The sequence below is a fragment of the Chryseobacterium oleae genome (genome assembly GCF_900115055.1).
Lineage (GTDB): Bacteria > Bacteroidota > Bacteroidia > Flavobacteriales > Weeksellaceae > Chryseobacterium > Chryseobacterium oleae.
Genome location: NZ_FOVD01000005.1, coordinates 1 through 115,343, shown reverse-complemented (window position 1 = coordinate 115,343; position 115,343 = coordinate 1). Strand labels below are relative to the sequence as shown.

General features: G+C 37.3%; 110 protein-coding genes and 1 riboswitch (1 of these 111 running past the window's edge). Of the genes, 30 read left to right on the top strand and 80 right to left on the bottom strand.

The window, feature by feature from the left end:
* From rpoB to BM143_RS16135, 11 genes are all read left to right on the top strand, one after another.
* On the top strand, window positions 1-3,658 hold the 3' portion of the coding sequence (gene rpoB, locus BM143_RS16185; protein ID WP_034723396.1) for a DNA-directed RNA polymerase subunit beta. The gene continues 164 nt to the left of window position 1, outside the view; 3,658 of the gene's 3,822 nt are visible here — the last part of the coding sequence; the start codon falls outside the window, past its left edge; the stop codon is at window positions 3,656-3,658.
* A gap of 111 nt (window positions 3,659-3,769) precedes the next feature.
* A complete protein-coding gene (rpoC, locus tag BM143_RS16180; protein WP_034723397.1) occupies window positions 3,770-8,035 on the top strand; it encodes a DNA-directed RNA polymerase subunit beta' in 4,266 nt (1,421 codons plus the stop codon).
* An 87-nt stretch (window positions 8,036-8,122) separates the two neighbouring features.
* Complete coding sequence (locus tag BM143_RS16175; RefSeq protein WP_034723398.1) at window positions 8,123-8,428, top strand: DUF3467 domain-containing protein; 306 nt, start codon at window positions 8,123-8,125, stop codon at window positions 8,426-8,428.
* A gap of 688 nt (window positions 8,429-9,116) precedes the next feature.
* Complete coding sequence (locus BM143_RS16170; protein ID WP_090025556.1) at window positions 9,117-9,767, top strand: Crp/Fnr family transcriptional regulator; 651 nt, start codon at window positions 9,117-9,119, stop codon at window positions 9,765-9,767.
* Between the two features lie 126 nt (window positions 9,768-9,893).
* Entirely contained in the window at window positions 9,894-10,736 is an 843-nt protein-coding gene (locus tag BM143_RS16165; protein WP_072921419.1) for a DUF5777 family beta-barrel protein, read from the top strand.
* Window position 10,737: 1 nt separating this feature from the next.
* Entirely contained in the window at window positions 10,738-11,079 is a 342-nt protein-coding gene (locus tag BM143_RS16160) for a c-type cytochrome (protein ID WP_228430868.1), read from the top strand.
* A 12-nt stretch (window positions 11,080-11,091) separates the two neighbouring features.
* Window positions 11,092-11,637, top strand: coding sequence for a YceI family protein (locus tag BM143_RS16155; RefSeq protein ID WP_090025554.1), 546 nt, complete (start codon window positions 11,092-11,094; stop codon window positions 11,635-11,637).
* On the top strand, window positions 11,634-12,161 hold the full coding sequence (locus BM143_RS16150; RefSeq protein ID WP_090025552.1) for an ankyrin repeat domain-containing protein: 528 nt from the start codon (window positions 11,634-11,636) through the stop codon (window positions 12,159-12,161). The genes BM143_RS16155 and BM143_RS16150 overlap by 4 nt, the downstream gene beginning before the upstream one ends.
* Window position 12,162: 1 nt before the next feature.
* Complete coding sequence (locus tag BM143_RS16145; protein WP_090025551.1) at window positions 12,163-12,921, top strand: T9SS type A sorting domain-containing protein; 759 nt, start codon at window positions 12,163-12,165, stop codon at window positions 12,919-12,921.
* A gap of 177 nt (window positions 12,922-13,098) precedes the next feature.
* A complete protein-coding gene (locus BM143_RS16140) occupies window positions 13,099-13,947 on the top strand; it encodes a GNAT family N-acetyltransferase (protein ID WP_090025549.1) in 849 nt (282 codons plus the stop codon).
* 200 nt (window positions 13,948-14,147) lie between these two features.
* The gene (locus tag BM143_RS16135; RefSeq protein ID WP_090025548.1) at window positions 14,148-15,434 is read left to right on the top strand and encodes an alkaline phosphatase family protein; all 1,287 of its coding nucleotides are present in this window, start codon (window positions 14,148-14,150) and stop codon (window positions 15,432-15,434) included.
* A 155-nt stretch (window positions 15,435-15,589) separates the two neighbouring features.
* Here BM143_RS16135 and BM143_RS16130 read toward each other — a convergent pair whose 3' ends face one another.
* Complete coding sequence (locus BM143_RS16130; protein ID WP_090025546.1) at window positions 15,590-16,474, bottom strand: NAD(P)H-binding protein; 885 nt, start codon at window positions 16,472-16,474, stop codon at window positions 15,590-15,592.
* Between the two features lie 82 nt (window positions 16,475-16,556).
* On the opposite strand from BM143_RS16130, the gene BM143_RS16125 reads away from it, so the two are divergent.
* The gene (locus BM143_RS16125; protein ID WP_034723417.1) at window positions 16,557-16,919 is read left to right on the top strand and encodes a winged helix-turn-helix transcriptional regulator; all 363 of its coding nucleotides are present in this window, start codon (window positions 16,557-16,559) and stop codon (window positions 16,917-16,919) included.
* A gap of 318 nt (window positions 16,920-17,237) precedes the next feature.
* On the opposite strand, the gene BM143_RS16120 is transcribed toward BM143_RS16125, so the two are convergent.
* Both BM143_RS16120 and BM143_RS16115 read right to left on the bottom strand, forming a co-directional pair.
* On the bottom strand, window positions 17,238-18,293 hold the full coding sequence (locus BM143_RS16120) for an NAD(P)-dependent alcohol dehydrogenase (protein ID WP_047456603.1): 1,056 nt from the start codon (window positions 18,291-18,293) through the stop codon (window positions 17,238-17,240).
* A gap of 42 nt (window positions 18,294-18,335) precedes the next feature.
* Complete coding sequence (locus BM143_RS16115; protein WP_090025544.1) at window positions 18,336-18,740, bottom strand: cupin domain-containing protein; 405 nt, start codon at window positions 18,738-18,740, stop codon at window positions 18,336-18,338.
* 131 nt (window positions 18,741-18,871) lie between these two features.
* Between BM143_RS16115 and BM143_RS16110 the strand changes: the two genes are divergently transcribed.
* The 3 genes from BM143_RS16110 (at window position 18,872) to BM143_RS24040 (ending at window position 21,690) form a co-directional block, all read left to right on the top strand.
* Window positions 18,872-19,774, top strand: a complete 903-nt coding sequence (locus tag BM143_RS16110) for a helix-turn-helix domain-containing protein (RefSeq protein ID WP_034723422.1) — start codon at window positions 18,872-18,874, stop codon at window positions 19,772-19,774.
* Between the two features lie 266 nt (window positions 19,775-20,040).
* Window positions 20,041-21,378 (top strand): carboxylesterase family protein, encoded by a 1,338-nt coding sequence (locus BM143_RS16105; RefSeq protein WP_090025543.1) that lies wholly within the window; start codon window positions 20,041-20,043, stop codon window positions 21,376-21,378.
* A gap of 156 nt (window positions 21,379-21,534) precedes the next feature.
* Entirely contained in the window at window positions 21,535-21,690 is a 156-nt protein-coding gene (locus BM143_RS24040) for a hypothetical protein (protein ID WP_165571853.1), read from the top strand.
* Between the two features lie 79 nt (window positions 21,691-21,769).
* Here the strand turns inward: BM143_RS24040 and BM143_RS16100 are convergent, their stop codons facing one another.
* The 8 genes from BM143_RS16100 to lpxK all read right to left on the bottom strand — a co-directional run bounded on the left by BM143_RS16100 (window position 21,770) and on the right by lpxK (window position 30,446).
* Window positions 21,770-23,242 carry an alpha-amylase gene (locus BM143_RS16100; protein ID WP_090025542.1) on the bottom strand — a complete coding sequence of 491 codons (1,473 nt, stop codon included), beginning with the start codon at window positions 23,240-23,242 and terminating at the stop codon, window positions 21,770-21,772.
* Between the two features lie 48 nt (window positions 23,243-23,290).
* Window positions 23,291-24,388: a DNA polymerase IV gene (gene dinB / locus BM143_RS16095; RefSeq protein WP_047456595.1), complete on the bottom strand. Its 1,098-nt coding sequence runs from the start codon at window positions 24,386-24,388 to the stop codon at window positions 23,291-23,293.
* A 111-nt stretch (window positions 24,389-24,499) separates the two neighbouring features.
* Window positions 24,500-24,853, bottom strand: a complete 354-nt coding sequence (locus tag BM143_RS16090) for a hypothetical protein (RefSeq protein ID WP_090025540.1) — start codon at window positions 24,851-24,853, stop codon at window positions 24,500-24,502.
* A gap of 10 nt (window positions 24,854-24,863) precedes the next feature.
* On the bottom strand, window positions 24,864-27,239 hold the full coding sequence (locus BM143_RS16085; RefSeq protein WP_090025539.1) for a toxin glutamine deamidase domain-containing protein: 2,376 nt from the start codon (window positions 27,237-27,239) through the stop codon (window positions 24,864-24,866).
* Between the two features lie 309 nt (window positions 27,240-27,548).
* Window positions 27,549-28,004: a GNAT family N-acetyltransferase gene (locus tag BM143_RS16080; protein ID WP_090025537.1), complete on the bottom strand. Its 456-nt coding sequence runs from the start codon at window positions 28,002-28,004 to the stop codon at window positions 27,549-27,551.
* Complete coding sequence (locus tag BM143_RS16075) at window positions 28,004-28,519, bottom strand: TlpA family protein disulfide reductase (protein ID WP_090025536.1); 516 nt, start codon at window positions 28,517-28,519, stop codon at window positions 28,004-28,006. Before BM143_RS16075 ends, BM143_RS16080 begins: the two co-directional genes overlap by 1 nt.
* Before the next feature lie 102 nt (window positions 28,520-28,621).
* On the bottom strand, window positions 28,622-29,437 hold the full coding sequence (locus BM143_RS16070) for a purine-nucleoside phosphorylase (RefSeq protein ID WP_090025534.1): 816 nt from the start codon (window positions 29,435-29,437) through the stop codon (window positions 28,622-28,624).
* Entirely contained in the window at window positions 29,421-30,446 is a 1,026-nt protein-coding gene (gene lpxK, locus BM143_RS16065; RefSeq protein ID WP_090025532.1) for a tetraacyldisaccharide 4'-kinase, read from the bottom strand. The genes BM143_RS16070 and lpxK overlap by 17 nt, the downstream gene beginning before the upstream one ends.
* Window positions 30,447-30,534: 88 nt before the next feature.
* Between lpxK and truA the strand changes: the two genes are divergently transcribed.
* From truA to BM143_RS16050, 3 genes are all read left to right on the top strand, one after another.
* Window positions 30,535-31,290 (top strand): tRNA pseudouridine(38-40) synthase TruA, encoded by a 756-nt coding sequence (truA, locus tag BM143_RS16060; protein WP_228430866.1) that lies wholly within the window; start codon window positions 30,535-30,537, stop codon window positions 31,288-31,290.
* 228 nt (window positions 31,291-31,518) lie between these two features.
* A complete protein-coding gene (locus BM143_RS16055; RefSeq protein WP_090025529.1) occupies window positions 31,519-31,860 on the top strand; it encodes a hypothetical protein in 342 nt (113 codons plus the stop codon).
* A 288-nt stretch (window positions 31,861-32,148) separates the two neighbouring features.
* Window positions 32,149-33,906, top strand: coding sequence for an ABC transporter ATP-binding protein (locus tag BM143_RS16050; RefSeq protein WP_090025528.1), 1,758 nt, complete (start codon window positions 32,149-32,151; stop codon window positions 33,904-33,906).
* 67 nt (window positions 33,907-33,973) lie between these two features.
* On the opposite strand, the gene BM143_RS16045 is transcribed toward BM143_RS16050, so the two are convergent.
* From BM143_RS16045 to BM143_RS16025, 5 genes are all read right to left on the bottom strand, one after another.
* Entirely contained in the window at window positions 33,974-35,758 is a 1,785-nt protein-coding gene (locus tag BM143_RS16045) for a GEVED domain-containing protein (RefSeq protein WP_090025527.1), read from the bottom strand.
* 198 nt (window positions 35,759-35,956) lie between these two features.
* Entirely contained in the window at window positions 35,957-36,568 is a 612-nt protein-coding gene (locus tag BM143_RS16040; RefSeq protein WP_090025526.1) for a class I SAM-dependent methyltransferase, read from the bottom strand.
* Between the two features lie 45 nt (window positions 36,569-36,613).
* Entirely contained in the window at window positions 36,614-37,216 is a 603-nt protein-coding gene (locus BM143_RS16035) for a hypothetical protein (RefSeq protein ID WP_090025524.1), read from the bottom strand.
* Window positions 37,206-37,676 (bottom strand): RNA polymerase sigma factor, encoded by a 471-nt coding sequence (locus tag BM143_RS16030; protein ID WP_090025522.1) that lies wholly within the window; start codon window positions 37,674-37,676, stop codon window positions 37,206-37,208. The genes BM143_RS16035 and BM143_RS16030 overlap by 11 nt, the downstream gene beginning before the upstream one ends.
* A complete protein-coding gene (locus BM143_RS16025) occupies window positions 37,676-38,527 on the bottom strand; it encodes an alpha/beta fold hydrolase (RefSeq protein WP_090025521.1) in 852 nt (283 codons plus the stop codon). Before BM143_RS16025 ends, BM143_RS16030 begins: the two co-directional genes overlap by 1 nt.
* A gap of 863 nt (window positions 38,528-39,390) precedes the next feature.
* Between BM143_RS16025 and BM143_RS16020 the strand changes: the two genes are divergently transcribed.
* Window positions 39,391-39,603: a hypothetical protein gene (locus BM143_RS16020; protein WP_040997349.1), complete on the top strand. Its 213-nt coding sequence runs from the start codon at window positions 39,391-39,393 to the stop codon at window positions 39,601-39,603.
* A gap of 56 nt (window positions 39,604-39,659) precedes the next feature.
* On the opposite strand, the gene BM143_RS16015 is transcribed toward BM143_RS16020, so the two are convergent.
* The 42 genes from BM143_RS16015 to BM143_RS15810 form a co-directional block, all read right to left on the bottom strand.
* Window positions 39,660-40,952 carry an MFS transporter gene (locus BM143_RS16015; protein ID WP_034723451.1) on the bottom strand — a complete coding sequence of 431 codons (1,293 nt, stop codon included), beginning with the start codon at window positions 40,950-40,952 and terminating at the stop codon, window positions 39,660-39,662.
* 21 nt (window positions 40,953-40,973) lie between these two features.
* Window positions 40,974-42,386, bottom strand: a complete 1,413-nt coding sequence (locus tag BM143_RS16010; RefSeq protein WP_139222059.1) for a porin — start codon at window positions 42,384-42,386, stop codon at window positions 40,974-40,976.
* A 102-nt stretch (window positions 42,387-42,488) separates the two neighbouring features.
* Entirely contained in the window at window positions 42,489-43,757 is a 1,269-nt protein-coding gene (locus BM143_RS16005; protein WP_090025517.1) for a sensor histidine kinase, read from the bottom strand.
* Window positions 43,754-44,431 carry a response regulator transcription factor gene (locus BM143_RS16000; protein ID WP_090025516.1) on the bottom strand — a complete coding sequence of 226 codons (678 nt, stop codon included), beginning with the start codon at window positions 44,429-44,431 and terminating at the stop codon, window positions 43,754-43,756. The genes BM143_RS16005 and BM143_RS16000 overlap by 4 nt, the downstream gene beginning before the upstream one ends.
* A gap of 106 nt (window positions 44,432-44,537) precedes the next feature.
* Entirely contained in the window at window positions 44,538-45,797 is a 1,260-nt protein-coding gene (locus BM143_RS15995) for a metallophosphoesterase (RefSeq protein WP_090025514.1), read from the bottom strand.
* Between the two features lie 2 nt (window positions 45,798-45,799).
* Window positions 45,800-46,012 carry a helix-turn-helix domain-containing protein gene (locus BM143_RS15990; protein ID WP_090025512.1) on the bottom strand — a complete coding sequence of 71 codons (213 nt, stop codon included), beginning with the start codon at window positions 46,010-46,012 and terminating at the stop codon, window positions 45,800-45,802.
* Between the two features lie 3 nt (window positions 46,013-46,015).
* Window positions 46,016-46,573 carry a DUF2975 domain-containing protein gene (locus BM143_RS15985; protein WP_090025511.1) on the bottom strand — a complete coding sequence of 186 codons (558 nt, stop codon included), beginning with the start codon at window positions 46,571-46,573 and terminating at the stop codon, window positions 46,016-46,018.
* A gap of 64 nt (window positions 46,574-46,637) precedes the next feature.
* The gene (locus tag BM143_RS15980) at window positions 46,638-47,390 is read right to left on the bottom strand and encodes a DUF3575 domain-containing protein (protein WP_090025509.1); all 753 of its coding nucleotides are present in this window, start codon (window positions 47,388-47,390) and stop codon (window positions 46,638-46,640) included.
* 245 nt (window positions 47,391-47,635) lie between these two features.
* On the bottom strand, window positions 47,636-48,631 hold the full coding sequence (locus tag BM143_RS15975) for a T9SS type A sorting domain-containing protein (protein WP_090025508.1): 996 nt from the start codon (window positions 48,629-48,631) through the stop codon (window positions 47,636-47,638).
* A 130-nt stretch (window positions 48,632-48,761) separates the two neighbouring features.
* Window positions 48,762-49,406, bottom strand: a complete 645-nt coding sequence (gene ribB / locus BM143_RS15970) for a 3,4-dihydroxy-2-butanone-4-phosphate synthase (protein ID WP_090025506.1) — start codon at window positions 49,404-49,406, stop codon at window positions 48,762-48,764.
* A gap of 90 nt (window positions 49,407-49,496) precedes the next feature.
* A riboswitch (FMN riboswitch) is annotated at window positions 49,497-49,622 on the bottom strand.
* 215 nt (window positions 49,623-49,837) lie between these two features.
* Window positions 49,838-50,323: a toxin-antitoxin system YwqK family antitoxin gene (locus BM143_RS15965; protein WP_090025505.1), complete on the bottom strand. Its 486-nt coding sequence runs from the start codon at window positions 50,321-50,323 to the stop codon at window positions 49,838-49,840.
* 107 nt (window positions 50,324-50,430) lie between these two features.
* Window positions 50,431-51,228, bottom strand: a complete 798-nt coding sequence (locus tag BM143_RS15960; RefSeq protein ID WP_090025503.1) for an SMI1/KNR4 family protein — start codon at window positions 51,226-51,228, stop codon at window positions 50,431-50,433.
* Window positions 51,213-51,980, bottom strand: a complete 768-nt coding sequence (locus BM143_RS15955) for a LytR/AlgR family response regulator transcription factor (RefSeq protein ID WP_167375301.1) — start codon at window positions 51,978-51,980, stop codon at window positions 51,213-51,215. Before BM143_RS15955 ends, BM143_RS15960 begins: the two co-directional genes overlap by 16 nt.
* An 8-nt stretch (window positions 51,981-51,988) precedes the next feature.
* A complete protein-coding gene (locus BM143_RS15950; RefSeq protein WP_167375300.1) occupies window positions 51,989-52,999 on the bottom strand; it encodes a sensor histidine kinase in 1,011 nt (336 codons plus the stop codon).
* A 74-nt stretch (window positions 53,000-53,073) separates the two neighbouring features.
* Window positions 53,074-53,823 (bottom strand): hypothetical protein, encoded by a 750-nt coding sequence (locus BM143_RS15945; protein ID WP_090025498.1) that lies wholly within the window; start codon window positions 53,821-53,823, stop codon window positions 53,074-53,076.
* Between the two features lie 147 nt (window positions 53,824-53,970).
* Window positions 53,971-54,639 (bottom strand): DUF4272 domain-containing protein, encoded by a 669-nt coding sequence (locus tag BM143_RS15940; RefSeq protein ID WP_090025497.1) that lies wholly within the window; start codon window positions 54,637-54,639, stop codon window positions 53,971-53,973.
* A gap of 23 nt (window positions 54,640-54,662) precedes the next feature.
* Window positions 54,663-55,442: an alpha/beta fold hydrolase gene (locus BM143_RS15935; RefSeq protein ID WP_090025495.1), complete on the bottom strand. Its 780-nt coding sequence runs from the start codon at window positions 55,440-55,442 to the stop codon at window positions 54,663-54,665.
* 115 nt (window positions 55,443-55,557) lie between these two features.
* Window positions 55,558-56,106, bottom strand: a complete 549-nt coding sequence (locus BM143_RS15930; protein WP_090025494.1) for a dihydrofolate reductase family protein — start codon at window positions 56,104-56,106, stop codon at window positions 55,558-55,560.
* Between the two features lie 79 nt (window positions 56,107-56,185).
* Window positions 56,186-57,430: a hypothetical protein gene (locus BM143_RS15925; RefSeq protein WP_090025492.1), complete on the bottom strand. Its 1,245-nt coding sequence runs from the start codon at window positions 57,428-57,430 to the stop codon at window positions 56,186-56,188.
* Window positions 57,431-57,500: 70 nt separating this feature from the next.
* Window positions 57,501-58,259 (bottom strand): hypothetical protein, encoded by a 759-nt coding sequence (locus tag BM143_RS15920; protein ID WP_090025491.1) that lies wholly within the window; start codon window positions 58,257-58,259, stop codon window positions 57,501-57,503.
* 121 nt (window positions 58,260-58,380) lie between these two features.
* Window positions 58,381-58,887, bottom strand: a complete 507-nt coding sequence (locus BM143_RS15915) for a hypothetical protein (protein ID WP_139222058.1) — start codon at window positions 58,885-58,887, stop codon at window positions 58,381-58,383.
* Between the two features lies 1 nt (window position 58,888).
* A complete protein-coding gene (locus BM143_RS15910; RefSeq protein ID WP_090025487.1) occupies window positions 58,889-59,635 on the bottom strand; it encodes a hypothetical protein in 747 nt (248 codons plus the stop codon).
* A 78-nt stretch (window positions 59,636-59,713) separates the two neighbouring features.
* A complete protein-coding gene (locus BM143_RS15905; RefSeq protein WP_090025486.1) occupies window positions 59,714-60,208 on the bottom strand; it encodes a tetratricopeptide repeat protein in 495 nt (164 codons plus the stop codon).
* 17 nt (window positions 60,209-60,225) lie between these two features.
* Window positions 60,226-60,642, bottom strand: a complete 417-nt coding sequence (gene arr / locus BM143_RS15900) for an NAD(+)--rifampin ADP-ribosyltransferase (RefSeq protein ID WP_090025485.1) — start codon at window positions 60,640-60,642, stop codon at window positions 60,226-60,228.
* Between the two features lie 59 nt (window positions 60,643-60,701).
* Window positions 60,702-61,262 (bottom strand): hypothetical protein, encoded by a 561-nt coding sequence (locus BM143_RS15895; protein WP_090025483.1) that lies wholly within the window; start codon window positions 61,260-61,262, stop codon window positions 60,702-60,704.
* A 40-nt stretch (window positions 61,263-61,302) separates the two neighbouring features.
* Window positions 61,303-61,818, bottom strand: a complete 516-nt coding sequence (locus BM143_RS15890; protein WP_090025482.1) for a DinB family protein — start codon at window positions 61,816-61,818, stop codon at window positions 61,303-61,305.
* A 199-nt stretch (window positions 61,819-62,017) separates the two neighbouring features.
* The gene (locus BM143_RS15885) at window positions 62,018-62,863 is read right to left on the bottom strand and encodes a sialate O-acetylesterase (protein ID WP_090025826.1); all 846 of its coding nucleotides are present in this window, start codon (window positions 62,861-62,863) and stop codon (window positions 62,018-62,020) included.
* A 23-nt stretch (window positions 62,864-62,886) separates the two neighbouring features.
* Complete coding sequence (locus tag BM143_RS15880; RefSeq protein WP_090025480.1) at window positions 62,887-63,498, bottom strand: TetR/AcrR family transcriptional regulator; 612 nt, start codon at window positions 63,496-63,498, stop codon at window positions 62,887-62,889.
* A 158-nt stretch (window positions 63,499-63,656) separates the two neighbouring features.
* On the bottom strand, window positions 63,657-64,913 hold the full coding sequence (locus BM143_RS15875; protein ID WP_090025478.1) for a serine hydrolase domain-containing protein: 1,257 nt from the start codon (window positions 64,911-64,913) through the stop codon (window positions 63,657-63,659).
* 69 nt (window positions 64,914-64,982) lie between these two features.
* Window positions 64,983-65,366, bottom strand: a complete 384-nt coding sequence (locus BM143_RS15870; protein WP_090025477.1) for a 5-carboxymethyl-2-hydroxymuconate Delta-isomerase — start codon at window positions 65,364-65,366, stop codon at window positions 64,983-64,985.
* A 155-nt stretch (window positions 65,367-65,521) separates the two neighbouring features.
* Complete coding sequence (locus BM143_RS15865; RefSeq protein WP_090025475.1) at window positions 65,522-65,896, bottom strand: VOC family protein; 375 nt, start codon at window positions 65,894-65,896, stop codon at window positions 65,522-65,524.
* Between the two features lie 81 nt (window positions 65,897-65,977).
* Window positions 65,978-66,649, bottom strand: a complete 672-nt coding sequence (locus BM143_RS15860; protein WP_090025473.1) for a DUF2461 domain-containing protein — start codon at window positions 66,647-66,649, stop codon at window positions 65,978-65,980.
* Window positions 66,621-67,145, bottom strand: a complete 525-nt coding sequence (locus tag BM143_RS15855) for a hypothetical protein (protein ID WP_090025472.1) — start codon at window positions 67,143-67,145, stop codon at window positions 66,621-66,623. The genes BM143_RS15860 and BM143_RS15855 overlap by 29 nt, the downstream gene beginning before the upstream one ends.
* A 72-nt stretch (window positions 67,146-67,217) precedes the next feature.
* Entirely contained in the window at window positions 67,218-67,871 is a 654-nt protein-coding gene (locus BM143_RS15850) for a hypothetical protein (RefSeq protein WP_090025470.1), read from the bottom strand.
* An 11-nt stretch (window positions 67,872-67,882) separates the two neighbouring features.
* On the bottom strand, window positions 67,883-68,473 hold the full coding sequence (locus BM143_RS15845; RefSeq protein WP_090025468.1) for a hypothetical protein: 591 nt from the start codon (window positions 68,471-68,473) through the stop codon (window positions 67,883-67,885).
* 223 nt (window positions 68,474-68,696) lie between these two features.
* The gene (locus BM143_RS15840; protein WP_090025466.1) at window positions 68,697-69,248 is read right to left on the bottom strand and encodes a bifunctional (p)ppGpp synthetase/guanosine-3',5'-bis(diphosphate) 3'-pyrophosphohydrolase; all 552 of its coding nucleotides are present in this window, start codon (window positions 69,246-69,248) and stop codon (window positions 68,697-68,699) included.
* A 307-nt stretch (window positions 69,249-69,555) separates the two neighbouring features.
* The gene (locus tag BM143_RS15835; RefSeq protein WP_090025465.1) at window positions 69,556-70,104 is read right to left on the bottom strand and encodes a hypothetical protein; all 549 of its coding nucleotides are present in this window, start codon (window positions 70,102-70,104) and stop codon (window positions 69,556-69,558) included.
* A 245-nt stretch (window positions 70,105-70,349) separates the two neighbouring features.
* Entirely contained in the window at window positions 70,350-71,192 is an 843-nt protein-coding gene (locus BM143_RS15830; protein WP_090025463.1) for a Kelch repeat-containing protein, read from the bottom strand.
* A 193-nt stretch (window positions 71,193-71,385) separates the two neighbouring features.
* The gene (locus BM143_RS15825; RefSeq protein ID WP_090025462.1) at window positions 71,386-72,054 is read right to left on the bottom strand and encodes a DUF4919 domain-containing protein; all 669 of its coding nucleotides are present in this window, start codon (window positions 72,052-72,054) and stop codon (window positions 71,386-71,388) included.
* A 127-nt stretch (window positions 72,055-72,181) separates the two neighbouring features.
* Window positions 72,182-72,397 (bottom strand): hypothetical protein, encoded by a 216-nt coding sequence (locus BM143_RS15820; protein ID WP_139222057.1) that lies wholly within the window; start codon window positions 72,395-72,397, stop codon window positions 72,182-72,184.
* Between the two features lie 190 nt (window positions 72,398-72,587).
* Window positions 72,588-73,445, bottom strand: a complete 858-nt coding sequence (locus tag BM143_RS15815; protein WP_090025458.1) for a GLPGLI family protein — start codon at window positions 73,443-73,445, stop codon at window positions 72,588-72,590.
* Between the two features lie 83 nt (window positions 73,446-73,528).
* A complete protein-coding gene (locus tag BM143_RS15810; RefSeq protein WP_228430864.1) occupies window positions 73,529-73,918 on the bottom strand; it encodes a hypothetical protein in 390 nt (129 codons plus the stop codon).
* 600 nt (window positions 73,919-74,518) lie between these two features.
* Between BM143_RS15810 and BM143_RS15805 the strand changes: the two genes are divergently transcribed.
* Together BM143_RS15805 and BM143_RS15800 are read left to right on the top strand one after the other, a co-directional pair.
* The gene (locus BM143_RS15805) at window positions 74,519-74,737 is read left to right on the top strand and encodes a helix-turn-helix domain-containing protein (RefSeq protein ID WP_072921517.1); all 219 of its coding nucleotides are present in this window, start codon (window positions 74,519-74,521) and stop codon (window positions 74,735-74,737) included.
* Between the two features lie 407 nt (window positions 74,738-75,144).
* Entirely contained in the window at window positions 75,145-77,799 is a 2,655-nt protein-coding gene (locus BM143_RS15800; protein WP_090025455.1) for an SIR2 family protein, read from the top strand.
* Between the two features lie 118 nt (window positions 77,800-77,917).
* Here the strand turns inward: BM143_RS15800 and BM143_RS15795 are convergent, their stop codons facing one another.
* The 9 genes from BM143_RS15795 to BM143_RS15755 all read right to left on the bottom strand — a co-directional run bounded on the left by BM143_RS15795 (window position 77,918) and on the right by BM143_RS15755 (window position 87,493).
* Window positions 77,918-78,595, bottom strand: coding sequence for a hypothetical protein (locus BM143_RS15795; RefSeq protein ID WP_090025453.1), 678 nt, complete (start codon window positions 78,593-78,595; stop codon window positions 77,918-77,920).
* Between the two features lie 538 nt (window positions 78,596-79,133).
* Window positions 79,134-79,931 carry a hypothetical protein gene (locus BM143_RS15790; RefSeq protein WP_090025452.1) on the bottom strand — a complete coding sequence of 266 codons (798 nt, stop codon included), beginning with the start codon at window positions 79,929-79,931 and terminating at the stop codon, window positions 79,134-79,136.
* Window positions 79,932-80,043: 112 nt separating this feature from the next.
* Window positions 80,044-81,669, bottom strand: coding sequence for a chaperonin GroEL (gene groL, locus BM143_RS15785; RefSeq protein WP_034723530.1), 1,626 nt, complete (start codon window positions 81,667-81,669; stop codon window positions 80,044-80,046).
* A 111-nt stretch (window positions 81,670-81,780) separates the two neighbouring features.
* Window positions 81,781-82,059 carry a co-chaperone GroES gene (locus tag BM143_RS15780; protein WP_034723531.1) on the bottom strand — a complete coding sequence of 93 codons (279 nt, stop codon included), beginning with the start codon at window positions 82,057-82,059 and terminating at the stop codon, window positions 81,781-81,783.
* Window positions 82,060-82,630: 571 nt separating this feature from the next.
* Window positions 82,631-83,350: a DUF3108 domain-containing protein gene (locus tag BM143_RS15775; protein WP_090025450.1), complete on the bottom strand. Its 720-nt coding sequence runs from the start codon at window positions 83,348-83,350 to the stop codon at window positions 82,631-82,633.
* 46 nt (window positions 83,351-83,396) lie between these two features.
* Window positions 83,397-83,912: a hypothetical protein gene (locus tag BM143_RS15770; protein WP_090025448.1), complete on the bottom strand. Its 516-nt coding sequence runs from the start codon at window positions 83,910-83,912 to the stop codon at window positions 83,397-83,399.
* Window positions 83,913-84,012: 100 nt separating this feature from the next.
* Window positions 84,013-85,251 (bottom strand): cation:dicarboxylate symporter family transporter, encoded by a 1,239-nt coding sequence (locus BM143_RS15765; protein WP_090025446.1) that lies wholly within the window; start codon window positions 85,249-85,251, stop codon window positions 84,013-84,015.
* A gap of 241 nt (window positions 85,252-85,492) precedes the next feature.
* Window positions 85,493-86,779 carry a CitMHS family transporter gene (locus tag BM143_RS15760; RefSeq protein WP_090025445.1) on the bottom strand — a complete coding sequence of 429 codons (1,287 nt, stop codon included), beginning with the start codon at window positions 86,777-86,779 and terminating at the stop codon, window positions 85,493-85,495.
* Between the two features lie 18 nt (window positions 86,780-86,797).
* Complete coding sequence (locus tag BM143_RS15755) at window positions 86,798-87,493, bottom strand: DUF2490 domain-containing protein (RefSeq protein ID WP_072921526.1); 696 nt, start codon at window positions 87,491-87,493, stop codon at window positions 86,798-86,800.
* A 151-nt stretch (window positions 87,494-87,644) separates the two neighbouring features.
* On the opposite strand from BM143_RS15755, the gene BM143_RS15750 reads away from it, so the two are divergent.
* Together BM143_RS15750 and BM143_RS15745 are read left to right on the top strand one after the other, a co-directional pair.
* Complete coding sequence (locus tag BM143_RS15750) at window positions 87,645-88,751, top strand: sensor histidine kinase (RefSeq protein WP_228430862.1); 1,107 nt, start codon at window positions 87,645-87,647, stop codon at window positions 88,749-88,751.
* Complete coding sequence (locus tag BM143_RS15745; RefSeq protein ID WP_034723538.1) at window positions 88,751-89,449, top strand: LytR/AlgR family response regulator transcription factor; 699 nt, start codon at window positions 88,751-88,753, stop codon at window positions 89,447-89,449. The genes BM143_RS15750 and BM143_RS15745 overlap by 1 nt, the downstream gene beginning before the upstream one ends.
* A gap of 365 nt (window positions 89,450-89,814) precedes the next feature.
* On the opposite strand, the gene BM143_RS15740 is transcribed toward BM143_RS15745, so the two are convergent.
* Together BM143_RS15740 and BM143_RS15735 are read right to left on the bottom strand one after the other, a co-directional pair.
* Complete coding sequence (locus BM143_RS15740; protein WP_090025443.1) at window positions 89,815-92,205, bottom strand: M1 family metallopeptidase; 2,391 nt, start codon at window positions 92,203-92,205, stop codon at window positions 89,815-89,817.
* A gap of 67 nt (window positions 92,206-92,272) precedes the next feature.
* Complete coding sequence (locus BM143_RS15735; protein ID WP_090025442.1) at window positions 92,273-92,851, bottom strand: HupE/UreJ family protein; 579 nt, start codon at window positions 92,849-92,851, stop codon at window positions 92,273-92,275.
* A gap of 241 nt (window positions 92,852-93,092) precedes the next feature.
* Here BM143_RS15735 and BM143_RS15730 point away from each other — a divergent pair, with 241 nt between their 5' ends.
* The 3 genes from BM143_RS15730 to BM143_RS15720 all read left to right on the top strand — a co-directional run bounded on the left by BM143_RS15730 (window position 93,093) and on the right by BM143_RS15720 (window position 99,233).
* Window positions 93,093-96,332: a S8/S53 family peptidase gene (locus BM143_RS15730; protein ID WP_090025441.1), complete on the top strand. Its 3,240-nt coding sequence runs from the start codon at window positions 93,093-93,095 to the stop codon at window positions 96,330-96,332.
* A gap of 85 nt (window positions 96,333-96,417) precedes the next feature.
* Window positions 96,418-96,933, top strand: coding sequence for a DUF6702 family protein (locus BM143_RS15725; RefSeq protein ID WP_090025440.1), 516 nt, complete (start codon window positions 96,418-96,420; stop codon window positions 96,931-96,933).
* Window positions 96,934-98,117: 1,184 nt separating this feature from the next.
* Window positions 98,118-99,233 (top strand): hypothetical protein, encoded by a 1,116-nt coding sequence (locus BM143_RS15720; RefSeq protein ID WP_090025439.1) that lies wholly within the window; start codon window positions 98,118-98,120, stop codon window positions 99,231-99,233.
* Window positions 99,234-99,312: 79 nt separating this feature from the next.
* Here BM143_RS15720 and BM143_RS15715 read toward each other — a convergent pair whose 3' ends face one another.
* The 5 genes from BM143_RS15715 to radA all read right to left on the bottom strand — a co-directional run bounded on the left by BM143_RS15715 (window position 99,313) and on the right by radA (window position 103,824).
* Window positions 99,313-99,909 carry an acyl carrier protein phosphodiesterase gene (locus BM143_RS15715; protein ID WP_090025437.1) on the bottom strand — a complete coding sequence of 199 codons (597 nt, stop codon included), beginning with the start codon at window positions 99,907-99,909 and terminating at the stop codon, window positions 99,313-99,315.
* Window positions 99,906-100,613, bottom strand: coding sequence for a VanW family protein (locus tag BM143_RS15710; protein ID WP_167375299.1), 708 nt, complete (start codon window positions 100,611-100,613; stop codon window positions 99,906-99,908). The genes BM143_RS15715 and BM143_RS15710 overlap by 4 nt, the downstream gene beginning before the upstream one ends.
* Complete coding sequence (locus BM143_RS15705) at window positions 100,610-101,278, bottom strand: class I SAM-dependent DNA methyltransferase (protein ID WP_090025434.1); 669 nt, start codon at window positions 101,276-101,278, stop codon at window positions 100,610-100,612. Before BM143_RS15705 ends, BM143_RS15710 begins: the two co-directional genes overlap by 4 nt.
* A 77-nt stretch (window positions 101,279-101,355) precedes the next feature.
* Window positions 101,356-102,462 (bottom strand): helix-turn-helix domain-containing protein, encoded by a 1,107-nt coding sequence (locus BM143_RS15700; RefSeq protein ID WP_090025433.1) that lies wholly within the window; start codon window positions 102,460-102,462, stop codon window positions 101,356-101,358.
* Between the two features lie 12 nt (window positions 102,463-102,474).
* On the bottom strand, window positions 102,475-103,824 hold the full coding sequence (radA, locus tag BM143_RS15695) for a DNA repair protein RadA (RefSeq protein WP_072921532.1): 1,350 nt from the start codon (window positions 103,822-103,824) through the stop codon (window positions 102,475-102,477).
* Between the two features lie 55 nt (window positions 103,825-103,879).
* Here radA and BM143_RS15690 point away from each other — a divergent pair, with 55 nt between their 5' ends.
* Together BM143_RS15690 and BM143_RS15685 are read left to right on the top strand one after the other, a co-directional pair.
* Complete coding sequence (locus BM143_RS15690) at window positions 103,880-104,290, top strand: hypothetical protein (RefSeq protein ID WP_090025431.1); 411 nt, start codon at window positions 103,880-103,882, stop codon at window positions 104,288-104,290.
* A gap of 65 nt (window positions 104,291-104,355) precedes the next feature.
* Window positions 104,356-104,925, top strand: a complete 570-nt coding sequence (locus BM143_RS15685; protein WP_047452435.1) for a YceI family protein — start codon at window positions 104,356-104,358, stop codon at window positions 104,923-104,925.
* A gap of 150 nt (window positions 104,926-105,075) precedes the next feature.
* Here the strand turns inward: BM143_RS15685 and BM143_RS15680 are convergent, their stop codons facing one another.
* The 6 genes from BM143_RS15680 to BM143_RS15655 all read right to left on the bottom strand — a co-directional run bounded on the left by BM143_RS15680 (window position 105,076) and on the right by BM143_RS15655 (window position 111,505).
* Window positions 105,076-106,770: a bifunctional alpha/beta hydrolase/class I SAM-dependent methyltransferase gene (locus tag BM143_RS15680; protein WP_090025430.1), complete on the bottom strand. Its 1,695-nt coding sequence runs from the start codon at window positions 106,768-106,770 to the stop codon at window positions 105,076-105,078.
* 3 nt (window positions 106,771-106,773) lie between these two features.
* Window positions 106,774-108,144 (bottom strand): phosphatase PAP2 family protein, encoded by a 1,371-nt coding sequence (locus BM143_RS15675; RefSeq protein WP_139222056.1) that lies wholly within the window; start codon window positions 108,142-108,144, stop codon window positions 106,774-106,776.
* Entirely contained in the window at window positions 108,051-108,812 is a 762-nt protein-coding gene (locus BM143_RS15670; RefSeq protein ID WP_090025426.1) for an SDR family NAD(P)-dependent oxidoreductase, read from the bottom strand. Before BM143_RS15670 ends, BM143_RS15675 begins: the two co-directional genes overlap by 94 nt.
* A gap of 255 nt (window positions 108,813-109,067) precedes the next feature.
* Entirely contained in the window at window positions 109,068-110,105 is a 1,038-nt protein-coding gene (locus tag BM143_RS15665) for a patatin-like phospholipase family protein (RefSeq protein WP_090025424.1), read from the bottom strand.
* Window positions 110,106-110,109: 4 nt separating this feature from the next.
* Window positions 110,110-110,913 (bottom strand): phosphatidate cytidylyltransferase, encoded by an 804-nt coding sequence (locus tag BM143_RS15660; protein WP_090025423.1) that lies wholly within the window; start codon window positions 110,911-110,913, stop codon window positions 110,110-110,112.
* Window positions 110,903-111,505, bottom strand: coding sequence for a CDP-alcohol phosphatidyltransferase family protein (locus BM143_RS15655; protein ID WP_090025421.1), 603 nt, complete (start codon window positions 111,503-111,505; stop codon window positions 110,903-110,905). Before BM143_RS15655 ends, BM143_RS15660 begins: the two co-directional genes overlap by 11 nt.
* Window positions 111,506-111,658: 153 nt before the next feature.
* Between BM143_RS15655 and BM143_RS15650 the strand changes: the two genes are divergently transcribed.
* Together BM143_RS15650 and yidC are read left to right on the top strand one after the other, a co-directional pair.
* Window positions 111,659-113,266 (top strand): CTP synthase, encoded by a 1,608-nt coding sequence (locus BM143_RS15650; RefSeq protein ID WP_034723566.1) that lies wholly within the window; start codon window positions 111,659-111,661, stop codon window positions 113,264-113,266.
* Window positions 113,267-113,445: 179 nt separating this feature from the next.
* A complete protein-coding gene (yidC, locus tag BM143_RS15645) occupies window positions 113,446-115,242 on the top strand; it encodes a membrane protein insertase YidC (protein ID WP_034723568.1) in 1,797 nt (598 codons plus the stop codon).
* The last annotated feature ends 101 nt before the right edge of the window (window positions 115,243-115,343 follow it).

The window sequence follows — 115,343 nt, the reverse complement described above, 5'->3', positions numbered from 1 at the left end:
CAGAACCTTCCAGGAAAACTTCCCAATTACCGATTCTAGAAATCAGTTTGTATTGGAATTCCTTGATTATCTGGTAGATTCTCCACGTTATTCAATTAACGAGTGTGTGGAAAGAGGATTGACGTATTCCGTTCCTCTTAAAGCAAGACTTAAATTGTATTGTACAGACCCTGAGCACGAGGATTTCCAAACTGTGGTTCAGGATGTGTATTTAGGCCCGGTTCCTTATATGACGCCTAGTGGATCTTTCATCATCAACGGTGCTGAGAGAGTTATCGTTACGCAGCTTCACCGTTCACCTGGTGTATTCTTCGGACAAACTTACCACGCTAACGGAACTAAACTGTACTATTCAAGAATTATCCCTTTCAAAGGATCTTGGATGGAATTTACGACAGATATCAACAGCGTAATGTATGCTTATATCGACCGTAAGAAAAAGTTACCATTAACTACTCTATTAAGAGCGATCGGTTATGAGTCTGATAAGGATATCCTTCAGATCTTCGACCTTGCTGAAGAAGTGAAAGTTTCTAAAGCGGCCCTTAAAAAAGTGGAAGGAAGAACATTGGCTGCGAGAGTATTGAACACTTGGTTCGAGGATTTCGTAGACGAAGATACAGGTGAAGTAGTTTCTATCGAAAGAAACGAAATCATCCTGGACAGAGAAACTATTCTTGAAAAAGAACATTTAGATCTTATTCTTGATGCTGGTGTGAAATCTATCCTGATTCACAAAGAAAACAGCAATGAATTCTCTATCATCCAGAATACATTACAGAAAGACCCTACGAATTCTGAAAAAGAAGCAGTAGAGTACATCTACCGTCAGTTAAGAAATGCAGATCCACCAGATGAGGAAACGGCAAGAGGAATCATTGAGAAATTATTCTTCTCTGAGCAGAGATATTCATTAGGTGAAGTAGGACGTTACAGACTAAACAAAAAGTTAAGCCTAAACATCCCAACTACAACTGAAGTTCTTACAAAAGAAGATATCATTGCGATTGTAAGACACTTAATTGAGTTAGTAAACTCAAAAACTGATGTGGATGATATTGACCACTTATCAAACAGAAGAATCAAGACCGTTGGAGAGCAGTTAGCAGGACAGTTCGGTGTAGGTCTTTCAAGAATTGCAAGAACAATCAAGGAAAGAATGAACGTTAGAGATAACGAAATATTTACTCCACTTGACCTTGTAAATGCTAAGACATTAACATCAGTAATTAACTCGTTCTTCGGTACCAACCAGCTTTCTCAGTTCATGGACCAGACCAACCCGCTATCAGAGATCACGCACAAGCGTAGACTTTCTGCACTAGGGCCTGGTGGTTTATCAAGAGAAAGAGCAGGTTTCGAGGTTCGTGACGTTCACCATACCCACTACGGAAGAATTTGTCCGATTGAAACTCCGGAAGGACCAAACATCGGTTTGATTTCATCTCTGGGGATTTATGCTAAGATCAATAACCTTGGTTTCATCGAAACTCCATATAGAAAAGTAGAAAACAGTAAGATCGATCTTTCTGCTGACCCTATTTATCTGAATGCAGAAGACGAAGAAGATAAAGTAATTGCTCAGGCGAACGTAGAATTGACTGACAGCGGTGAATTCTTAACAGACAGAATTATCGCAAGACTTGATGGTGACTACCCGGTAGTTGAACCAGCTCAGGTTAATCTTATCGACGTTGCACCAAACCAGATCTCTGGTATTTCAGCTTCATTAATTCCATTCCTGGAGCATGATGATGCGAACCGTGCATTGATGGGATCCAACATGATGCGTCAGGCCGTTCCATTGTTGAAGCCACAGGCTCCAATCGTAGGTACTGGTCTGGAACAGCAGGTTGCTAAAGATTCAAGAATCTTGATCAATGCTGAAGGTACAGGTCTTGTAGAATATGTAGATGCTGATAGAATCACTATTAAATATGAAAGAAGCGACGACGAAGATTTAGTACAATTCGAGTCTGCTACTAAAACATACAACCTTACTAAGTTCAGAAAGACCAACCAGAGTACGACCATTACCCTAAGACCAAACGTAAGAGTAGGTGAGACGGTACAGAAAGGTCAGGTACTTTGCGACGGTTATGCTACTGAAAACGGAGAGCTAGCTCTTGGTAGAAACTTAGTAGTAGCGTTCATGCCTTGGAAAGGATACAACTTTGAGGATGCAATCGTAATTAACGAAAAAGTTGTACGTGAAGACTGGTTTACTTCAATCCACGTAGATGAATATTCTCTTGAAGTTCGTGATACCAAATTAGGTATGGAAGAGCTTACAGCAGATATTCCAAACGTTTCTGAAGAAGCTACCAAAGATCTTGACGAGAACGGTATGATCAGAATCGGTGCTGAAGTGAAGCCTGGAGATATTATGATCGGTAAGATCACTCCAAAAGGTGAATCTGACCCGACTCCTGAAGAAAAACTTCTTAGAGCGATTTTCGGTGACAAAGCCGGTGATGTGAAAGATGCTTCATTGAAAGCAGATTCATCATTAAGAGGAGTTGTTATCAACAAAAAATTGTTCTCTAGAAACATTAAAGATAAAAAGAAGAGAACTGAAGAAAAACTTAAACTTGAAGAAATTGAAAACACTTACAAGGCTAAGTTTGATGAGTTGAGAAATACTTTAATTGAAAAATTAAACACACTGGTAAGCGGTAAAACTTCTCAGGGAGTTACCAATGACCTTGATGAAGAAATCATCGGTAAAGGTGTGAAATTCACTCATAAATTATTGACTTCAGTTGAAGATTACGTTAACGTAAGCGGTGCAGACTGGACGGTAGATAACGATAAGAATGAATTGATCAAACAGTTGATTCACAATTATAAAATCAAGTTCAATGACATCCAAGGGGTTAAAAACCGTGAGAAATTCGCAATTTCTATCGGAGATGAACTTCCGGCTGGTATCATGAAATTGGCTAAAGTATATATCGCTAAGAAACGTAAGTTGAACGTAGGGGATAAAATGGCAGGACGTCACGGTAACAAAGGTATCGTTTCAAGAATCGTTCGTGAAGAAGATATGCCATTCCTTGAAGACGGAACACCGGTAGATATCGTATTGAATCCACTAGGGGTACCTTCCCGTATGAACATCGGACAGATCTATGAAACAGTTCTTGGATGGGCTGGTCAGAAACTGGGAATGACGTTCGCTACGCCAATCTTTGATGGAGCAACGCTTGATCAGATTACTGAGTACACAGAAAAAGCAGGTCTTCCTAAATTTGGTAACACTCACCTTTATGATGGTGGTACCGGGGAAAGATTTACTCAGCCGGCTACGGTAGGGGTAATCTACATGCTGAAACTTGGACACATGGTAGATGATAAGATGCACGCACGTTCTATCGGACCTTACTCACTGATTACTCAGCAGCCGTTAGGAGGTAAAGCTCAGTTCGGAGGTCAGAGATTCGGAGAGATGGAGGTTTGGGCTCTTGAAGCATTCGGAGCTTCTAACATCTTGAGAGAGATCCTGACAGTGAAGTCTGATGACGTGATTGGTAGAGCGAAAACTTATGAAGCTATTGCAAAAGGTGAATCTATGCCTGAACCAGGTATTCCGGAATCATTCAATGTATTACTTCACGAGTTACAAGGACTTGGACTTGATGTAAGATTGGAGGAGTAATTAAAAGATTTAATTATTAAAAAATTAAAGAATTAATTAACTCTGAGATGATAAGAGCGAAAGTGATTTTAAATCTTTCAATCTTTTAATCTTTTAATCAAAAATTAAATTATGTCAAATAAAAATAAATCAAGTAGATTTAATAAAATAACCATCGGTTTAGCTTCACCGGAATCGATTCTTCAGGAATCAAGAGGGGAAGTTTTAAAGCCGGAAACTATTAACTACAGAACGCACAAACCTGAAAGAGACGGGTTGTTCTGTGAAAAAATCTTCGGTCCGGTAAAGGATTACGAATGTGCTTGTGGTAAATACAAGAGAATTCGTTACAAAGGGATCGTTTGTGACCGTTGTGGGGTAGAAGTTACTGAGAAAAAAGTAAGAAGAGAAAGAATCGGACACATCAACCTTGTCGTGCCTATCGCACACATCTGGTATTTCCGTTCTTTACCAAACAAAATCGGTTACCTTTTAGGAATTCCTTCTAAGAAATTAGACATGATCATCTACTACGAAAGATATGTAGTGATTCAGCAGGGTATTGCTAAAAAATTAGACGGCTCTGACTTCGATAACATGGAGTTCCTTACAGAAGAAGAGTACCTGGATATCATGGAAACTCTTCCTGTGGAAAACCAGTATCTTGATGATTCCGATCCAAACAAATTCATCGCCAGAATGGGTGCTGAAGCTGTGGAAGATCTTTTAAAAAGAATCGATCTTGATGCATTGTCTTTCGATTTAAGACACAAAGCTCACAACGAAGGTTCTAAGCAAAGAAGAACTGAAGCTCTTAAAAGATTGAACGTTGTAGAAGCACTAAGAGGTGCTAATACAAGAATGATCAACAGACCGGAGTGGATGATTATGCGTGTGCTTCCTGTAATACCACCAGAACTAAGACCATTGGTTCCATTGGATGGAGGACGTTTCGCAACTTCTGACTTAAATGACCTTTACAGAAGAGTTATTATCAGAAACAACCGTCTGAAAAGACTATTGGAGATCAAAGCTCCGGAAGTAATCTTGAGAAACGAGAAGCGTATGCTTCAGGAATCAGTAGATTCATTATTCGATAATACAAGAAAATCTTCTGCTGTAAAATCTGAATCAAACAGACCATTGAAATCACTTTCTGATTCATTGAAAGGTAAGCAAGGTCGTTTCCGTCAGAACTTACTAGGGAAAAGGGTTGACTACTCTGCGCGTTCCGTAATTGTTGTAGGTCCGAACTTACAGCTTCACGAATGTGGTATTCCTAAAGATATGGCAGCAGAACTTTACAAACCGTTCATCATCAGAAAACTGATCGAGAGAGGAATTGTAAAAACTGTGAAATCAGCAAAGAGAATCATCGACAGAAAAGAGCCTGTAGTATATGATATCCTTGAAAACGTGATGAAAGGTCACCCGGTTCTATTGAACAGAGCACCTACCCTTCACAGACTGGGTATTCAGGCATTCCAGCCTAAGATGATCGAAGGTAAAGCTATTCAGCTTCACCCGTTGGTAACAACAGCATTCAACGCCGATTTCGATGGTGACCAGATGGCGGTACACTTACCGTTAGGCCCAGAGGCGATCCTTGAAGCTCAGTTATTGATGCTAGGTTCTCAGAACATCTTGAACCCTGCAAACGGTTCTCCTATTACAGTACCTTCTCAGGACATGGTTCTTGGTCTTTATTTCATGACTAAAGAATTGAGCTCTACAGAAGATATGAAAGTGAAAGGTGAAGGTCTTGCATTCTATTCTCCTGAGGAAGCGGAAATCGCTTATGCTGAAGGAAGAGTTTCTTTAAATGCTAAAGTAAGATGTAGACTACCGGTTAAAGAAAACGGAGAGATTTCAACAAAATTAATTGAAACTTCTTTAGGTAGAATCTTATTCAACCAAATTGTACCAAAACAATCAGGATACGTTAATGAACTATTGACGAAAAAATCACTGAGAAACATTATCGGTAGAGTTTTAGCTGATACTGATTTCCCTACAACAGTGAAGTTCCTGGATGCAATGAAAGACTTAGGGTATTCTAATGCATTCAAAGGAGGTCTTTCATTCTCACTTGGGGATATTGTAGTTCCTGTGGAGAAGAAAAAGATGATTGCTACATCTATTGAAACGGTAGACGAGATTAGAGCCAACTATAACATGGGTCTTATCACAGATACAGAACGTTATAACCAGGTAATCGACGTTTGGACAAACACCAACGCAGGATTAACTGAAATGATCATGAGCAGAATGAAATCTGACCAAGGTGGATTCAACTCTGTATATATGATGCTTGATTCAGGGGCGAGGGGTTCTAAAGAACAGATCCGTCAGTTATCAGGGATGAGAGGTTTGATGGCGAAACCGCAAAAAGCCGGTTCTACCGGTGCGGAGATCATCGAAAACCCGATCCTTGCAAACTTTAAGGAAGGTCTTTCGATTCTAGAGTACTTTATCTCTACCCACGGTGCCCGTAAGGGTCTTGCGGATACCGCACTTAAGACTGCCGATGCTGGTTACCTTACAAGAAGATTGGTAGACGTTGCTCAGGACGTTATCGTTACTGAGGACGACTGTGGAACGCTTAGAGGTACTGAAGTGACTGCACTTAAGAAAAATGACGAGATCGTTGAAAAGATCTCTGAAAGAATCTTAGGTAGAGTTTCTCTTCATAACATCTATGATCCGGAATCAGATGAGTTAATCGCTGAAGCAGATCAGGTAATTAATGAAGTATTGGCGAAGAGAATTGAAGCAGCAGGATTAGAAGCTGTTGAAGTTCGTTCTCCACTTACTTGTGAAACCAAAAAAGGAATCTGTGCGAAGTGTTACGGTAGAAACCTTGCGACTGGTAAGATGATCCACATGGGTGAAGCTGTAGGGGTTATCGGTGCACAGTCAATTGGGGAACCAGGTACTCAGCTTACGTTGAGAACCTTCCACCAAGGGGGTACTGCAGGTAACGTTTCAGAAAACCCATCTATCGTTGCAAGAAGAGACGGTATCGTTGAAATGGACGAAGTAAGAACGATTACTTCTGAAGATGAAAACGGTAAAACTGCTGAGGTAGTTGTTTCACGTTCAACGGAATTCAGATTGGTAGCAGATAACGAAACCAGAACACCATTGATGATTGCTAACGTACCTTACGGTTCTGAATTAGCAGTGAAGCCTGGTGATAAAGTGAAGAAAGGAGATGTAATCTGTAAGTGGGATCCGTATAACGCGGTAATCATTGCAGAAACTGCAGGTAAGGTTGAATACGAAGACATTATCCAAGGTATCTCATTCCAGCTTGAAATTGATGAACAAACAGGATTCGAAGAGAAAGTAATCTCTGAATCTAGAAATAAGAAAGCCGTACCTACACTGAAGGTGGTAGATTCTAAAGGAGTTGAGCAGAAAGCATACAACTTACCGGTAGGAGCCCACTTAATGGTAAACGATGGTGAAAAAATTAAGGCGGGTAAAGTCTTGATCAAGATCCCAAGAAAATCTGCAAAAGCAGGGGATATCACCGGAGGTCTTCCGAGAGTTACCGAACTATTCGAAGCAAGAAACCCTTCAAACCCAGCGGTTGTTACTGAAATCGACGGGGTAGTTTCTTACGGAAAAATTAAGAGAGGTAACCGAGAATTGATCGTAGAAGCTAAAACTGGTGAAAGAAAAATTTACTTGGTAAAACTTTCTAACCAGATCCTTGTTCAGGAGAATGACTTCGTAAGAGCAGGAGCACCACTTTCTGACGGTTCTATTACACCGGATGATATCTTAAGAATCAAAGGTCCAACGGCGGTTCAGGAATATCTGGTAAATGAGATCCAGGAAGTTTACCGTCTTCAGGGGGTAAAAATCGACGATAAGCACTTCGAGATCATCGTAAGACAGATGATGACGAAAGTATCTATCGTAGATGGAGGTGATACTCAGTTCCTGGAAGGAGCTCTTGAGCATAAGTTTGACTTCTTGGAAGAAAACAACAGAGTATTCGGTCTTAAGGTTGTAGTAGAAGCTGGTGATTCTAAAGAATTCAAGCCAGGTCAGATGATTACAGCCAGAGAATTAAGAGACGAAAACTCTAAATTGAAGCGTGAAGATCAGGCTTTAGTTGAAGTAAGAGAAGCTTTACCTGCTACAGCAACGCCTGTACTTCAAGGTATTACAAGAGCAGCTCTTCAGACTAAGTCATTCATGTCTGCAGCATCATTCCAGGAAACTACGAAAGTTCTTAACGAAGCAGCAGTAGCTGGTAAAGTTGACTTCTTAAGTGGTCTTAAAGAAAATGTAATTGTAGGGCACAGAATCCCTGCAGGTACAGGTCTTAAAGAATATCAGAATGTAATTGTGGGTTCTAAGAAAGAATTCGAAGACCTTAACTAAAATTAATGATTTGAAATTTGAGGTTTGGATTTATTTTTATATTTTCACAATCTCAAATTTCGAATTTTAAAAACATATTTTATAACAATGGACAACAATCAAAATCCACAAGACGGAAACATCAACATCGAATTGAACGAAATGGTAGCTGCTGGAGTATATGCTAACTTAGCATTGGTAAACCACTCTCCATCTGAGTTCGTAGTAGATTTCATCCAGTTAATGCCGGGTGTTCAACAGGCTAAAGTAAGATCAAGAATCATTCTTGCTCCACTTCACGCTAAAAGAGTATTATCTGCTCTTCAACAGAACATTGCTAACTACGAGCAGCAGTTCGGAGAAATCAAAGAAGTTGAGCCTTTCGTATTAGGAGGTAACAACGTACAAGCATAAGATTTTTCTTACAATACATAAGGATGCCCCGGTTTTTACCGGGGCATTTTTGTTATATAATCCTTCATTTATAAGATAAATTATACAAAGCCACTGCAAAAGTTAATTGTTGTTGCTGAGCGAAACACTCCTTTGCTAAAAAATATTTTTAAGCTTAATTAATCTGAGTTTGCGGTAAGAAAATTTAACTGATATGACTGAAAAAAAGTGACGGGAATTACTAATTTTTAAGGTTTCAAAATCTTGATACACTGGCCCGGTATTCCTGGATGACTTCCTGTATATTCAATAGGAGCGGGCTTTAGCCCGCTTACAAGATATGCGCTAGCCAAAACTTAGACATGGGCAAGAGGATACAAAGCCACTCGCAAAAGTTAATGGTTGTTGCTGAGCGAAACACATTTGCTGACAAAAATATTTTTAAGCTTAATTAAAAAATTGAGATCGTAGCGTTTTGAGATCGTTTGAAATCAAATTTATCCCCAGGTCAGACTCATTTAATAGGAAAATAAAGAACTTATTGATTTTCTATAGTATATATTTTAATTAAACTATAAGTTTTGATTTAAAATTTACTTATTAATTAATGGATTATTAAGTTTTTGACAGAGATAATTAAAGAATGTTATTTTTCTACTATTTCAATAGTCCAATTTTATATATTTGCTATGAAAATGATATAGCGGATATGATAAATAATCAATTTATTCTTAATAAATTCGGGTTTCTAGGCGAAAATTTTTTGAATGAACTGCATGCGAATGCCATAGTCACAGACATTAAAGCAAAAACCGAAATTATCAGGGAAGGACAGAAAAACAAATATGTCCCGTTTCTGATCAAAGGGTCTATAAAAGTTTTTACCCTCAACGATGGCAGAGAGCTCATCTATTACTACATAAAGCCAAACGACAGCTGTCTGATGACATTCTCGTCTATCTTTACAGATTACACCAGCAGGATATATGCCGTTGCAGAGGAAGAATCTGAAGTGATCCTGATCCCCGTTTCAGTAGTCCACGAATGGCTCATCCGGTTTCCGGAAATCAACAGGGTATTTTATCATGAATATGACAAGCGTTTTTCGGATGTCATGAATATGGTAAATGATGCTGTATTTCACAGGCTGGACAAACGAGTACTGAACTACATCCGTCAGCAGATTTCAGCTACCGGAAACAATCCTTTGAAGATTACACACCGTGAAATTGCCAGTAATTTGGGGACTTCCAGAGAAGTGGTGAGCAGAGTTTTAAAAAAGATTGAAAATGAAGGTGAAATTATTCAGACCAAAGAAGGTATCAAAATTCCTGTAAATGAAAATGTTAGATCAGTCTAATATATGATGTTTTAATGATTTTATCTTTATCATTGATAAAAACAATTTCTCTGGTGACTTTTATCACATACTTTTGACTTTATAACTCGATAAGTTTGCCATATCATAATTTAATTCAAATAGTATATGACAAAAACTCTCTTATTTTTGTCGGTATTGATATCAGGTCTTGCCTCCGCGCAGGAAGACTTGCTGAAAGATATTGACACACTCAAAACCAATGCAGAAGTATCCCAGCCGGCCTTTAAAGCCTTACAGATCGTCACCGGACAATCCACCAAACTTTCCGCCAAAAAAGAATGGTACATTGTGGTGGCCCATCGTTTCGGGGACATCAGTACAGGATTTAAAAACTTTTTCGGCCTTGATGATGCCTCCACCAAATTAGGGGTGATCTACGGGGTTACAGACGGAATTTCAGTCAGTCTTTCCAGAGAAACGAATATGAAAACATTCGAAGGCGCTGTAAAGTATAAGCTGGTAAAGCAGACTGAAAAAAGTCCTGTAGACATTGTAGGGTACAACGTGATGGCTGTAAATACAGATCTGGACAAAGACAACTATCCTTACCTCAAATTCGGAGACAGGCTTGCTTATCTTACCCAGGCGCTGATTTCAAGAAGATTCAACGAAAAGTTTTCTCTGCAGCTAACTCCTTCATACATTCATAAAAACCTTTACGATCCAGCCCTTGAAGACAAGAATCAGTTTCTTGCCGGATTGGGAGGCCGTTATAAAATTTCCAAAAGAATTTCTCTCAACGCAGAGTATTTTGTGAATTTCGACAATCACAGTTACTATAAAAATCCTCTTTCATTAGGGATGGATATAGAAACCGGGGGACACGTGTTCCAGCTTTTGTTCTCGAATTCCCAGATCAATTCAGATATCGGGTATCTTTCCAATGCAGCAGGCAAGTGGGGAAAAGGGCAGATATTCTTTGGGTTTAACCTTTATAGAGTTTTTTAAGATGAAAAAGATACTATACATATTGTCATCAGCCGCTTTGTTCATTGCTTGTGACAGCAGGACCTATGAAGAGATTTCGGATAATACACCCATTACGGTAACGGTAAAATACAATGCTGAGGTGAAAACTATTGTGGACAACAACTGCATCAGCTGCCACGGTGCAGGAAGCTTTAAACCTCTGGTTACTTACAGCGATGTAAAGAATAATATAGACGGTATTCTCAACAGGATACAGAGACCCAATGGAGACGCCGGAAAAATGCCACAGGGCGGATCTTTATCACAGACCCAAATCAATGTCTTCATAAAATGGAAAGCCGACGGGCTTGCTGAAAATTAAAAAATATTTGATATGAAAAGATTAGTATTAATGAGTGCCGTGCTGTTTTTCTCCGGATGGGTTTCAGCACAGAAATACAGCACCAAAACAGGGAATGTAACCTTTGAGGCATCCGTTCCGTTGTTCGAAGATGTGTACGCGAAGGATGATAATAATGTAGTGATCCTGAATGCCGATAACGGTGAAATGGCTTCCGTTTCAGTCGTGAAAAATTTCCATTTTAAAACCAAATTAATGGAAGAACATTTCAACGAAAGCTATGCCGAGACCGCAAAATATCCTAAAGCAACCTTCAAAGGAAAGATCGCCAATTTTGATAAAACAAAACTGAGCGCTTCACCACAAAAATACACCGTTCAGGGAACCCTGAATTTTCATGGCGTAGATAAAGCAGTTACTTCTGCAGCTACGGTTTATGCCAAAGACGGGAAAATATACATGCAGGGAAGCTTTATGGCAAGACCTGTAGACCACAATGTGACCATTCCGAAAATGGTGACCAAGAAAGTCGCAGAAAATGTAAAAGTGGAGTATAATTATGTAATGGCAAAACAATGAAAAACGTACTTCTTATCATCGGTATTTTCCTGAGTTTTTCGGTTGCATCTGCCCAGGAAAAAGCAAAATCTATATTTGATGTTGCCAGAACCGGAACATTAGCTGAAGTCAAAGATCTCATGAAACAGGATCCGGATATTATCAACAAAACCAATGAAAATGGCTTTTCTCCCCTGATCCTCGCATGCTACAGAGGAAATACGGAAGTGGCTAAATTTTTGATGGACAATGTAAAAGATGTCAATTATAAAAGCCAGGAAGGAACCGCTTTAGCCGGGCTTTCTGTAAAATATAATAAAGAGCTGACCACTTACCTGTTAAGTAAAAATGCTGATCCCAACATCGCTGATTCTACCGGAGCAACGCCTTTGTTCTGGGCCGTAAAGTTCGGGAACAAAGAGCTGATCGAGTTACTGCTTAAACATAAAGCAGATAAATCCAGGAAAGATTCAATGGGAATGACCCCTTTTGAATATGCATTACAAACCAACAACAAAGAAATCATCAACCTACTAAAAAATTAAAATGAAAAAAGTTTTACTAACATTCAGTTTAGCTCTTGCCAATCTGGTATGGGCACAGTTTTCCACAGGAACGGTCAGTCTTCCTGCTGCCGGCATGACCGTAAAGATTGTAACGACCGCTACTCAGGTAACCCTTACGCTAACCGGTGACAGCAACTCAATGCTGGGAATAGGGTTCGGAGGAAACGGAGTAGATACTGGCGGAATGGCCAGCGGATCAGACGGATTTATTTATAATTCAAATTCTGCCAACAGAGATTTTAATTTTATTGGAATGACTACTCCTCAGGCAGACCCTGCACAGGACTGGACCGTTACAACTGATAATGTTTCCGGAACGACAAGAACCCTTGTGGCAACCAGAAGTCTTACCGGTGGATTAGGAGATCACGTGTTTACCAATGATACTTCCACGATCAATGTATTCTATGCCCGAAGAGCAGGGAATCAGTTATTAGGTTACCATAACGCAAACAGAGGCTATGCTGCCCTTACAAGAAGCGTATTGGGCACAAGCGAGGTTGTTGCAGAAAGCAAGAAAGTAGGTCTTTATCCAAACCCTGCCAAAGAAACGGTGAGCTTTAAAAATGCAGATAAAATAAAGTCTATCGATATTTATGAAACTGCGGGTAGAAAGGTAAGGACGGTACAACCGGACGGTGAAAAGATAGATGTCAGAGATCTGAAATCTGGAATCTATTATTTTGAGATCACATTAAAAGACGGAAGCCTGTCTTATGAAAAACTGATCAAAGAATAAATACATTAAAGTATAAAACATTCATATAAATGCCTCTGATATCCGGAGGCATTTTTTATTGCAATATTTAACAATGCTGATGGGTAGAGGGATTGAACGGTTTTTATATCTTTGTTGCTGAACAAATCTCTATCGAATTTCTTATTCGGTTAATAGTAAATGATTTAAAATTAATGTATGGAAATCAGAAGCTTAGAAAATACCACTACAGAAGAACTTTTAGCTGTATTCAACACCTCTTTTTCAGATTATATCGTTCCTTTTCACCTGTCATTAGAACAACTTGAATTAAAAATAACCGCAGATAAAATAGATATGAAATTGTCTGTAGGGGCTTTCGAATCAGAAAAGCTGGCAGGGTTTATTCTCTTTGCTGAAAAAGAGGAAAATGGAAAACGTATTGTATATAATGCAGGAACAGGAGTCATCAAGGAATGCAGAGGACAGGGACTCGTAAGAAAAATGTATGATTACAGGCTTCCCCTATTCAATGAAAGAAAAACAGATGTGCTGATCTTAGAAGTGATTGAAGGGAACGATCCTGCCATAAGAGCTTATCAAAATTTGGGGTTCAAAATCGTTCGGAGACTTCTTTGTTTTAACGGAATTATTGATCTTAAAGAAAGAAATCCTGAAATCGTAATAAAAGATATAGAAACCTTTCAATGGGAGGCACTCCGGTCTTTCTGGGATATAGAACCATCCTGGCAGAGCTCGATACCTGTATTGGATGGAATTCTTGAGGATTGCAAAATTCTTGGAGCCTATAAAGACGGGCAACTTATTGGATACGCCATTTACAACCCGGAAGTGAGAAAGCTTTATCAGATAGCTGTTGATAAGAATTACAGAAATCAGGGCATCGGAACACAGCTTTTCAGCGCGATAGGAGAGATGATTGATGGACAGGCTATATCTGCTAATAATGTAGATGAGACTTCAGAAAATACAGCAGCTTTTCTTGGAAATACAATAGGCCTTAAAAACTGGGTGTCGCAGTTTGAAATGAAGAGAGAGCTTAAGTAAGAGAGGGAAGCTGGAAGTTACTATTGGGTATTAATTTAAAGAGTTAATCTAAAAAAAACAGGTTGTAGTTATGCTTTCAAGTTTCAGTGACTTCTATCTTCGAGCTTCAGACCTCCCAACTTCAATGTTTTAATATACTTTTAATCTGATAAACTTTTTCAGGAGCTTCATTGGCCGTAACTTTGGCGAAAATTTTGACAATGAAGCGAGGAATACAAATTGTTCTGCTGTTTTTTTCTCTGGCGATCTACGCCCAGCAGGCAAAAGTGGATACGGCCCAGGTAGTCGTTTCCGGGCGTATCAACAGTGCTGAGGCGCAGACTAAGCCTTATGTAATCATGATCTCTACAGACGGTTTCCGTTATGATTATGCAAAAAAATACCAGGCAGAAAATCTTTTGAAACTTTCATCCGGCGGTGTACAGGCTAAAGCCATGATCCCTAGTTATCCCAGTATTACTTTCCCCAATCACTGGAGCCTGATTACTGGACTTTATCCGTCCCATCACGGACTGATCGATAATTTTTTCTACGATTACCAACGGAAAGAGCCCTATGCGATGAACAGTAAGAAAAATGCTGAAGACGGAAGCTGGTATGGAGGAACTCCGCTTTGGGCAATGGCAGAAAAACAGGGAATGGTTTCTGCGACTTTAATGTGGGTCGGCTCGGCAAGCGATGCAGGAGGAATGCGACCTTCGTATTATTATCCGTATCATGAAAAGTTTAAGCCTTCGGAAAAAGTAGACAAAGTAGTTAATTGGTTGAAGCTACCGGCAGAAACGAGGCCTCACTTTATCACACTGTATTTCCCTGAAGTAGATGGAAGCGGACATCATTACGGACCAGATGCTCAGGAAACAGAAACTGCCGTTCATTTGGTTGATCAGGCTATTGGAGATTTGGTTCAGAAAGTCAATGATCTTGGACTAAAAAATGTTAACTTTATTTTTGTTTCCGATCATGGGATGATCAAAGTGGATGGCGGCGCTCCATTGGAAATTCCCGCAATGCTTTTAGATAAATCCAGATTTGATTTTTACAATTCTCAGACTTTATTGAGAGTTTATGTTAAAAATCCTGCTGAGGTTAAAAAAGTATACAAAGAACTGAAAGCTAACAAAACATCAGATTACGAAGTGTATCTTGATAAAAGACTGCCAAAATATTTACATTTCGCGACAAGAGACGATCAATACGACAGAATAGGGCAAATCCTTCTGATTCCAAAAGCTCCGAAAATATTCCTGGAAGCAGGGAAAAAGACATCCGTAGGAAAACATGGCTACGACCCCAAAATAGTCCCTGAAATGAAAGCTACTTTCTTTGCGTGGGGCCCGGAATTTAAAAACAATCTGGTTATCGATGAATTTGCGAATGTCAATGTTTATCCTTTGGTGACTGAAATTTTAGGTTTGAAAAATGACCAGCCTATCGATGGAAAATTGAAGGTTTTAAAGGAAGTTTTAAAGGAAAAAAATAAATAGATTGAGTCTGAGTTTAAGATTCAGATTGAAAATTTAACTGAAAGGTTGAGTTAAAGATAAAGTTTCGGCGCACCGCAGGTGCGCCGAAACTTTTTAATAAAGATTTATTTTTAGCTTTTGATTCGTTTGTTTCAAGACAAAAGAATTTAAAAACCTTAAGAATTAAATTTTGCAGAAAATTCTTTCGCGAAATCTTCCAGTTTAATCTTCCCATCAACAGAAGCTTTGTGCTCAATAAAATCCTTCTGCACAACACCCGTTCTCACCCCTCTTCCCATTTCAGTATACAGCTCAGCCATTTCTTGTGGAAGGCCAGCCTGCAGCATTCCGTTTAAAGAATCTTCATCGGAAAACTCTACCCATGGCAATTCCGGTTTTTCTATCGCAATACCGAAAACGTGGGCAAAATCAGCCGCTTTACGAACGTCGCTTACAATATATCTTATGTTTTTACCATCTGTATTTTTCAATAATTCTTCAGCTGCAGCTGCGGCAATATCATTCGGGTGAACCAATGGAATGCTGATGTCTCCTGAATAATTTCCACCCATAATTCCGGCACCTTTGATCAAAGGAATATCATTAAAGAAATTGAAATAAAAATATCCGGCTCTTAACAAAGTGACCGATGTGTTTTCCATGTCATTATAAAATTTTTCAATGTGGTAAAGACTTTTGATAGGACCGTTTTCCACAGGAGATTCAGCTCCGATACTGCTTAGCATAACCAGTCTTTTTACATGGTTTTTTCTAATAGCTTCAGCGTAATTCTTACCAGCATTCACCGTGTTTTCAACAATATTCACAGCACCCATATTTGGAGGGGTCATCGCAAAAACAGCATCAGCGCCTTCAAATGTTTTCACTAAAAAATCCAGATCTGCAATAGAACCGATGGCAGCCTTAGCCCCGATAGATTCAATTTCACCAATCTTAGAGTCATTACTGCTGATGACCGTAATATCGTGTCCTTCCGCAACGAGTTGCTGGGTTAATGGCTTGGCTACATTTCCTACTGAACCTGTGATGATAATTTTCATAATAAATATTTTTTTATTCTGATAACAAAGGTATATTTGTACTTACTTTTATACAAGTACTTACCCTGAAGTATGTAAGATTATGACAGCCATTAAAGAAAGTTCTACCATTCAGCAAAACAAAAAATATGCACTGGATAAGTGTCCTGTTGCCTATGTAATGGAAAAAATCGGAGGATACTGGAAGCCGATTATTTTATACCAGCTCTCCAACGGTGATAAAAGATACAGCGAATTAAAACGAGCTATTCCCGCCGTGACAGAAAAAGTACTGATCCAGCATCTGAAACAGCTGGAAGCGGACGGATTAGTCATAAGAACCGCAAAACCTGTAGTCCCACCTCACGTTACTTATAAATTAAGCAAAGCTGGTACCGGCCTGATTCCCGTGATTGCGGCTTTAGCTGATTGGGCGTTCCTTGATATGAAGGGGGAGTATAAGTGATTTTTTGTATAATGTATTAATGTAAAATGTATTTATGATAAAGGTCTAGGATGAACATATCACAATTTTACATTAATCGGGTAAAATTCAATAGGAATGGGCTTTAGCCCGTTTTTTTATGAAAATTATATTCAAGGCTTTAGCCAAAATCTATCTAATGGCATTTAACGGTTTCAAGATGAAATTCAATAGAAACGGGCTTTAGCCCGTTTAAACCTAACCCGCATCGAAATTGGCTTTAGCCAAAACCTAAAAAAATACACCAAAAACAAAAAAAGACCACCCAAAGGCAGTCTTTCTGTTAAAATATATGGGGCATTACAAAGATTGCATATCAATAACGAAACGGTATTTCACGTCACTTTTGATCATTCTTTCATACGCCTCATTGATATCCTGCATTTTGATCAGTTCAATATCTGAAACGATATTATGCTTTCCGCAGAAATCCAGTAATTCCTGAGTTTCCGCAATACCTCCGATCAATGAACCAGCTACAGAACGGCGTTGGAAAATCATTGGTCTTGTGCTCACTTCAGTCTCACTGAATTCACCTACAAATCCTACAAGAACCAAAGTTCCGTTCAGAGTAAGCGTCTGCATATAAGGATTGATATCATGTTCGTAAGGAACCGTATCGATGATCAGGTCAAATTTTCCTTTTACAGTATCCATTTGCGAATCATCGGTTGAAATAACCACGTGATCAGCTCCCAATTGCTTGGCGTCTTCCGTTTTTCCCGGAGTTCTTGAGAATAAAGTCACATCAGCTCCTAATCCTTTTGCCAGTTTGATCGCCATATGTCCTAATCCGCCTAATCCTACAACAGCTACTTTAGAGTTAGGTCCTACGTTCCAGTGTCTCAATGGAGACCATGTCGTGATTCCTGCGCATAAAAGCGGTGCTACTGCAGCAAGGTCAAGATTTTCAGGAACGCTTAACACGAAATGTTCATCTACAACTACTTTCTGAGAATATCCGCCAAAAGTGTGACCTCCCAAATGTTTGTCCTTTCCGTTGTATGTTCCTGTAAATCCGTTTAAGCAATATTGCTCCAGATCTTCTTTACAGCTGTCGCAGTGGCCGCATGAATCTACCATACATCCTACCGCAGCAAGATCGCCTACTTTAAATTTAGAAACATCACTTCCTACACTGGTAATTCTGCCGACAATTTCATGTCCCGGAACCACAGGATACAAAGATCCGCCCCAGTCATTTCTTGCCGTATGGAGGTCAGAGTGGCATACTCCACAGTATAGAATTTCAATTTCTACATCTTTGGGAGTGGTTGCTCTTCTTTCAATAGTCATTTCTTTAAGGTCTGCCGTCGTAGACTCAGCTCCGAAGGCTTTTACTGTTAATGTGCTCATTGGTTTGGTTGGGTTTATTTGATTTAAGTTAATTAAGTTCAGTTATAAATTGTTGTACTCCTCATCGCTTACAGGTTCCAGCCATTCTACAATACCGTTTTGAGTATTGGGATTGATGGCAATATGGGTGAATTCACCATCCGGACCTGCACCATGCCAGTGGATGACATCAGGAAGAATATTCACCACATCTCCTGGGCGTAAAACCTGTGCCGGTTTCCCTTTTTCCTGATAAAATCCTGTTCCTGAAGTTACGATTAAAATCTGGCCGCCGCCGTGAGTATGCCAGTTATTTCTGCATCCGGGTTCGAAAGAAACGTTTCCGATCTGGCAGTTCAGATCATCTTCATTAGGTTTTAAAATCTGTACCCAGGCTGTTCCGCCGGAAAAATAAGCTGCAGGGGCTTTTTCTCCTTTTGGAAAAATGTTTGTATTGAATGTTTCCATAACGGTACAAAAGTCGATACTTTTAGATAAACACGACTTATACAGATTACCGAAATACTTACCAATTTTACAGACCCTATAAATGGTACGCAGGAAAGTGGTAATTTTGAATAAGTTTAAAAAGATAGTCAATGCAAGATCAGGAAGTTGATAATATAAAAAGTGTTTCAGATTACAATAAAATGGTAAACAATGAAACCCTGCATCCGCTGGTAAGTGTGGTGGATTTTTCAAAATCCGATCCCATATGCCAGTACAGGAGAACGTATACCTTTTATACCGTTTTCCTGAAAGATGTCATCTGTGGAGATATGCATTATGGCAAGCACAGCTACGACTATCAGGAAGGAACACTGGTTTTTATCGCGCCCGGACAGGTAAGTGGTGTGACCAATGACGGAAAATCCATACAGCCCGGTGGATATGCGTTGCTGTTTCATCCCGATCTGATTAAAGGAACCAATCTCGGTAAAAATATCAAAGACTACAGCTTCTTTTCCTATGACGTTCATGAAGCACTGCATCTTTCGGAAAAAGAACGGGAAATTGTTTTGGAATGTTTTAAAAATATCAAGCTTGAGCTCGAACAGTCCATTGATAAACATAGCAAATCACTGATCGTTAATAATATTGAACTGTTTTTAAATTACTGTATGCGTTTCTACGACCGCCAGTTCATTACCAGAGATCATATCAATCAGGGGGTGATCGGGAAATTTGAAAACCTTGTGGATGACTATTTCAAATCTGACAATCCTAAAAATATAGGTTTCCCGATGGTCAATTATTTTGCAGAAAAACTCAACCTGTCAGCCAATTATTTTGGAGATCTGATCAAAAAAGAATTAGGAGTGTCCGCTCAGGAATTTATTCACAATAAACTGATTGATGCGGCGAAGGAACAGATCTTAAATCCTGCAAAATCCATCAGTGAAATTTCCTATGATCTTGGGTTTAAATATCCACAGCATTTCACCAGATTATTCAAAGCAAAAGTGGGAATTTCTCCCAGTGAATATAAAATGCTAAACTGATTGTTTTAAACACAAACACCACGAATGTTTTCACAAATAACACAATTTTTATCCACAATGATTTGTGAAATTAGTGTAAAAAATTAGTGTCACTCGTGTTAAAAAATCAAACACAAATACCACAAATATTTTCACAAATAGCACCATTTCTATCCATCATCATTTGTGAATATTAGTGTTAAAAATTAGTGATATTAGTGTTTAAATTTTCTCATTTCAAAAAACTGAATTAATTTTAATAGACAAAATTTTTCAAAGTTTTTAAAATGACAGTTCAGCCGACCAAGACTCACATTTTTCAGACCTCCTTTGGGAAAATTATTGCACTGAAAGAAAATGGCATCATCAGAGCAAAAAGCATCCGCTATGCCCATTCAGAAAGGTTTAAAAGACCCGTTCCTGAAAAGCCGTCAGCTTCAGAAATTATTTTTCCTCATAAAACACCCGTCTGCCCACAGGTGATAAGTCCGTTGGTGGAAAAGATGATTGGGCCTACTCATATTGAAGATTTTGATGCGGATGAATCTACGCAGTTTCTTTCTGTATTCAGTCCTGAAAATTTCACAGACAACGAAAATCTTCCAGTAGTGGTATGGATTCACGGTGGTTCCCATGAGATCGGCTGTGGTGATTTACCCACTTCTGACCCCAGTGACTGGGTAAAAGAACAGCACATCATTGTGGTTACTGTTTCCTATAGACTTGGCCTCTTTGGTTTTCTCGGAGGAGATGAAGAAAGACCGGCTAATTTGGGACTGTTTGATATCATTGAAGCTTTAAAATGGATCAAAAACTATATCCCAGATTTTGGTGGTGATCCTGAAAATATCACACTTTTAGGCCAGTCTTCAGGTGGTGATGCCATTGCTCACCTGATGATTTCCGAAGGTGTTGAAGGTTTGTTTAAACGGGTGATTATTCAGAGTGCGCCTTTGGGACTGCGCCACAGCAGGCAGAAAATGTCTACAGAGTTTCTCAAGAAAACTGAATTTCTTAAAGATGAAAAAGATGTTTTAAAAATGGCAGAAGAATACCGGAAACATGTACCGGCTGTGATTAAATACGGACTGAAGGCGGCGATGCCTTTCGGAACACAATATGGTTTTCCTCCTTTGTGTCAGGAAAATGAAGCGGTGGAAAAGTGGAAATCCAATGCAGAGAAATATGATGTATTGATTGGTTTAAATGACAATGAAACGGCATTCTATCTCAAAACATCGGATGCTTTGAATAAATATTTCGGAAAAGGATTTGGCCTGATCATTTTAGATAAAGCGGTAAGAAAAACTACGGAATTCATCTATGGAAAGCCGGCAGAAGAATTTGCTAAAAATTATGCAAAAGCGGGAGGAAACGTTTATCTGTTCAGAATTCATTCAGAATCGGAACACAATCATATTGGGGCTGCACATTGTATCGATCTTCCTTTGGTCTTTGGGAATGAAGAAGCCTGGAAATCTGCAGAACTGCTGAAAGATATTCCGTGGGCGTATATTCATGAGAATGGTAAAAAGCTGAGAGCGCTTTGGGCAGAATTTGCCAGAACCGGAAAAATATCAGACACTTCTGAGAGGCCTGAAATTTTAAGGATCCGAAAAATTTAGTTTTAAATCAGTTGATATGTATTGCCTAACTTCTAAAGTTTATTTCCTTGTTTATTTATGAAATTGATAGACTAAATCATGTATTTGTGAATAATTTTCAATGCTATGATGATATTTTATTTATATTTGATTAACAAATCTTAAAATACATTAACTATGAAATCAAATGCACGAAAACTCAATCGAGAAGAACTTAAGAACTTAAAAGGAGGAGGACCTATCCGTGACAGGGTATGCTGTACTTCCAACGAAGATGGCTTCTGTTGCGAATGGGCCATCAATATGGAGAATTGCCGATACATATTCTGCTAAGAACGATCGTATCAGTATAATTTTAAGACATACATGACCAAAGTATTATCCGGTCATGTATGTTTTTTTATTTGTAGAATTATTCAGAAATCCAGACACTCACATTCCCTGCAGGAACCGGGAAATTTGCCCATCCGTTCTCATCAATGATTACTTCATCTTCCATCCTTTTAAGCAGGTCATGGAATTTTTTCCCAGCGTAACGTTTCCCGATTTCCATAGGTTTGCTGTAAGCTTCTTTATTGCTTAGGACCACAGCACATCCGGAATGCTCGTCATCTCCTTCGCGCGTCCAGCCAAGACAGTTGGCATCTTCGAAATAGTCCCTTTGTTCACCGTAAGCATGATCTTTCCTAGCGATAAGAAGTTCTTCAATGCCATCTACTTTTTCCAGGAAAATTTCCTGATCATTACCATCTCCGCCTTTGTCTGTATAATGAGCACCATACAGATCAGGGTAAAATACACACGGATAACCATTCTCACGAAGCAGAATTAAAGCATAAGCCAATGGTTTAAACCATGATTCTACCGGAGCTTCGAGGTCCTGCAAAGGCTGCGTGTCATGATTATCCACAAGACTGACTGAATGCATAGGATCTGCTTGGGTAAGCGTTTCGTCAAAAATTCTTCGAAGATCATAGGAGCCGCCTTCGTTGGAAGCAGTGTGGAAATTATTCTGAAGTGAGCTGTCAAAAAGACTCATGCATCCTTCCGTGACATCAATATATTTTTGAAGCAGATTCAGCTGTCCGGGAGCCCAGTATTCTCCGACTGCAAAAATGTTTTTTCCGGAATTGGAGCGAAGCATCGTTAGCCATTCTTTATAAAAATCAAAGGAAATATGTTTTAAGGCATCCAGTCTTACCCCGTCGAAATCAGTCAGATTAAAATACCATTCAGCCCAGGTGTTGAGCTCTTCACGAACGAACGGATTACGGTGTTCGATGTCGTTGTACATCAGATAATCGTAGTTTCCTTTCTCATCGTCAATCATTTCTTCCCAGTCGTTACCGTATTCAGACTGTATTTTATAGATGTGGGAATCCATACCTTCGGCAAAATCCACACCGCTGAAACACGTGAAATTCCATTCAAAATCTGAATATTTTTTTCCTCTTCCGGGAAAAGTGAATTGAGTGTAGGATTCTATTTCGATAACATCTGAAATAATTTTTTCCCTGTTGTTTTCATCAACTTTTACCGCTTTAAACTTTTCCAGTTCATCACCGCCGGCCTTGTGTCCCAGAACAATATCAACGATGACTCCGATATCCTGTTTCTTTAAAGCTTTGATGGCTTTTAAATAATCATTTCTGGTTCCGTATTTGGTAGGAAGACTTCCTTTCTGATCAAACTCTCCAAGGTCATACAAATCATAAGCATCATAACCTACCGAGTAACCTCCGTTTGTGCCTTTATAAGCGGGAGGAAACCATACCGAAGTGATTCCTAATTTTGCCAGATGGGCTGCCTGTTTTTCTGCTTCTTTCCATAATTTCCCGTTTCCTTCAGAATACCAGTGAAAAAATTGAATCATTGTCGCGTTCATAGGCTGTGATTTGGATTGGTTTCCTACAAGATAGTGAAAAATTTCTATCTATTGATTCTCAAATTCCTCGAACGGGATTTTTAGTTGAATAGAAACCTGCTTTTTCTCTTCCGTGTTGAGATGGGAGAGCGATAGCCCCAATAATCTTACAGGCTTATCGAAAGGCCTGAGTTCCCAAAGTTTTTTTCCGGTATTGAAATACTGCTCAGGAGAAGTGAAATAGTCTTCCTTCGTAAAACTTCTTGTAAAAAGTGAAAAGTCTTTATACTTAATTTTTAAAGTCAAAGCTCTTCCGAGGATATTATTCTTTTGCAGACGCTGATGGAGTTCCTGACTCAAATGTTCCAGTTTGTCATTGATTTCCTGGTCATCAAAAAGATCTTCAAAAAAGGTCCTTTCTACGGCAACGCTTTTCTGGATGCGATGAGGTTTCACTTCAGAATTATGAATACCACGTACCACATTGTAATAATAGCCACCCGATTTTCCAAAAAGCCTTACCAGTTCTTCGAGTGATTTTTTCTTTAAATCTTTTCCTTTATAAATGCCTAAACTAAACATTTTGTTAGCTGTAACCTTTCCTACGCCATAAAATTTTTCGACGGGAAGTTCTTCAAGGAAACCTTCAATTCGATCAGGATGAATAGTTTTTTGTCCGTTCGGTTTATTGATGTCGGAAGCCACTTTTGCCAGAAATTTATTCACAGAAATCCCTGCAGAAGCAGTCAAGCCGGTTTGTTCAAATATTTTCTGACGAATTTCCTTAGCGATCTGATTGGCAGATTCAATATCTTTTTTATTTTCGGTAACATCCAGATAGGCCTCATCCAAAGAAAGAGGTTCTACGAGATCTGTATATTCATGAAAAATTTCCCGGATCTGTTTGGAGATTTCCTTATAACGGGCAAAACGCGGCGGAACAAAAATAATATGCGGACATTTCTCTTTAGCCGTTTTACTGGGCATAGCAGAGCGCACACCATATTTTCGTGCTTCATAACTTGCCGCCGAAACTACACCACGGTGTTCTCCTCCCACAGCAATAGGTTTCCCCTTAAGCGAAGGATCATCATGCTGTTCCACGGAAGCATAAAATGCGTCCATATCGACATGAATTATTTTACGGGTGGGAAAAGAAGAATCCATACCGCAAAGATATGGATTCATTTATTTTGAAGTTAATTCTAACCAGGTTTTCGTTCTTGATGTAACGAATAGAGAGTCAAAACTTCATTTGAAGTTTTTCAGCTTGAAAAATTAAACATTTACAGGATCAAAAAAACCGTCCTGATCTTCCTCTAATTGTAGTAATTTATTTTTATCTTTTTGATACAATTCAATATTCTCTTCAGTAGAAATAGCTGTTTTTAATTGGTACATATTAAGACTATCTCTTTCTATAATAATAGGTCCGTTTCCAAATAAAAAGTTAGAATGATCTTCTGTGATATTTTTTACCTGCCAGTGAAATATCCAACCAAATGGATATTCTTTTGTGTCATTATCGTATATTATAATATCAGGCTCACCTTCTTTGTTCCAGATAATTAAATTATTTTGATAATCTACAAAACGTTGCATTTTTTCTCTTGCTTGTTCTTTTGTGTACATAATTTTTTAATTAATTTGTTGGTAAAAATTGATAATAATCATAGATTAATTTAGTTCGTTTACCTGTTTGGCCATCTAAATATTTAATCACTCCTTTTTCATTAACTACATTGAAAACATGTCCTTCGTTTTTTCCTTTTTTGATACCTGCAATTATACCTCTTTTTCCAGGTTTTAAATCTTGTAATAAAATATCCAAGTCCGTTGTCCAGTCTGAAAATTTAGAACCAAATTCCGTTTCTAAAACATTAAGTTTTGTACCCTTATTAAAGGAAGTATAATTTTCCCATTTCCCGTTTCTGAATCTTGTTTGAATAGTATATGGTAATGCAGAAGTTGGTCTCCCTGCTAATGTAGCATCTGTAGCTATAGTGCAATTCACACAATTATACCTTCCTTCTTTTAAATTTATTTTCCATATTGAAAATAATTTTTTACTGGTCCCACCAAAGACGATTTCTTCTAGCTGCGTTTCTGTTTTATAGAAATTGTTTCTTAGAAAAACTCCAGTTTCTTTTTCAGATGCTAAAATTACTAAATCATCTTTGTAATAAACTTTATAAAAATTATCTCCTGCCTTTTTTACTGAAATATTTCTTTTACCTAGTTGTTCTATAATATATTCTAAATTGGCATCTGCTCCTAAAAACGGTTTTAACAGTTTCTTCAAAAGCCCGTTTTTTTCACCCACCAGAACCACTTCTTCTAGCACATTGCCTGGATTTCTCAGACGATAGGCTTCTAATTCTGTAATCAGTTTTTCCAGCTGTTGCGTAAAAATAAGATAATTTCCGTTCAAATTCTTGATACTTTTTATCTTTTCCAAAAGGGCTGGACCATGGGTGAGAATTCCCTCAATCATCACAGCACTTAAAATTCCTGCTCCTACCAAAGCGTAAATGGTATCCCAGTTTTCTACAAACCATTTTCCTCCGGGCAGATCGGCTATCCATTTTTTTACATCCTCATTCATTAATGCTAAATCTATACTTGCCAATCCTATATCTGCAATAGCCAATACAGAAAGGTTTCCGGTAAGTCCCATCGTCATAAATCCTGCTATAATAGCAACAATATCACCGCCAATACGGATATTCTGCATTACTTCTGCCCATTCTTGCTCATCTGCAATCGCTTTTATAAATAAAGCGGTTACCAGATTTGCTTTTTCCTGCGATTTATCTGTAAAATGAACCAGATTCATAGGATGATAAAAATAGCCCGGATCTATATCTTGAGTTACCGTTTCTTCTGCCAACGGATCTCCTTCTTTTGATACTATTTTTACCTGCTGTTTTACTTTTCTTTTCTGTTGCAGAAAGATGGTGTCTTTATAGTCGAAATCCCAGTCGAAACTCATAATTCCTTTGATGGTATTCACGGTGTCATTCAATTCCAGAATATTACTTTCTATAAAATAACCATTCCCGTTTAAAAGAACATTTTTAGTTATTTTACTTTTAGAATTGACGTCTCTTTGGGCAAATACATTCAGGACGGAAGCAAAAAGAATTCGGTTGGATTTAAACTGTCCCAGTACTTCTGAATGTCCATCCAGGTTATCATAAATTTCAGTGAGCAATTTGGGATTTTTCCAAAAATAATCTGTTGCTTCCTGAAATTTCCTGAACATTCCCATTACTTTTATTAAAAGGGAAGTGGTATCTTTTGTCCAGCTAAACCATCCTGAATTATCTTCTTTTGTTAATATTTTCAGATGATTGACCACTACTTCAGTAGGAAGATGTATTTTTATAATAAAACTCGTGGGCAAATCTCCATATACTTTGTATAAATCATCTGCTCTTCCGGATCCTTCTAAAAAACGGGTAAATTCTTTGATGAAAAATGTTGAGGCATCATAATCTGTCTCCACATTTCCATACCCCAGATAGAGTAAAAGATTTTTGTATTCTACAAAAGAATGCGTCTTCAGGTCTATGGCATCCTGCATAGTATCATCATAACGGAATGTAAGGGCATAAGTAAGCTTGTCATCTTCATCAAAAAAAACTTCCATGCGGGGCTTGTCTAATCCCATGTTTTGAGAAACTTTTACGACTCCGTTTTTGAGGTAGATCTTAGCGGAAACACCAATGTGCTTTTCTCCATCCATGATATAAGTTTGCGCTATATCTTGAAAATATTCGTTGAATACATAGGGCATATGCTCTCCCTTTCCACCACTATAACTAGATTTTATATCTCCCAACAATTGGGTAAGGTTAATGTACTCATCATCTTTAGTCTCAATTCCTTCTGAGTTTTGTATTCCTGAAAGCCCTTGCAAAGGATTTTTATTTCCTTTAAATCCTTTGTTTACTTCTTCGAAAGACAAAATTTTAAATCCTGATAAATCTCCGGATTCGTCATCCAATTTTTCCATTTTTTATGTTTTAGTCGTTCTGCGTGGTTTTACATATTCTTTGTTGCTCTTATGCAAATGTAGAAGCAGGTAACGACAAAACTTGTCGTACTATAATTTGCTGATATTTTTTTGGTTATTTTATTTACAACAGTATCAAAAACCTACAAATTGATTTATTATCTGCTGGCAAAGCATAAAAAATAAACGCGATATAATGTAGGAGATTAATGAGGCAAGGAACTGGATTTAAGGAGAAATTTTACGGGTGGGAAAAGAAGAATCCATACCGCAAAGATATGGATTCATTTATTTTGAATTAAATTCTAATCAGGTTTTCATTCGCATGGTAACCAATAATGAATCAAAGCCTGCTTTTTCATAAGCTTTTACAGCAGATTCATTTTGGGAATAGACATCGAGTCTTATTTCAGAAAGACCTTTGGATTTTGACCAATTGATCAGTTCGTCAAGAATTAATTTGTTCACCCCTTTTCCTCTGTGCTCAGGCTTTACATACATAAAACCGAGATAAGCGTATCGGTCGAAGTTAGAATAATCATTTCCCGGTTCCTTAACTCTGGCATAGCCGGATGCGATGATCTCGTTATTCTCTTCCGTCACCAGTACTAAGGAATCCTCAGACTTTATCAGTTGAAGCAAATCGTAGTAATGAATTTCTCCATCACGCAGCGTGCTGTTAAATGGTCTTTCTGCAAGGACAATTCCCTGCTCGAATTCTAAAAGGACCTTCAGATCCTGTTCTGTAGCTTCTCTTGTAATCATTACTTTGAAAGACGGTTTATGGTTTCCTGAATCTCCGGATCTTCGGGAGAAATAGCGTAATATTTTGCAATAGAAGACTTCTGATCCACTACCATATATCTTGGAATCCAGTTCAGGTCAACGTAATTGTTGAAATCATTTTTCCATCCTGAAGCAAACCAATAATTGTCTTTGTCTTTCATATTGAATCGGTCCAGACTTTTGTCAAAACCTTCTTTCGATCTTTCCAGGGACAGAAATACAAAATCTACATTGGGATTGTTTTTCTCAAGTTCTTCCGCTTTCGGAAGTGCTTTTAAACAGTCTCTGCACCATCCGGCCCAGAAATCAATGACTAAAACTTTTCCTTTATGCTGATCAAGAATCTGCTGAATGGTGATATTTTTCCCTTCCTCATCTTCCAGCTTCTGTACTAAAGCTTCCTTGGAGAAAGAGGTTTTAAGTACTTTCGGCTGCTGTTGTGCATAGCTCAGACCGAAAACACTGATCATAAAAATGAATGCTAACTTTTTCATTCTTTCAATTTCATTTATACAAATCTAAACAATGAAACGCAATCTGGGATTGATTTCTGATGAATTAGGAAAAATTTATGAATTGAAAATTTCTATAAAGATCTAGGAGTAGTTTTTAATCAGGCCTTTCACTACAGCAATCACGTTCGGCATAGCTTTATTGGCCGCATTCAGAACTTCTTCATGAGAAACGGCTAAGGCAATATCCGGCCCACCAAGATCTGTAATCACGGAGATACAGAAAACATCCATTGACATATGTCTGGCGACAATTACTTCAGGAACGGTGCTCATTCCTACCATATCGCCACCGATAGCTTTGATCATTCCGTATTCTGCAGGAGTTTCAAAGGTAGGTCCCTGTAAGGCTACATAAACACCCTGATGAATTTTAATATGCTGTTCGGCAGCAGCTTTTTCAGCCACTTCGATCATTTTTTTGTTATAAGGCTCGCTCATATCCACAAAACGGGGTCCGAACGATTCAATATTTTTGCCACGAAGCGGATGTTCAGGCATCATATTGATATGATCTTTTAAAATAACGACATCTGCCACGCTGTAAGCAGGATTGACACCGCCACAGGCATTGGAAAGGATGAGGTTTTTAATACCCAAAAGATGAAAAACCCGTATCGGAAAAGTCACGGTTTCCATGGAGTGGCCTTCGTAATAATGAAAGCGTCCGCTCATCATTAAAACTTTTTTGCCTTCGAGGATTCCGTAAATTAATTTTCCGCCATGTCCGACAACAGTAGTTTGCGGAAAGTTGGGGATTTCAGGATATTCCAGAACATGAATAGCTTCCACTTCGTCCTGCAGTTTTCCCAGTCCGGATCCTAAAACGATCGCAAAATCCGGAGTTTCTTTGATAATATTGTGAATGAAATCTGCAGTCTGCTTAATTTTTTCTAACATAATCTAAGATGATTTGGTTGAATTCTTCCTTTTTATCAATGATGACATTGATCGGCCAGTAGTAAACAATTTCTCTAAGATAATCAAAAGTTTTCAGACGTACATAATCTTTCTCCGTCGTCAGGATCAGTTTGTATTCCCCTAATTTTTTATATTCTGCGATGATTTTTTTGATGTCATCATCCGTGAAATTATGGTGGTCCCTGAATTTTAAATGCTTAACCCGCTGTGAGAATTTGGCCAGATGCTCAAGAAGAGGTTTAGGATTGGCAATTCCCGTGATCAGAAGGATGTCGTAATAATTCAGGTTGTTATCCGGAAGCATTTTATCTCTTCCGTACACATTTTCATCGTAGCCGATGGAGGAAAAGAAAACTTTCTGTTTGTGGGAAGGTCTTATCCTCGAAATATAATATCGTTTGGTTTCTTCGGTAAGCTCATCCGGACATTTGCTGACCATGATGATGTCTGCTCTGCTGGAACCATTTCGGGATTCTCTTAAATCTCCAGCCGGAAGAAGGTGGTCTTTGAAATAAGGATCATTAAAATCAGTCATCAGAATATTGAATCCGGCTTTGATTGCTCTGTGCTGTAAAGCATCGTCCAGAACAAGGACATCCAGGTCCATATCTTCGATCACTTTTTTCGCTCCGGGAACTCTTTCTTCTGAAACAGCAATGACGAAACGATTTTTGAAACGCTCAAAAAGCTGCATGGCTTCATCGCCCACTACTTTATAATTGCTGTCATAATTCGTTACTTCGTAGCCTTTGCTCAGTCTTCCGTACCCACGTGAAAGTACGCCTGTCCTGTAGTGTTTGGACAGGTATTGGGCAAGATACATCACCATAGGCGATTTTCCGCTTCCGCCCACAGAAAGGTTTCCGACATTGATTATCGGGGTCTTGAACTTAGTTGTCTTAAAAACTCCCAGATCATACATTGTGTTTCGGATACCCGTTACCAAATGATAACCAAGGGAAAAAGGATAAAGGTACCATCTTTTCATACGTTTGCAAAAATAGGAATTTTCATAAGGATTTTGTGTAATATTCTCAAAGACTTTTCAACAAATATTTCATTAAATTAAAGTATTTTTGTGGAGTTATTTTAATGCATTGAGATACTTTATTGAATTTTCTTACAATGGCAAAAATTATTTCGGTTATCAGATACAGCCGGATGCCATTTCTGTACAGGAAGAACTGGAAAAAGCGCTTTCCACTATATTAAGGGAAGAAATCAAAACCACAGGTGCCGGAAGAACGGATACCGGTGTTCACGCCAAAAAAATATTTGCCCATTTCGATACCGAAAAAGAGGTGGATGTAGTCAACCTTCCTTATAAACTGAACAGTTTTCTGCCTCCCGATATCAGCATAAAAAGGATGTTTCCGGTGAAAGATGATTTCCATGCGCGTTTTGATGCGACGTACAGAACGTATGAATATTATATTTCTCTGGCCAAAAATCCGTTCACTCAGGAGTCTGCGTGGCAGCACTGGAAAAGACCGCTGGATATTCAAAAAATGAACGAAGCCTGCAAAATTCTGTTTGAATATGAAGATTTTACAAGTTTTGCAAAACTAAAAACGGACAACAAAACCAATATCTGCAAAATGTACAAAGCCGAGTGGGAGCAGGATGGAACAGAACTTAAGTTTACGGTTTCAGCCAATCGCTTTCTCAGAAATATGGTGCGTGCGATTGTAGGAACCATGGTGGAAATTGGAAGTGGTAAGATTAAGCCTGAAGATCTGCGAAAAATCATTGAAGATAAACACCGTAATGCTGCCGGAACTTCTGCTCCCGGACACGGACTGTTTCTTGTAGACGTGGGCTATGAATTTTAGTCTGAAGAGAACTAAACCTATCTGATCATTTCACCGTTTCTGTATAGTATTCTGTTTGTTCACAATACAGAAAAATTTGTTATTTTAGCGGGATAACTATTTCCATGAAAAGATTCTTTAGATCCCTTTCTTTAGCATAAAGTGTTCTCTGGTGGAAATAGAAAAGTACTGAACGTATGATGAATTCAGGAAAGGCCTGAATTTTCTGCTATGATAAAAACACGAATTATGTTATCAATTTTTATTCTTATCGGAGCCTACCGATATTACGCACAGCTTGCCGAAAGGTTCGGAAAAACAAAATGGCACTACGGGCTTTTGGCCATTGCAGTGTATCTGGGAACTCAATTGTTTTTTGGTTTTTCTTATGGACTTTATCAGGGTATCAGCGATCCGGATTCTCTGGAGGAAGTCAATTATACAGGTTTTTCTATCGTTAATATCATCAGCTGGATTATTTCCATTGCAGCTGTATATGGCGTTTATCATCTTCTTGAAAGAAAATTTGTGAAGGAGCATATGGATAAACCTTCTATGGAAATTGAAAAAATAGGGAAGGAGAATTTATAAAATTTTGATGATCTAAAGTCAGGTCACTGAGGCACTCGAAATCACCGGATATGTTGGCTTCAGGTGCCTCAGCCAACTTTTAAAATCATTAGAATAAGCCGGAGAAATTATAAACCGGAACGACTTAATCTATGGTGAAAAAGACTGAAAAACCGGGCTTGATATATTCATATTGTAAATAACCATTATCTGAAATTTTCTATAACGAATTGATGAAGTTGTAAAGGCTGTCAAATTATAAAGTCTTATTTTTGCATAGAATTTTAAATTCTTTCTTCAACCCGTACAATGAAAAAACAAGATACCTGGGGAATTGTTAAGAGGCTGTTCTTTATTGGAATGAAATTCCGTTCCTGGTTCATCCTTACTTTAATAATTTCCGTCATACTGTCCATAGTTTCTACCTACAGGCCGTATCTTACCATGGAAGTGGTAGATAATGACATCACCAAGCTGAAGGACAAGGCTTTGATGATGAAGCATATCTATATTCTGGTAGGTTTGGTTTTTGCTGAGACTATTTTAAACTTTTTCCTGGTTTATTTTTCCAACTATATTTCGCAGAACGTTATCCGTGATATTCGTGAGAGGCTGTATGCGAAGCTGATCTATTTCAGAACCTCATTCTTTGATAAAACGCCTATCGGTCAGCTTGTGACTCGTGCTGTAGGGGATGTGGAAACTATTGCTACCGTGTATACCGACGGTTTCCTAATGGTTTTCGGAGACATTTTGAGGATTGTATTTGTTTTGATAATGATGTTCAGTACGAATGTCCATCTGAGTTATATTACACTGGCAATTCTTCCTTTAATGGTGGTAATTACCAGATTTTTCCAGAAAAGACTGAAAAAAGCTTTTGGGGACGAGAGAACCTGGACGGCCAATCAGAACTCTTTTGTTCAGGAAAGATTAGCGGGAATGTCTATTATTCAGGTGTTCAACAGACAGGGTGCTGAATTTAAAAAATTTGATGATATTAATATTACGCTGAAAACTGCCTTATTGAGAACGGTTTTCATCTTCTCATTATTCTTTCCGGTGGTAGAATTGATTTCTTCATTATTCATTGGGTTTATTCTTTTCTATGGCGGATATATCACGATCAGTGCAGGTGTTGTTATTGCATTTATTCAATATATTTCTATGCTGATCCGTCCGTTAAGACAGATTGCAGACCGTTTCAATAATATCCAGAGAGGAATTGTTGGGGCAGAAAGAGTATTGGGTGTGATGGATGAAGATTACGCTATGCCGAATACGGGAACTGTAAAAAAAGATCATTTTGACGGTAAAATTGAATTTGAGAACGTACGTTTTGCCTACGATGAGAAGCAGGAAGTACTTAAGGGAATTGATTTTAAAGTAAATCCCGGAGAGACAGTTGCTATTGTAGGAGCTACAGGTGCAGGGAAATCTACAATTATCAGTTTGATCACAAGGCTTTATGATATTAATTCCGGAAGAATCGTCATTGATGATGTTGATTTAAAGGATTACGAATTATATAACCTGAGAAGTCATATCGGAGTAGTGTTGCAGGATGTGTTCCTTTTTCACGGAAGCATTTTTGAAAATCTTGCGTTTGGGGATGACAGCATTACTTTGGAAAAAATCAAAGCGGGAGCAAAGGAAATTGAAGTGGACGAATTCATCGAGCAGCTTCCGGGCGGCTATGATTTTGTGGTAAGCGAAAGAGGTTCCTCTATTTCATTAGGGCAGAGACAGCTACTATCTTTCCTGAGAGCGTATTTATCAGATCCGAAAATCCTGATTCTGGATGAAGCGACTTCCTCAATAGATCATGAAAGTGAAAAACTGATCCAGAAAGCGACAGAAAAAATTACTAAAAACAGAACCTCAATTATCATTGCGCACAGACTTTCCACCATTGAAAAAGCGGATAAAATCATTGTCATGGAGCACGGTAAAATCGTAGAAGAAGGAAAACATTTGGAACTTCTTGATCAGAACGGATACTACGCTACCTTGTATAAAGCACAGCTGAGACATGAAGTGGAACTGGAAGAAGAACAGAATTCATAGATTAATACTGATCCTATATAAAACAAAAAGAGAGCCTAGTAGCTCTCTTTTTTATTTCAATGGGTTCTTAGAATTTTAATTTCTTAGTGACCACTTTTCCATTTTCCAGAACAGCAGCTACCGTTAAAATCGTATTCTTTTCATTCACAGGAAATCTGAATTCAGAAGATTGGATATCCGTTCTGCCGGTAAGCAGTCTTCCCGAAGCATCATAAATATGAAGAGAGGAAATCTTCAGATCACTTTTTATGTATACAGAATTTTCATCTTTAGTGATTTCTGTAGTATTTACTTTGGCTACATTTTCAACTGCTAATAGACTCTGGCGGTTAATAATAACTGAATAATCTTCCACCTGTCCGTATTTTGGAGTATAGCAAGCTGTCACCGCAGTCCCGTTAAACTCTCCGATAACTCTCATTCTTAAAGCTGTGTTTGCTACAGCGGTTGCAGGAGGAGTTACTGATACTGTAGCTACAGAACCACTACTAATCCCACTTTGATTAAGCACAAGTTCGGTCGTTTCATTGAACTGCCCGTCATTGTTGTAATCGATATAAGCTTTTATAATATGTGGATTGCTGGTTCCCGGTGCAACGGTAAGGGTAGTTGCTGTACCACCGGAAATCGTAGTTTTGGAAACGCCTGCACAGTAATTTCCGGTAAAGTTTTCGTAGAAATTATTGGAAGCCTGTTTGTAGTTTGAAGAATAGTTATTGATATCGCCAAATTTTACAAAGGTTACCCCAATATTGAATCCTCCGGGATTCGTCATAGAAGCAGGAGCACAGGCTGTGGTTAAAACAGTACTGTTATTAGGCGTAGTAGAAGAAGCGACAGGAGAGTTGATCAGAGACTGTCTGTACTGCAGAAGCTGCGCTGTTGCACGGTCGGTCTGCCCGGGAGTAAATAGGTCTCTGAAGCAGTAGGTATAGGCCATGACATTTCTTTCACCACCCGCATAAGTCACGCTGGTACATGGATTGATCTGTCCTGTCTGGCAGCTGCTTGGAACCGACGAGTGATAAAGACTTTTCATCGGTTCAGTATCACAAACCAGATCTCCCTGTAATGTACAGTCGGTATTGGTAGGGCAGGCGCCAGTAGATTCGGTATAGCCTTCATGAGTATGACGAAGTCCCAGCGCATGTCCGAATTCATGGGCTAAAGTCTGCTTGTTCACTGCGGAAGCACTGGTTGCCATGAAAGAATAGTCCTTACTACCTCCCGGATAATAAGCATATCCGTTCAGTGCTCCTGCATTGGAGGTTAGTTTCTTCACGACATAGATATTGTAATATTTGCTGGTGTCCCACATCCCCAGGGCGGTGATGTCGTTGGCGGTTACTGCATTCGTGGTATTGTCATCATTAACCCCTCCGCTTACATATTTTGGAAGATGAGAGGCATTGATTCTGTTAATGCCGTTCGTAGGATCGCAGCTTGGATTCACTTTAGCAAAAACAAATTTCACGGGCAATACAGCACTGGTTCCGGCCATGCCGCTGGTTGAACTTCCGGAAAAAACGCCGTTCGTATAATTTACCCATGCAATAATATCTACATCGGATTTGTTATTCACTGTTCCTATAGCACTTCCGTCGCTTACTACATGGACCACTACCGGAATTTCATAAACCAGCTTTTTGTTGATGGTTTTAGCGAATTTTCCGCTTTTGATGAGTTTGGATATTTCTAAATTAAAAGCGTCATCCTGAGCCTTCTGTTCCGGATATCTTTCGTAATGTTTCCGCATCAGTTCATCTGTTCCGCATTCCTGAGGTTCCAGCTTCTGCGAGTAGAAATTTGTGCAGAGTAATCCTGAAACAATAATTAATAGTAGTTTTTTCATGAATATATTATTTAAATTGTGGCGTATTAAAAATAAATAAAATAATCAATAAATTGGTTGTTTTTGCAGATTATTGGTTATTAAATAGTGTAATTAGCTTTTAAAATCTAATTAAAGTGATGAATTAATATATAAATGAAAAACGTGAATTTAGTGTAAATTGCGATTAAAATTCAATAAATAAAAGCGTAGAACGTTTTATATTTTCTTAAATATACAAAACACAAAATTTTGTACAGTGTCAAAAGGTGTTGTATGATTTACGGTATGACATTTTATTTTTTCAAAATCTGATTCAAATTCAGCAGCCATTGATTGTTCGTCATACTGATGAATCTCAAGTCCGCTGCACCTGGTCGGGCCGTTTTTGGAAAAAGTTGCTATGATCATGAATCCCTGTACATTTTTCTTTGTTATGGACGTGTACTTTAGGATCTGTTCGGGTGTTGTCAGAAAGTGAAATGCTGCCCGGTCGTGCCAGATATCATAAGTTTCATCCGTATCAAATTCAGTGATATCAGCTACGATCCATTTTACCTTTTGAGCTTTATGTCCCAATCTTGCCTTTGCTTTTTCCAAAGCTTTTGATGAAATGTCGAGCACAGTGATGTTTTCATAGCCTTCATCCAGTAAAAAATCAACAAGATTACTGTCTCCACCTCCAATGTCAATGATTTTGGCATCTTTATCCAATCCACAGGAATGAATGAAATCGAGTGATGTCTGTGGTTTTTCCTGAGTCCAGCTTACCTGATCCGGATTTTTGGTTTCATATACGTTTTCCCAGTGATCTGTGTTGGTATTGCTCATCTGAATGTATTTAATGTGGGTAAAAGAACATGAATTTGATTTTTGTCAGGAAATCTCCTGTTCTTTTAACTGTTGGTTTATTTCTTCGAATTTAAGAATTAATCCATTCAGTTTTCCCTGTTGTTTCCTGATGGCTTTGGGTCTTAAATAAAACCAGTTGAAGGCTATCCATAAAAAAGTGATCCCGTACGTTAAAACAGCATACATTATTTCCATTCTTGACGCATATTCATACAAGTACAGACTGATTCCTGCAAAAAGCATGATGAAATACAGATTAAGCATCGTGGTCTGCATAAATTTCTGCTTACTCTTCAGTGAATACAGGCTCTGTAAATATTCAGCATTCGTTTGCGTGCTGTCGAGTGTATAAATAGAGCTGAACAGTTTATTATAAGCGAACAGGAAAATAACCATCGCGAGAATAACCAGTACGATTCCGATTTTGGTAGAGAGGAACTGAGGCTGATAATAATACCAGATAAATCCTATCAATAGGCTGGTGAGGATCAGCAAAATATTGGTAACCAATAATCTTCTTAAGTTTTCGTTTTTGAATTTTTTAAGCCTTCCAAGCAGTTCTTCTATACTCGGTTTCTCGGCAGTCTGCTGTTGCCAGAGGTTTTTAAAATCTATATTAGTAGCCATTTTCTTTGAATCTTTTGGTTAATTTTTCTTTTATCCTGTGAATCCTTACCCGGATATTGGATTCCGAAAGCCCAACGATCCCGGCAATTTCCGCCTGTTTTACTTCTTCCAGCTCCAGCGAAATTATGATTCTGTCCGTTTCAGGTAACTCTGAAATAAACTGATACAACAGCTGGATCTGCGGTTCCATAGACTCCTGTTTTTTTTCTTCGAGATGAATGGGAATTTCCGCTTTGGTAAATCTTTTTTCCTTCTCAATCTGTTTTAAACAGTTGTTCGAAGCAATTCTGAAAATCCAGGTTCCAATGCTGGATTCATTCCTGAATTTCGGAAGCTGCCGCCAGACAATAATGAAGGTTTCCTGAGCGAGATCCTGCGCCAGTTCAGAATTGTTTACATATCCCATGCATAAACGGAATATCTTCTGCCAGTACAGTTCGTAAATATCTTCAAATACCATTATTTAGAGGATAAAAAGTGATTCAACTGTTCAAAGTACCATTCCTTATCGTCATACATGATAAAATGAAGTCCTTTTGAAGCATACCTCATATCTGCATTTTTTAAATTTTTATATTGATTCTCAATAGCCGGTTTAAAATTAATAAAATAAGACTCCAGAAGGATAAGAGAAGGACATTGAATCGTTTTTATTTTTTCACGTAAATCTGTATTCGAGAAATCGCAGTACATTTTGGCAAAAGTAGTCCGGTCGGATTTCATGCTCCAGCCAATCACGGTTTCCTGCATAGCTGGATCAGCGACAAGACGGGGAATAGTAGCGGTTTGCATTTGTTTAAACTGTTCATCACTCATACCTTTCAAGGAATTGATTGTTGAGGTACAGTCATTATTCTCTTTAGATGTGAAATTCGGATCAGATAATGCGGCCAGACAAGGAAGTGTATCTACCACTGCTATTTTTGCAATAAGCTCCGGATAATCTGCCGCCAGTGCCATGGCCAGGCCAGCTCCCATACTGTGTCCAATGATGATGGGCTTGTCAATTTTCAGATCTTTGATGTAAGCTGCAATTTCTTTCTCCCAGTCCTTAAAACTGGCATCTGCCAATGGTGGTACGCCCGAAAATCCTTTCATGGTTAAAACATAGCAGGAAAATTTGCTATCAAATTTGGATACCGTTTCATTCCAGACTTCTCCTGAAGAAGCAAATCCGGGAATAAAAATAATGGTCTGTTTGCCGGTTCCTGTTTTTTTGACTTCAAAAGGATAGGTTTTGGTCTGCCCGAAGATATTGCATGCTGCAGCAAAAATCAAGATCAGGATAAAGAAGATTCTGTATTTTTTCATGATTATAAAATTTTAAAGTGAATATGCCTTTTAGAGACCTGCTTTTTTAAAATGTTACAAAATGTTTTAAATTATTTTCTGAATGTTGGTGAAAATGCAGCGGCGCAAAGTTTTTTATTATTTTAAAAAATTTATCAATCCGCAGTCATTGCGAGGAACGAAGCAATCTCATTAAATATATTTTTTTTTTATTTTCTGAATTTTGGTAAAACGCAACGGCGCAAAGATTTGTTTCTATTCATATGTTTTAAGACGCAAGGATTTTATCTCCGATAAAATTGATTATGTTATATTTTGGTGATGTATTATGGTACAGTTGGCAGTTCATCATCCTAGCTGAAAATCTTAGATTTTCTTGCGCCTTAAAATATCCACATTTTAATTAATCCTTGCGTCTTTGCGTTTCTCCAACAAGCTTATTTTCAAACAGTAAAAAAAATTCATCAATCATCTTTTTACTTCCTAAAAACCTTCGGCTTCAAACATAATGTATTAAAAATAGGGTCTCTTTGCTCTGTTTCAACAAGTTTTACAACAATTTTTCAGATTATTTAGCTGAAAAATATCATGTTATGTCGGATTCGTGCCACTCGTCAGAATATTTGCTTTTTCACAGTTTTTTCCTGAATTAATAGGCCTTTGATGTAAGTTTTCTATAGAATTTTTGCCATTTAAAATGTTCTGATTATTTTGAAAAAATGTAAAATCCCTATAAAATCATTAATTTCAGTAAAAAAATAGTATTTACCTGATGATTATATTGGAAAATTCACTAATTTTATTACTAATTAAGAAGATGCCCCAGCTTGCCGAAGGGGATAAAGTGTAAAGTTGAAATTTTTAACTAAAATCCAAAAATATAAATGAGCAATATACAAGATGAATTTAAAGTCTTTAAAGACGAGCTAAAAAAACTGAATATCGATGTACAGAAAGTAGTGAAAGTAGGAAACGGAAGTATGGATTTCCATGAAGTTTTTTACAAGTCTCCGAGATATCAGGAAATAAAAAGCGTGTATGTTCAGCGTCATAACCTGGACAGTATGGTAGAGAAATTTAAAAAGGCTTACCACTAAAAATAAAATGGGCGCCGCAGAGAATCTGCGGCGCCCGGTTTTTATAGCTGTTGATGTTAATCTTTATCCAGTGAAGAGTTTTCTTTTGTATCCTTCATTCCGGCATAAACTATCAGAGAAAACAGAATACATCCGGTGATATACCAGTAGAAATACTGTTCTGTTCCCGCCTGTTTGAACCAAAGGGCTACATATTCTGCCGTTCCTCCGAAAATAGCTACTGTAAGGGCATACGGAAGACCTACTCCAAGCGCTCTGATCTCAGAAGGAAAGAGTTCCGCCTTAACAACAGCATTGATGGAAGTATAGCCGCTGACAATAATAAGTGCTGCCATAATCAGGAAAAATGCAGTCCACATCGATGTGGTTGTGCTTAAAGCGGTGAGAAGAGGAACTGTAAATAATGTTCCCAGAATTCCAAAACCTAAAAGCAAAGGTCTTCTCCCGATTCTGTCCGACAATGCTCCAAATACAGGCTGCAGACAGGCAAATATAAACAGTGAAATAAATGAAATTAGGGTAGACTGTTCCTTGGTAAGATGAACGGTATTAACCAAGAACTTCTGCATGTAGGTAGTATAGGTGTAAAAGGCCAGAGTTCCTCCTAAAGTAAGTCCAATTACGGTAAGTAAGGCTTTAGGATGTTTCAGTAATTCTGTAACGGTTCCTTTTTTCTTATCATTAACCTCTTTTTTATTTTCAAAGGCTTCTGTTTCGTGAAGATTGGCTCTTAAATACAAAGCAATCACAGAAAGTAAAGCTCCGATGACGAATGGAATTCTCCAGCCCCATTCTTCAAGCTGAGTCTCCGTTAAAAGCAGTTTCTGCAAAATCAACTGAATTCCCAATGCGATCAGCTGCCCGCCAATAAGTGTTACATACTGAAAGCTTGAATAAAACCCTCTTCGGTTTTCCGATGCCATTTCGCTGAGGTAGGTTGCAGAAACACCATATTCCCCACCAACACTCAGTCCCTGCAATAGTCTTGCAATTAATAGTAGGGCAGGAGCTAAAATACCTATGGTTTTATAAGTTGGAGTAAGTGCAATAAGAAGCGAACCGAAAGACATCAGCAAAACAGAAAGCGTCATCGCTTTTTTTCTCCCTATTTTATCCGCAATACTTCCGAAGATCCAGCCTCCGATAGGACGCATCAGGAAGCCTACAGCAAAAATTCCTGCCGTATTCATCAATTGGGCATTCAGGTCGGAATCCGGGAAAAAGGAGTTGGAAAAATAAATAGCAAAAGCAGCGTAAGCGTACCAGTCGTACCATTCGACCAGGTTTCCTACGGAACCACCCACAATGGCTTTGATCCTTTGAGCAGTTGTAATTTGAGTAGTATTCATATGAGTAAGATATTAAATTTTTTAAAGTACGATTTGAAAAGACAGTAAAAATTCACCTTTTCTGTCAAAAATTGTTTTGGATGTAAGGTCATAAAGCGGTCTGCTGCTGTATTGGGCAACTATTCTTGCGTTTTGACCGTAGAGATAGAAATTAGCTCCAATGTCATAATAACTTCCACTTTGGTTAAGCGCCTTCATATCTTTCAGAGCATAATTGAAAAATGGCTGAACTTTCAGAATTTTACTGAATTTAGGAAGTACAAACCCCATTTGTGAAAACCAGATATTTCCCGTTCCCATCAAAACCCTGTTGTTTCCGGCGCCTTCCAGTGCTTTTTGTCCCATGAAATCTGCGTTGGGAGTTCCGGGATTCAAAAGACCGCTTATTCTTAAATAATTGGGACCGTAATTATAATTGTAAAAAACAGAATAGAGTGTTAATCCCATTTCTTTGCTTTTATCTCCTACAGGAAGTTCTGTATAAACATCTGCGCCTACAATATTGACATCATGAGATTCGAAAACATTTTCAGACGGCTGAGATTGCGTTGCTTCTTTATTGGTGTAAAAACCGGCACCGAGGTTCAATATTTTTTTTGTAGCTAAATTATTTCCAGGGAGAAATGAAGTCACCGTAGTTTCTTTGTTAAAAAACTGATAGAAAGCATATCCTGCGTAAGACAGTTTTCCACTTTGGTTATTGTCTACAGCTGCACCTCCGATAGCTGGTTTCAAACTGGTCGCAAATGGTTTGTTAACACTGAAACGATAATTAATCCTATCCAGTTCACCGTGGACAAAAATTCCCAGCTGTCTTGAAAACTGATCGGCTATTTCTATCATTGGAAAATTGAAAACAGGAATATCACCTGCGAGCATTTTGGTGGTACTGGCATTGGTGAGTCTGCTTACCCCATTCCAGGAGTGAAGCCCTGCGCCTAGGTATAGATTGTTTTTGTTCGGTTTTCCTGTCTGGAAATCATTTCTTGGAATAATCGCGAATTCATTGTAAGCATCATGAAAAAAGAAAGGTGCTTTTTTTCCGGCTCCGTTGTTTCCGGTACCGGTTCCGCCGCCTGAAATAAAACTCTGGTTATTGATTCCCATCTGTAAAAAGACAGAATAAAACGGAGTGACCTGGCTTTGAATGATCAGTCTCATTCTCCGGATGCTGGCATCGTAGGTTTGTTCCTGAGGAACTCCGTTCACCAGTGTTCCGGGATTGTTATCTATACTGCGGAGCCAGATCTGGCTGGAAATACCGAATTTCAGCCATTTGTCACCTTTAGCATTCAGATTGATTTTAAGCTCTCCTACATCTAATGGATTTTTCCCGGAAGAAACCTCTTCAGGGCTTTTCTTAATACTCACCGTATCCTGACCGTACATACACTGCATAACAGTAAAACTGAAAATGATAAGTAGTTTTTTCATTGGCGCTTTTATTTGCACCTAAACAATACATACATTCTGAAGAAATTCTGAAGTTTTCACAAAATTGAATCATTTGATGTTATGTTTTTGAAATTCAGTATTTTATTTTACGAAATTGATTCTTGTAATATGCAGATTGTTTTCAAATTGATAGAATATTTCAGTGTCATAAATCTCCAAAATTTTCTTCACGAGGGCCAAACCAATCCCGATGGAATTCTGATTGGGATTTCCACGCCTGAATCTTTGGAATAATTCTTCAGTAGGAACAGTGGGCGGATTTCCTGTATTGGAGATCTGTAAATAGTTTTCTGTAAGCGTTACCGATATTTTTCCGTTTTCTATATTGTGCCTTTTGGAATTATTGATAAGGTTGTTGATGACGATCGTAGCCAGATTCTGATCAAAATTAAGATAGATTTCTTCCTGAATATCTTTCGTTACCGTAAGATTCTGTATTTCAAATATATCCTCAAAGTAGAGAAGTCTTTCCTGAAGCAGTTCTGAAAAATTGATAAGCTGGGAATCATTTTTTTCAAAATGTTCAAGCTTGGCGAGGAGAATAAGAGATTGATTAATTGACGAAAGTCTGTCCAGCTCATCATTCATAGAAGAAAGCGTGATCAGCTGGTTTTCCGAAAGCTCACTGTCCATCAGAAGTTCTATTTTCCCTTTGATAGAAGCTAATGGTGTTTGCAATTCATGAGATGTATTTTCCGACAGTTCTTCCAGCAGATGATAATCCTTTTTGGAGCTTTCTGTCATTTTCAGCAGGAACCTGTTTAGCGATTTGAATTCTTCGGTTTCAGTTTTCATGAGGTCCATAGAGCGATTATCTCTCAGACTGAATTTCTTGATTTCGTCTATCGCATGATAAAAAGGTTCAAGGATTTTTTTAGATACCAGAATACTCACAATAATGGTAAGGATGATCAGGAAAACCATGATCCAGGCAATAACCATGATGATGCTCATCAGAAAATTATTCTCGATGATTGTAATGTATCTTACACTGGTGATGGCGTATCTTTTCTGCTTAATTAAAGGATATGTAGTCACCGTAATCCTGTTCATGTGGGACTGGATGCTTTTGTTCCAGATGTATTTCTCTTCAATGATTTTTTCCTTGAAATTTTTAGAGTCTGCCGGGAGAATTTTCACCTGTATCTGCCTGTGATGGAATTTTAAATAATCGTAAGAAGGGTCACTTTCCAATCTGTGGGCTACGTAACTGTTTAAATCCTCAAGTTTGAGAATAGCAGAACGCATCGTTGCCCGTTCAAAAGCAAAATAAAGGATCGCAAAACCGGTGATCAGTACAAAAAATACCAATACGGTGAATGCTCTGGCAAAACGGAAACTTAAATTCATTTATCAATCCATTTATAACCCAATCCGTAAACGGTCTGCAGATAATCTTTTCCACCGGCATCAAGCACTTTCTTCCGTAGGTTTTTTAAATGCTGATACACAAAGTCTACATTATCGATGCTGTACGTATAATCACCCCAAAGATGGCTGGCAATGGCCTGCTTGGAAAGCATCCTGTTCTGGTTGTTGATGAAATAGATCAGCAGGTTGAGTTCCTTTTTGGTAAGATTGACCAGTTGATCATTGATTCTGCATTCTTTAGATTCCAGATCAATTTTAATTTCATTGAAGCTTAGAATGCGGTTGGCTTCCGGTGTTTTTCTTCTGAGCACTGCTTTTATCCTGGAGTGAAGTTCGGGTAGCGAAAAGGGTTTAGTGATATAGTCATCGGCACCGTCATCCAGTCCGGTTAGTTTGGTGTCTAAAGAATTTTTTGCAGAAACAATAATGACACTTGCCCCGGGAGCGTAGTTTTTAATATGTTTCAGAATATCCAGGCCGTTTCCGTCGGGAAGCATAAGGTCCAGGAGGATGCAGTCGTACTCAAAAAGTTCTATTTTGTCTATAGCTTCTTTCGCATCAGAAGCTACTTCACAGACGTAATCTTCTTTTTTAAGATAGTCTGTGATGTTGGACGCAAGATCTTTATGGTCTTCAATGATGAGAATTTTCATGCGAAAGTATTAAACGGGATAAACTGTTATCCGGTTTAAAGATATAAAAAAACCGTTCAGAAAATAAAGAACGGTATTTTTTGATCGTTTATTTAAATCAAATTTTTCAGAGGTTCAGCTTTGTTTTATTTCCTAAATCATCTGTTTTGTAGTAAATATTGTTTTCTATGAGCAATCCTTTTGTTTTTCCGGTCCTTAGTTCTCTGCCATGTTTAATATCAATCTTAATGACTTTATTGTTGTAGTCCGGTGAAATATCATCCACAACAGAATGTCCGATAATTATTTTTTGAGCATCATAATAATTCAGAATGTTGTCGAGTTGATCTTGGGTAGTTTTTTCCATGCTGATGCCATTCAGCTTGAATAAAATTTTGTATTTCAATTCAAAATTCAACCTTCGGTCCCAATACGGACTGTCCGTTGAGCTTAAAATAAGCTGATCCCTTTTATTGGCTGCATGCTTTCCGGTACCGTAATATTTTCTTGAAATGGAATTAATTTCATTAATTGAATATCTGCCTTCAGCATGAAAATAATTTAATCCGCCATGAACGAAAATGGCAGGTCCAATTTTTTCAATGACATTTTTTGTACGAAGCCATTGGCCTAATTCAGAGTTTTGAGAGTATAAAAATTTCAGTCCGGTTTCCCAGCTGTTTTGCTTACTGATTCTTTTAGCGGCTTCGATATATTTAAAATCATTATAAGATACATCGCCGTAAAGGTTCATGATTTCATGATTTCCCAGAATAAAATGCACCTTGCCTCCTTTTTGTGTGGCTTGATTTTCCAAATGATAAATTAACCAAAGTACCTGAGTGACCTGGTTTCCTCTGTCTACAAAATCTCCGTTAAGAACAAGGTGTCCGTCTTCAAAAATCCAGTCGCCATTACTGTCAATGACTTTATTAGCTAAAAGAAAACTGTAAAAAGCATTGAAATTGCCTTCTATATCAGAAATGGCAATAAGCTTTTCAGGCATTTTATATTGATCCTTTTCGATCTCATATTGATTTTTAAGTGAAATTTTGAACATCCGAAGCTCTTTACAGTCTGTTTCTACTGCAATCTCTTGTGTTCTGTCAATACCTTTCTCCTCAAATACATTATCCTTTTTAATGGTGAACATTCTGTCTCCAAATATATAAGGGCCATCAAGGCCATCAAAAGAAGTTTCTACAGGCTGATTGATTCTGAATCCAAACGGCTTGTCTTTTTTCCATAACCCGTTTATTCCGGACCAGTAGAAATTATAGATTCCCTTTTTACTGTCAATGTCATCATAGCCAAAGTACAGGGTACTTAAAATGAAGTAGGAGGCAACTACGATGACCGTCCATTTTATCCATTTTTTTATTTTCATCTTTATAGTGTTTCTGGTTGATATTCAATGAGATCTCCCGGCTGGCAGTCCAATGCTTTGCAGATAGCATCCAGTGTGGAAACTTTTAAAGCTTTGGCTTTTCCGTTTTTTAAAATGGATAGATTGGCCTGGGTAATATTTATTTTTTCGGCAAGTTCCTGTGACTGCATTTTGCGCTTGGCAAGCATCACGTCGATATTGAAAATAATGGGCATAGCTTAAATGGTTAAATCTGCTTGTTCTTTTAATTGACTTCCCTGTACAAATATTTCCTTCATGACAAGTAGGGTAATTCCTATTCCTATACTGAGAGAAGGGGGAGTGATATCAAACTGATTTGTTTCCATTATTAAATCAACTAACAATGTTATGAACCCAAAGATGATGAGCCCAAAACTTAAAACTTTGAAATTTCTGACGACTTTATCCGTGAAGATATGATCTGCCGAAAACTCATTAATGATTTTTGAAGCCCAGATCAGAGAAAAAGATAATGTGAGCATGTTCAGAAGGGCAAGCACTATAGCTTCCCTGGAATCAGTAACTGTAAAAACCATATTGGAGAATGGATACTGAACCTGCAGGATATCGTAGGTTTTATCATTGACGGTATACAGCTTTTCTGAAATATACATCATTGAATCCTGTTTTTCAGCAAGGATATGTATGATCGCTAAGCTGCCAATCCATACCGATGAGATACAGAAAATGGCAGCACAGATAAGGAATGGATATTTGATCCAGGATACCAGAGAATTATCTCCTATTATCTTCATAATACAATATTTATTTTCTGTAAATGTATAAATTTTTATTGTATTACGATAAAAAATATGATTTCTAAAACCTATATCCAATCGAGAGCCCGCTTCTGAAGCCGGCCCAGGGCCCGTCTACTTTTACTTTAGCACCATTAGCATTTGTTTCTACGGTGTAATCTACAAACGGGATGTCCAGGTTTTCAATTTCTTTTTTAAGCTGAGCCTGCATTTCCGGAGTCAGAACATAATCGCTGGTCATTGTAAAGTCTCCTTTTCCGCTTCCATAATGGGCTCCGGCGATCCAGAAATCAAGAACCAGATTTTGGCTTCGGGTTAAGAAAAACTGTACGCCAACCATCAGTCCGCCACTGTTTCCACTTGTGCTTCCCTGTCCTTTCAATGGGATCTGGTAGGTGTTTCCGTCAATAGCGTCATAATCATAATAGAAATCAAAACTGTTGGATGAAACATCGGAATACCGGTAATAAGGGGCAAAATAAAATCCTTTTCCATAGCCTTTCCCGATGTAAAATCTGGGTTCGATGGTGAAATTGGTGGCTTTTACCCTTAGATTCTGAAATCTTTTCTCATCTTCATCTTTCAAAAAGGCATTAATGAAGGGTACTTTTCCCTGTGTCATTGTTCCGAAACCTATATTTACAGAGAACCATTGGTTAATAGCTCTTTCATAAGACAGGTTGATATTTCTGAATGCATAAGCTGTAACGTTGGTCTTGATGATATTCATTTTTTCCGAGGGAACAGCCTGAACTTCCTGTGCGTCTGCTTCGGAAAGCAGGAAACAGGGAATTAAGATGAGGAGCTTTTTCATAATTTTATATTTTGTGGTGTAAAAAAGTATCAGCAAAAAACGGGCAAAAAATTAATTAAACTTTAATATGGGTTTGTTTTTAACTTAAAAATAATAATATGATTGCTGTTTGTGTTATTTGGTGGAAATATAATAAGAATAATTGACAGCACCTCGTGGGATTACTTTTAAAGTAAAATAAGCCACTCAGCAATCAACCCCGCTCAGTTCTGAACGGGGTTGATTGTTGATAATGTTGTATTGGTTTATTTCTTGATGAATTTCACTGTTTCTGTCTTAGCGTCTTTTCCGGAAACCTGAATGAAATAATTGGCTGTCGGAAGCTCAGAGATCTGTACTTTGCCGGATTTCAGATCTGATGTTTTGATCAGTTTACCGTCTAAGCTATAGATATTAGCTGTCGTGTAATTTCCTGTATTTCCTTTGAATCCGATAAAATCCTGCGCCGGATTAGGATAAACAGTGAAATCCTCTTTTTTTGCATGGTCAGCCGTTGCTAAAAATGTTTCACCCAAAGCTACAGCACTTGAAGTAGATTGATTGATTCCCAGCAAAGGAACTGAAATATTTCCGCTGGTAGATGTCAGCAATGCATATCGGTGACTGCCGTCATAATAAGAATAAGCCGTGTTGGTAAAAGTTCCGATCGGATTGGTTAAGGCAACATCAAATGGAGCGTATAAATTAAAATTCTGTGTAAATTTTACTCTCAATACGTTCGTATAAGTTCTGCTGCCGATGATCAGGGTTCCGTGGGCATCGGCTAGTGTGCCCATTGTCCCGCTGAAAAGTCCGTTAGCCACAGATGAGGTGAAATTTCCTCTGGCATTATCGGTTTGATTTACATTGAAAGCGGTAGGGTAATTCATGTACGTACCATTGTCTACAGAAAAGTTCAGCGTAGCTTCAGGATTGATTACTCCGGTGATTTCCAGTTTTGTAGCGGAAGATTTATAAAAAATCGTCGTTGCCCCGCTGGCCATTTTGATCGTAGAGCCCGGAAATGTGGTGATCTCTGCCGCAGAAGGTGTTGAATACACCGTTGGAGAAGCTGCTCCCTGTACGAGGCTGCCGTTTGAAAAGGTAGCATTGGCTCCTGTAGCGGTATTGTTTACGGTTCCCGTTACCGTGTAATGATTTACAGTATCGCCCGATAAAGGATCGTTAGCCGCTTTGGTCAGCGTGATTTGTGCGGAAAGTGCGCCGGAAATACCCAGCAAAAAGAGTAGTGATGTTTTCATGGTCAAAATTTTTACTAAGATAAATAAAAACAGATATTAATTTTTATGTTAACTTGTTTTTAATGAATAATTTAAACAAAAAAGCCATCCGGTATGATCGGATGGCTGTTCTGTGCGTTAAATATTTTTTCTAGTTGCTCATGATTTTGCGGTACGCGTAGATATCTTCAATAGTGACTACGCTCATCTCTTTTAAAGATGCAAATTTCACGATTTCCGGCAGCCTTGCCATTGAACCGTCTTCATTGGTCAGTTCACAAAGTACGGCATCATCACCGAGATTGGCCATTTTTACAAGGTCTACACTGCCTTCGGTATGGCCTCTTCTTTCGAAAACACCACCTTGTTTGGCAATCAGTGGGAAAACGTGTCCCGGGCTTGCAATGTGAGCGGCCTGTGCATTTTCAGCCACAGCTGTTCTGATCGTTGTTACACGGTCTTTTGCGGAAACACCGGATTCAACGCCTTCTTTGGCTTCGATAGAAATGGTGAATGCGGTCTGGTTTTTTGAGTTGTTGGTTTCTACCATCGGACGGAGATTCAGGTGCCTGCTTTTTTCTTCCGAAATGCAAAGACATACGATACCGCTGCATTCGCGGATCAGAAGTGCCATGTCCTGTTCTGTAATGGTGGATGCGGGAAAGATGATATCACCTTCGTTTTCACGGTTTTCATCATCTACTAAAAGAATTCCTTTTCCCTGTTGTAGTTTTAGAAGTGCATTTTCTACACGTTCTGTGGAGGTCGCTCCAAATTGTTCTAATAATTTTTCCATGTTATTTTACTTTTAAAAGTTAAAATAGTCTTCGGTACATGGAAATGAAATACGGCACAATAAGCCCGTAAGGAATCTTACTGACCGTTTCATTTTCTTCTCCCATCCAGACTTTAACTGTCGGTTTTGGAATTTCACCAAATCAGTCCCTTCAAAAGAAAGGAGTCGCGGACTGTAACCGCCGGTAGGGAATTTCACCCTGCCCCGAAGAAAACTTATACTAAGTTTTACTGTATGTTCTGATTTAAAATTTTATTTCATTGATTATATTTAACGCACAGACGGCAAATTTCGGGAAGTTTTTTGAATTGGAGAAGGGATTTTTGATGCTATTTATCAATTGTCGCTTTAAGTTCAAAAAAAATAGCCATTCAAAGTTAGAATGGCTTAATTTATAAAATTCTGATATTTTTTATTTGATAATTGTTGATTTAAAGAATCTGTTTTCCATCCTTGTATTCCTGAACTGTCTTTTCGAGCCCTTTTTCATTATACATTTCCCATTTGCCATCGTATACTCCATTTTTCCAGTTTCCTATGCCCCGGATATTTCCGTTTTCGTACCAATATTCATGAGTTCCGTTTGGCTTTCCATTAATAAATTCTCCTTTTCTGGCTTTTTGTCCATTAGGATGCCAGTATTCCCAGACCCCATTTTCTTTCAGATTTTCAATCTTGCCGCTTGAATATAGTTTTCCATTCAAATAGTAAGCCTTTTTAAATCCATCTGTTATAGGTTTAAATTCAAGTGTTTTTGATTGAACCTCATTTAAATTCTGGCTGTTTTTAATGAAATCCTGCTTAGCAATTAAGGTGTTTCCAAAGTAAACTTCATATTCTTCCAAATTTATATTTTGGGAGTACAGGTTTTTATTTATGAAAATTATTAAAAATAAGGTAAGAAGTATTTTATACATGATATAGATAAGGTTGTAATTATTTTTCTTTTAGAGATTTCTCGAGTTGGGTTGTCCATATTTTGATAAGTATCGAGACATTCTCCAAAGATAAAAAGTTTTAATTCTTATGATTCATACTCCTTCAAATAAAAGACTATTTTCTTCTCTATTAAATCAGACAGTGAATTCGCTATTTTTATCACTTTCGGAGGTGCATTTTCGTGGGCAAGTACGTACATATTTTGATTCTCCAGACTGTACAGCAATTGATCTCCGTCACCATACATCCAAAATTCTCCCAGAACCAGATATTGCTTTTTCTGAATAGTTTCGACCGTTAATTCATTACAATCCATTTCCAGCCCTTCTAATTTTAAAACGGATACATTCCGGTACCATATTATCAGGTCATCAGGAAGTTTGATGGAAAGCTCTTTTTCTTTATTGTGTATGAATTCCTGCTGTACACCGGCTTCGATGATGTCAGAATTACTGTATGATTTGGTCAGCTGCCTGAAAAATTTTGGATAGCTGTCTTTTAAATACCCGAATTTATTTTCAACGTCTTGCTGAAGCTGCTTTTCTTTTAGTTTTTCTGCTTTACAGAAATCATCAAATTCTCTTTCCCAGCCTTTTTTGTAAAGATCAGAAAAATCAGCATTTATTTTCACAGATTTTAGCCAGTCAAAAGCGCCCAGCTGCCCGATGTACAGATTTCTGACCCCGCTGAAACTTTCCTTTGGTTTTATTTTAAGAAAGGCTGTTCTTCCACATATTTTTTCTACGTCATCTTTATGATCGCTGAACCAGCTCAGCCATTCCTGTGCGGTGAGTTTTCCTTCTGAAAGGCTGTTGAATTGGTCAATGATTTCCTGTTGCATCATGGGCTGTTTACTCGGTTCAAAATTTATTTTTCTATCCATTCCCGGAAGAGGCTGGTATTGCTCTGGCTGGTTATCAAATGTCTGTCATATCCCTCTATCTTTAAAGCTAATGCATTTTTAGAATAACGTTCAATTCTTTCGATGAATTTTTTATTCACCAGCTCACTGCGGTTGATCCTGAAAAACTCCAGCGGATCAAGTTGTATTTCAATTTCCTTGAGGGTAGATATGTTCAGCAGATGTTTTTTTCCTGTTTTATGCAGAGCAAAAACAACGCCTTCGTCAGCCTCAAAAAACAGAATGTCTTTGGTCTCAAAAAAATAAATCCCTTGAGTGGTATTGACGGAAAATCTTCCTTTGAATTTTTTTTCTGCTGAATTACCAATGATCTGATCCAGTTTTAAATGCAGAGAATGATCTGTGGGCTGATTATTTCTTAGCAATAGAAATTTATCCCAGGCCTTTTGGAATCTATCTAATGAAAAAGGTTTTAAAAGATATTCGATGCCGTTGCTTTCAAAAGCATCCATCCAAAACCGGTCGTAGGCAGTTGTGAAAATGATGGGGCAGGAAACCTGTACTTCACGGTAAATATCAAATGCATTTCCATCCAGAAGTTCAATGTCTGAAAGGATAAGGTCAATAGAGACATTGGTTTTTAAGAAATTCACAGCATCCTGTACCGTATCTATCTCTGCTTCTACGGAAATGGGTTCGTGTACCTCGTCCAGAAATCTTCTGAGTTTTTTTCTTGCCGGGATTTCATCTTCAATGATAAGAATTTTGATCATTTCTCTTGTCATGGGATTATGGGTAAAGTTACTGAAAACTCATTTTCCGTATGGATGATTTCAAACTGTGTACTGGCTAACAGAGCATATTGCTGCCTCAGATTATTCAGTGCCCTTCCGGAAGTGGATTTTGTGTTTCTTTTGATCACGGTATTATTTGATACGACAAGACTGCTGTCCACAGAGATGGTAATCAAAACAGGATTTTTTTCTGTTCCGAGGTTGTGCTGAATGGCATTTTCCAAAAGCAGCTGCAGGGTGAGCGGTATGATTTGTCCCCTGGTGTTTAGATTTTGGATTTCCAGCAGATAAGCATTGCCATACTTGTGCTGCATGAGGTTGAAGTATTTTTTTGCAAAAGAAATTTCTTCATCTATTGAGATTAAACTTTTATCAGAAACCTGAAGAACATACCTATATATGTCAGCAAATTCATTCAGGAAATCAGAGGCTTTGTATTGATCTTCGTTGATTAACTGGTCTAAAACATTCAGATTATTGAACAGGAAATGAGGGTTAAGCTGTGATTTGAGCTGACTGATCTTTGCTTCGGAGAATGCCTGATTATATTCATCGATCTGTTTTTGTTTTCTTTTGTTTTTTTGATAATAGTAGAAAGCCAGAAAAAAACTTCCATAGATAAAAGTGTCCATTGTTTCGGACAGGGTTGAAAGTATCAGGGTCTCCTGATTGAAATTTCTTTCAAGAGTGTTAAATGCCAGTGAGATGCACAATCCTAATAGCTTCATAACAGCTAAATAGACGAGCATTGAGGTGCTGAATATTTTTAATGCTTCACCCGTGCTGAAAGTATCTGATTTCTGCCAGTGTTTCATAAAGAAATGCATCACAAAAAACAGAATTCCGGCACTTATAAAAGACAGGACTGCTGCTTCCGGAGTGAAGATATACCAGTCAAGTGTTTTCCTTACCAGAAGCCTGATCTGTATGGATTGGGCATAGCCAAAAAGAAATACAAAAAATAGAAAGTACTTGCTTTGTCTAATTTCGTTCAACATATTTTTCATAGATATTCTGGTCAGATGATACAAAAATAGCCCTATAAAAAATAAAGGGCTGCTGATGACTCAAATTATTTTGTCTTATGATCCGGGAATGATGCGGTGACCTCTCCTTTGTCATTATAGAAATCAAGTTTTGCATTATTTTCTTTATCAATATAGAACATCGCTTTGGGCATTCCTTTGTCGTCAAACAAAAAGAGGCCGTTATTTTCAGCTTTGGATTTCCCCAGCATAATTCTCGGAGCGCCTCCTATCAGATTCTTTTTTACATAGTCGTCATACTTTTGCTGCATGACTTTAGGATCTTTTTTCCGGAGTTCTTCAAGCTCTTTCATAATTTCGGAAGTTTTAATTTGTGATTCTTCTGAAGGACGATCATTAAAAGCAAGACTGCTGGATACAAACCGTTTGCCTCCTTTTGTATAATCCTGGGTTAAAAGCTGCATCACCTGATCTCCGTCGTATTGATCATAGGTTAACGATAAACCAGAGCTATGTCCGTTTTCCTTTTTTTGTCCGTCATAGATAAATCCTCCACATTCAATACCGTCTTCATTAAAAAACAGCATTCCTGAACGTTTTTTCCGGCTTTGATTGGTTGGTCGGGTATTGATTTTATCATTTCCGTTGGGAAACCGGTCAACATTGGTGATGATCATTTTTACCGTACCGTCTTTTTCTACGATATTAATTCTTTCGACATCAATTTCCGTGAATTTTTGATTTCCGTTTGTTTTAAAAGCTGAGGTCGTGAGGAAAACCATCCCGATTACTGTTGCAAAAGCAAACGCTCTTAGAAAAATCAATTCTTTATTCATAGTGTTGTTATATTGTATAGGACAAAACTATTCAGATATTGATTGCTCCTCAAGCCAAAAGTAATAAGCCAAGGAAAAATTCCTTTGAATAAAGGAATTTTAGGAATGAGTTACATGATTGTGGAAGAAAATTTCTTGTTGCACAGATTAAGTATCACATGAAACATCATCCCAATCCTGATCCATATACGTGATCAGCCAGTTTAACGCATAATGTCTTTCATACACAATCCCGGAATCTATTTTCTCCATTTCAAGGTTGTTGATACGGGCATCTACACAGGCCCAATCGTATCTGTAATATAAATCGGCAGCATCAAGGATTTCAGATTTTGAACGGACTTCGTACCTTCGATTGATGAAATCATTGGGATCAAGATCGCCGCCCACAGGATAATGCTCCGCCGGAATATCATTCAGATCGCATAATTCATCGGGAAAGGGTAGAGTGTCAACGATTTTTAAGGCCCAGAATAAAACCCAGATGCATTCACACTTCCAGCTTTCCTGAGATTTTTTGTGTTCTGTAGGATCGTTTAAAAAATCTTTTTCGTCCGGAGTTACAAAGTCACAGAGATCATGTTCTTTCAAATAATCAATGGCTTCTTCCGGCTCTATGGAATCAAAAGCGATAAGGTTGGTGACAGCAAGAACGGTCAGCCTTCGCGCGATTTCTTCAGAAGTTCTCAGGGTGGTTTCTTCTTCTGTTTCTATATAGGGAAGGTTGAAATTAATTTTAATGCCTTCTTTTTTAAGGATTTCCTCAGTTCTTTCTTTTCTCGAAAGACCTTCTTCGTTTGTGGAGATATTGAGCATAATAACGGATTGGTGTAAGGAATTTAGATAAGTTCTTTGATCGTCTGTTCAAGTAATTCGTTAAACTTCTCCGGATTTTCCAGCATTGGGTAATGACCGGTTCCTGCTATTTCAACGAAGTCGTAATCTTTTAAATACTTTCTGTTATTCTCAATGTTAGTAGGAGAATTATCAGAATTGATGGCTCTTACCGGTACCTGAACTTTTGAAGCGATATCTCTGAAATCTTTTATATATAAAGGTCTTAGGAGATAAATGGCTGCTTCCGATGTGTTTTTAAGAAACTCATTCTGCAGTCTTTCTCTTACATCAGTTGGTGTGTTTTCCACAAAAAGATATTGAGGAAGAATATGTTCAACTGCATTTTTAAAATCATTGCGATAATGTACAAACATATATTGCTCAGCCTGCTCATCCGTAAAGGCTTCATCAAAATCTTTTATGGTGTCTATCAGAATAAGAGCCTTAACCTGAGGTATTTTTAAAGAAGCTTCCAGAACATAAGCTCCCGACATGGAATGTCCTATAAGAATAATTTCGGATGAATCAATCTGATCTGCTACTGTCTTGATATCTTCTGCATACAGCTCACTTGACCATTCTTTTCGTGATTTATCAGACAATCCATGTCCGGCAAGGCTCATTTGTACAATATGATAGGTATTCCTGAAATAGGCCTCCTGGCTGTTCCACCATTCTGCATTGCCGAGCCATCCGTGTACGAATAATAGGGTAGTATTTCCCTGGCCGCTTTCTTTATAATGAATTTTCTGTCCGTCTGACGATTGTGCGTATTTTTCCATGATTAATATATTGTTTTGCTGTATAGCAAGTTTGTGATTAAAAGGCTAATGTACAAAAAGAGATTTGTAAAGTATGGTGAAATCCCTGTATTATTGGGCTTTTTTGAAGATTTGTTTATGGGCGCTGCGGTTCATAGATGAGCTGTACCACTCCGGATTGGAAGGTATGGGTTGCGATCAGTTTCAGTTCTAGTCTCTCTTTCATATTTTCAAATAATGGTTTTCCGCTTCCTAAGGCAACAGGGTGAACAGAGATTCTGTATACATCGATAAGATGAAGCTGAATAAAGGTTTTGATAAGACTGGCCCCACCATAAAGCCAGATGTCTTTTCCAGCCTGTTTTTTGATCTCTGCCACTTTTTCAACAATGTCTGAACTGATAAAAACGGCCTGCGGATTCTCTTTGGTCTGTGTTGAAAAGACATATTTGTTTTTTGTATGTACAGATGTCCAAAGTTTCTTTTCTTCAGCATCAGCACTGTCTTCCGGCTTATAATTTCCCCACGCGTCATAACTGACCCTGCCATAAAAAATGGTATCGATACTGTCCAGAAATCCGTCAAAATTCATGTCGTCATCCATAATGCACCAATCGGTTTCTCCATTGGGACCTTCGATAAATCCATCTAAAGTAACGGCGAGATCAAGAACTACTTTTTTCATGTTTATTATTCATTAGGTTTAGGTAGTGTAAAAATAAAAAAACGCTCTGAAGCCAGAGCGTTTTTGCGTTATAAAAATATTACCATTTCCAGATCTGGGGCTCATCTTTCCAGATCAGCAGTCTGAATTCCTCATAATGATTTCCGTTTCCGATGGTGTGTGTATCCCGTCGGCCTTTGTCCAGTTTCAATTGGTGCAAAATCCCGGAATGGGCAGCCACCCAAAGTGTTTTTTCATCATCCGAAAGGGTTATTCCTGAGATGGAGGAACCTAGAAAATGTCTCCACAACTGTTTTCCGTCTTTATCAAATGCTTTGATGTATCCGTAAGCATCCCCCAGAATGTAATAGTCTTTTGTAGCGGTACCTGCATACACTCGCATTTCTTCGTCAATGATGGTATAATCATCACTTTCTGTATACGCTTCGATATCAGCGCCTTCATACTGACCGGAATTGATGCCTATGGTGATCCCGTTGTAGAAATGACAGGAATTCGTGATCAGCTGGCTGTCATCTTTCGCAAACAGACAGAAATGCGGATAGGAGGACTGTGCCCCGATTGAGCCTAAAGTATTACCTTCCGGATCTAAAATCCTGTGATCATAGCTTTGGTCTCCTACCACAATGTAAGAATTGTTGTTGGAAAGGGTGGCATTTTCCATATCAATATCAGGCGTCCAGTCTTCTTCGTCATCTTCATTGATCGGATGAATGAGTTTTTCTTCTTTCTGCGAGATCAGATAGATTCCGAATGAAGTGACCAGAAGAACTTTGCTTCCATCATTGAACGGGATCAGCTCTGTAATTCCCAGTTCTACAGTTTGGGTCAATTCAAATTCATTGATGATTGCGCCTTCCCAACCTTTGTAAACGGATATTTTACCGGGAGTTGCGATGGCAAAAACATCATTCTGTTTAGATTTTCCAATGGCCTGAATATTTTCGTCAAGTTGAGTCACCTGACCATGATCCAGCAAATAAGCCTGTCTTTTTTCATAAGAAGTTCCGGTCATGAAAACGATCTTTTCACCGGAAATAAAATGAAGCTGCTCAATGCTCTGCGACCTGTTTTCCAGTAAAGGAATGATAGGCGTATGAGCCGGCGGAAAATTGGCTCTGAAGTTTTCAATATCTCCGTTCTGATTGGCTGTTTTAAGCAGATTAAAAACGCTTTCGGCAAGATTTGATCTCTTGTCTTCAGGTTCTTCGCCTTTCCAGTTTTCCCAGCCGTTCTTTTCACCGAAATCAACCATTTCATTTATTTCTGTTGCATATCGTTCTCCTTTTGAGAACCATTCTTCCTGGATTGTAGTGTTTTGCATAATTGATGATTAAATAAAGTTGGAGATATTCTGTACGGGAATATCCTGTCTTAAAAATTAAATTAGTTTTTTATTTGAAGTTCGCATGCTCGTCATGGCTTCCTCTTATCATAATGCTGCTTCCTTTTAACAGCTTAGAATTGACAGTTCCTGTTTTTTCAGCAGTGAATTCAAATCCAAGGATATCTAACGTTTCACCCGGTTTGGAGAACTTTTCCTTTTTCAGAGAGTAAGTTCCTGACGGACCGATCCTGACGGTATCTCCCGGCTGTTGCATAAACGTTTCAATATTATTCTTCTCTTTGTTTTCTATTTTAACACTTTTAGATAAGTAAAGTACATTCACATCCTGAAGGCCGGACCAGTGAATAGAAAAATCCTTGTTCAAAGAGTTTTCTTCTTCATAAATAATATTTCTTGCACTGCTTAATTTCAGGGAAGGAACCCTGCCCAGGAAAAACTTTTTGCCGTTGGCCAATTGAATCTGAAGATGATATTGATTATGTTCCGGGGCTATTTTTTCAGTGTGGTACAGGTAGTTTTTGTTGTAATAGAGCTGCTGTACGATTTTGTATTCTGCTTTTTTGCCATTCACCCATATATTCACAGAGTCGTTGCCAAACATTTTACCGTTCTTATCACGAAGGACTACAGAAATACTGTTGTCATTTTCATCTGTCAGTTTTTGGTAGATGCTGATTTCCGCTTTCAGATCAGAAATATCTGTAATCTTTGATGCCGGTTCCGGTCCTGAACAGGAATTGAACAGAAAATACAGACCGCATAGCAGAATAGACAGCTTCACTTTGATATAGCCGGCAGTTTTCATAATGTGATATTTTGGTGTGGCGGAACTTTTTCCGGAGTGTTAAATTACGAAAAGAAATAGAATGTTGTGAAATGTAAAATGTAGCATGTAAAAAGTGAAATGTATGTGCGAGCAATGATGACTAGAAATGATAATATTTTCTGCAGTCCTTTCTGTCAATGATTTTCCAGTTTTTAATCGTAAAGTCTACCGTTGCACCCTGGCTGACTTTGCCGTCTACAATGAGTTCATAGAAATCACAGCCCCAGTCTTTATTCATCATGGTATTATGGCTTCGAACCAAATATGTAAAGCCATAGATCTTTTTAACAGGTTCGCTTTTAATTTTCACAAATACCGTATCCGTTAAAAGTATTTCATTTTTTACGAAATAATTTCTCTGGTGTCTCAAAGAATCGGAAATAAGATCTGGGATTTTGTCGTTGTAACTTTTAATCACCTGATCTCCTCTTTTGATCTTAATATGAATACTGTCTGCATCTTTTGGAAAATATCCGAAGAAAGAAACTGGAAAACCGTCAATTTTTGTCTGTGCTGCACATTCTTTTTCAGCTTTTGAAAGTTTTTCTTTGCCGCTTTCACAGGAGAGGAGGAATACAGAGGTTAAAACAAAAGCTAAATTTTTCATATCAGTTTTTAAAATAATCTTCATTAATCTTTCCTTCGAACTCATTGGAAAGCATATTTTTCAGTCTGTACCTAAATTTGGTTTTAAAATTTCCGCTCAATCTGGGTTGAAAAACAGTTATGATCTGTTTGGGTTTTAGCATGATGTATCGTATTCCAACACCACATGAATATATTCTGCGACTATAAATTGTTTTCCAGTTATTTTCTTTGTCTAAAGCTTCAAGTTCCAGTGGAATATGATTTCCAAATCCAATGATAATATCTTTATCCTCTTCGTTATAAATGGTAACGGGAAATCCGTCATAATAATTGGTTATCTCTGGAATTTCTTTTGTCTGTTCTTTACCTTTATCCATTCTATCCAGTTGAATATTTATTTCTTCTTCTGTGATTTTTGTAAGATCAGGAAAGGTCCGTTTCAAAGGTGTTGTTTGACCGATATCCGCAAAAAGTCTGATGTTTTTGTAATCATCTTTATACCGTTTATGTAAAATATCAGTAGGACGTTCATAATTATTGGTAAGGATTGGATTATCCCGGTCGTAATCGGTATAGCTTAATTCTATAGAAGCTTGCGCTCTTCCCAAATACTGAACTTTTGAAAGATGGAAAAGGTTAATATCATCTGTTTTCTCAAGCTTTTGAGATGTGATATTTTTATCAGAGGTTAAATATGTTGGATGTATTTCTAACTGGCCGTTGCATATCAAAGAAAAGCAAATAAGGACTACATAAAATATTTTCATGAATGAATGAGTTTTTATGGTGTAAAGTTCTGAGCTTTAAACGTAAATTTTCTTTAAAACTTATAAGATGCTCGATTTTTATTGTACCAGCTCCTTCGAATAATTATACACCGATCTGTTATACCTTGGCAAATGTTTGGATAACGATTCCAAAACCAACGACAATGCTTCTTTATCATTATTAAGCGATGAAAGAGACAGTGCCAGAAAAGCATTGACAGCATCATCCAGTTCATCGGAATAGTTTTTCTTTTCTTCCCTGAGAATCTCAATGCTTTCGTGTATTTTTCCGTTATTCCGAAGGGTACTTGCCAATTGAATCCGGGCTCTTCTTCTCCGTAATCCGGTAAGACCTGAAGCTAATGCAGATCTGTAAAGCGGTTCCGCATTCTTTTCAAAACCTGTTGAGTCATACGCGCAGGCTCTTTCGAAATCTGCGATAGCGTTGGGTTCATCGGCAGAAATTTTGTCCGTATGTTTTTTTATCCGGTTAATGAATTCATCATTGGAAATGCTTCCCAATTGATCCCATATTGTTGTTAATTCCGTTTCCCAAAGTTCAGATTCTGTCATCTTCTAGTTATATTTTATCAGTCTTCAATAGCTTCAATGCCTTGTTGTTTTAGCTTTTCCAGATGATCTTTCATCGTTTTCAGTTGCTCAGGTGAATGTCCCTGCCAGTCTGTAACTTTCCCGATCACCTTAAACGGATGCAGAGAACGGTAAGACTTTGTAGGATTTCCCGGAAATTTTTTGTCCGTTAAATTGGGATCATCCTCAATAGGTCCCGTCGGTTCCACGATATAAATTCTTTCTTTCCCGTCTCCGAAAGCGAGTTCTGCACCCCAGGTTGCCGCTTCCAGCGTAGCCGAAAGATAAATATATTTCGCCTTTCTTTTTGTGCCGTAATTGGAACTAAAACCAATTTCGATGAGGTCACCGGTTTTAAGATCCGCTTTGGTGCCGTGGTAATAGATAGGAGTTTCTTCAATAGGGGTAGAGCTCATAATATGATGTTTTTAGAAAATAGGATTGACTTTCATTTAAACATAATGGAAGATCGATTTTACATGGTCCAAATATTCCATTTTGACTGGATGGCAGACGGATTCAGCTGTTCAATTTTCCGGTAAAATTCAAGAAAATTTTTATTCCAGATGGTGTAGTTGTGGGCGAATTTAAAGATAATTTCTTCACCGTTATTGTTGATTTTTACCTGCCAGATTCGGCTGTTATTAATTTGAACAGAGGTCTTACTGATTTCCCTGATATCTTTTAAATTAAATTTTGCGGTCTGCTGATAGCTGTTAACGGTATAGAAATGTTCCTGATCAAAATAAAATTCCTGATCTGAAATGATGTTTTTCTCAATTCCGAACAGAAAGGGTTTCGTTGAGATTTTATTTAAATTCTGAAAACCTGAGTGGGTATAGTTTAGCCTGTTATTTACCGGTTTAAACCCTGAAATATTTTTCTTATAAATAATACGAACCAACAAAAAGATGAAAATGAGGCTTACGATAACGATTGCAATCAGGTAACTGTCTCCTTTTTGTGATAGGGTCACAGTGATTCCTGTAATGAGAAATGCATAGATGGCAGACAGGATAAGTATTTTTTTGATCATTAATGGATTGCTACGTTAAATTTGAAGCCTCTTTTATTTGTTAATTTTGTTCTACCTCCGAACTTTTATAGACATTCCAGAAATTATAATCCGTCATAGGTGCATCGGTGATCCCTACATTTCGGCCCATCGTTACGATTTGTCCTCTGTGATAAGCTCCGTGAACAATCACATGCTGGATATATTCATACTTGGAAAAGTCACACTGAAACCACGGAGATTCAATTTTTACATTTTTTGTTAAATCTTCTTCGGATAAAGTTTCTACATAATCTACCAGCTTCTGCGAATTGTTTTTAATTCCGTTGAAAATCTCTTCCTTAGTGTTGGCAGCAGAAATTTCAGGAAAATTGAAATCACCGTTTTCTGCGATATGACTCCACCAGTATTGCTGCGTCTGCCAGATGTGGTGTAAAGTGGTTAAGATCGTCGGAAAGCTTGAAATAACTTCCTGATTAAGCTGTTCATCGGACTTGGTGGAAAGCCAGTCAATGTACTTATTGACCACCCAGTTATTGTACTGAACACTGTGATTGATTAATGTTTTTAAATTCATGATGATTAATATTTAGTTTGATTTAGGTGATATAAAAATAAATAAAATACTCATTGAATTTGCAAAATAAAAAACGGCCTGCAAAAGACCGTTCTGTAAATTGTGAATTGTGAATTTTTTGGAGATAGAAGGTTTAGACATCAGAAGACCTGACTCTCAAAACACTAAAACCCTCCGACTCTCAAACACGTACCACGCATCAGCTAAGTTTCGCTACCTGAGCCTGGAATTCATCTGCACTTATAGTTCCCATTGCCCATTGAACCTGAAGTAATTCGTGTTTTTCATTTTTCGTCAATGGCTTTTGGTGGATTGTTTCTATGATCTGATCCTCATCCGGTAATGCTTCCAGGATGTGGTTCTTTTCCTGAAAAGCTTTAAAATATCTGACCCCAAATTTTCTCTGGGAAACAGCATTAAAGTGAATGTTGTCCGGATTGGCTGTCAAACCTTTGGCAGACACAAAATAACAGTGCTGCTGATCTTTTGCAAACTGCATCAGTGCTGCATTCACTTCATGATGTTCGTTGAAATACTGACCATACATACCGTTCTGTAAAAAATCTCCCAATCCTCCAATGATAAGTGGAATATCTGGAGCGTCCAATTCTTCTCTCAACGTTTTTATAATTAGAGCGAGTTTTTCTCTATAAAGCCCGTGTTTTTGCCCATTGCTGTCACTTTCTCCCTGATGCCAGAGAATTCCACTCAATGTGCTTATTTTTTGTGCTGCTTTTGCCTGTTGAACTGCATTTTGAAACAATGGGCCTTCTACCGACCAGTCATCCAGACTTGTCCCGCCATCCGCACAAGGAATCAGGGCAATATCATCTTTCTGATTATGTAGTAAACGCCATGAAGAAGCAAAACTGGCAGCCAGACTGATCCCAGAAGTGAAACGGTCATAATTCATCGGTTCTGACATCATCTGCCATCTGCCGTTTCTGAGCATTTTAATCTTTTCATCATAAATAGGAGGGATTTCAGTCAGAAATCCCCGACCTGCCATATTGGATTGGCCGATCATTAAAAATGAATATGTCATTGTACTTTTTATTATTCTGTTCTTTATTTTTTTAGTGCTTTGCAGACTTTTTCGAAGGTCATCCATACCATTTCGTCTGTTAAAACAAACGGTAATCCGTTGATATTTCTTCCCTGCTGGTGAAAGCGTAATAAGTTGTGGAGTGGAGCAAAAGCAATGGACCAGAAAATTTCAAATGGCAACTCATCAATTTCTCCACGCTGCACTGCATTGGATATGAACTGTAAAAGATTGTTCTTGAATTCACTCATAAACGTTCCCGGCTTTTCATTAAACATCTTAATGAACTGATGGCTGTAATGAGAGTTATTGATCTGTTCAAAAAAGGGAAGCACCATAGGATTTTTGATGGCATAATGATATCTGTTCGTCCATTGCACACGCATTCCTTCATCAAAAGCAGAATCCGGATCAAATCCCTCATTGATCTCAGTTTCCATTTTTTTTCCTTCCTCAATAACCAGTTTCAGAATAAGATCATCTTTATCTTTATAATATACATAAGGTGTTCCTACAGAGATATTGCATGCTTTTGCCAGCTTATTGATCGTAAAACCATCCAATCCATCTTTTACAATGATTTTAATAGCCTTTTCTTTTATACTGTTTTCCTTGTTAAGATCCCGGTTGCGCATATTTGTTGTATTATCAATTGATTATAATTAAATGAATATTCATTTAATTATAGTTGCAAATGTATATTATTTCCGGTTTATAACAAAAAAATAGGGTGAAAATTATTTTCTGATAAGAATAAAAAGGGCTGTAAAGGAAATGATTTCGTTGCAAAAGATTAGTTTCCGGACCTGCTGATCGCATCTAATCTGACGAAATATTCATCAAGCAGGTCGTAAATAGCTTTTTGATCTTTCCCCGACATTTTAGGATCCCAGTCGGTATTCACGATGAGGTATCTGCCCATTTTTTTCTCTTTAAAAAACCAGATCACGGAATTCATTCCCGGATCGCCACCCGTATGTCCGAAATTTCCGGTAGATCCGAAGCCCATGGTGATGCCCATATTGTATTCATCGCTGTACTCGCTGTTGCTTCGGTCCTGAAAGTTTTCCGCTTTCAGTTGGGGTGTAAAATATTCTTTATAACTTTCTTTAGACAGAATGTTTCCGTTTCCAAAATACCCTTTCATCAGTTCGAGCAGATATTTACTCATATCACCGGAAGTGGTCAGCATTCCTCCATCGGGATAAGTATTGAGTGAATAATAGGGATAAGGCGTCTGCTTATCAATAAACGTCCGGGTATATTTTGAAAAATTAATAGCCTTAAAATTCCAGCCTGAATGATTCATTTTTAACGGCTTGAAAATATATTGGGTCGTGAAAGTATCGTAAGGAATTCCGGTCGCTTTTTCCAGCACCAAAGCGGCCAAAGTAGTTCCGATATTGGAATAATTAAACAGTTCACCGGGTTTTTTATCCAAAAATACATCACTCGAATACCATTTTCCTTTTTCGTTGAGAATATTATTCAAAAATTCTTCAATGGAAATTTTAGAGGAAGGAGGATTGAATTTTGTAGGGGAAATATCGATTTTCAGATTTTTCGCCAGATCAGCAGTATCTTTTAATACAACCGTTTGGGTCATATATCCATTATTATCATTAATCGAAGAAGTATGTGTAGTCAGTTGTCTGATGGTGATGGGAATATTGGGGAACCTAGGATTGATTACTTTGAACGGAAGATATGTATTAATTGGGTCATCCAGTTTCAGTTTTCCCAATTCCTGTGCTTTAAGAATAGCAATGCCGATAAGTGTTTTGGAGACCGATGCAATATTCTGAACCGTATGCTCATCGTATTTTTGAACAGGATTTATATGTGCGATTCCGAAACCGTTCTGATATAAAACTTCCCGGTCATTAACCAGTGCCACTCCAAATCCGTTGAAGCTTGTCGTTTTACTGATTTCTGCAAGTTTATCCGTTAATTCTTTTTGAGTTTTGAGCAGTTCCTGTGACGTTTTTTTCTGCGCAGTACAGAAAGTGAACATCAAAAGAAAAAGGCATAGACTGTATAAATTTTTCATGACGGGCTTTATTAAAAAACAACTTCAGAGATACAGGTATTACATATTCAGTTATTTTCAATCAGGTTTCTACAACCCAAAATGACGGTTTTGATCTGCATTTTCAGGATTGATGAGTGCTTTGTTGCAATACGTAGCAGATTCAAATTCACTGATATTGACAGATAGGAAAGAAATATCCGGAAATAAAACGGTTAGCTGAGCGCAGATTTTCTTTGACAGTTCAGCCTTCTGTTCCGTATTGCGGCCTTCCATAATATATCCGAAAACATGAAGGAAATTGTTCTTCTGCTCTCCAAGCTTAAAATATTCATAGGGCCTAAGTCTCACTTTGATATCATTCGGAGCAAACAATTCTGTTGAATCCGCCGATTTATACACGGAATCCATAATTTCGTCCGGCGTTCTTTGCTGAAGAAGGTCTTGCGAGCATTCTATAATAAAATGAGGCATAATGATTTTGTGATCAATGGGTTATTCAATATAAAAATAAGTAAAATAGCATTCGCTTCTGAAAAAATAAACCGTTCTGGTATTCAAAACGGTTCTATAGTTGATATAATTAAAGTCTTTTTGTGAATAGTTTTTACATCGGTTCGAAAGGAATTTTATTTTTTTACTTTCAACTGAAATACATTGCCTTCCGGATCTGTACCGTCACACAGCCAGAAATTATAATTTTCAAAGGTTTTGATCTCTCGCATTGTCGTATTTTTTGAAATCAATTCATTTCTCGCCGATTCTATATCCACATCAATTTCAAAAACGAGTTTCGTATTATTATCAAACTGATAACCGGGCTCTATTTCTTCGAGATACTGATCCCTGATTTTATGAAGTCCGATATTGACGGCTCCTGCATTCAAAAGAACCCAACCGGAGTCTTCTTCAATTACTTTTAAACTGAAGTTTTCAACATAGAAGTTTTTAAGCAATTCAACGTTTTGAACATACAGGATAATGGTGTCAAATCTTGCCTTCATGGATTCATTTTAGGAAAGTAAATATAACGAAAAACGATTCCGGAAAAGAGAACGTCTTTTATTTACAATTGTATTTGATTTTTAGAATAAAGGTTCTCCGTTTAAATCCGTCGTCAGGACTTCACTCATATAATCAAAAAATGGACGCATGGCCAATAAGGTGAGAAGAACTTCCTTTTGAAAGCTGTCCGATAGAACTTCTTTGTCCGTAAATTTCCTCATCACCACATATTGTTTCTTTCTGATCAGATCAATGCCGGGATGATTTTTATCAAAACCTCTCGGAGCTGTTTTTACGGCATCACCTTCAATTTCACCGAAGTATTTTTTGAAAGTTTCATCAGACGTAATCTTGTCGATTTCTCTGGTACTAATTTCGAATTCTTTACGGATACGCAGGAGATCTTTAGCATCCGGACCCCAGAATCCACCTCCCACAAAACTGTTTCCAGGCTCAAGTTGAATATAATATCCGCCTCTCAACATTGGTTTCGAACGGGAATAACCAACCCCAAAATTGTTTTTATATGGCGTAGGATCCTTGGAAAAACGGACATCCCTGTAAATCCTGAAAATATGAATGCCTTTTAAGTTGTCATGCTCCTGAAGCTCATTGTAAATCTGCGTGAAAAAAACTTTGTTGTCTTTGATCACCGAATCAAATTCCGCTTTATGCTTTGTAAACCATTCACGGTTGTTGTTCTTTTCGAGTTGCTTAAGAAATTCAAAGGTTTTTTTCATGTTGTCTTTCATACAATTTTGTTTTTTTTAGTCTGTGATTATTAATTCTGATAGTAGGAGAATCTAATTGCCAATCTCGAAGATGATGATACATCTCATTGGTTAGCTTTTCGATTCCAAGTGTATAACTATTGAATTCATACCTGTTTTTGTCGGTAATTATTTCAAGACCAGTTTCGTTTCTATGATTTGAAGTAGGAATACTAAATGAATGTACTGAAATAATGTCATCCCATTTTATAAGTTCAAAAGAGTCCTTTTGTATAGCGTAAAATCCATCATTTGTATATTGAAAATCCCCATTCAATTGTTCCAGCTCATCAATCTCTTTTTCAATAGAATCATAATCGTCTTTATCACCAGGAAAATATAATTTAGCCCCTGAAAAGCAAATAATAACGAAACAAATGAAAATAATGAGATAAGATATTCCTTCGCTTTCAAAAACAGGATAGTAAATAAAAGTCAGAACTAAAAATATACAAGTAATTAGAATTATTTTTTTCATATTGTTAAGTATATATTGATAGTTAAACCCTGTTCAAAAATACAAGAAAAAAATAAAAATATTTCGTCATTTTTAGCAGTCTGTAAAATTGATTTCCATTTCAGGAAGTTTTTTCAAGGCTCTTGTTTTACTGATTATTTCAATGATTTTTCCAGAAAATTTATCCTGATGACCGGAATCAGCGATCAGAAGATTGACGTGGTCTTTTAATTCATTTAGCCACTCTCCCGGATGATCGGCTTGTAATAGTTTTTGATAATACTCATTTCGTTCCACTAAATCATTCGTCAGTCCGCATATGGTTCCCTTATGATAGTTTCCCCAAATATCTTCGCTGGTGTAGATTTGGCTCAAAATAAATGGTTTGGCTTTCTGAATATTTTGAAGATTTTCTCTGTATTCCAGAACCTTATTAAGAGCCAGATCGCAAAGTTTTTCAATCTCTTTTGAAAAGCGATCTTCATTTCCATCATATTCTATAAAATCAACATCCTGCCCGGAACCTATGTCAAATGAAAAATAGACCTGCTCATGCCAATTGAAGTTGATGCCGACATTGAGTGTGCTTCCCTCTCTTCCTGTAAACGGTTGGAACTCGATAACAGTGGTGTACCAACCCTTATCGTCAAGCCAGATTCTTGATTTTCCTTTTTGTTTGATATCGTAAGGTCTAAAAACTTTCTTTGCCGTTTTATTGATGATCTTTGAATAGTCCGGTTGAATCATAATGTAATTTTTTAACTCTCTTTTTCAATCACAAACCCATGAGACCGAAGATATTCATCCATATCCACATCGAAAGGAACATCAAAGCCGTTATCCATATCAAAGACTCCACCTGCACCATCTGAAGACTCTAAGAATCCGATCGTTTTAGACTGGGTCTGTTCTTTGGCGTTTCTCCAGCAGTGCATTAAGAAAGCACTTTCCAAGCCGAACTGGTTTTCCCAGTAATGAGCATAGTCTAATTGATTATATGCATTAAGATAGGGAGAATAATCAATATTATTTTCATCCAGAACCCTTTTGCATAATTCCTCAACCTCCATATAAGAATAATCTTCGAATGAATGCTCTTTCAAATGAAGCTCTGCCATCTGAATGGTTTTATCCGGGGAATAATATTCATAATGAGGCAACACAAATAAAAAGCTTAACGGACTTGAAGCATAATAGTACAAACTGATCACCTCAATTTTTTTATCATCTTCCCTGAATTGATACTTTGAACTTAAAACATCTACCAGAAATTGAGTGACTGTTTTTTCTCTGGGTAGCAGAAAAGTGTTTTTAAAAGCTTCGTCTATTTTTGTTTCTATTTTCTTCATGTCCTGTTCACTTTTGTGGTTGTAAAAATAAAGAAACCGCTCTGAAAAAAGAGAGCGGAATGACTTATTATTTGAAATTAATGAGTTTTGTCGGTTGTTATTTACTTTCCAAATATTTTTTTCCAGAAACCACCTTTAGGTTTTCATTTTGTTCGCTGAAAAAGGGTGCCGGAATATGAATGTTACTTTGGTGACCCAAGCACAACAGATCAGGATGTGCGATTCATTTATTGGGATACATTTCAATTTTTTCTAATAGCCTTTTTGCTAAATAGTCATTGCCTTCTTTTAAATCCTCATAAATAGTTTTTGCTTCTTCAAGGTATTTTTCTTTTTTCGAGGTGTTCCAATAATAGGGTGGTGCATATAAATTACAAATTCTATCGGCCATTTTAACGGCCCAGATTTCTTTTGGCTGTGCTTTGATCCGGTTTAAACTATCTGCCATTTGATCTTCCTTTTCAAGCTTTGTATTTTTTGTTAATGCTAAAACCCCTTTCAGAACTTGTTGGCCGTATTCTCTTTCCAGATCTTCCGTGCTGAAGTTGGTATCTTCCAGTGTGTCGTGTAAAAACGCGCATTTTGCTGCAAGCTCCAAGTTAAAGTCAGGTGTATTTTTAGAAGCATTGATAATTTCAAAAACAACACTGCCGATGTGGTTGATGTATTCAATTTTCTCGTTTTTATTCTGGCCACCGTAGGTTTGTCCGCTATGCAAAATACTTACCTTTTGCCATATATTTTGGAAGTCATCAATTGTAAAAGTGTCGTTCATTGGTTCAATTTTAAGTTTAATAATGTTGTCATATTAAAAATAGCTTTCCTACTTACTTTGTTAGCTGTTCACTTTCTAATATTTTACGGGAATATTATCCAGCCATTGATGGGCAAGTGTTTCAACATAACTAACAAACATTGATGTACTAGTCAGCGTATCAAATATGTATTTCAAAATTATCTATTTCCATTCATTTGCTTAGTTAAATCTCTTTTGTAGCCAGATATTGTTTTCTCATCAGTTCAATGATCGGAACAAATAGATTGATATATTCTGTTGATGACGGGTTGCAACCGAAGCGCATTTAGTACAGTAAGTAATGTTTAAGCTGCTTATCGTAGTATTTTTGTGTTTTGTTGTACCATAGTGAAAATCCGAAAATCATTAATCCAATCCCAATGACTGATAAGATGAGCATAGGAATCGTTGTATATACATTAGTATTTTCGTGATTTTTCTTTAGATTTTTCTCAATATGAAAGGCTTTATCCCCCAACAATAAATTATCCAGTTCAAATGCTTTCAGTTTTTCATAATCTCTTTCAAAACCCTCTTTGTTATTTATTTTTGAATATTCGGGTTCAGTTATTTTTAAGGTATTTTCTATCCCGTAATTGACTTTTATTTTTATTCGGAGCATTTCAATTTTCTCGTCCAAAATTATTCTTTTCGAATCATTCTGAGATTTTTCCAAAAGAATTTTTGAATGATTTAAATTACTGTTTACAATGCTGTTCTCAAAGGATTGTTGATTATTTACAAGAATGTAAACAGATAGTACGAAAATGGCTAATCCAAAGATGGATATGAATTTGTACAGATTGTCAGTGGGGATGTCCGGAGTTTTAAACATGATGGTTAGTTTTATTAAATAAACGAAGTTTTGAGAGTATATTTTATAAAGATTTATTTACTGCTCAAAGTACGGAGGCTTTATGAAACTGGAAAGGTATTGATTTTCATTAAAATTCTTCAATCTTCAAAGTTTTAAAGTTGGTTTTTCTTCTTCGGGACGGGTTCCGTACTGTTGCTTTTATTACTGATTACCTGGATGCGTGGGTGTAGATCTTTGTTTTAGATATTTAATTTTTACGGCTCCTACTTTGCAGAAAGTACACTTTCGCTTATATCTGCCACTTGTATGCTTTTAATCGCTGAGCTGGTGAGAGACGTTGTACTTCCACCGATGATGTATAATTTATTGTTGTATACTTCCGCTGCAGCATGTCTTCTGGGAATCATATTGGATGATAACTGATGTAATTTATTGGTTGTCGTGTCAAAATAGGCCAGGAAAGATTGATTATTAAAACCGCCTACAATAAAAATCTTATTACCGGATACAGCTAATGCATGTCCGGATATGCCAACAGGCATCGTATACTTATCGATCCAAAGATTAGTTTTGAGGTCGTAAACATTGATCAGACGAGATGGAGTCCCGTTAAAACCACCAATGACATAAAGCTTATCATTAACAATTTTGCCCTTTGCTTCTCTGGCTGTGGGCATATTGGGTAATGGATTCCAGGTATCTGAAGCGATATCATAGTACTGAAATTTATTAGAAAATACGGTGGTTGCGGCCCCATTTAATCCGCTGCCGCCAAATACATATATTCTGCCATTATGGATGGCTGAACCTGAATTTCCTGTATAGGAACGATTAACAGCCCCCTTCGTGACTGTATTGGTGGCAAGGTCTACAATTTCAAGATGGCTGTTTCCCCAACCGTTAAAAATATAAATTTTATTATGGTAAGTCTCCGAATTAGCAAATCTTTTGGGAAGCAGCGTAGAATTGAGCATACTCCAGCTGTTATGGGTCATATTATATTTTTCAACATACTTTGCATCACTTGCTTTTTCCTGATACCCATTGCTCACATAGATATCATCATTCACGATGACACTGGCTGTAGCACCTCTGCCTGCAGACATATTGGCGAGATTTTTAAAATGAAGTGTTTGTGCGTGCGCTAACCATGAGCAAAAAAATGAAAGGAATAATAATTTTATTTTCAATGGTGTTAAGATTTAGTGTTTGGTTTTATTTCTGTTAAGAATTCGATATTTTTTGAGTAGTGGAATTTAGCATGAGGAGTTATTTTTCTTCATTAGCTTTTTACATCTTTTATTTAAAATTCTCAATATCTTCAAACACCATAAAGTAAATTGATTCATTTCCTTTTGAAAACCCATCAATGGTTCCATCTTTTTCCATGCTTGAAGTTCTTTTGAACGTTCTGATATTTTTACCAAGGATGTTTGCAATTAAATACTCTTCGCCCACCGAATTTACTTTAAAAGCTGTTTCTTTTGTTTTCCCATCTCCATTTTTCATGATACAGTTTAATAATGTCTTTGATTGTAAAGAATATAAATAATAATTTTTGGCTTCTTTGTCTTTTTTTCTATAGGCGATTTCCAGATACGTAAGAACCTCAGGATTTATCGGATCTTTTTCTAAATATTTTTCTCCATAGATGATGGCTTTTTTCAAATTTCCCTGTGCGAAGTTTTTAGTAAAATCTAAATAATCTGTATCAAAAAAATGGGGTTTATAATTTGAAAATTTTTTTCCGTAATATAAATTTTTCACTTCTTCATCTGATAGGGAAGTTGGGTCAAATTTAAATTTATAGATTAGTTTTTCGTAATAGAATTTTGAATTTTCATTCTGAACATCTATTTTGATAGAGTCAAGATTTATATTTTGGCCAAAAATGCAAAATGAAAAGAGTGAGAAAATTGTTGTTACATATATTTTACGGTGCATGCCGGAAAAAAGAGTGGCTCTCATAATGTATGTTTTAAGTGTAAGTTTTATAAGATCGATTTGAAGCGAAAAAATTTAATACCCAAAGTTAGGGGAATTTGTACAGGAAGGTAGTACAAGACGACACTGTAGTTCTTTCTTACCTTAGTTATTAAGTAATAAAGTCATAGCCAATTTCTCTTACTCCTTTAAAATCCTGTTTTGATTCCCTTTGGATGAGAATACCGTCTTCATTAAGTTCTTCCAGAATATATTTTAGTTTTAAAATCAGTGTTTTATTTTCAAGTAGGAAGTGATGCTCAGAAACGGGAAAACCACATTTTTTTAAAATTGAAATAGGAGTTACCACAAATTTCTTTTTTGACATTTGTAATTTTAGAAATTCAAGTATTTTGGTTTTGTCTAATTCCTCTAACTGTATCATTTTATTTACCATTAAATTTTATTGCTCAAACGAATAGGATATTAGCACGAAGTACTCTTTAAAATTTCGTCTAGTTTACAAATTTAAGCATTCATGGTTAGTATAAATTCCGTGTCAGCATAGGGTAGTTCTATTATTTATACAATTCTCTTTCAATAAAGTTATTATTTTTCTTAAAACTTTCCTGTGCCCGTTGTTCTTTTCCTTTAATGAGATCTTGTTTTGTGAGAGGATTTCCATTGGGGCCAGAAAATAATGTATCTGACATTTCTGAAGAATTGTGCATGATCTTTATATTTTTTGCAGGGTCTTTTTTATATTCATTCCAGAGCTGATTGAATTTTTCATTGGTCACAAAAATTTCTTTCATGCTTGAACTGATCATTAAGGGCTCATAATTGAGTTTTTTACTTCCAACCAAGTTGAAAATATGATCTCCTTTATCATCTCCGACACTTAAAATTAAACCGGGAAGGCCACAGAATTTGTAAGGTCCGTCCTGTATTTGAATATCATTCGTAAACCAGGCGATCCAGTTTCTTCCGCCAAAAGTGGTCGTTGCTTTCTGTACTTTAAAACCTTCCATCGTTTTTGTTTCGGGAGAGATCGTCCAGTTTATTTTGTTCTGTTCTTTTAAAGCGATATTATTGGCACTGATGGACGTATGATAAACCGTTTCCAGCTGGGGATAATCTTTGGAAACCCGGAAATTAACCTTTGCCTGCTTAATTTTTGTCATATCAAAGACCATAGATTGAGACGCTTTTCCACGCTCAAACTGTGCTTTAAAAAGGGAATCCCTGCTGATTAACAAAGCACTGTAGAAGTTGGAGCCCTCTTTGGTAATATCAAGATTCATGATTTCTTTTTCAATGTTTTCTTTATGTAAAGAATCTATTTTAAAAGAATATTCATAAGTAAATCTTTGATTTTGAGCAAATACTAAAGAAGTGGTGAACATGAAAATTAAAAGGATGGTGAGTTTTCTCATTGTTGATGAATGGGTTTAAATAGAATTTTTGTTTTTAATTGGCCATGAGCGATACGCTTGCGCCAGCAATGGAAAGTATGCTTTTATTTACTAAAGTTTCCTGAAATAATAGCGTTTTCCATTGAGCCTACAATTTCAGAAACGGGAATTGTAAATACTCCTGCATCTCCTTTATCAAATTCTCTTTTCCAATAAGAATATCCGTCTGTTTCAAGTGAATCGGGCATTTTGCGGGTATGATTTTGTAGCTTGGTGACACTTTTATTTAAAGCTTCTTCCGATATAGGAATATGACTCAGGTTTTCTGAAAAGCCTGTAGGACTGCTAGGATTTTTCATCTTCAGACCACTAACGGAAATATGAATTACTTTTCCGGTTGCAGGATATTCCTCAATCTTTAAAATTTTAAGGGTAGACTTTTCTTCCGTAGGACGGGTTTTGTATTTCCATTCCTGACCTACACTATATTTCATATCTTTTTTTGTACAACCAAGGAAGAATAGGAGTACTGTTGCTATTAAAGTATACATTTTAATCATGAATCAATAGGTTCTTTAGTTTTTTACAAAGATGGATATATTATGATATAAGAGCAAAATTACGAAACTCCGGTCCAAATCTATTTTTCACTATCGTAGTTTGTATTTGGTTTAAAACAGGGATGTTTATCATCAAATACTTTATCCTCAGATTACAAACAACCATGTTCTTTTTAAAATCCCTTTTCAGGAAGTCTTATGGAACTTGAGGGAAACAAAATACGACTATGTCTAGTTTCATACAATAGGGTTTGTAATTCAATATGGTCATAAGCTAATGTTGAAGATGTAATTCTTATATCACGATTGATCAAGAGTGATTGTCAGCTTGTTTTTCTTTTGTTCTATGTTCACCATTTGTCCTTCTTTAAATCCCAGTTTATCAAGCATTTTCCCTTGAGACGGATCTCAGAACAGTTGTTATTTTGTAAGTACCTGTCTGATATCTTGTATGGGTTTTGAGTCTTCTTGAATTACTCATTGTCATATAATTACATGACAATTTTGTCAACAAATTAGCTGACATTTGGTGTTATGACCAGAGCGAAATTAAAGATAGAATTAGGTAAGCAAATCGTGATGCTTCGTCAGCAGAAGGGCTGGAGCCAGTCTGATCTTGCCCGTGCGTGTAACAAAGACCGTCAGGCTATTGAAAAACTGGAAAACGGAAAAGTGAATCCCACGCTTTATACATTGCTGGAAATAGCGAATGCTTTGGAAGTTTCTCTGCCGGAGTTGGTGGATTTGGGTTGATTGGTGCTGCTTTTATTTTTGACTCAATCGTTTTATGATTTATATAATAATACCGCTCTCAAAAACAGAGTGATTTTTTTATTATTTGAAGTTAGTTACTTGTTTTAAAAGGATTGTTGATTTTATTGGGGCCAAAATTGAAAGGGTTTGCACACTGGGTGGCTTATAAAAATTCAAAAATCAATTTGTTTACTGTAATTATAAGTAAAATCATTATTTTTGTTAAAACGCGTATAATTTATAACTAATGATTGATGAAAATTTGAAGAAAGCTATTAGAGATAATAAGCTTGTTCTCTTTATAGGTGCAGGAACTTCAACACCGTTGAATCATCCCTCTTGGAAAAACTTCAGATCTAAATTTTAGTAATTTAAAGTCTTCTTTAATAGATGGTACAAGAAATCCATTGGAAATTTTAAACAAAATTGAAAATGATTCCAAGAGTGGTAGTATTTATAAAACAAAAGCTAAAGAATACGTTTACAAAGTTTTTAATGAAATTAATACTAAAGATCCCTTAGATTCTAAAATACATAAATTACTTTGGGAATTATCGCCGAAGATTATTACAACTAATTATGATCAAATTTTAGAAACAAATAAGCCCTTAGATCCTAGTATAGATGTTTTTGGAAATGAAAACTCTTATTTAGCTTTAAAGTCACAAAGGGAAGATTCTAAATTTTTATATAAAATTCATGGTGATTTTAAAAATCCTACAACTATAATTTTATTTGAAAGTGATTATAAGACAATTTACTCTACTAGTAATGCAAATGAGGATGCCCTAGGAGATTTTTTTAAGAATAAAACTTTTCTTTTTTTAGGTTTTAGTCTTTCTGATCCATTTGTTAATGATCTATTTACTAAAATTAAGAGTTTATACAATAATTATACTGTTGGAAATCATTATATATTCTCTACTAACGATCATAATGACTTCTCTAATTTTGATGTTAAACTCATTAAAATTGATGATTGGGGAGAATCTTTAGTTAATTATTTGAACGCTCTTATTCAAGAAAAGGTTCAAGAAGAAGACGCTGTTATTGATGAGAAAGATCCTAATATATTAGATACTAAGGATGATAATATTGAAGATTTAGCTATTTTAATAAAGATTAAAATTGATGATCTTAAAAAAGATCCCGGTAATCGAGAATTAGCTTCTGAGATGCATAATATAAAGTCAAAAATTGATCAACTTATGTATGGTGACTTAGATTATTTAAAAACTTTTGATAAGAAGTATAAAAATAATCATCTTCAAATGCTTTTTGATACAATATATGCTAATGAAACATTGACGAAGGAAACATTTGATGAAATTAATAGAATTAGAAATGATTATGAGAACCATCAATGGTTTGAAAGATGTCAATTAATAAGTGCAATTACTTGTAGTTTATTTATATCCAATAAAGCGGATGAAAAAAAGATTTCGATATTGGTTGATTTTATTAATGATAATGAAGATAAAGTATGGGAAAGAGCACTTACATATTTAGTTATGATATTAAACCATTTAGGAAATAAATGGTTAAGATTTGATACAATTAAACGGAAAGTTAAATCTTTAACTTTAAATCTTAAAGTACAAGAGGCTTGTCAGCAAATAGTTGAATATATTCTTGTCATTGGTATTGGAAAATATAATTTTACGGAAAAAATTTTTGAGAACCTCTATTTTAGAGAAACTCCTTATAACTATTTTCTACCTTTTTTTAAGGAGCATAATCCATTATTTGATAATATTTATGATAATTATGATGGAGAAAATATTGAAAGGTTTATTGAGGCATTAGAAAGATCGCCCCTTCCAGATTCTTTTAAATATATTATGTGTAATACTAAAGGAAATGAAAAAGAAGGTAAAAAGAATGATTTTAATGCTGAAAAAGATATAGAAAGATATTATAATATTAATGGTATTTACTATCCTTACGCGGGATATATTCAAGAATTTGTCAGTTTTATTAGAGGCTTTCCTGCATTGCAACATAAAAAATTAATTGACACACAGTTAAAACTTACATCTACACCATTAAAAGATTACCTTCTTAGTGAAAAAGAAAAATTTCGTGTTTTAGGAATTCATTTTCATAAAGAGAAAAATTGGGGACAAGCTATAATCAATTTTGAGAAATATCTTCAACTTAGTCCAGAAGATTTGGCTATATCTGATAATTTGGTAAATTGTCACTTAAGTAATAAAGAAATTGGAAAAGCAAAGGATCTTTCTGCTTTGATTAGACAGAAATATCCAAAATATACACGTAATCTAAATCGCTTAGCAAGTATTTATTTTTCCCAGAAATCATATCAAAAAGCATTGGATATTTATGATGAAAGTATTAATTCAACGGATAAAAATGCTAATTCCCATTACGAAAAGTCAGTTGTATTTATTGAAATGAATAAATATGAGGATGCTTTAAAGTCTATTCAAAATGCAGAAAGACAAAATTTTGAACCTAAATCACGATTATATAATGTTTATGGTGTAATTTATCAACATTTGAAATTTACTGACGAGGCAATGGAATCGTTTACCAAAGCGATAGCTCTAGATCAAAGTAATCCGATTTATTATTCAAATCGTTCTAATCTGTATGAAGAAATCAATAATTATGACAAAGCGCTTGAGGATATTAATGAAGCAATAAGTTTAACTGATGATGAAACATTAATCTTTACAAAGGTTTATTATCTAATATATTTAAATCAGTTTGAATTAGCATTTTCGCAATTAACAAAAGTAAGAGTTAAAAATGCAAACTATTATAATACACTTGCAAATTGTTACCGATTAAAAGGAGAATATGATTTGGCTTTTTCAACAATTGAAAAAGCAATTAGTTTAGAGAATAATCATACTGCTATAGGGACGAAAGCCGCAATTTATGCTAGTATTGGTGATGATGTAAGCTTTTATAAACATCTGGATGAAATTTTAAAAGAGGGAGTATTAGCATCTAAATTTTTACCTGATATTAAAGAAAAATATAAGCATAAAAAAGAGTTTAAAGATATTTTACAGAAATATAATCAAGTTATATAAAAACCGCCCTACAAAAGCAGAACGGTTTATATATTTAAAGCGTCGGTGATGGCTGCATTATTCCAAACATTCTACGTCCCATTGGCATAGTCTGTTTAGTTGTAAAATTTGTAATATCTTATTTCGGACTTAAAACCTTTCCGGTATATTTCCAGGGAAATGCATAATAGCCAATACCTTTATTTACCTGTCCTGATAGGGTATCAGAGCATGTCGCAATATAATCTTTTATTTTATCCACATTTTTACTATCCTTCATAAGAGCCTGCAAGCTTGAAAGCCATGCTGCATTAACGCCTTGATCTGCCTGATGGTTAGCAAGATATTGCTCTACCTGAGTATCGATAGTTTCGCCAGGGACGCCACCTCTGTTTTTATCTTCAGGGGCTCTGCAAATATTAACCGGGTTCCAGGTCACAATGGAGAAAAAACCTCCTACTTTAGTTTCAGGATCATCATCGCCAAAAATAAACATGGGGGCACCAATTTTTTTCCCATAATCATAAACAGACTGCATCCATGAATTCTTAATGAAATTTTCAACCTGGGAAGTATTATTACAATTTTTTGCCATATCCTTCATAAGAGGATTTAATACAAGATTGAGTGTATTTTGGGGTACAATATGCCCTTGATGATCGTTAACTGAAGCACCGGGCCCATCAATGGTTACCTTTTGATAAATAAAATTTTTTGGTTTGTTCTTACTATCCAGCTCAAAAGAGTGAAACTTAACGGGCTGTTGCGTGCGATAAACGGCATTGTAGCCATGTATTCTGCTATCTTCTCCTGCCATAATAATTGAGTTTATTTTTTTTTTACCTACTCTCTACAGTTTTCGGTTTACCTGTTTAAGAAAAGAATTTCTTGATTGTATCTGTAAAATTAAGGGAATGTAGGCCGTGAAAATACCGTATTTATTACTCAAAAATGATGTAAGTATTTCTACTAATGGTGAAATAATGAGATAGAAAATTTTTTCTTAATGTGAAGACTTCTTCCTTTTTCAAACAGTTAATGCACAAAAAAACCGCCCTGCAAAAGCAAAGCGGTTTATATATTTAAAGCATCGGTGACGACTACATCATTCCCGGCATTCCATTAGGTTCTACGCTTTTCATTTCAGTGATTACACAGCCGCTCTCCGAAGTCTCCGGACTTTGGAGCATATTTTAAAAGGGGAGTGTTTTTTATTTTAATCGCTCAAAGTCGGGAGACTTTGCGTAGCGGGATTACGAGCGATACACTCGCACCAATGGGGGTGAAATTACGGATTGCAAATCCGCTACATCGAATGTGTAATAGACTTAATTACAGATTACAAATCTCTGACATTAGGTTTTGTCTTTACTTAATTTGTCAATTATTTTTTGGATATTTTCTTGGGCCTGATTTTCCTGATTTTGTTTTTCCCATTTTTTATAGTCCATCTCCAAAATCAAAATAATGGCATCTTTTAATACTGGGAAATACTCTAAACATTCTTGTTCCTCAAGTTCATGAATTCCTTTACTCACAATGGAATATATAGATTTATTTTTAACTACAAATTCTGGAAGAAAATCTTTTAACATTCCGATTTTTTCAGCCATTCGACATTTATGATATTCATCATCATTCCATCCTGTAGTTTGTTTGGCAATATCATAATGTTTAGTAATTAAATTCTCAAAGATTCTTCTTAAATATACAAATGAACCAACTCCAACTCCATTAGAAGAAAGTCCAATAGCTTTTACTAATTCTTTTTTATCATTCTTACTGAAAATCTTACTGTACTTTTTAAGTTGACTAATTTCTAAATCTGCAATCGTTGGGTATTGGCCTACTTTTTGAAAATAAAATTTTTCATTATCTGCGTCGGTTTCGTCAAGTTCAATTAGAAAATAATATCTAATTGTAAATCCAGTTCTAACACAAGTTAATTCTACAGGGTGATATCCGCAATAGCTTTCTAAATGTTCATACCAAGTAGAGGATCTAAGATTTTTAACTCTATATGTAGTATTTTCATCTAAATGAGGATTGTAACCATCGACAATACCATCATATTCAATAAATTGAATAAATTTTGCTTGATCAGTGATTTCATTTTTTTTGTACAATGGAATTTTAAAATAAATGTCTTTCATATTAAATTAATTTATTAAAGGATATTTTTAATTTTAATTAAAAAACCGCCAGAAAAATCTGAACGGTTTTGTTATTTAAAATAAGATTGCTTCGTACCTCGCAATGACATTGTTACATCATTCCCGGCATTCCACCTCCCATTGGCATAGCAGGTTCAGCGCTCTTCACTTCAGTGATCACACATTCAGTAGTAAGAAGCATTCCAGAAACAGAAGCTGCATTTTCAAGGGCAACTCTTGTTACTTTCGTAGGGTCAATGATACCTGCTTCAAGCATGTTCACATACTCGTCAGTTTTAGCATTGTATCCGAAGTCTCCAGTTCCTTCTGCAACTTTCGCTACGATTACAGAACCTTCACCACCTGCGTTGGCAACGATTTGTCTTAATGGCTCTTCGATCGCTCTTTTTACGATTTTGATTCCTGTAGTTTCGTCAGAATTGATTCCTGTAAGGTTTTCCAAAGCTGAGATTGCTCTTACTAAAGCAACACCACCTCCTGCAACGATACCTTCTTCAACAGCTGCTCTTGTAGCGTGAAGGGCATCATCTACTCTGTCTTTTTTCTCTTTCATTTCAACTTCAGAAGCTGCACCTACGTAAAGTACGGCAACACCACCAGCTAATTTAGCCAATCTCTCCTGTAGTTTTTCTCTGTCGTAGTCAGAAGTAGTAGTCTCCATCTGAGCTTTGATCTGAGCTACTCTTCCTTTGATTTTAGCTTCATCACCACCACCGTTTACGATCGTTGTGTTATCTTTATCAATAGTTACTTTCTCAGCAGTTCCAAGCATATCCAGAGAGATGTTTTCCATAGTGAAACCTTGCTCTTCAGAAATAACCTGTCCACCTGTAAGGATCGCGATATCTTCCAACATTGCTTTTCTTCTGTCTCCGAATCCCGGAGCTTTTACAGCAGCAATTTTAAGAGAACCTCTTAATTTGTTTACTACTAAAGTTGCTAAAGCTTCACCTTCCACTTCTTCAGAAATAATTAATAGAGATTTTCCGCTTTGTGCGATAGGCTCAAGAACGGGAAGTAATTCTTTCATTGAAGAGATTTTCTTCTCTACTAAAAGGATATAAGGGTTTTCTACTTCAGCTACCATTTTCTCAGGGTTAGTCACGAAGTAAGGAGACTGATATCCTCTGTCGAACTGCATACCTTCTACAACGTCTACTGTTGTATCGATACCTTTAGCTTCTTCTACAGTGATTACCCCTTCTTTACCTACTTTTCCGAAAGCCTCAGCGATCAGAGATCCGATAGTTTCGTCGTTGTTTGCAGAAACGGAAGCTACCTGCTTTACCATTTCTTTAGAATCTCCAACTTCTTTAGACTGAGCTTTAAGACTTGCAACAACAGCTGTTACTGCTTTGTCGATACCTCTTTTTAAATCCATTGGGTTAGCACCTGCAGCTACGTTCTTAAGACCTTCTCTTACGATAGCCTGTGCCAATACAGTAGCGGTAGTAGTACCGTCTCCTGCGATATCATTAGTTTTGGACGCAACTTCTTTTACCATTTGCGCACCCATATTTTCTACTCTGTCTTCAAGTTCGATTTCTTTTGCTACAGAAACACCGTCCTTAGTTACGTGAGGAGCTCCGAAAGATTTCTCAATCACTACGTTTCTACCTTTTGGTCCCAACGTTACTTTTACTGCATTAGCCAATGCATCAACCCCTCTTTTTAAAGCGTCTCTTGATTCAATATCGAATTTTATTTCTTTTGCCATTTTATTTAGATATTAGATGTTAGACGTCAGATGTTAGACGCCAAGCATTATTTGAAAATTTATTTTTTATTCAGTTTTAAGTCTGAAATCTGATGTCTTGTATCTGGAGTCTTATCCAATTACTCCAAGTAAATCTCCTTCCTTAACGATTAAGAAATCTTTTCCGTCTAATTTTAATTCAGAACCTGAATATTTACCATAAAGAACTTTGTCACCTACCTGAACAGTTGTAGGCTCATCTTTTTTACCTGGACCTACTGCTACTACAGTACCTTCCTGCGGCTTTTCCTTCGCAGTGTCCGGAATAATAATACCTGAAGCTGTTTTAGTTTCTGCAGCGATAGGCTCGATAAGAACTCTGTCTGCTAATGGTTTAAAGTTTACTGACATAATATATTTTATTTTTTAATTAATTCTCCATTATAATTCTCTAAATGTATGCCATGAGGTCCCTGTGGATGAAATGGCAGAGTTTTAATTTCAAGTGTGAAAATTTGGCAGAAAAATGAAAAAAGTAAAGCCGGAAACTTCCGGCTTTTGTATTTAACTCTAATAATTCGTTGAATTAAGGGCAGTGCTGTCCAGGCCCGATCCATAAAGTACATTTTCCCTGATCGTCGCGCTCGCAACAAACAAGTCTTGCCGCACCACCCATAATGGATTTTTGCGCGTCTCTGCTTAATGATTTAGCATTTTTCATAGATTAATATTTAATTTGTTTTACATTCCTGAACATTTAGTGTCAATCAGGATTTTTGACGATTTGGTGTGGTAAGTGTACGTCAAAGATAAAAAAAATATCATTACATAATACACCGTATGTAGATTTATTATTGATGTTTGTATGATGATAATCAATCGTTTAATGATTGCTTTGCAGTAGGGGAGTGCGGATATTTTGTAATTAGGGGTACCCTTTAAAAAAGAAAAAGTTTACTATAACAGTAAACTTTAAAGATTTTTATTTGATGGTTTCCAGTGTCATTTTTCTCCCGCCGAGGTCCATATCCTGTTTCAGGATTTTTCGGGTTTCGGTATCAATATAATAGGTGACGAATGTTGTTTTATTTCTGATATCATCCGTTGTTTTTACGGCCCAGACTTTTTTTCCGTCGTAATCGGTTTTCTTTACTTCCAGGATATAGGCTTTTATAAGTCCCTGTTTGGCATCCGGATTATAATCGAAAATAGAAAGATCGGCGGTATAATTTTCTTTAAGCGGAGAAAAGCGGATCATCATAGGATAACTGCTGCTGTCGAAATAATTCGCTGCCGGAATATCGATACTGTGTTTTTCCTGAGATTTTTTGTCGAGATAATACCCGGTAACTTTTGTTTTGCCCGATTTGAGTACCATATCCCTCATCATATTGAAAGAGGAATGATAGACCGGTTCGAAATTAGCTGTTTTTACGATGGTGGAATCTGTCCACTTGGCATCGGGAGCCTGTTTTAGTTTTACAGTGGTTCTGATGAGGAGATCCGTTTTGTTTAATTTTTTAAGCTCAGTGATGATGCTTCCTATTTCTGTTTTTGTGCCTGCATTGTCGGCATACCAAATGGCTTCCGAGGTTTCATCTTTGATCAGTTTAGCATCAATACTGCTGTTGGCTGGAGTGAGCAGTTTCTGTGAAAATAAATGAACGCTGCTTACTAATAAAAGGACAAGAAATGTTCTCATGATTTTTTTTAGTAATAAGTGTTTCTCATTTTCAAAAAGTTACAGCTTATTCTCTCTTGGGTTCAGGAGAAATACTTTCCTGCTCCATTGAAAATATTACGCTGGTGATCTTCCATTCGTTCTTAATTTTCACGAGTCCCCAGGATTCTTTTCCCCATAAACCTTTCTTTCCGCCTGCCCAGAAACTGAAATCAAAGGTTACTGAAGCTACGCTGCCGTCGGTGTCAATATTCACATTGGAAAATTTTTCCTCTTTCACAGATCCTTTGGTTGTGCTTCTGAACCAGGATTTATAATCTGCTAATTTATGATCTGAAGATTTGGGATCTTTCTCAATTCTTTTCTGCTGGGTTTTATCTTTATATACACCAACCCATGTTACCGGTCCGTCATAAAATAAGCGGTAAAGACTTGTGCTGTCTTTGGCTTTTAAGCTGGACATAAAAATATCCAGTACTTTACGGAGTTCAGCCTGATCTTTTTCGGTCCCTGATTGAGTTTGCGAATATGTCAGATTAAATCCTAAAAGAAAGATACTGAGCGTTAGAAGTATATTTTTCATGATTTTCTGTTGAGTTTGGATGAAACCAAATTACAAAAAATGCAGAAATAGAACGGAAAAATATTGAGTATTAATGTTTTAAAATAATATTTGAAATATTTTAAAATGTTTCAGATTGGGATTTATCAGCCAAATGACTCTTTGAAGACTGATTAATTTTCGAAATCACCGCCCCGGAAATCGCAATGCTGATAAAATTGGTCACGGATCTCGCTTCGTTCATAAAACGGTCTACGCTGTAAAGAAGGGCAATGTCCGTCAACGGAATTTTTCCAAATCTGTTTAACGTAAAAATTAAAGCTAAAAATCCCGAGCCGGGAACACCCGATGCCGTTTTTGAAGTAATGGTAATGATGGCGAAAAGCCAGAGATAATCACTGACAGATAATGAAATATTATAAAACTGAATCAGAAAGCAACACGTCACGGAAATGTAAATACAGGCCCCGGAAAGATTAAAATTATAACCCAAAGGAATCACAAACCTTAAAATTTTCCTGCTGTATCCTTCGGACTCCATTTTTTCAAAAATCAGCGGGAAAGCCGTCTTGGAGGAAGATGTGGTGATTACGAGAATAATTTCTTCCTTTAAATCAAGTAAAAATTTCCACAACTGGATTTTGAACAGGTACGCGACAATCCCCAGAATTCCAAAGATAAAGACGATATCAGCCAGATAAACTGTTGCCACCACTTTACTAAGGGGAAGAAGTGTGTTGATCCCGTAAACCGCAACTCCATAGGCGATATTACAGAAAATAATGACCGGAAGGATAATGTAGAGGTATTTAATGACCGTATAAAAAAGCTTAAGACCCTTGTCCAGGATGTTCAGAAATTTTTCTCTTGCTCCGGAAAGATTCATGAAAATCCCCGCTACGATGGAAACAATCAGAAAGATCCCGTGCCTGTTGAGATACAGGCTTCCGGATAAAGTACTGTCGTTGATTTCAAATGTTTTAGGAAGAGACCTGCTGATCTTCGCAGTGTCAATTCCCGTATCAGCACCCGGTTTTACAGCAAACCCGAAGATAAATCCTAAAATAATAGCGACCGAACTGATGATCAGAAAATACAGAATCGTCTTCCAAACAATGCTGCTCGCATTTCTGATTCCCGACAGCTGGCAGATTCCATACATGATCGCCATAAAGATAATCGGTAGGATCAGCATTTCCAGAACCATAAAGAAATACCAGCTCACAATTCCCAGCTGGATGCTTGCCTCAGGCGCATAATGCCCCGTAAGCACTCCACCGAGAATGGCGGCAAATACATATAAGGTGAGATTTTTTAAATATCTTCCTGTGAATGTTTTTTGAGTTTCAAAAAGGTTCATTAGAATAAAATATACTGTCCGTACAAAGATCTGTTGTTTTTTTTACATCTGAAATAGAATAATGGGGTAGGGAAGCTTGAGGCTGGAAGAGGGAAGTTATTGAAGTCGGAAATAATATCTTCCGGTCGGTTTTTATTGATTTTTAAATCCTGTTTATTAATCTTTTAAATTTACCAATTAATTTTAAAACTGCGTCCAATATCAACTTCCATCCTCCCTCTTCCAGCTTCCAATCTTTAGATTAAATCACTCCAAGAATCAATGCAGCGATCAACATGACAATTGAAGATCCCAATGCCCATTTCAGTGTATATTTCAAATGGTCTGAAAATTCTACACCGGCCAGCGATACCAATAAATAAGTAGATGGAACCAGCGGGCTCAAAAGATGTGAACCCTGTCCGATAAGGCTCGCTCTTCCAAGAATTTCCGGAGAAATACCCAGCTGATGCCCCGTAGCAACAATAATCGGGAGTATTCCAAAATAATAAGCATCATTCGACAGGAAAAAAGTCAGCGGAATACTGAAAGCCGCCGTCACAATGTTCAGATAACCGCCCCAGCTTTTCGGAACGATTTCAATCATACTGTTTCCCATCGCCTGCATGATACCGGAACCATTCAGAATCCCGGTAAAAATTCCTGCGCCGAAAATCATTCCTGCTACAGATAAGGCATTGCCCGCATGCTTGGAAATAATTTTCTGCTGGTCTTTTAATTTAGGATAATTAATGATGGAAGCGATACAGAAAGCAATCATAAAAGCAATTCCCAGCGGAACAAGATCCAGAATCATCACGACTAGAAGAGTGATGGTAAGAGCCAGATTGATCAGGATCAATTTGGGACGTCTAAGCTTAAGATCTACTTCCCCGATGATATCATTCGTGTTATAATTGGTGAATTTTCCATGCTTGGCAATTCTTATTTTTTCTCTTCTTCCTAAAATGTAGGCCACGAATATCACCCACAGAATACCAATGGCCATAATCGGGATCATAGGAACAAAAATTTCTGTGTGTCCCAGTTTCAGGGAACTCATAACTCTTGCTGTAGGACCGCCCCAAGGAAGAATATTCATGATTTGTCCTGCCAGCATAATGATGCAGGTAAGAATCAACGGGTTCATGCCCTGTTTTTTATAAAGCGGAAGCATCGCAGCTACGACAATTAAATAAGTGGAAGAACCATCGCCATCAAGCGAAACCAATGCCGTGAGAACTGCAGTTCCTATCGTTGTTTTGATGGGATTGTCTCCAACTGCCTTTAAAATGATATTGACCAAAGGTTCAAAAAGTCCCGTATCAATCATTAAACTGAAATACAGAATGGCGAAAATCAGCATAACGCCAGTGAGGGCTATTTCTTTAACCCCATTTTTCATCATTTCTCCCAGTTCAGGACCAAACCCTGCAAAGAGAGCTACGGTTACAGGGACGATAACCAATGCCGTAAGCGGAGTCATTTTTTTGTTCATGATCAGAACCATGAAGATCAGAATCATGACGAATCCAAGGAATGTAAGCATAGATGATTTGATTTATAGTTATTTATTTTTGTTTTTCTTTCTCCAGTCGAAACTGTTTCTGTAGCCGATGTAGCCATAATTACTCGTAGATCCGGTCTCCAGCTGATTGATGAAAGCGACTTCAATGGCTGAGTTTTTCCCGACTTTAATTCCAAGTCCGGCCGTTAAACGGTTACTGTCAAACGGGTCTTCCTTCACCACATTCATCCTCAATTCGTTTTTCAGGATGCCGTACAGCTTTTCTTTCTCTCCCTTTCTGTTAAAAGGAATTCTCAGGGAAATCAGATAGCGGAGCCTCACGATGAACTCATCCGGATTACTGATGAAACGCTCTTCCACACGGAAACGGTGTGAGACGGAAGTTCTTCCGATATTGCCTCCCAACGTCACTTGCTGGAAAGGTCTTTTCTCATAGCGCTCTTTCTTTGAATTGTCAGTTTTATAGGAATCCAGAACAAGAAACATGAATCCGGCAGCGGGTTTCACTTCATTGGCCACTTCATAATCTACATAAGCCGAAACTAGGAAAAGTCTCGTGTCATACGCGAGGTCAAAAGAACGATACTGCGAAAGGGCAGTCAGCGTACTTTTGTCGGTGAGTCTTGCGGACATCAGATACTGGAACCACATATTGTAGTTGTCGCGGCTTTGTGCGTTGGCGAGCCGGATCATTCCCAGCAGCAAAATGATGATTAATCTGAATTTAATTTTCATGTAATATTGAGTTAATATCCTGATGTCTCAAATATATTTATAAGAACCAGCCGCAGATTTATTTTTCAATCAATGGCAGTTTTTATCAGTGAACTGCACGATGGGGTAAAAAAGATGGTATATTTGAAAGATTGAAATTTGGATTTTTTAGATGTTTTTAATTATAAATATTGTATTTATATTATTGGTTTTCAGGATTTTGTTTAATGCGAAAGTGTTGAAAAGACTGATGGAATATCATTGGGGATTTTTGTTGAAGTTTCAGCATATTTTTTTCCTTTTGATCTTCATGATCATCACTTTTTTTACTGAAAACTACTTTTTAGACGTTCCGGAACTTATCTGGGGTGTTTTGTCGGTCATTATTTTTAATGTCGGAATTTACAGTCTGGTCTATTTTTATCTGGTCCCGGAATTCTATCTTTCCAATAAATATCCCGAGTTCATTCTTTATGCGCTGATCAGTTTTCTGGTATCAAGTCTCTTCAGAATTTTGCTGCAGCCTGCGGTTTTTCATATGAATTTTAATGAAACCCTTTCCAATACCAAATTCCTCTACAACGTATATACAGCGCAGGGAATTGTCATATTGGTGGCTTCATTCTTAGGCATCACAAAGGATAAATTTCTTATCGAACAGGATTTTAAAGATTTGGGTGAAGAAAAAGACCAGCTGTACCTAGACTTGCTTAAATCTAAAATGAATCCCCATTTTCTGCTGAATACGCTTAATAATATTTACTCCAAAAGTTTCCAGCCCTCAGAAAATACGTCAGAATCTATATTACAGCTCAGTAAACTGCTTCAGTATGTGATTTATGATACCAGTAAGGAAAAGATTTCTATGGCGCAGGAATTTTCATCCATTAAATCTCTGGCAGGTTTGTATCAGTTAAAGTATAATAAAGAGCTGAATATCCGTTTTAGTATTGAAGACGAAGAAACTCTTGAATTGATAGATATTCCGCCTTCTGTTTGTCTTACCTTATTTGAAAATGCGTTGAAGCATTCTGCGGTGGGAATAGAGGCGGAGACCTATATCAATGTCAGCTATAAAATACAGGATCAGGAACTTTTGTTTGAAATCGAAAATTCTGTGTCAAAGAAAAAAAATCTTGTCGGAAATATGAATGACAGCGGCTTGGGAAATGAAGCAGTCATCAATATTCTGGAAAAAAATTATGCGGGGAAATATACTTTTATATCCGAGCCCGTAGACCATAACAACTATCAGACTATTTTAAAAATTAAACTGTAATGGCTAATCTGACGATTGTAAGTGTAGATGATGAATACCCGGCGCTCCAGCTGATCCAGAAGTACTGCGGACAGATGGAAGACGTAGACCTGCTGAAGGTTTTTCAGGATCCGGAAGAAGCATTGGAATATCTTAAACAGAACCCGGTAGATCTGGTGATTCTGGATATCAATATGCCTTACATCAACGGAATCGAACTTCTGCATCAACTTCCTTACAAACCATTGTGTATATTTCTAACATTGGAAACCCAATATGCGGTCAAGGCTTTTGAACTGGATGTTGTTCATTATCTTGTAAAACCTGTCGATTTTGAAACATTCAGAAAGGCGATCAATAAGGCGAAAGATTTCCTGCAGTTCAAAAATTCTACGGAACAGCAGAAGAAAGAAGATTTCATCATGTTCAAATCCAATTACGTAATGCACAAAGTTCTTCTGGATGATGTGCGTTGGGTTCAGGGATTTGGAGAATATATCATTCTGGTGACCCATCTGAAAAAATACATGATTCTTGAGCGGATGTCCAATTTTGAAGAGAAATTTCAAAACCTGGGTTTTATCAGAATTCACAAATCCTATATCGTTCTTTCTTCTCATATCAGCTCGTATGATACCGCGAATGTGTATCTCAAAGATGGAGAAAAACTTCCGTTGGGGAGAACGTATAAAAATTCTTTAAAGGCTTATCTGAATTAATTCTTTTCGTGTAAAAATCTCTCGCAGATCACATGGATGACGCAGATTTTTCTTTGTTGCAATATTTTAGAAATTCAATAGGGTGGGCTTCAGCCCGCCTCATGTATAGTATTCGTTCAGATTGTTTATGTTCTATCCGCAATACATGAAAAATTCAATAGGAGCGGGCTTTAGCCCGCTTAGCTCACGAAAATTAAATGGATTATGGAGTTTTTTCGATATAAGATTAAAAAATTCAATAGGGGTGGGCCTTAGCCCGCCTTACATGTATTGACAATCAAAATTGGCTTTAGCCAAATCATAAATCTGTTGCATTAATGAAAAGAAAAAAGGTTGTCTCAAATTTGAAACAACCTTTATAATTTTTATGATTTCTTTCCACCAGCCTGCATCGGGTTTACTTTTCCGTTGGCGCCACCTCTTACCGGGCCACCTCCCTGTTTCTGTTTAAACAATTGGAATTTTGAAACCTGAGTATCCGTGCCATTGCTGCTCCATAAGTTATTGGAAGTCTCGATATCCGCAGTTTCTCTCATTGGGTCCAGTTGGATAGACTTGATCTTTTTGTCAAAATAAAAAGTCTTAGAAACCTTCTGCTCATTCTGTCTCCAGATCTGTGCAGAGGATTTATCATATAACTTAGTTCCGTCTTCGAAAGTGAATTCAAGGATGATTGGCATCACCAGTCCACCTTTATTTACAAAATCAATCTGATAGCCTGTAAGATTTTTGAATTTCTCTTTATCCTTAGCATCCAGAGGTTGACCGGCTTCTGTTTTTACCGTGTATTCCTTTTCTGTGTCAAATTTCTCCTGACCTCTGTCGTATCGGTAATAGAAATCCTGTAGCTCTTTATCTTTATCTACATAGAATGTGATGTTCTTATCTGCTTTATTTCTGATTTTAGAAATATCTTCAAAATCATTCTGAAGCGGTTTTTCCACTTTATACTTTGTTTCTTTGGCATCCCTTGGAGGCGTATTGAGATCCGGAACTGCCACAGTTACTTTATCGATGGCAATATCTACAGGATCCGTTCCGTAGAACCATCCTCTCCAGAACCAGTCAAGATCCTCACCGCTGGCATCTTCCATCGTACGGAAGAAATCTGCAGGTTCAGGGTGTTTGAAGGCCCATCTTTTAGCGTAAGTTTTAAAAGCTTTGTCAAAAAGTTCTCTTCCCATAATGGTTTCACGAAGGATATTCAATCCGGTAGCCGGTTTTGAATAAGCATTTGGACCAAACTGAATAATATTCTCAGAATTACTCATAATAGGCTCCAGCTGATCTTTCGGAAGCTTCATATAATCGGTGATCGTCCATGCCGGACCTCTTTTGGAAGGGAATTTATTATCCCATTTCTCTTCCGTAAGATATTCCGTGAAGGTATTCAAACCTTCATCCATCCAGCTCCATTGCCTTTCATCGGAGTTGATGATCATCGGGAAGAAATTATGTCCAACCTCGTGAATAACTACGCCGATCATTCCGTTTTTGGTTCCTTCAGAATAGGTTCCGTCTTTTTCGGTTCTTCCAAAGTTGAAACAGATCATCGGATATTCCATTCCATTGGCTGCTTCTACAGACTGTGCGACAGGATATGGATAAGGTATTGTGAATTCAGAATACGTTTTAATTGTATGAGCAACTGCTTTTGTTGAATATTTTCTATATAATCCGTAAGCTTCTTTTGGATAGAAACTCATCGCCATTACTTTATTATTGTTTTCAGGAATCGTAACGCGCATTCCGTCCCAGACAAATTTTCTGGATGAGGTCCATGCGAAATCTCTTACATCGTTAGCTTCAAAATTCCATGTTTTTCTTTGCTTGGAATGATTTTTTTCTGCTTTTTTAGCTTCATCCAGCGTTACGATTTCAATCGGTTCAGCAGCGCTTTCAGCCTTTCTGTATCTGGCCATTTGATCCGATGTTAAAACCTGATCATAGTTTTTACATTCGCCGGTTCCACCTATGATATGGTCTGCAGGGACATTCATCGAAACTTTAAAATTTCCGAATACCAATGCAAATTCGCCACGTCCCGTGAACTGGTGGTTCTGCCATCCGTGAAAATCACTGTATACACACATTCTCGGATACCATTGCGTCATGGTGTACAGGTCATTGCCGTCTTCAGCGAAATTTTCATAACCGCCACGGCCGCCCATTTTTATTCTGTTCGGGATATTGTAGTTCCAGTCTACTTTGAAAACCAGTTTTTCACCTTTCTTTAAAACCTTCGGTAAATCGATACGCATCATCGTCTTGTTGACTGTATATTTCAGAGGATTTCCTGAAGCATCCGTCACCTTTTCCAGATTTACTCCATAGCCGTTGTCTTTTTCCGGAAGTTCAGTGACCTTTAGCTGCTGATCATTCGAAGCAGCCGGAAGAGTAGAAGGGAACTGAAAACCTGCATTTTTAACCGTGGACTGTTCATTTTCGTCCAATTGAAGCCAGATATAATCCAGATCATCCGGTGAATTGTTATAATAGGTAATGGTTTCAGAACCTTTCAGATTTCTTTTGTCTTCATCAAGGTAGGCGGTTATATCATAATCAGCCTTATTCTGCCAATAGCCATGGCCCGGAGATCCGGAAGCCGTTCTGTATATATTGGGAGTCGGGAGAATAGTTCCCAGCTGCTCGAATCTGTTTCCGTGATTACTTCCAGGATTATTCTGGATATTTTGTGCGGTGAAACCTGTATAAGCAAATACAGAAAATGAAAGTAGAACTGTTTTTAGTTTCATTACCGAATTGATTTAATAATTACCAAAGATAATAATAAGTAGTTGAAAAATTGAAAATGTTTCAAAGTTAAAACGGAAGTCTTTCCAAAGTCATTTTTAATGCTAATGCAAATACTCCGGAAGAGACAAACAAAACCCAGTCTTTTTTATTGACCTTAAATATTTTCAGAAGGATAAATAAAAAGGTAAGAATACCCAGTACAATAAAGATTTGCCCAAGTTCCAGCCCGATATTAAATCCTAATAACGGAATAGCTATACTTTGGCTTTTGGCGATCATTACCCTTGCCGTATTGGCGAAACCCATTCCGTGGACCAATCCGAAAATCAGAGCGAGATAATAATTGGCTCTCATCAACGTCTGCTTTTTATTTTTCATCAGAATATTATCCAGGGAAGTAAGGACAATCGTCAGCGGGATTAAAAATTCCACCCATGCTGAAGGAACTCTGAAAATATCAAGTATACTTAAAGCAAGTGTAATGGAATGCCCAATGGTAAAAGCAGTCACCAGAACCAGTATTTTTTTCCAGTCAGTGTAAGAATATACTGCGATCAAGGCCAGAACAAACAGTTGATGATCCAGCGCATCCAGAGAAATAATATGCTCCCAGCCAAGCTTTAAATAGAATAGAAAATCCTGCATTGTGAATAATGTTTATAATTTTTAGTTTTTGATGATAATTAGTTGAATATTTTTTAAAATGATTGTTTCTGATGTAATTTAATTAAAGGATAAATTAAAACCTATAATTTTTTATTTTTTGAAGCGATATGGTGAATTATTTTATATTATTTTATCGTTTTTATGAATATTATTGGCGTTTTGGTGATGTTGCTTGTATTATAAATATTTGTATAATTGTAATGTTAAAAAAAACTTAAATATGCATTTAAAAAAACTATTTCCTACAAAAGTAAACATTCCGAATGGAGGAGCGAAGTTTCTTAGAAACGCTACCGCTGCTTTTTTAGGGCTGTATTCGTATGCTTTTTATGGACAAGTACAGAAATTGGACTCCAGGTTTGATATTTTATTGAAAAATAAAGAAATTATCTCAAAGGGAAATACCGTTAAAGATATGGAACGGGATGATATGAAACTGGATAAACATCTGGTCGTTACTTCTAAAGGAGCTCAAACCATGTATTCATGTATTATTTATACAAAAACTCCTGAAAAACTTAAAGCCGACGGATTTTTAGTGCAAAGTCAGCTCCCTGGTTTTGCAACTGCTTTGGTAAGTATTGAAGATATTCAAAAACTGACGCAGCTTCCTTACGTTACTTCTGTAATGGCCCCTACGTTTGATGAGCTTCATAACGATGTAAGCAGAGCCCAGTCCGGAGCAAGCCTTTTACAGGACGGTGCTTTCAACAATACCGCTTATAACGGAACCGGAATTTTAGTAGGAGTATATGATACCGGGATAGACTGGAAACATCCAGATTTCAGAAATGCAGCTGACCAGACGAAAAGCAGAATTGTATCTATCTGGGATCAGACATTAACCGCACAGGGCACCGAAGTGCCTCCAACAGGATTTGCAACGGGAGTGGAATATACAAGAGCCCAGATTGAAGATGAATTGGACGGAACTCCCGCAGGTTTTGTCCGTGAAAATGATACAAACGGCCACGGAACGCACGTATCGGGTACCGCTGCCGGGAATGGTGCTGCCTTTGCCGATAAAAGACACAAAGGTTTTTCTTCCGAAGCTGATATCGTTTTTGTAAAAGGAGGGAACGGTTCTTTTCCTACGACCAATACCATCAATGCTTTAACCTACTTTAAGAATGTGGCCACAGCGTTAAATAAACCTATTGTAGTCAATATGAGCATCGGAGGGCAGGGAAGTGCCCACGACGGAACATCTTCTCATGAAGTAGCCGTCAATAATTTCACCAACTCAGGTCCGGGAAGAGTAGTCGTAATTTCCGCAGGAAATGATTACGGTGCCAATCTTCACAGGAAAGTGGATATAGAACCGAATGCTGCACAGTCTTATGCCTTCACCGTAGGCAGTAATACTTCAGCTGCTTCTGTATTTTCATTTCTGATGTATGCGAACAATGATACCGCTGTTACTGCTAAACTTACGACTCCGGATGGACAACAGTATACACAAAACATAAGTACCAATACGGCTCACAGTATTTTAGGCGGAGGTTTTACAGCATCCATGTACAATTATTGGAGTACAGATAACAACAAGCGCTATGTACAGCTGGTCATAAGCAGGAATGCAGGTTCTGTTGCGAATTGCCAGGGAGTTTATACGCTGGAAATTACCAATAACGGAACTCAGCCTATCACTACACACGGCTGGTTATACAGCAAAGGAACAGGCATTACGGCTTCCCTTCAGAATGGAGATAATGAATATGTAGTAGGCACCCCGGGGAATGCTTCCAATGCCATTACCGTAGCCTCATACATGGGAAGAGGAAGCTGGTATGCCAATGCAGGTGCATATTTAACCAATACGGCGCAGGAATCCATTTCCTCGTTCAGTGCGCAGGGACCAAGGGTGGATGGTTTTCAAAAACCGGATATTACAGGCTCAGGTCAGAATGTGATTTCTTCAAGATCAGTTGATTCTGCTCCGGGAGCAACGGATATTATCATCGGAACCAATTTCTATGTGAAAAATCAGGGAACCAGTATGTCTTCGCCGGGAGTGGCAGGAGCGGTAGGTTTATTACTTCAGGCAAATCCTGCCCTGACAGCCGCACAAGTGAAGAGCCGTCTTACTTCTAATGCAAGAAAAGATGTTGCTACCGGAAATATTCCGAATGCAAGATGGGGCTACGGAAAATTAGATATTTATAAAGCTGTTACGGATGAACTGGGATGTGTAAAATCCAATTTTGAAACAGTGACTTATGATGAGCCTTATATTCTTGTGAATGCGGAAAATAATAATTATTTCGATAATGCAGCATTGGCAGTACGATATACACCGACGTTGACCGGAAAATTAGGAGGCTTTTCATTTTCAACCGGAACATCCGTTATTCCAAGTGATATGGCAGTTGATATTCAGATCAGAAAAGTAGATGCCAATGGCGATCCGGGAGATATTATTGCTTCAAAAACCGTTTCCTCATGGGTGAATGATGTTCAGAGATTTACATGGAACTACGTAGATCTCTCTGGACTCAATGTGCAGATGGTGACGGGCAAGGATTTTTATATTGTTGTTAACGGGCTCAGCGGAAGAGTTTCCATGAAAAATGAATCTGTTTCCGCAAGTGGGCGAAGTAAAACGTCAACCAACGGAACAACATGGACGGCAAGAACATTTGACCTGAAAATGAGAGCAACCGTTTATGAAAATATTGCTGAAGTGAAAAATCTGGCTACGGTAAATCTGAATAAAACAGCTACAGTAGCGGGAGGGTATAATTATTTCACCAATACCTGCCAACTGATCACACGAGTGGAAAAAGAGACTGCCAGCACTGTTTCAGGAGATATCACTTCAAAAGTTTGGGTAGATAACGCACAGCCGAACTATGTTTCAAGAAGATACGAAATCAATCCGGCTACAGATGCTTCCACAGCTACAGGAAAAGTTACTTTATATTTCAAACAGGCGGATTTTGATGCTTATAATTTGACGAACACTGTGAAATTACCAACTTCAAGCACAGATAATGCGAATAAAAGCAATCTTGTTATTGAGAAATTTACGGGAACCAGTACAGCAAACACTGGGACTACAGCATCTTTCGGGAGTTCTGCTACGGTTATTACTCCAAATGTGGCTGATATTATCTGGAACGAAACCTACCAATACTGGGAAGTAAGTTTCCAGACGACAGGTTTTGGAGGATACTTTGCGAAATCAAGTTCAGCTGTATTGGGAACGGCAGATGTTAAGCTGAATGCAGATGTTAATATCACACCGAATCCCGCTAAAGATTTTGTCAATGTAAGATTAGGGAAGTATTCTAAAGCTTCCGTAGCTATTTTTGATGCTTCCGGAAAATTGATTAACACGGCTAATGTTAACAGTTCAGAAAGTAAAATTGATGTTTCGGCATTGGTAAAAGGAGTTTATCTGTTTACCATAACATTGAATGACAATACAAAAATTACTAAAAAAGTAGTTAAGGAATAATTAAAGATAACCAGATAAGGGTAATCTTAAAAGGCAGCGGTTGTACAACTGCTGCTTTTTTTATATTTGTTTAAAAATAAAATCAATGCAGGGTAAATTTTTCTTCGCCTTTATTTTTTCGATGATGCTGATATTTCAGAGCTTTACAAAAGCCGATGAGGTTCACCCTTATCATGTAGGTTCTGTAGAAATCAATTATAATGCGAAATCAAAATCCTTTGAGATCACCGGCCGGTTTTTTCTGGATGATCTGGAAAACGGATTAGGTAAGAAATACGGTAGCTCTTTCCACTTTAATGATGAAAAATACAAAGCTAAGCTCAATGAAGCTTTGGAAAAATACTGTGCTGAGTATTTTAAATTAAAGGCAGACGGGAAGTTTTTAAAAATAAACTACGTAGGCTACGAAGAAGACAGCGAGTCGGTAAATGTATTCCTGGAATCTGAAACCGTGACCAGCCCTAAAAAACTGGAAGCAGCCGTAAGTTTTCTGTACAACCTTTTTGATGATCAGATCAATATTGTTCATATGATTATAAACGGCGACCGTAAAAGTGAGAAGCTTACGTATCCAAATCGTTACCTGTATCGCCAGTTTTAGATCTCCTTTTTCTTCATTTTCTTTTATGAATCATTTAATATTTTAAATAAATATTAAATCACTACATATTGATTAATATTTTTATATTGTCTCTCTTTTAAAATTATTTTTAATAATTAATTAATAGTAAATAATGTGTTTTATTGTTGATAATTAATGTATAAATATTATTTAATTAATTAACGCTTGTAATATTTGTTTTTTCTTTAAAATAAATTATATTTGTGTAGGTGTAGTTAGGTTTAATTATTTTTTATTAAATCACTTTTTTAAGTAAAATTTTAATAAAAATTGTAATTTAACTACTGCTGGTGAAAACATATAAGTTTAATGTTTTAATAATATACTAAAGCAACTCATATGGATAAAACACACTTATTTTGTATTTGATTTTTGAAGATCGTTGTCTCTTTTATTGTCTAGGTAGGTATTGCAACTTATGCTGCAACATTTGTATTTGACAAGGCAACAGAACATAAAAAATTAAGATAACCGAAAATGAGATATTGATTCTAACAACACAAATTGTTAAAAGCACTTACGTTCCCTGTGAGTGCTTTTTTATTGATGATCGAGCTGAATCAGTGCATTGACACCTCGGGCGTGAGCAAGAAAATCTGGAAAAAAATCATCATAATATTATTAAAATAAACTACGTGTACTACATAGAAGACAGCGAGTCAGTGAATGTTTTCCGAGAGTATGAAATCGTGACGAGTTCAAAAAACGGGAAGCTGCAGTAGTTTTTTTGGACAATCTTTTTAATGATCAGTTGAATAGTGTGCATATGATTGTAAACGGCCACGGGGAAAAGTGAAAAATTTACCTATACCATCCGCTAACTACGTCCTCGGTTTTAGCATTGCTTTTCTTGATGTTTTTCATACTTATTTTTTCTCATTTCATATTTTGAAATAAATATGAAATGAGAAAATCGCTGATTGGGTGATTTGATTTATTTTTTTCGCTTAAAAATCAATTTTAGTAATTAAAAGTAATATTTATAATGAATATATCATTAAATATCGATTTTCATTATATTTTAAGTTATAATATTTGTTTTTTTTAATTAAATATAGATATTTGTTTATGTCTTTATAAAGTGAATTTTATTAAAAATAGGATTTTCTTTATCAGGATAAAATGCATGAGTTTTAAGTTTAAAAAATCCTAAATCAACTGATATGAAAACAAAACAAATTTATTCTTTACTGGCTTTCTTAGCCATAGGTTCTACTTGTTTTAGTCAAGTAGGGATTGCGACATTAAATCCTCAATCTACACTTGATATTACAGGAAATGGAGCTTCTACTACAGCAAAAGACGGTGTAATGGCTCCGAGAATTACCCGGCGACAACTGGCTGCAAAAGTAGCAGGAACTTACGCAGCAGCGCAATCTGGGGCTCTTGTTTATATAACAGATGCAACCACTCCTACCGGAACGATTCCAAGTGTAGCACAAACCATAGAAATTACTGCAGCAGGTTATTATTTTTTTAACGGAACATTGTGGAAAAATGTAAATGATGGCGCTTTAAATCTTTACAATTCAAATGGTATTCTTTTAGGCCCCAGAACAGTAACCCAAGCTGCGAATACTTTAGCATTTACCTCTACAGCAACTAATGGATTTTCTGTAGACGGAACTACACTTTCAGTGGATGCTGTCAATGACAGAATAGGCGTAGGAACTGCAGCACCTTCTAATAAACTGCACATCAATGGAACAGATCCTTTGCGATTGCAGGGAACTACAGTAGGAAATACAACTACTGATCCACTTCTGGTCCTTGATACCAATGGAGTGGTGAAAACGATAGGTACATTGGGGGCATTATCAATACCGACTCCTGCTGTATTCAGACTGGAAACTACACAAAGCGACTTTTTGATCTCACAAGGAATTGGTGGTTTACAGGTGGTCCCTATGAATATGATTAAGAATTCCATTCCTGGAATATCATATAATACAGCTTCAAGCACCATTACTTTTCCTGCAGGTACCTATCAGATCAATTTTGTTTACGAAGGAGGTCACGATGCTCCAGGATGCACAATCAGTTCTTATTTTGTAGATTTTCCTCTTAATGCTTCCACAACAAGAATTCATAGCACATCTTCCCATAATCAGGGAGGAGCTTCCAACCATGGGGGAACTATTACATATGTTACTACCTTGCCGGCAAACAGAACCTGGCAAATCCATCTAGGGAGAGGACAATCGGGAAACTGTAGCGGAGCCGGAATGGGCCTTGCAGGCAGTTCCACACAACTGTTGGTTTTCAGAATTGGAGACTAAAAAAGGATATTCGAAAATGAGATATTGATTCTAACAACACAAATTGTTAAAAGCACTTACGTTCCCTGTGAGTGCTTTTTTATTTATTTTCGAGCTGGATCAGTGCATTGACCCCTTTGGCGTGAGCAAGAAGATCAGGGAAAAAGTCATTATAACATTCCTGCAGAAAAGGTTTATTGTTTAAAAATGCTTCGTAAACAGCAATGTCCGGTTCCAGATATTTAGCTTTATTCATAACGTTCCGCATGCTGAATTTAATGCCCCAGTCTTCGCGGTAGTTGTACAGCCAGTCATCCTGCTCCATTTTAGCCAGCATTAATTTAAAGTTTTCAGGAAGCCATTCTTCATGTTCGTTAAGGACTCTGTAGACTCTTAAGGAATGAGCCTTCCACTCAGCTAAAGAATGCAGGGAAAGATCAGTGGCCACAAAATAATCCATAGCAACATCTACAAAAGCACCGGCATAGAGCCTTACCAAAGGGGCAAATACTTTTTTAGCCTCATGAATAGCCGGGTGAGAATCTGTAAAAGTATCCACAGCTCTGTGCAGCGTAATACCATCCTGAATATCTTTCGGAAAAGAATAACGGTCCTTGTTCCGGATAAAATCTTCAAGAAACTGTCCTACGATCTGTCCGTCCGAAAAAGTAAGAAAAGAATGGGCTAAATAATTCATAAACGAATATAAAAATTTTTACCCAAAAAACCTCCATCTGCAAAGGTCTCCACCCAAACTCCTTTTTCCGTTTCCGTATACTTAAATTCAATTTGGTTTAAAGTAATTTTTTCCGGAGAAACCAGACTAAGATGAAGCTCATCATTACTGACAAAACTTTGAAATTGCACAGGATAAGAAAAGCTGTTCAGAATCTGCAGATCTTTATAGCCATACACCACCGTACAGTCAGAGCCTAACGGAGTGAAACGTTCATTTTCTTTATAAATATCTATAGAATGGGGGTATCTTTCAACAATCGTCAGGCCGGCTTGCAATGCAGCATAATACAGGATGGATGAAAACTGGCAGATTCCGCCGCCCGATCCGCTTGAAATGTTATTTTTAATGAGATTCCGACCTTCTTTGAAATGGTTCTTTTGCGTAGGTTTTCCGATTAATTTCCAGAAAGAAAATACCTCACCGGGCTGAATCACCAGGTTATGGATCTTCTCACGGACTACTTTTAAATTGTGAATTTTATTATCATTAAATGCTCCCTTTTTGATCACCTGTCTGAGCTCAAAAATATGTTCACCAATACTTTCAGCCGCATATTCCGTTGGATAACGGTGATTGGCTTTCCGCTCATCAAAATACCGCTGCCACAGTCTGATGTGCAGTTTTACGGGATCGGGTAGGAGTTTTTTTAAGATCCGTCTCATTTCTTTTCCAGTACTACAATGTGATAGGATGCCCATTTTTTCAGGAAAGTATGGCAAAGCAGAATATCTAAGGGCAGAAAAAAAATCCGTAAGCCTTTCGGAAGTCTGTGAACAGGAAACAGTAAAATACCTGTCGTGTTCCTGATCTTCCATTGAGTTTGGGTTAAAAGTGAAATTTCAGCCGGAATAAAGTTATTCCCCGCATGCCAGTCTTCCTGAGGTGAGATCGTTTTCCGTCTGGCTTTTGTAGGATAATCAAAAATCAAAACGCCGCGGTTATTTAATTTCCTAAAACATTCATGGAGAAAATTTTCCGTTTCCTCTTTGGTCTGATGCATAATGACATGAAAGCAAAAAATACAATCGAAAGATGTATCAAAAGGAATTTTTGAAATTTCGCCGACAGCAGTTATTTTTCCCGGATGTTTTTTGGAAGCAATGCTCAACATTTTTTCACTGAAATCTACTCCGTGTGTTGCATACTCAAGAAGCCTGCCCGTGCCGCATCCGAGATCCAGAACCTTAGCATAGCTTTTATCACTGAAAAAAGAATTTAAAAATGATTTTTCCTGCCGGTCAATATACTTTCCGTAAGAGTTTCCAAAACGGTTCTCTTCGTAGGTTTCGGCCAGGTGATCATAGTATTCATGGATACTTTTTTTCATTCATTTAAATTCTTTAGTGAAAATAATGAATCCTGATTAGACTTTCAACAGAGCGCCTGAAATTTTTTAGTATTCAATCAGCCAGCCTGTTCTTTTTTGAACTCGGAAGGCGTCATATCCGTCATTTTTTTGAAAATCGTATTGAAAGCCGTTTTGGAATTAAAGCCGGATTCAAAGGCGATGCCTACCATAGATAATTTTTTGTACGAATCATCCGTGAGCATTTTCTTGGCATGTTCAATTCTGTATTTATTCACAAAATAAAAGAAGTTTTCATGAAAACCGTTGTTCAGAAGATAAGACAGCTGATGCGCATTGATCTGAAGCAGATCCGACAGTTTAAGTAAATTCAGATCCCCGTCGAGATAGGGTTTTTCGGTTTCCATTAAAGCATTTAACCTGAGTTTTAAACTTTCAAGTTCATCATCGGGAATCAGTTTTTTTCTTTCCGTTTCTTCTTCCTCACTTTCCAGTTCGATAGATAACAATTCATCACGCTGTTTTTTATTCACAGGATAAATCTCTTTCTGTCTCAATACATAATATAAAGTACTGTAAACAATGAATAAAAACAAAAGATCCATCACCAGGTGCTGATGCATTTTATACACAAAAGCATTAAACAGCTCGTAACCCACCGTAATAATGATGGTGACAAAAAGGAGGAAACTCAGTTTTATGAGCCACTGAAGGTCCATATTTTCGGTATTGGAAGAAATGGTTTCAATCCTCTTCTGATGTCTCCTGATTTTAAAATAAATAAGCGCGATATATGGAAGATTATGTGCCACATCAATCAGCAGAACCGCATTGTAAATCACCGGATGTTTATCAGAGTTGAACAATAAAATCCAATAGATCACGGGAACAATAAGACAGACCAGATCCCTCGTTTTGAAACGGTAATTGGGATTGATGAAAAACACAACACTGAAAAACAGGAGAACTGGCGTGAATATCTGTATTGAATAGACTGAAGATGTCAGCAAAGGTCCCGGAGGTAATCCGCAAAACTGTAAAACATTCAAAATCCAGTAGCTGGACCACAAAAGCAGAAACAGCCCGAAAAACAAGTTCGCTTTCCTGTTGACCCTCATCGGATTGATCAGTACCGTAAATGAAAGCAGCGTCAGACCTCCGTAGAGCAGGACAAGAACAAACTTTTGGATATTTTCAAGCTGCATGTGGAATGGTTTTTAAAATATCCGTTCGTGGAAATCCTCAATTTTGCTCACTTCCTCGATTTTAATTCCAAATTTTCTTTTCGGAATCTTGTTGAGGTTGGAGACAAATATTTTTTCGTAGCCCAATTTCTCAGCTTCTGTAATTCTCTGTTCCACCTGCGCGATAGGACGGATCTCTCCGCTCAGGCCGATCTCTCCTGCAAAACAGAAATGCTCGGAAATCGCAATATCTTCATTGGAAGACAGGATAGAAGCCACCACGGCAAGATCCAGTGCAGGATCATCCGTTTTAATTCCTCCCGTAATATTTAAAAAGACATCTTTCGCACCCAACTGAAAACCTGCCCGTTTTTCCAGAACAGCCAGCAGCATATTCAGTCTTTTGGCATCAAATCCGGTAGAACTTCTTTGCGGAGTTCCATAAACCGCGGTACTTACCAAAGCCTGTATTTCCAAAAGCATCGGTCGGTTTCCTTCTAAAGTTACCGCCACTGAGTTTCCGGAAAGTTCTTCGAATTTCTTGGTGATCAGGATCTCAGAAGGGTTTCTGATTTCCTTTAAACCTTGTGAAACCATTTCATAAATTCCGATCTCGGAAGTAGACCCGAAACGGTTTTTATTGGCTCTGAGAAGCCTGAAAAGATGATTTCTGTCGCCATCAAAATTTAAAACCACGTCTACCATATGTTCCAGCACCTTGGGTCCGGCAATCTGGCCGTCTTTCGTGATATGGCCTACCAGGAAAACCGGGGTATTATTTTCTTTTGCATATTTGATGATCTCATTGGAACATTCTCTGATCTGGGAAACCGTTCCCGGCGAGCTTTCAATTAACTGAGATTGTAAAGTCTGAATGGAATCGATGATCATGAAATCCGGTTCCAGTTTTTTGGCTTCGTGAAGGATTTTTTCCAGCGATGTTTCCGTAAAAAGAAAACAGTTCGGGTTTTGAACATCCGTCAATCTGTCTGCTCTCATCTTGATCTGCGAAGCACTTTCCTCACCGGATACATAGAACACTTTTTTCTTCATCTTTAAAGCCAGCTGAAGCAAAAGGGTAGATTTTCCGATTCCTGGCTCTCCACCGATTAACGTTACTGAACCCAGTACAATACCGCCTCCCAGAACACGGTTCAGTTCTTCGGAAGGCGTTTTTATTCTCGGTTCTTCGCTGGTCACCACTTCAATAATGTTGATGACATGCTGTTTTGATTTTGAAAAAGGTGGGGTTTTGGATGAGGTTTTCTCAACGACTTCCTCCACAAGGGTGTTCCATTCTCCGCAGTTTTTGCATTGCCCCATCCATTGGGAGTATTGGGTTCCGCAGTTTTGACAGAAATATGCTGTTTTCAGTTTTGCCATACTGCGAAGTTAAAAAAAATGAATCTCCTTTCAGAATTTTAATTAATTTTCGGGCATGAAAAATATTCTGGTGAGAAGCCTGGTCGTATTTATTGTGATGAGTCTTCTCAATGCTCAGCTGGCAGATTGGACTGGCAGATTCTTTACGCAGTCTGGCGTTCAGTTTGGAATGCTTTCGGCTTCTATTATCGTGGCATCTTTAATCATTACTGTGATTGCCTGGGTAACGGTATTATTATTCAGAAAGAGCTATGATACAATATGGAAAATCGCCGTTTTATTTGAAGTCCTTTATCTGTTGATGCTCCTGTTATCAGGAACTAGTCCTTTTGCCTATTTTGCGGAGGCATCGGATGTTCATCTTACGAATTTACTGTTGTACGTAAATTCAATAGGTGTTTTTCTTTTAATCTGTCTTTTTGATTTAATTTATTCTAAAATAATCAGAGCTAAAATTAAAAACTAACATACATCAAGATGAGAATGAGTCATATATCCTACCTTTACTTACTCAACTAAAAATAAGTTATAATGAAAAAAGTACTTTTATCTTTCGTATTCACGCTGTTAAGCGTTTTAAGTTTTGCACAGACAGAATGGGCGGTAGACCCGATGCATTCTTCAGTGAATTTCAATATCAAGCATATGGGAATCAACTTTGTACAAGGTAGATTTGATAAATTTGAAGGGAAAGTAACAGCCAACGCGGCCAATTTAGATAATGCGGTTTTTGCATTCGAGGTAGATGTGAATTCAATCAATACCGGAACGGATATGAGAGACAAACACCTTAAAAGCGCAGACTTTTTTGATGCCGAAAAATATCCGGCGATGAGCTTTCACAGCAAATCTATCACTAAGGATAAAAATAATACCTACATTCTGAAAGGTGCTCTGAAAATTAAGGAAACAGTAAAGGATGTGAGTATTCCGGTAACATTCGGTGGAGTGACTAAAAATCAGCAGGGAAAAGAAGTAATGGGCTTCCAGGCAAAATTCACAGTTAACCGTTTAGACTACGGAATTAAATATGATCCAACCGGTGCAGGTGTAGCTAAAGATGTAGACGTAAGCCTATATTTTGAACTGGTAAAACAATAATTGTATAGATAATTTTGATAAAAAAGGTTTTTCAAGTGATTGAAAAACCTTTTTTTATTAGAATTGAGCTCTCGCAGATTGGGCAGATAGAACAGATGTTTGCGTTAAATCTGCTTGATCAGCTAAATTTGCGCGAGATTATTTTTTAGTTTAAGAATTAATTCTCCCTGAAGAAACGGTGAAAATACCGTAATCATCAATCAGCATGTTTTCTTTACGAACCCCGCTGTGCTTCATGACTCTGTCCAGCTCCTTCTGCGAACGCCTTCTCATGACCCAGTCTTTATTCTGATGATTATTCAAAACATAAGCGATCATTTTCAGTTGCGGATGCCACGGCTGTCCGGTATAAACAACAAAAGAATTGTTTTCGGAAACGGAAGCGGCTCCTTTTATCGCTTTAGCTGCCATTTCATTATCACCAAACAATTCCAGGATTCCTGAAATAATGGTGATATTCGGTTCAAAGTTGAGCTTTTTATAGGTTTCAGGATCAAAGCAATCAAAGTTGGTAAAACGGATATTCTGATAATTTTTGTCTTTAATCACCTGTTCTCCGATCTCAATATTAGCCTTCACGAATTCATTGATAACGATCTCTGCTTCAGGATATTTTTCTTTAATATCGAATAAATAATTTCCTGTTCCGCCAGCAATATCAAGAATTGTAATCTTTCGGCCTTCCTTTTTAAGACTTTGAATATTCTGTTCCATAAGCTGAATCAGATGTTCTTTACGGATACGGATCCCTTTCCAGCCGATGGCATTCAAGTAATTTTTATCCATCATTTTCCCAAAACCTAATTTTCCTTTCGGCTGGTTCTGATAGACATAATGTAACGAAGCTCCGGAATCAAAGCCGTGTTTCAGGCCGATAGCCATTCCGTTGCTTATTTTCCCGATATTATTAAGGGAGAACTTCTGAAATTTAAAATTCAGATTGTTCCCGACATTATTCTGAAGATTTTCATATTCTTTTATTGAAAAACGGTCAGGATGAAGAGAAGCTGTTTTATGCGTTCTGTTGAAACATTTTTCTGCAAAATCGGCAATTTTATCGTAGACTTTCTCTTTTCCGGTGTCAAACAGGATTCCATGGAAAAAGCCTGATAGAACTTCATATTTCTTTAAATCCGTATCAAGCTTATCGTAAAACGTTTTCTGTTCTTTATTAAAAACCACATGGTCCTTTTCTGCAGCCAGAATCAGGGCGGGTGTATCGATGGCTTCGGCATCTTCTACCAGACGTTTTCCTGCTTTGGCAAGGTCGATAAGAAGTTCAGCGTCGATAGATCTTGTGATCAGAGGATCTGTATCATAAGCTTTTTGCTGTTCCGGATCGTGGGTCAGCATTTTGGATTTTACATAGCTTTTAATAATCAGTCCTTTTTTAAGCTTGGTTCCCAGCGTGATCATTTCGTTGGCTAATGGAACGATAAGATTAATTTTAAAAGCAGGTGCCAGAAGTGCCATGCCTGCGATATCCGGAGCGAAATCGTGAGCCCATGCTGAAGCCACAACACCTCCGATGCTGTTGGCTAAAACAAAAATATCTGAAATGTTCACCTCATATTTTGATCCCAGAAATTTGGAAAAAGAATCAAGATCCCTTACGTAATCCATGAAAACAGAAGAGGTCTTGGTCTCTGTATGCCCGTGTCCACGGAGATCAAAAGCGAAAATACTGTACTTCGAAAACTGGGGCGACTGGGCGATATCATTCAGTCTTTCCGAATGCTCATGACCACGGTGAATAATGATGATGCTTTTCTGTTGAGGCTGATAATTCCACTCGCGGTAGAACATACTGCTGCCGTCAAAACTCTTAAAATGTCCGCTGTTCATAGTTTAAATTTTTTTCAAAAAATCCTTGAGATAAGGATGAATTACTGCATTTTTGTGAATGCCTGTCATGATGTTTACCGCTTCATCTATGGGTAAAGATAGAATATTTTTCATTACTAAAATACCTATGACAGAGCTTCTTGTAAAGCCCATCGTACAATGAATGAAAATTTTTCCATCCGCCGGAAGTATTTTATATTTTTCTGTGATTTCTGTAACCAGTTTTTTGGTTTGATCAATATCTAAAGTTCCGATATCCAGAAAAGGAATTGAATGATAGGAAGATTTATTTTTTAAGTCAGATATTTCCTCCATTTCTGCTGAAAGATCATAGACCAAAGTATTTCTGCTGATCTCAAAATAATGCAGATCTTGACGACAGGGCCTTGATGAAATATAAATTCGGGGCGCAATTTCCAACGGGTTTTTATTTTTTCTTAAAAATTTCCAGAACATCCAGTATACCATCAGATAAGGTGTATAAAAGATCTTTTTCCACCATGAAATATTTCCGTTTTTGTCTTTTAAAAAATGAATATTGTTCTTTTGATACTGATATCCGATGATGATGGCCATCACAGCCGGCCATAATACAATCAGCCACAAATGCCCGAAAAACTGATCCATGAGAATTGATGCAAAAATCAAAATCCATCCGAATAGGACATAGAAATTCGCTACCTGAAAGTTTCTGTACTGAAAATCATTTTTCCGGTAAGGGAACACCATAAAACTGATATGCGCTAGAACCGTTCCAGAGAGAATATCGATGAAATGATGCTGATAAGTTGTCAATGTAGAAATTCCAAGCACAATAAGCCATAGCATTAAAAAGATCCGGAATTTTGTAAAGTTTCTGAAAACGGTCCAGAAAATAAAAGCATACGCAATATGAAGCGAAGGCGACTGGTTAAATGGCGAATCAAATAGTTTTAAAAACTGAAAAGAGTAGTCCAGAACAGAGCCGTCTGTCATTGGTTTCGGTAAAGAAAATTGTAACGGAAATACGATGAAACACATACCTGCTGCAACAGTGGTGAAAAGCATTCTTTTGGTCAAAACCGCAAGCTGTTCCTTATCCCGGCAGAAAAAGAATACCGAACAAAAAAAAATACCGCTGGTCATATAGGGAATAATGCTCCACGACAGAAACGGAATGTATTTTTCAAAATCAAACACAAAAGACGGAACTTTTTCAGCTCTTGACGTATACCATGCAGCAAAATTGTAAACCGTCGTGAATACAATCGCACAGAGAGCAAAAGCAAAGATTTGCTGTTTTAAGGTCGGTTGTCTTTCATCCATTGGGCTTTCCTGAACATGATCATATTTAATAAAAAAGAAGGAAGTAAGGATAACGATTTCATCATCCATTTCATTTTTGTGGGGAAAATTACCAGTTTTTCCCGGTTTTCAATCGCTTTGGAAATAATGTTGACAGCCGTTTCTTCATCGGTAAGAAAAGGTTTTTTATGAAGATCATTATGATTGAGCTGTCTGAGTTTTTCAGTGTCTACATATCCGGGAGCGATGGCCGTTACAGAAATCCCGAACGGTTTTAGTGCCCGACGGTAAGCATCCGAAATCTGGATCACCGACCGTTTTGTTTTGGTGTAAAGACTGGAATTTTCATAATCTAATATTCCTGAAACCGAAGCAATAACAGCGATGCTGCCTTTTTTCTGTCCTTTCATTGCTTTTCTGGCAACTTCAAAGCAGTTGGCTGTTCCCAGAATATTGGTCTGCAGCATTTCTTCAGCTTCTTCATAGGATATCTTTCCGGCTACATCTTCGGCATAACTTCCCGCACAATTGATGAAAATATCAAGTGGTTTTCCATCAGTTTGTAAAGAACGGACAGCAGCAGCAATTGAATCCATATCACAAACGTCAGCCTGAAGTATTTTCAGATTTTCAAAGGTGTTGTGAGGAACCTTTCCCGGATTTCGTCCGCAGATTCCCACCTGGTATCCTTTTTCAAGATAATGCCGGGCAAGAGCATAACCGATACCGGAAGTTCCGCCTGCGATAAAAATAGTCATGAGAGGGGTGTGATTTGAATTTTATGTAAAAATAGATTTTAAAACTGAAAGTTGGATTTTTATCAACCACAAAAGGGACAAAAGTTTTTAAACACTTTAGTGATTTTAAGTGTAAAGGTTTGAGGATAGAAGTTCACGTGAGTTTTTGGAAAAATCAAAGAGTTTTGATATTCAATAGAAACGGGCTTTAGCCCGTTTACTGAAAACGGAAATCATAGCATTCGGCTTTAGCCAAAATATATATCATCATAAAAATTACCCGCGAATTGATTTCATGGTCTGATCAAAACCATACTGCCACTGCATTTCCATGTCTTCTACAAATTGCTCATAGGTATTCGGGAAAGAAAAATCAATTTCAAACTTCCCCCAATTGATTCCTTTTTTTAAATAATGTCCTTTCAAATCCTGTTTGATTCCTGTTGTGTCAATCTGGAAATCTGCTGAAATCTGTTCAATCTCTGAAAGTCTTTCGTTACCACTGAAACCAAGTACAGCCCGGACAAAAGCTTCTTCAACAGAATTATATGCCTGCTTTTTTTCCATAATGATTTCTTCGGCAAGGTGGTGAGCCAGTTCGGCAGGAATAAGATCAATCGCTCCGCCAGCGAAATATTTCCCGTGAAGAAAAACCGGTTCTACATAAAACATATCGGAAACGGAAATTCGGGTACTTTCGAGTAGAGAAAAATCAGTTTTTATCATTGGAATTTTTTCTACAGCACTGTTCATCATATTTTCAGATGGAATGATGATCTGTTCAGGATTTATTTTTTCTGCCGTCTTTGGATCCGTCAAAATAATTTTCCGATAAAGTTTCCTTCCGCTTCTTTCCCGTCCTGCTTCTTTTGGATCAAAAAGAATTTCTGAACCGATGATAACGGTTGGGATTTCTTTTGAAAACTGAACATTTTTCAAGGAGGGAAAAACTTCTGTCAGATCTTGAGGCATTTCAACCAGATATCTGCTGAAAACATCTTCAAGGTAAGGCGCACTTCTTTTGTCCAGCATTTTTTTTAATGAGAAAAGCCCTATCTGTGACAATTTCTTATGCTTTGTCAAAACCGTACTGGATACAAACCTGAAATATTCTTCTGACTTTAAATATTCCTTTCGGGAAATAGTATCAGGAAAAGCATTGATCACCGTTGCGGCAAAGGCTCCTCCACACGAAGCGATCAATACATCAGGCCTCATATCCATTTCTTCCAGGGCAGCATATATTCCGAGATAAATCATGAGTCTGGTTCCGCCTCCTGAAAATAGAACAGCTCTTTTAAATTTTTCACTCATGATTTTAATTTTTTACGAGAAGAGAAAGGATCCAGAAGAAAATAGGAGCATTGAAGATCAAACTGTCCATCCGGTCAAGGAGACCGCCGTGTCCGGGAAGCAGGGTTCCCGTATCTTTTATTTCTGCTTTTCTTTTTAAATAAGACATCAGCACATCCCCGAAAAATCCAAAAACACCAAGGATTACTCCTATAACTGCATTAACGAAAATATCTGTCTTCAGTAAGAAAAATCCTAAGATATTACTCAATACCACCGTAAGAAAAACACCGCCAATAAAGCCTTCCAAAGTTTTATTCGGACTTATTGTGGGAGTGATTTTATGCTTTCCGAAGAACTTACCCATCAGGTACTGAAAAACATCATTAAGCTCAGTCACAACGACCACGAATATAATTGAATTTAATCCGGAAGAGGTTTCTCTGATGAATGATAAATGTGGAAAAGCAAACAGACAGATCAATAAAGCGATGAAGACGCCGTAAAATTGTTTCGAGGCTGTTTTTAAAAGAAGAAAATACAGCAAAACGATAATGGAGAAAACTGCACTGTAAATAAAATAGTTGTCAATGGTGAAAAAATACAACAGAAAAAACTGTACGGTTCCAACAAATACTGAAGGAATAATTCGGTTTGAATTGATCTTGAACAGTCTTAAAAATTCAAAGAAACACTGAAAACTGATCCATGAAACAAAAAGCTTCATAGCGAGAGGATGTGAGATTCCCAGTGCAAAAACGATGATAATGTAGACCCATGTTTTTACCCTTAAAGGAACGTCTGCAAATTTATTTTCTTCAGGCTTCATGCAGTGATTTCTTTAATCTGATATACGTGCTGACCGTCAGCAAAACAATGATAAGGCCAAGAATATATTTTGAAATACCTGAAATATCTGCTCCAAAAAATACAGCCAGTCCGTACACTCCTAAGATTAAGGCGCGGTCACTTTTACCCATCGGACCATCGTAGCGGCGTTCTTTTCCAACCACTTTTCCTATGAGACCGGCAAATTCATTGATGATACTTAATAGAATAAATATAACAATCAGATATATGCTTTCCGGCTGGAATTTAAGCAAAGGAAAAAAGATGATCACATCGGAAACAACGTCACCCACTTCGTTTAACACTTCACCCAATCTGCTGGTCTGGTTGAACTTTCGTGCCATCATTCCATCCAGAGCATTCAAAGCCATTCTTATAAGCAATCCGATGGGGAGGCTTAAAAAGAACCATTTCGACAGATCTGCATTCCAGAATAATATGCCAATAATCACCGACAGTACTATGGAACTTACCGTAATCTGGTTGGCTGTCATATTTTTCCTGTGCAGGAATAATAAAACCGGGGTGAGGAGCTGTTGGAATTTTGGTTTTAATTTATATACCGAAATCATGATGGTTATCGCTTTTTGTCATTGTGTTTATCAAATATAGAATAAAATTTTTAAGCAGAATTTATAATTCATAGAGCAGGGTTTTTCCATTTTCAAAATTTAAAAAATTGCTTTGTGTTTCTTTTTCCCATAACTTTGCACAAACCTAATCTAATGAGTAAAAAGAATACAAAGTACATCTTTGTGACAGGAGGTGTAACTTCATCTTTGGGAAAAGGAATCGTCTCTGCTTCTCTGGGACTTTTGTTAAAATCACGCGGTTTTAACGTAACGATCCAAAAACTGGATCCTTATATCAACATCGACCCGGGAACACTGAATCCATATGAACACGGAGAATGCTATGTAACCGAAGATGGCGCAGAAACGGATCTGGATTTAGGCCACTATGAGCGTTATCTTGATGCTCCTACATCCCAAAACAACAACGTTACGACAGGGAAAATCTACCAAACGGTTATCGAAAAAGAAAGAAAAGGAGACTTCTTAGGGAAAACAGTTCAGGTAATTCCTCATATCACCAACGAGATTAAAAGAAGAATCAAAATGCTTTCCAAGCAGAACTACGATATCATCATTACTGAGATCGGAGGAACTGTAGGAGACATTGAATCTCTTCCATACATTGAAACTGTACGTCAGCTGAAATGGGAACTTGGTGAGAAAAATTCTATGGTGATTCACCTTACGCTGTTGCCTTATCTGGCTTCAAGCGGCGAATTAAAAACAAAACCTTCTCAGCATTCCGTTCGTCAGTTGATGGAAAGCGGAATCATGGCAGATGTTTTGGTTTGCAGAACGGAACACAATATTCCAAAAGATCAGAGAGCAAAATTAGCTCAGTTCTGTAATGTTTCTCTGGATAATGTTATTGAATGTAAAGATCTTGAAACGATCTATGAAGTTCCGATGTACCTTCAGAAACAGAATTTTGATGATGTAGTTTTAAAAGAGCTGGATCTGAAAAATGATAAAGAAGCTGATCTGAAAGACTGGAAAACTTTCCTTAAAAAATTCAAAAACCCTAAAAGAACTGTAGAAATTGCCTTAGTAGGAAAATATATTTCTCTGCAGGATTCTTATATTTCTATTGCTGAAGCTTTCAAACATGCCGGTGCAAGTCTTGAAACTGAGGTAAAAGTAAGATGGGTATACAGTGGAGATATCACCGCTGAAAATATTAAAGAGACCTTAGGTGGTGTAGACGGAATCCTTATCGCTCCAGGTTTTGGCGATAGAGGAATTGAAGGAAAAGTACTTACGGCTCAGTATGCAAGAGAAAATAAAGTTCCGATGTTGGGAATTTGTCTGGGAATGCAGATCATGACCATTGAATTTGCAAGAAACGTTCTAGGTCATTCAAAAGCCAACTCTATGGAATTTGATACTTCTACACCGGATCCTGTAATTTCTATTATGGAAGAACAGAAGAATGTAGTAGACAAAGGAGGTACAATGCGTCTTGGAGCATGGAAATGTTCACTAAAAAATGCGTCTAAGCTGTATGATATCTACGGAGCTAAAAATATTTCTGAAAGACACCGTCACCGTTATGAATTCAACAGTGATTATCTTCAGGAATTTGAAAAGAATGGTTTCCTTGCAACAGGAACAAACCCTGAAACAGGATTGGTAGAGGCTCTTGAAATGCCAGATCATCCGTTCTATGTAGGGGTACAGTATCACCCTGAATACAAAAGTACAGTAGCAACGCCGCATCCTCTGTTCAGAGCTTTTGTGAAGGCTTGCGAAAAGAAATAAGGTAATACTATACCATAAACGTCTTATCATAAACTCAGGCTGATTATTCTCAGCTTGAGTTTATTATATAGTAACATGGTAATGCATAGAGTTTTGATAAAAAAACAGTATTTTTGTCAGCTCAAAAAGTAGCATATTGTGATACTTGGGTTAAATTTAAAATTTTAATATAAAATAAAATGCAAGAAAACAAGGGAATCGATAAAAGTCAGATGATCAGTTTTGCGGTTTTATGTCTGGTTCTTTTCGGATTCATGTTCTATTTCCAGAACAAGCAGTCGAAAGAAGAGCAGGTAAAAGCTCAGGAGCAGAAAATCGAGCAGGTAAAAAATGCGGTAAAACAGACTCAGGCCAATAATATCAATCCAAATGTAACTCCTAGTGCCATTCAGACAGCCAGTTTGAAGAACAAAGAACTGAATGTGGAATTCTCAAGCTTAGGAGGACAGGTTTCTAAAGTACAGCTTTCGGAGTACAAAGCATATGATCATAAAACGGATAAGGCAGATCTTCCGCTTTATCTGATTGATAAAAAGAACTCCAACTACGGTTTTCAGTTTAAAGATAAAACCGGAAAAGTAATCAATACTAAAGACTTAGTTTTTACACCAGCTGTTAATGGGAATGCTGTAACGATGACGGCAGATCTTAATGGTGCGGTTATTCAGTTTATCTATACATTACTTCCAAAATATACATTAGATTTTAAAGTAAGAACAAAAGGTCTTGCGGCTGTTACTTCTGATAACAAAGCAGACTTTATCTGGGATTACAGTGTAAGAAACTTAGAAAAGGGTAGGGCTCAGGAGCAGTCTCACTCCGAATTCTCGTACGCTTTCAATAATTATAAAGATTATGATTATGATGGCAGAACGGAAATGAGTGAAGAAAAAGAAACCCTTAACTGGATCGGTGTAAAACAGCAGTTTTTCTCTTCTGTAATCGAAGCTAAAAACGGTTTCACACAGAGTAAAGGAAATCAGGAAGCTATCGAAGAAGGTGAGTATCTGAAGAAACTTAATTTTGAAGGATTCGTACAGATGACCGGAAGTGAACTTAATCAGGACTTTACGTGGTACTTTATGCCACTTGATTTACCTCTGTTAAAATCTTACGACAAAAACTTTGACGAAATTTTACCATTAGGATGGTCGTTTATCGGATGGATGAACCGTGGGTTCTTTATGCCAATGTACAACCTTATTGCAGGTTGGGGACTTACAGCAGGTTGGGTGATCTTCTTGATGACGATTATCGTCAAGCTGATCTTATCACCAATCATGTATAAGCAGCATAAGCTAAGTGCGATGATGAAAGTAATTCGTCCGGAGATTGACGAGGTAAATGCTAAGCTAAAAGATGCAGATCCAATGAAGAAGCAGCAGGCTACCATGGAAATCTACCGAAAGGCGGGCGTGAATCAGATGGCGGGATGTCTTCCGGCATTGGTACAGATCCCGATCTTCTATGCCTTGTTCCGTTTCTTCCCGAACTTTATTGACCTTAGAGGACAGGGGTTCTGGTTTGCAAAAGATTTGACAGCTTATGATGATTTGATTAAGTTACCATTTAAGATTCCTTTCTTAGGAGATCATTTAAGTGTTTTTGCATTAGCGTGTACGATCGTAATCTTAATCTATACCGTAATGACTTCAGGAAATATGCAGCAGCCTCAACAGGAGGGAATGCCAAACATGAAAGTATTGATGTATATCTTCCCGATTACATTCCTGTTCTTCCTGAACACATCAGCTTCAGGTCTTTCCTGGTATTATTTTGTATCGAATGCGATTAACATTTTAATTATCCTGGTTATTAAATACGTGATACTGGATGAAAAGAAAATCCATGCACAGATCCAGGCGAATAAAGAAAAGCCAAAATCTGAAGGTAAGTTCCAGAAGAAAATGAGAGAGATGATGGAGAAAGCTCAGGATCAACAGAAGATTCAGGAGCAGCAGAGAAAAAAGAAATAAGAAATATGACTAGTCCTGAAATAGCGATACATATTAAAGGACAAAAATAAATAATTAAACCAGAGCAAATTTCTTTTTGCTTTGGTTTTTGTTTTTATAGG

Coding starts and splice junctions, on each gene's coding strand:
- groL (WP_034723530.1), bottom strand. CDS start 81,669: ATGGCAAAAGAAATAAAATTCGATATTGAATCAAGAGACGCTTTAAAA.
- BM143_RS15745 (WP_034723538.1), top strand. CDS start 88,751: ATGGCTAATCTGACGATTGTAAGTGTAGATGATGAATACCCGGCGCTC.
- BM143_RS16165 (WP_072921419.1), top strand. CDS start 9,894: ATGACAAAAACTCTCTTATTTTTGTCGGTATTGATATCAGGTCTTGCC.
- BM143_RS15830 (WP_090025463.1), bottom strand. CDS start 71,192: ATGTCTGCAGGCAGAGGTGCTACAGCCAGTGTCATCGTGAATGATGAT.
- BM143_RS15810 (WP_228430864.1), bottom strand. CDS start 73,918: ATGAAATATAGTGTAGGTCAGGAATGGAAATACAAAACCCGTCCTACG.
- BM143_RS15940 (WP_090025497.1), bottom strand. CDS start 54,639: ATGCTCAATATCTCCACAAACGAAGAAGGTCTTTCGAGAAAAGAAAGA.
- BM143_RS16115 (WP_090025544.1), bottom strand. CDS start 18,740: ATGGAAACATTCAATACAAACATTTTTCCAAAAGGAGAAAAAGCCCCT.
- arr (WP_090025485.1), bottom strand. CDS start 60,642: ATGAGCTCTACCCCTATTGAAGAAACTCCTATCTATTACCACGGCACC.
- BM143_RS16015 (WP_034723451.1), bottom strand. CDS start 40,952: ATGAATACTACTCAAATTACAACTGCTCAAAGGATCAAAGCCATTGTG.
- BM143_RS15930 (WP_090025494.1), bottom strand. CDS start 56,106: ATGAAAAAAGTAGTTCTTGATCTCGCCGTTACTTTAGATGGATTTATC.
- BM143_RS16010 (WP_139222059.1), bottom strand. CDS start 42,386: ATGAAAAAACTACTTATCATTTTCAGTTTTACTGTTATGCAGTGTATG.
- BM143_RS16160 (WP_228430868.1), top strand. CDS start 10,738: ATGAAAAAGATACTATACATATTGTCATCAGCCGCTTTGTTCATTGCT.
- BM143_RS16025 (WP_090025521.1), bottom strand. CDS start 38,527: ATGAAAAAATACAGAATCTTCTTTATCCTGATCTTGATTTTTGCTGCA.
- BM143_RS15675 (WP_139222056.1), bottom strand. CDS start 108,144: ATGGATGATGAAATCGTTATCCTTACTTCCTTCTTTTTTATTAAATAT.
- BM143_RS16130 (WP_090025546.1), bottom strand. CDS start 16,474: ATGAAAATTATCATCACAGGTTCAGTAGGAAATGTAGCCAAGCCATTA.
- BM143_RS16080 (WP_090025537.1), bottom strand. CDS start 28,004: ATGATTACAAGAGAAGCTACAGAACAGGATCTGAAGGTCCTTTTAGAA.
- BM143_RS16050 (WP_090025528.1), top strand. CDS start 32,149: ATGAAAAAACAAGATACCTGGGGAATTGTTAAGAGGCTGTTCTTTATT.
- BM143_RS16000 (WP_090025516.1), bottom strand. CDS start 44,431: ATGAAAATTCTCATCATTGAAGACCATAAAGATCTTGCGTCCAACATC.
- BM143_RS15915 (WP_139222058.1), bottom strand. CDS start 58,887: ATGAAAAATTTAGCTTTTGTTTTAACCTCTGTATTCCTCCTCTCCTGT.
- BM143_RS15685 (WP_047452435.1), top strand. CDS start 104,356: ATGAAAAAAGTACTTTTATCTTTCGTATTCACGCTGTTAAGCGTTTTA.
- BM143_RS15920 (WP_090025491.1), bottom strand. CDS start 58,259: ATGAAAACTGCCGGCTATATCAAAGTGAAGCTGTCTATTCTGCTATGC.
- BM143_RS15840 (WP_090025466.1), bottom strand. CDS start 69,248: ATGAACGACACTTTTACAATTGATGACTTCCAAAATATATGGCAAAAG.
- BM143_RS16100 (WP_090025542.1), bottom strand. CDS start 23,242: ATGAACGCGACAATGATTCAATTTTTTCACTGGTATTCTGAAGGAAAC.
- BM143_RS15705 (WP_090025434.1), bottom strand. CDS start 101,278: ATGAAAAAAAGTATCCATGAATACTATGATCACCTGGCCGAAACCTAC.
- BM143_RS15680 (WP_090025430.1), bottom strand. CDS start 106,770: ATGAACAGCGGACATTTTAAGAGTTTTGACGGCAGCAGTATGTTCTAC.
- BM143_RS24040 (WP_165571853.1), top strand. CDS start 21,535: ATGAAATCAAATGCACGAAAACTCAATCGAGAAGAACTTAAGAACTTA.
- BM143_RS15715 (WP_090025437.1), bottom strand. CDS start 99,909: ATGAATTATTTAGCCCATTCTTTTCTTACTTTTTCGGACGGACAGATC.
- BM143_RS16120 (WP_047456603.1), bottom strand. CDS start 18,293: ATGAGCACATTAACAGTAAAAGCCTTCGGAGCTGAGTCTACGACGGCA.
- BM143_RS15750 (WP_228430862.1), top strand. CDS start 87,645: ATGTTTTTAATTATAAATATTGTATTTATATTATTGGTTTTCAGGATT.
- BM143_RS15875 (WP_090025478.1), bottom strand. CDS start 64,913: ATGAAAAATTTATACAGTCTATGCCTTTTTCTTTTGATGTTCACTTTC.
- BM143_RS15890 (WP_090025482.1), bottom strand. CDS start 61,818: ATGAATTTAAAAACATTAATCAATCACAGTGTTCAGTACAATAACTGG.
- BM143_RS15755 (WP_072921526.1), bottom strand. CDS start 87,493: ATGAAAATTAAATTCAGATTAATCATCATTTTGCTGCTGGGAATGATC.
- BM143_RS15965 (WP_090025505.1), bottom strand. CDS start 50,323: ATGTATAAAATACTTCTTACCTTATTTTTAATAATTTTCATAAATAAA.
- BM143_RS16155 (WP_090025554.1), top strand. CDS start 11,092: ATGAAAAGATTAGTATTAATGAGTGCCGTGCTGTTTTTCTCCGGATGG.
- BM143_RS16135 (WP_090025548.1), top strand. CDS start 14,148: ATGAAGCGAGGAATACAAATTGTTCTGCTGTTTTTTTCTCTGGCGATC.
- BM143_RS15690 (WP_090025431.1), top strand. CDS start 103,880: ATGAAAAATATTCTGGTGAGAAGCCTGGTCGTATTTATTGTGATGAGT.
- BM143_RS15850 (WP_090025470.1), bottom strand. CDS start 67,871: ATGATTCAACCGGACTATTCAAAGATCATCAATAAAACGGCAAAGAAA.
- BM143_RS15820 (WP_139222057.1), bottom strand. CDS start 72,397: ATGTCAAAAAAGAAATTTGTGGTAACTCCTATTTCAATTTTAAAAAAA.
- BM143_RS15955 (WP_167375301.1), bottom strand. CDS start 51,980: ATGATCAAAATTCTTATCATTGAAGATGAAATCCCGGCAAGAAAAAAA.
- BM143_RS15805 (WP_072921517.1), top strand. CDS start 74,519: ATGACCAGAGCGAAATTAAAGATAGAATTAGGTAAGCAAATCGTGATG.
- BM143_RS16140 (WP_090025549.1), top strand. CDS start 13,099: ATGGAAATCAGAAGCTTAGAAAATACCACTACAGAAGAACTTTTAGCT.
- rpoC (WP_034723397.1), top strand. CDS start 3,770: ATGTCAAATAAAAATAAATCAAGTAGATTTAATAAAATAACCATCGGT.
- BM143_RS15870 (WP_090025477.1), bottom strand. CDS start 65,366: ATGCCTCATTTTATTATAGAATGCTCGCAAGACCTTCTTCAGCAAAGA.
- BM143_RS15845 (WP_090025468.1), bottom strand. CDS start 68,473: ATGAAGAAAATAGAAACAAAAATAGACGAAGCTTTTAAAAACACTTTT.
- BM143_RS15660 (WP_090025423.1), bottom strand. CDS start 110,913: ATGAAGCCTGAAGAAAATAAATTTGCAGACGTTCCTTTAAGGGTAAAA.
- BM143_RS15935 (WP_090025495.1), bottom strand. CDS start 55,442: ATGGAAAAATACGCACAATCGTCAGACGGACAGAAAATTCATTATAAA.
- yidC (WP_034723568.1), top strand. CDS start 113,446: ATGCAAGAAAACAAGGGAATCGATAAAAGTCAGATGATCAGTTTTGCG.
- BM143_RS15990 (WP_090025512.1), bottom strand. CDS start 46,012: ATGCCCATTATTTTCAATATCGACGTGATGCTTGCCAAGCGCAAAATG.
- BM143_RS15975 (WP_090025508.1), bottom strand. CDS start 48,631: ATGAAAACATCACTACTCTTTTTGCTGGGTATTTCCGGCGCACTTTCC.
- BM143_RS15950 (WP_167375300.1), bottom strand. CDS start 52,999: ATGTTGAACGAAATTAGACAAAGCAAGTACTTTCTATTTTTTGTATTT.
- BM143_RS16045 (WP_090025527.1), bottom strand. CDS start 35,758: ATGAAAAAACTACTATTAATTATTGTTTCAGGATTACTCTGCACAAAT.
- BM143_RS15760 (WP_090025445.1), bottom strand. CDS start 86,779: ATGCTTACATTCCTTGGATTCGTCATGATTCTGATCTTCATGGTTCTG.
- BM143_RS15700 (WP_090025433.1), bottom strand. CDS start 102,462: ATGCAGCTTGAAAATATCCAAAAGTTTGTTCTTGTCCTGCTCTACGGA.
- BM143_RS16145 (WP_090025551.1), top strand. CDS start 12,163: ATGAAAAAAGTTTTACTAACATTCAGTTTAGCTCTTGCCAATCTGGTA.
- BM143_RS15895 (WP_090025483.1), bottom strand. CDS start 61,262: ATGATCAAAAAAATACTTATCCTGTCTGCCATCTATGCATTTCTCATT.
- BM143_RS16125 (WP_034723417.1), top strand. CDS start 16,557: ATGACAGCCATTAAAGAAAGTTCTACCATTCAGCAAAACAAAAAATAT.
- BM143_RS16020 (WP_040997349.1), top strand. CDS start 39,391: ATGAGCAATATACAAGATGAATTTAAAGTCTTTAAAGACGAGCTAAAA.
- BM143_RS15865 (WP_090025475.1), bottom strand. CDS start 65,896: ATGAAGGCAAGATTTGACACCATTATCCTGTATGTTCAAAACGTTGAA.
- BM143_RS15735 (WP_090025442.1), bottom strand. CDS start 92,851: ATGCAGGATTTTCTATTCTATTTAAAGCTTGGCTGGGAGCATATTATT.
- BM143_RS15795 (WP_090025453.1), bottom strand. CDS start 78,595: ATGGCAGGAGAAGATAGCAGAATACATGGCTACAATGCCGTTTATCGC.
- BM143_RS16170 (WP_090025556.1), top strand. CDS start 9,117: ATGATAAATAATCAATTTATTCTTAATAAATTCGGGTTTCTAGGCGAA.
- BM143_RS15910 (WP_090025487.1), bottom strand. CDS start 59,635: ATGAAAATATTTTATGTAGTCCTTATTTGCTTTTCTTTGATATGCAAC.
- BM143_RS15780 (WP_034723531.1), bottom strand. CDS start 82,059: ATGTCAGTAAACTTTAAACCATTAGCAGACAGAGTTCTTATCGAGCCT.
- BM143_RS15665 (WP_090025424.1), bottom strand. CDS start 110,105: ATGAGTGAAAAATTTAAAAGAGCTGTTCTATTTTCAGGAGGCGGAACC.
- BM143_RS15790 (WP_090025452.1), bottom strand. CDS start 79,931: ATGAAAGACATTTATTTTAAAATTCCATTGTACAAAAAAAATGAAATC.
- BM143_RS16035 (WP_090025524.1), bottom strand. CDS start 37,216: ATGGCTACTAATATAGATTTTAAAAACCTCTGGCAACAGCAGACTGCC.
- BM143_RS16040 (WP_090025526.1), bottom strand. CDS start 36,568: ATGAGCAATACCAACACAGATCACTGGGAAAACGTATATGAAACCAAA.
- BM143_RS16030 (WP_090025522.1), bottom strand. CDS start 37,676: ATGGTATTTGAAGATATTTACGAACTGTACTGGCAGAAGATATTCCGT.
- BM143_RS16175 (WP_034723398.1), top strand. CDS start 8,123: ATGGACAACAATCAAAATCCACAAGACGGAAACATCAACATCGAATTG.
- BM143_RS15825 (WP_090025462.1), bottom strand. CDS start 72,054: ATGAGAGCCACTCTTTTTTCCGGCATGCACCGTAAAATATATGTAACA.
- lpxK (WP_090025532.1), bottom strand. CDS start 30,446: ATGAAAAGATGGTACCTTTATCCTTTTTCCCTTGGTTATCATTTGGTA.
- BM143_RS15985 (WP_090025511.1), bottom strand. CDS start 46,573: ATGAAGATAATAGGAGATAATTCTCTGGTATCCTGGATCAAATATCCA.
- BM143_RS16005 (WP_090025517.1), bottom strand. CDS start 43,757: ATGAATTTAAGTTTCCGTTTTGCCAGAGCATTCACCGTATTGGTATTT.
- BM143_RS15945 (WP_090025498.1), bottom strand. CDS start 53,823: ATGAATAAAGAATTGATTTTTCTAAGAGCGTTTGCTTTTGCAACAGTA.
- BM143_RS15730 (WP_090025441.1), top strand. CDS start 93,093: ATGCATTTAAAAAAACTATTTCCTACAAAAGTAAACATTCCGAATGGA.
- BM143_RS16085 (WP_090025539.1), bottom strand. CDS start 27,239: ATGGAAAAATTGGATGACGAATCCGGAGATTTATCAGGATTTAAAATT.
- BM143_RS16150 (WP_090025552.1), top strand. CDS start 11,634: ATGAAAAACGTACTTCTTATCATCGGTATTTTCCTGAGTTTTTCGGTT.
- radA (WP_072921532.1), bottom strand. CDS start 103,824: ATGGCAAAACTGAAAACAGCATATTTCTGTCAAAACTGCGGAACCCAA.
- BM143_RS16075 (WP_090025536.1), bottom strand. CDS start 28,519: ATGAAAAAGTTAGCATTCATTTTTATGATCAGTGTTTTCGGTCTGAGC.
- BM143_RS15765 (WP_090025446.1), bottom strand. CDS start 85,251: ATGAACCTTTTTGAAACTCAAAAAACATTCACAGGAAGATATTTAAAA.
- BM143_RS15855 (WP_090025472.1), bottom strand. CDS start 67,145: ATGAAAAAAATAATTCTAATTACTTGTATATTTTTAGTTCTGACTTTT.
- BM143_RS15670 (WP_090025426.1), bottom strand. CDS start 108,812: ATGACTATTTTTATCGCAGGCGGAACTTCCGGTATCGGTTATGCTCTT.
- BM143_RS15880 (WP_090025480.1), bottom strand. CDS start 63,498: ATGCGCAACCGGGATCTTAACAAGGAAAACAGTATAAAAGAAAAGGCT.
- BM143_RS16105 (WP_090025543.1), top strand. CDS start 20,041: ATGACAGTTCAGCCGACCAAGACTCACATTTTTCAGACCTCCTTTGGG.
- BM143_RS15815 (WP_090025458.1), bottom strand. CDS start 73,445: ATGAGAAAACTCACCATCCTTTTAATTTTCATGTTCACCACTTCTTTA.
- BM143_RS15720 (WP_090025439.1), top strand. CDS start 98,118: ATGAAAACAAAACAAATTTATTCTTTACTGGCTTTCTTAGCCATAGGT.
- BM143_RS15650 (WP_034723566.1), top strand. CDS start 111,659: ATGAGTAAAAAGAATACAAAGTACATCTTTGTGACAGGAGGTGTAACT.
- BM143_RS15925 (WP_090025492.1), bottom strand. CDS start 57,430: ATGCAAAACACTACAATCCAGGAAGAATGGTTCTCAAAAGGAGAACGA.
- BM143_RS15655 (WP_090025421.1), bottom strand. CDS start 111,505: ATGATTTCGGTATATAAATTAAAACCAAAATTCCAACAGCTCCTCACC.
- BM143_RS16055 (WP_090025529.1), top strand. CDS start 31,519: ATGTTATCAATTTTTATTCTTATCGGAGCCTACCGATATTACGCACAG.
- BM143_RS15740 (WP_090025443.1), bottom strand. CDS start 92,205: ATGAAACTAAAAACAGTTCTACTTTCATTTTCTGTATTTGCTTATACA.
- BM143_RS15980 (WP_090025509.1), bottom strand. CDS start 47,390: ATGAAAAAGCTCCTCATCTTAATTCCCTGTTTCCTGCTTTCCGAAGCA.
- BM143_RS15835 (WP_090025465.1), bottom strand. CDS start 70,104: ATGTTTAAAACTCCGGACATCCCCACTGACAATCTGTACAAATTCATA.
- BM143_RS16110 (WP_034723422.1), top strand. CDS start 18,872: ATGCAAGATCAGGAAGTTGATAATATAAAAAGTGTTTCAGATTACAAT.
- BM143_RS15775 (WP_090025450.1), bottom strand. CDS start 83,350: ATGAGAACATTTCTTGTCCTTTTATTAGTAAGCAGCGTTCATTTATTT.
- ribB (WP_090025506.1), bottom strand. CDS start 49,406: ATGGAAAAATTATTAGAACAATTTGGAGCGACCTCCACAGAACGTGTA.
- BM143_RS15885 (WP_090025826.1), bottom strand. CDS start 62,863: ATGACATATTCATTTTTAATGATCGGCCAATCCAATATGGCAGGTCGG.
- BM143_RS16090 (WP_090025540.1), bottom strand. CDS start 24,853: ATGTACACAAAAGAACAAGCAAGAGAAAAAATGCAACGTTTTGTAGAT.
- BM143_RS15905 (WP_090025486.1), bottom strand. CDS start 60,208: ATGACAGAATCTGAACTTTGGGAAACGGAATTAACAACAATATGGGAT.
- BM143_RS15710 (WP_167375299.1), bottom strand. CDS start 100,613: ATGAGACGGATCTTAAAAAAACTCCTACCCGATCCCGTAAAACTGCAC.
- BM143_RS16070 (WP_090025534.1), bottom strand. CDS start 29,437: ATGTTAGAAAAAATTAAGCAGACTGCAGATTTCATTCACAATATTATC.
- BM143_RS15725 (WP_090025440.1), top strand. CDS start 96,418: ATGCAGGGTAAATTTTTCTTCGCCTTTATTTTTTCGATGATGCTGATA.
- dinB (WP_047456595.1), bottom strand. CDS start 24,388: ATGGATTCTTCTTTTCCCACCCGTAAAATAATTCATGTCGATATGGAC.
- BM143_RS15860 (WP_090025473.1), bottom strand. CDS start 66,649: ATGAAAGACAACATGAAAAAAACCTTTGAATTTCTTAAGCAACTCGAA.
- BM143_RS15960 (WP_090025503.1), bottom strand. CDS start 51,228: ATGGATAGAAAAATAAATTTTGAACCGAGTAAACAGCCCATGATGCAA.
- BM143_RS15770 (WP_090025448.1), bottom strand. CDS start 83,912: ATGAAAAATATACTTCTAACGCTCAGTATCTTTCTTTTAGGATTTAAT.
- BM143_RS15995 (WP_090025514.1), bottom strand. CDS start 45,797: ATGAAAATAAAAAAATGGATAAAATGGACGGTCATCGTAGTTGCCTCC.